The sequence below is a fragment of the Dactylosporangium sp. NPDC051541 genome (assembly GCF_044454505.1).
In the GTDB taxonomy this organism is placed as follows: Bacteria; Actinomycetota; Actinomycetes; order Mycobacteriales; family Micromonosporaceae; genus Dactylosporangium.
The window spans coordinates 271,664-353,436 of sequence record NZ_JBITDU010000009.1; the positions used below are offsets into that span (position 1 = coordinate 271,664).

The following is an 81,773-nucleotide window of genomic DNA, read 5'->3' on the forward strand; positions in this document are numbered from 1 at the left end:
CGTAGCCCGGCTGGGCCGAGACCGGCTGGGCGTAGGGGTCCTGGCCGTAGCCCGGCTGCTGACCGTATGAAGGCTGCTGCTGGCCGTACCCCTGGTCGTATGACGGCTGCTGCGGCTGGCCGTAGCCCTGGTCATAGGACGGCGGCGGCTGCTGTTGCTGGCCGTAACCCTGGTCGTACGAAGGCTGCTGGGGCTGGCCGTACGACGGTGGTTGCTGTCCGTAAGGAGGTTGCTGACCGTACTGCGGCTGCTGGCCATACGGGTCATAGTTCGGCTGGGGTGCATACGGGTCAGACATGAGAGCTCCTCGGCACGAGGGAAGACCCGGGGGAGCATAGCCGCTCTTCGCTACGCGTGGTGTCTGATACCGGGCGATCCGCATCACCCGTGAACGCTCAGTTTCGCTCCGTGACGGCCGATCGTCTTACCTGTGTGGCGCGCGGCGGTCCGGCCCCTGATCCACGCGCGGGACCGCGTGGCGGCTACTCGGGCGGTGGCGTACTTCCTGATGGCCGGCGGCTCGGTCGTCGGCGCGTGCGCGCTGCTGGTACCCGGCTTCGCCGGCGGCACCACCATCGGGATGCTGATCACGGAGGCGGTGGCCGGGGCCATGGTGGCGGCCGGGGCGCTGTGCCGGGTCGCACCCGAGCGGGTGCCGGAGCCGTTCTGGGTGATTGTGCCGTTTTTGGCGGTACTGCTCATCGGTGGCCTGAACCTCACGACGCGGGACGTGACCGTCAGCGCCCATCTGTACTTCCTGTGGCCACTGCTCTACGCCGCGACGTTCGTCCGCCGCGACTTCATGTACCTCCTGCTGGCCGCGGCGAGCGTGACCGACGCCGCGGTGACCTTCGCCATCGCGCCCGACGCCCGGTCCGCCACCGACATCGCCGCGCTGGTCAGCGCCTACACCGTGTCGACGGTCGTGGTGTCGAAGCTGCGGGGCCGGTCCGAGGCATTGGTGACCCGACTGGAGGAGCAGGCGCTCACCGACCCGCTCACCGGGGTGTCGAACCGCCGCGGCTTCGACCTCGAACTGACCCACGCCTTCCGCGGCGACGCGGCCGAGCGGTGCCTGCTCATCATCGACGTCGACCACTTCAAGACCATCAACGACACCTGGGGCCACGGTGTCGGCGACGCCGTCCTCGTCCGGGTGGCGGCGGCGCTGCGGGCCGCGGCCCGGCCCGGCGACAGCCCGGCCCGGCTCGGCGGGGACGAGTTCGCGATGCTGGTCGCCGGCGACGAGGAGCGCGCCCGCGCGGTGGCCGCGCAGGTGCGGGCGGCCGTCGCCGCGTCCTCGGATCTGCCGGACGGGCTGCCGACCCTGAGCATCGGGCTGGCCTCGACCGCGGACCTCGCCGAGCCCGACGCGGAGGCGCTGCTCGCGGCGGCCGACCGGGCGCTCTACGACGCCAAGACGCGCGGACGCGACCGGGTGTCCTCGGCGCGGGGTGAGCGGCGGCCGGCGGAGCCGCGGCCGGACAACGGCCGGCACCGAGCAGAAAGTCTGAGAAAAGGCTGAAATTTCTCGGTTTTTGATTACGCAAAGTAGCGCTGGGTAAACATAGGGTGACTGCTGTCGAGAGACCAACGGGGGTTTCACCCAATGCCTGCCAGCACAAGCAAACGGCGCCTGCCGATTGCGGTTGGGGCCGCTAGCTTCCTCGCCGTGCTCACCGCCGGTGTCATCAACGTCACCAGCGCCGACGCCCAGACCGTGAACGGCGGGGCGCGCGCGGCCGAGACGACGACACCAGACCCGGACCTGAGCGCCTGGACGACGAATTACCCGGGCGCGCCGACAACGCCGCCGTGCCCCACCGACACCTTCGGCAACCCGGGCCAGCCCGGCCAGCCGGGTCAGCCGGGTCAGCCGGGTCAGACGGGTCAGACGGGCCAGCCCGTCATCATCCCGCCGACCGGGGCCCAGCCGAGCGCCTCCGTGATCATCCCGCCGGACATGTTCGGCACGCCGACCGGTGCGGCCACCATCCCGCCGCCGATCCAGCCGACCATCGAGGCGCGGCGGGCGGACCCGACGCCGACCGACCAGTTCGGCAACCCGGTCCCGGCGCCGACCGACACCTTCGCGCCGCCGCTGCCCGCGGACACCATGAGCCCGACGCCGATGCCGACCGACACGTTCGGCAACCCGATGCCGCAGCCGACGGACACGTTCGCGCCGCCGCTGCCGACGGACACCGCCACCGCGACACCGCAGCCGACGGACACGTTCGGCAACCCGGTCCCGCAGCCGACCGACACCGCGGGCGCGACACCGACGCCGAGCTGCACGACCCCGGCGCCGCAGCCGACGGACACGTTCGGCAACCCGATCCCGCAGCCGACCGACACGACGGGTGCGACACCGACGCCGACCGGCACCACCGGCCCGACGCCGATGCCGACCGACACGTTCGGCAACCCGATGCCGCAGCCGACGGACACGCTCAACCCGGCGCCGATGCCGACCGACATCAACGGCAACCCGATCCCGGGGCCGACGGTGTCCGGCGACACGTTCGGCACCCAGCCGGCGCCGATGCCGTCGATCACCTACACCGAACGCGGCCGCTGATCACAGGCCGTGAGCAAGGGGCGGGTCCGGTGAGCGGGCCCGCCCTCCGCGTTCGCTGATATTGTCACGCGATGTTGACGGGTACGGCCGATCAGGACGACACGACCGCACCTGCCACCAAGGGCAGGATCGTGACGCAACGGCGGAGCGCGGAGACCAGCGAGGAATCGGACAGCATCGCCGAGACCACCGAGACCGGGGCCGACGGGCCCCGGAGCGCCGGCACCGGGCGCCGGGCGGATCTGCTTTCGCTCGGCAGCTACCTGCTGGGCGCGCTGTTCATCGTGTCGCCGCTGCTGGCGCACTACGGCAAGCGGATGCCGATCTCACCCGGTGACCGGGCCCAGGCCGAATACTTCCTCGCCTGGGCGGCCCGCGCGATCTCGCACGGTGAGAATCCGTTCCTCATCACGCAGTACAACGTCCCGTTCGGCGTCAACGGCATGGCCAACACGTCGGTGCTCGCCTTCGGGCTCCCGCTGTCGCCGATCACGCTGCTGTTCGGCCCGCAGGTCACCTTCGACCTGCTGATCGTCCTCGGCATCGCCGGCACCGCGGCCGCCTGGTACTGGCTGCTCTCCCGCCACCTGGTCACCAGCCGCACCGCCGCGTGGGTCGGCGGACTGGTCGGCGGGTTCGCGCCGACGGTCGCCTCGCACGCCAGCTACCACACGAATCTCGTCGCGCAATTTCTAGTACCACTGCTGGCTTGGCGCGTGTTCAAAATGCTCGAAGGGCGCCCCGTGCGCAACGGGCTCATCCTCGCCGCCCTGGTCGTCTATCAGGTCTTCATCAACGAGGAGACGCTGTTCCTGGCCGCGCTCGGGGTCGGTCTGGTGCTGGTGCTCTACGGGGTACAGCGCCGTGACCGGGTGCGGGCCGCGATCCGGCCGCTCGCCGCCGGCCTGGGGGTGACCGCGGGCACGTCGCTGGTGGCCCTCGCCTACCCGCTGTGGTTCCAGTTCTTCGGGCCGATGAGCTACAACGGCGGCGAGGAGTACATGACCACGTTCCGCATGGACGTGCTCGGCCTCACCTCCTACGGCAGCAACAGCGTGGCCGAGCGGCTGCGCCGGTTCGGGGAGCCACCGTCGCCGCTCGGTGCGGAGGAGCACGGCTTCCTCGGCTGGGGCCTGGTGCTGCTGCTGACCGCCCTGGTCATCTGGCAGTGGCGCAGCGTACTGATCCGCTGCCTGGCCATCACCGGCATCGTCTTCCAGGTGCTCGCCTGGGGCAACCCGCTGCAGTTCCAGGGCCGCGACACCGACGTCCCGGGCCCGTTCGCGCTGCTGGAGCACCTGCCGCTGTTCGACACGCTCCTACCGACCCGGCTCGGCGAGGTGACCAACTGGGCGGCCGTGCCCATCCTGGCTCTCGGCCTGCAGCGCCTGATCGACCTCAAGGTCGCCGACGTGCGCGCGAAGCGGCTGTTCCTGATCACCGCGCTCGCGGCCGCGCTGGTGCCGGCGGCGCCGATGCCGATCAAGGTCGTCAACCGCACGCCCATTCCGACATTCGTCTCATCCGGGGCATGGCAGCAGTACGTGGGCCCCGACCAGTCGGTCCTGATCGTCCCGTCGCCGGACTGGAGCTTCCCCACGGCGATCTTCTGGGCCAACGCGACAAATGCCGACATGCCGGTTTCGCATGGGTACTTCCTGGGGCCCGCCGACGGCGTCGACGGCCACCACGCTTTCGTCGGCCCGGTGCCGCGCCCGACGGACAAACTGTTCACCGCCGCCACCTACACCGGCACGGCGCCCGCCGTCACGGAGGCCGACCGGGTGCAGGCCCGGGCCGACCTCGAGTACTGGCACACGTCGCTGATCCTGGCCCCGGCCGAGCCGAAGTGGGCGGCCGTGCGCACGACCCTGACCGACCTTTTCGGACCCGGCGAGTTCACCGGCGGTCTCTGGCTGTGGGACACACGTAACATCGAGTGATGGCGATCGAGAACGCTCGCGTGTGAGACGTGTGCTGGCGGTGCCGGCCGCCCGGACCTACCTGTTCGGACAGGCCGTGTCGCTGCTCGGCGACTCGACCCTCTGGCTGGCCACCAGCGTGTGGGTCAAGACGCTCACCGGCAGCAACGCCGCGGCCGGGCTGGTGTTCTTCTGCTTCACGGCACCGGCCCTGCTCGGCCCGGTGGCCGGGGCGCTGGTCGACCGGTTCCCCCGCCGCCCCCTGCTGATCTGGGCCAACGCGGGCGCCGCGGCCGCCGTCCTGCCGCTGCTGGCGGTGGACGGCCCGGGCCGGGTGTGGCTGGTGTACCTCTCGATGGCGCTCTGCGGCACGGCGTACACCCTGCTCGCCCCGGCCCAGTCCGCCCTGCTGGTCTCGATCGTCCCCGGCGAGCTGCTCGCCGACGCCAACGGACTGCTGCGCACCGCCCAGGAGACCCTCCGCCTGGTCGGCCCGCTGCTCGGGGCCGGCCTGTTCGTGCTGGCCGGCCCGAAGGTGGCCGTCCTCATCGACGCCGCCAGTTACGCGGTGCCGATCGTCTGCCTGCTCAAGCTGAAGGTCACCGAGCGCCGGGCCCAGCCGATCGCCGGTGAGGGCGGCGGCCTGCGGTTCATCGCCCGCTCCCCCCGCCTGCGCCCGGTGGTGCTGGCGGCCGCGTGCGCGCTGTGCGTGTTCGGGTTCAGCGAGACGACCGTGTTCGCGGTGGCCGGGCAGGGCCTGCACCGCTCCCCCGCGTTCGTCGGCGTGCTCGCGGCCGTGCAGGGCGCGGGGGCGCTGTTCGGCGGCCCGAGCGCGGCCCCCCTCGCCCGAAGGCTCGGCGAGGCGCGGTTGATGGCGACGGGCATGCTGTTCGGCGCGGCCGGTGCGCTGTTACAGGCGGTGCCGGCCCATGCGGCGGTACTGCCCGGTGCCGCACTGTTCGGCATCAGCCTGCCGTGGCTGGCGGTCGGGTTCACCACCCGCCTGCAGCGCGCGACGCCGGACCGGCTGCAGGGCCGGGTCTTCGCGGCCGCCACCATGGCCGTGACCGTGCCGCAGACCGGGTCGATCGCGCTCGGGGCCGCGCTGATCGCGGGCGCCGGCTATCAGGTGCTGCTGGTGACGATCGCGCTGGTCCTCGTGCTGTGCGCGGTCTACCTCTTCGCTCAGCGGGCCGAGCGCTCCACGGCCGCCCGCACGCCGTCGAGCACCATCCGCAGCCCGCGCTCGAAGTTCTCGTCGCTGCCGGGGTTGCCGGTCACCCGGACGCTGGCGTTGATCAGGGGGTATGCCTCCAGGAAGCGGAGCACCTCGGCCACGTCCAAGTCGGCCTCGGGCTCGCCGGCCCGCAACCACTCGGCCTGCTCGTCGAGCGTGAAGCCCGACACGTAGTTGCCGATCGCGATCATCGCCACCATCGCGTCGGCTGGGCTGAGGCCCGCTCCGCAGAGCACCCGCAGCTGCCGCTCGACGTTGTTGAGCTGCACCACCTGGGGCCGGGTCACGGCGGCCAGCATGGCGCCGTCGCGGTAGCGGGTGAAGCCGGCGCGCATCTCCCGGGCCCGCTGCGCGATCCACTCGTCCCACGCCTCGCCGGGCGCGAGGGCATCGGTGACCAGGGTCTGCGCGGCGATCGTCTCGGCCAGCTGGTCGAGCAGCTCCTGCTTGTTCTTGAAGTGCCAGTAGAGCGCCGGGGCCTGCACGCCGAGCCGCCCGGCCAGCTTCCGCAGCGACAGCCCCTCCAGGCCGACCTCCTGCAGCAGCTCCATCGCGGCCTTGATCACCTGTTCCCGGTCCAGCGGCACCTTGACAGGGTACTCCTTAACGACGTTAAATCCTTAACGGTGTTAAGGGGGTTGTGATGATCGAAACCATTGGACTGATCAAGCGGTTCGGCGGCCGCCCTGCACTCGACGGCGTCGACCTGGACGTGCCGGCCGGCACGGTGTGCGGCCTGCTCGGCCCCAACGGGGCGGGCAAGACCACGGTGGTGCGCATCCTCGCGACGCTGCTGCGCCCGGACGGCGGCCAGGCCCGGGTGGCCGGCCACGACGTGGTGCGGGAGGCCGCCCAGGCCCGCCGCGAGCTCGGACTGGCCGGGCAATACGCGGCCGTCGACGAGGTGCTCACCGGGCGCACCAACCTGGTCCTCTTCGGCCGGCTCCACCGCCTCTCCGCGCGCCGGGCCCGGCGGCGGGCCGACGAGCTGCTGGAGCGTTTCCGGCTCACCGCGGCCGCCGACCGGCCGGTGCGGACCTACTCCGGTGGCATGCGCCGCCGGCTCGACCTGGCCGCCAGCCTGATCGTCGCCCCGGCCGTGCTGTTCCTCGACGAGCCGACGACCGGCATCGACCCCGGCACCCGCCTCGAGATCTGGGACATCATCGCCAAGCTCGCCCGCGCGGGGACCACCGTGCTGCTGACCACGCAATACCTCGACGAGGCCGACCGCCTGGCCGACCAGATCGTGGTCCTGGACCGGGGCCGGGTCGCGGCCGCCGGGCCACCCCTGGCGCTCAAACGCTCCATCGGCGGCGCCCGCGTCGACGTCGTCCTGCACGATCCGGCCTGGGCCGCCGAAGCCGCCGCCATCATGGGCGGCGACGTCACCGTCACCGGCGCCCGCCTCTCGGTCACCTCCGACGCCCTCGTCCGCATCGCCACCGAGCTGGCCGCGGCCTCCATCGAGTTCGACGACATCGCACTGCGCCGGCCCACCCTCGACGAGGTCTTCCTGCACCTGACCGGGAGCACGCCATGATCGCCGACACCTACGTGATCGCCGGCCGGAGCTTCTCCCGGCTGCGGCGGGAGCCGGGCGAGCTGCTCGGCTTCCTGGTCTTCCCGATCATCATGATCGTCCTGTTCGCCTATGTCTTCGGCAGCGCCATCACCCTGCCCGGCGGCGGCGACTACAGCTCCTTCCTGATGCCCGGCATCTTCATGCAGACCATGGCCCTGACCGCCGTCCAGGCCGCGATCCGCACCAGCAATGACATGACCCAGGGCATCATCGACCGCTTCCGCTCGATGCCGATCGCCCGCGCGGCCGTCCTCACCGGCACCAACCTGGCCGAGCTCCTGCTGCGCCTGCTGGGCCTGGCCGGCATGGCCGCCTGCGCCCTGCTCCTGACCGACTGGTCCCCGCACCGCGGCGCGGTGGCCACGGCCGCCGGCTTCGCCCTGCTGGGCCTGTTCGGCCTGGCGATGATCTGGGTCGGCACCTTCATCGGCCTGTCCGTGTCCAGCCCCACCATCGCCGACCAGGCCACCTTCTCCTGGCTGTTCCCGATGACGTTCCTGGCCAACACGTTCGTCCCCAGCCAGGGCCTCCCACCCTGGCTACGCCCCATCGCCGACTGGAACCCGATGAGCGCCACGGTGGCCGCCGCCCGCGCCCTGTTCGGCAACCCCTCCCCCACCGCCACCGACACCGCCTGGCCCCTGCGGCACGCCGAGCTGACCTCCCTCACCTGGTCGCTGGGGCTCCTGCTGCTCTTCGTCCCACTGGCCGTCCTGCGCTACCGGAAGGCCTCCCCGCGCTGACCCGAACCGACTCTCCACAACGCGTGGCGTCGGCGGGGACCGCAATGCGCCGGGGCGCCCGTCAAGAAGAGCCGTCGGCGTCGGCGATGATGTCGGCGTGGAGTATGTGTCCAGGGTGCCCGGTCCACCGCTGGACGGCCTGATCGATGACCTCTACTACCTGGACGGCACCCCGCCGTACTCCCGGTTGATGCTGCCGGCGGCGCCCGCGCCATTGCTCATCGTCAACCTCGGGGCGCCGTTCCTCATCCGCGCCGGCACCGACGCGGACGCCGTGGAATACGCCGACGGCTGCGCGGTCACCACACCCACCCGTGCGTGGGAGTTCAGCTACCCGACCCCGACCCGGTCCGTCGGCGTCCACTGCCGGCCGTGGGGCCTGGCACCGTTCCTGCCGATGCCCGCGGCCGAGTTGTGCGACCGACCGGCGACGGTCGAGCGGATCTGGGGCCGGCCCGCCGTCGCCGCGCTGCGACACCGGCTGACCGCGGCGGACGGACCGCACGACATGCTGACGCTGCTCGAGGAGGAGCTCGTGCGACGGCTGCGGGTGATCGACGGCCTCGACCTGGTCCGCCGGATGAGCAGCGCCGTCGCCGCGACCGGCGGGACGGTGCCGATCAGCGACATCGGCGTGGCGGCCCGCGCCAGCAGCACATACCTGGCGAAGCGGTTCAAGGCCGTCGTCGGTGTCACCCCGAAACGGCTGGCTCGCAGCTACCGCTTCACCGCCACCGTGCTGGCGCTCGACGTCGCCGCACCGATCGACTGGGGCGAGGTCGCCGCCGGCGCGGGCTACTTCGACCAGGCCCACTTCGTGCGCGAGTTCCGGGAGTTCACCGGCCTCACACCGACCCGCTACGCCGAAGTCCGGCGGCGATTCCGGCGCGAGAATCCCGGCCACGTCCTGGACGGCTGGCCGCTCCCGGCCGATTGATTTCGTACAAGAGCGACAGCTCACGCCGCACCAGACTTGGGACTCCAAACAGAGGAGGAGTCCATGGGCAACGTGGTCATGAACGCGTCGGTTTCGGTGGACGGCTTCATCGCGGCCGACAACGACGATCCCGGTCCGATCTTCGAGTGGCTGATCAGCGGTGACGTACCGCTGGACGACGGTGGCGTGCTGCGGGTGTCGCGGGCGTCGTTCGACTACGTCCGGCCGTACTGGGACGAGATCGGGGTGACCATCGCCGGCCGGCACGCCTTCGACATCACCGACGGCTGGGACGGCAAGCCCCCGAGCGGCATCGACCACGTGGTCGTGGTGAGTCACCGGCCGGCGCCCGAGGGCTGGGACCACCAGGCGCCGTTCCACTTCGTCGACGGCATCGAGACGGCCGTGGCCAAGGCGCGGGAGCTCGCGGGTGACCGCGTCGTCGAGGTCGCCGCGGGCGACGTCGGCGGGCAGATGCTGGCCGCGGGCCTGGTCGACGAGGTACGCATGGACGTCGCACCCGTGGTGCTCGGGTCCGGCAAGCGCTACTTCGGCTCCGTCGACGCCCAGCACCTGCTGGACGGCCCGGACGCGGTTGTCCAGGGCCGCCGGGTGCTGCACCTGCGCTATCGGGTGCGCCGTTGACCGTCCGGGCGGACACGCGAAAAGGGCCGACCATCTCTATCGCCGGCCCCCGAATCGTCACCACCGAAGTACCTGGAGAAGAGCGATTCTTCGTGGAGATCACGTCAAGAAAAATGGGTAGTGTGCTTGATCTTCGAGTTTGAGATAATTGATTCATGCGGGGGCAGATGAGCCTATTCGGCAAAAGCGAAACGGCGACGATGCGTGATCGGACCCGGTCGCGGAAATACAGCCCGATGGTGGAAGCGTTTCGCCGTGTGCATCGGGAACAACGCGACTGGGGACTTGAACAACGCCACGCCGCCAAGCTTCGCCGGATCTATGGCGACAACGTGCCGGTGACCAAGGAGGAATGGCTCCAGGCCCGGGCGGCCCGGCTTGCGCAGGCCGTCGAGGCGCAGGCCGTCGAGGCGCAGGCCGTTGAGGCGCAGGCCGTCAAGCCGTCGGAGCAGGCCGTCGAGGCGATGGTCGTCGAGGCGCAGGAGCAGGGCGAAGTGCTCATGCCGGCTCCGACGCTTGATGTCGATGTGGTTGCGGATGCCTGCGCCGCTGAGCCGGAATTTGTTGAGCGGACCGGCCCGGTGCGTCATGGGCCGCTGCGGTCGGCGCGTCCGGTTGTTCGCCGGGTGTCGCGCTCGTGGGCGGTCAGGTGCGGCAGGTGCCGGTTGGAGGGGCACCGCGTTGTGGGCTCGGCCGATGGTAACTACCGGATAGCGTGGTCCGGACCGTAGTTTGGGTGCGGTTTGTTGGTTGCGGTTCGTCTGTCGGTGCTCGGTCCGTCGTGGTCATTTTTCGGTGGGCGCTATTCGTGGCGCCTTCGGCGGGGGAATGATTTCGGTTGGTGGTTGTCATACGGTGGTCGTGAGCACCTCATTGCCCCGATGGGCAACCAAACCGCGGTCGCGCCCACACTTACCTCGGCTTTCCCCATCGGCCGAGAGCCAGATGCGGTGCCTCTCAAACCGGCCCGACTTTCGTGCATCAGCTGTGGATTGCCGCTTCATGCGCCGCGCCGCCGTGCACCGCGCCGCCGTGCACCGCGTCGGGCACGCGGGGTGGCGGGGTTGGGGCGGGGCGGGGCGGTCGTAGGGGCACCGCGATGTGGGCTCGGCCGATGGGTGCTACAGGTGTGGTGTGGTCCGGACCGTAGCTTGGTCGCCCGATCGGTGGTTGCGATCCGTCTGCGCTGGCGGGTCGTCGTGGTCGACATTCGGTGGTGACGGGTCGTGGGACTTCGGGGGCTCGCTAGCCCATGACCCTTGCGCCGTACGTCGTCGCCACCGACATCAGGGCGCGGGCGGTTCTGGCCCGGCGGAGGTCTGCGGCGGTCATCGCGCGCCAGTCCGGTGGGAGGGCGTGGAGCTGGGCCACGGTCATCGGGAGGGCGGCCAGGCTGAGGCGGGTCAGCTCGCCGGCGTGCGGGGTGGCGGCGCGGGCGGTGAGGCTGCGGACGAACCACATCCAGCGCCACACCCACTCCTCGCGGGGCCAGGCACCGGCGTCGCCGGCCCGGTCCAGCAGCCACAGTTCCAGGCCGGCCCAGTCGGCGGCGCGCTGGGGGTCGCCGAAGCGGAGGGTGGTGAGCGGGTGCACGAGCGAGGTCCACCAGTCGGCCGCCTCCGAGCTGTCGGGGACCCGGTCGGCCAGCCACTCGGCGCGTTCGCTCCGGGGCAGCGGGAGGAGGTAGTCGAGGCTCTCGCAGACCGCCCGCCAGCGGGACTCGGGCAGGGCCGGCAGCTCCGGGACGGGCCAGACCGGGGCGGCGATGGCGATCGCGGTGCCGTCGCCGTCGACGGTGATCGTCGAGCCGCTCAGCGGGGCCTTCAGCGTTATGTCAACGGCCCCGGCCCGGGCCGGGGGTAGCGGCGCCAGGTTCTGGCCGACGCGGCGCAGGTCCTCCTGCAGGTCGTCGAGGCGGATGCGGCCCGGAAGGCGGTCGACCCGGACCACCAGGAACCGGCCCTGCCACGGCTCGTCCGGGCCCAGGCGCTCGTAGTGGCACTCGACCCGGCCGAAGTCGCGGTACATCCCGTCGGGGCCGGCGTGCTCGGTGAACTCGGCGCCGAGGGTCGAGGCGAGCGCGTGGATCGGCGCGTCGGCGCTCAGGCCCTGCACGCGGGCGGTGGCGAGGGCCTCGGCGCACAGCTCGAACGGGCCCGGGACGGCGTTCATGGCGACACGCCCGCGACTGTCGGGATGTTGTCGAGATCGAAGATCGCCAGCGCCACGCCAGCGATCGTACGCACCCGTGCAAAGCCCCGCCCGAAGCTTGCTGAACACGCCTTATGCCCGCCAGATGGCGATTTGCCACCTGGCGGGCGGGAAGCGGCCGAACTCGCGGACACTCAGCCGATCCGGTACGTCTCCCCGTACACCTTCCACGTCAGCGGCGTGTGCAGGTCCAGGTTGCCCTGCTGCAGGAACTGCCGCTGCGCGGTGTCGACCCGGCTTGTGTCGCTGTGGGCGGCCTCGGTGCGCATGGCCGTCGCCCGGGCGTCGAGGAACGCGGTCAGATACGCGCTCTCGCTCCCACCCTGCGCCGGCGCCTTCGCCTTGGCCAGCGCGGCCTTGCGGATGCCGCCGAAGCTGTCCGCGTCCGGGCCGGGCCCGTGCATGACCATGGCGTCGTAGTACGCGAACTGGCCGAGCACGCCGACACCGTCCGCCTTGGCCTGGGCGACCGCCGGGTTGAAGTAGACGCGGTCGCGCTCGTCGTCCTGGGCCTTCGTGAACTGCGGGTCGGCCGCGGCCTTCGCCCAGGCGGCCGGGAACCCGTCGAGGCCGGCGTGGGAGGCACTGCCGTTGACCTTGCGCAGGGCCGGCAGGTACTGGGCGAGGGGGTTGGCGGGGACGCGCTGCGTGTACGCCTCGACGAGGTCCAGCATGTCGCCGGTACCGGAGCAGAAGCCGATGATCCCGCCGGTGAAGCCGCGGCCGTCGCCGATGTCCTCGATGTACTTGTACTGCGCCTTCCAGTCCAGCGACGAGTTCTCCGCCGACGACACGAGCTGCATCGCGATGTCCTTCTTGCCCGGGTCGGCCAGCCCGGTCCCGGAGCCGGCGCCGCCCGGCGCCGCCGTCCTGGTCGCGGCCGCGGACTTCGACGGGCGGGGCACGTCGGAGGCGATCACCGGAACTCCCTGGGATGCGCGGCCCGGGCGGCGGGCCGACGGAGCGTCGCCGGCGGTGTCCTGGCCGGTGCCATAAACCTCAAAAGCGAAGAGCGAATAGCCCCATTTGGTACCGCGTGCAGTCCCGTACATCCGCACGAACCGCCCCGCGCCGGAGAGCCCCGTCAACTCGTCGGTGCCGCCGTCCCCGGCCGTCGTGGCGCCGATCGTGGTCCAGCCCTGCCCGTCGGGCGACGTCTGGATCTCATACGCCTTGCCGTACGCGGTCTCCCAGCGAAGCCGCACCCGGCTGATGGCGTGCGACTCACCGAGGTCGACGGCGATCCACTGCGGGTCGACGCCCTCCTCACTGCCCCACCGGCTCGTGCCGTCACCGTCGACAGCGTTGCCCGCGCCGAGCTCCGCGGACTCCTCCGACGACGCCGTCGCCGGCCGCCCCTGCGACAGCAGCGTGTCGGTCGCCGCTTCCGCCCCGACGTTCGCCCAGACGACCAGCGGGACCGCGATGAGTGCTCCGGCGCCGGCGAGCGCCCCGATCAGCCTGCGAGATAAGTGCACCCCGGAATCGGACCATGCGTGAGGTCCCGCTGACAGCGCGCTAAAGCCGGATCTAAGAAAACCCTCACCCCACCGCATCCCGTTCGGGTGACGCCGCCTAAGAAAGGCGCGACCACCAACCGCCCGACCTCGCCGCCGGCCGCCCCAGCCACCGCACGTCGCGGCTCAGCGCGCGGACGCGGCCCAGCCACGCCGTCAAGCCCGCACGCGCCGCGGCCCGACGCGCGGACGCGGCCCAGCGGTGCCGCTCGGACGCGGCGTCAGTGCCGGGCGCCGCCGAGCAGGAGGTCGCGCAGGGCCGGCTCGAGGTCGGGGTGTTTGAAGTCGAAGCCCGCGTCCAGGAGGCGCCCGGGCACGCAGCGGCGGCCGGTGAGGGCGAGGGCCGGGTCGGTGCGCAGGACGAAGGCGCCGAGGCGGGCCAGGGTGGCCGGGGTCGGCGGGGCGGGCGGGCGGTGCAGGACGGTGCGCAAGGTCCGCATCAGTTCGGCGTTGGGGACCGGGTTGGGGCCCGTGACGTGGACGATGCCGCTCATCGCGGGATGCGCGAGCACATGCCGTACCACCGCCAAAAAATCGGTGATGTGGATCCAGCTGATCCACTGCCGGCCCGTGCCGACGCGGCCGCCGAGGCCCCACCGGACCAGGCCGGTCAGGCGGTTCAGGGCCGGGGTGCCGCGGTCCAGGACGATGCCGGTGCGCAGGATCGCCTGGCGGGTGCCGACGATCGCGCGGTGGAAGGTCGCGGCCTCGGTCAGGGACGCGGCCGCCTCCCAGGCCCGGGCCACGCCGGCCATCTGGGGCGGGCCGTCGGCCGGGGCGGCGGTCTCGGACAGTTCGGTGTCGCCGGCGTCGCCGTAGATCGCCAGGGTGCTCGCCTGCAGCCAGACCGCGGGTGGCTCGGCCAGCACGGCGGCCGCCTCGACCAGTGCGCAGGTGGGGCGGACCCGGGAGAGCCGCAGCAGCTCGACGTTGCGCGGGGTGGGGCGGCGGTCGACCAGTTCGCCGGCCAGGTTGATCACGGCCGCGCCGGAGAGCTCGGCGGCCCAGTCCTCGACCGTGGCGCCGTCCCACTCGACCTGGCGGTGCGGGACGTCGGCGCGTGCGCGGCGGGTCAGGATGACGATCTCGTCGCCGCGTTCGGCCAGATCGGCCGCGATCCGGCGCCCCAGCGCGCCCGTCCCCCCGGCCAGCACGATCTTCACGATCGCCTTTGTACCAGCCGATCCGCGCGGTTGCCACGGTGCCGTGCGCGGAGCGCGAGATCAGCCCGCCAGACCGCGCAGGAGCAGGTTGGTGAACGCATCGACGACCTGCTCGTCCGTGTACGGACCACCGGGCGGCAGGGCGTAGCTCACGAGGGCCAGCAGCGCGCCCATGCCGGCGGCGAGCAGCTCCGGCTCCCCCGGCAGCTCCCGGCCCTGCTCGCGGAGCCACTCCAGGTGTTCGCGCAGCATCCCGGTCTGCCCGCTCAGGTCCTGCCAGGCCCGCCCGGACGCGGGGTCGTCGGCGACCATCGACTGGAACATCGCCACCTGGATGGCGCGGTGCTGGCGCATCACGCCCCAGGCGATCTCCAGGTGCGCGTGCAGCTGGGCCCGGTCGGTCAGGTCGTGCTCGCGCGGATGCTCCTGGGCGGCCAGGCGCTCGTCGGCGGCGTCCTCGATGTCGCCGAGCAGCGCCCGCAGCAGCTCCTCCTTGTCCGCGAAGTGCTCGTAGAACGAGCCGGTCGAGCGGCCGGCGGCGGCGGTGATGTCGGTGATCTTCGTGTTGAGGTAGCCGCGCTCGCCGAACAGCGTGCGGGCCGCGTCCAGCAGCGCGGCCCGGGTCTGGGCGGCCTTGGCCTTGCGTACCCCCGGCGTCATGGCCAGTGATCCTCCCAGATTCCGCCGGTTGACATCCGCCACTCTACCGAACACACTTTCACCGAACATAGATTCAGCGAAATAAAATTCAGTGAAATGGGGAGGGCGAGATGCGAGCGATCGTGATCGGTGGCGGGGTCGGCGGGGCGACGGCGGCACTGGCGCTGCGGCGGATCGGTGTCGACGTGACCGTGTACGAGGCGTACGAGGACCCGGCCGGCGACGTCGGGGCGTGGATCAGCCTGGCCGCCAACGGGCTGCGGGCCGTCGACGCGCTCGGCGGCCTGGCCGCGGTGCGGGCGGCCGGGTTCGAGATCGAGCGGCAGCGGATGTGGTCGGCCGGCGGCATGCTCATCGGCGACGTCGCCCGCGGCCGCCGGGCGAGCGACACCCTGCACAGCGTGTCGATGCTGCGCGGGCGGCTGGTCGCCACCCTGCGGGCGGCCGCGACGGAGGCGGGCGCGACGATCGTCACCGGCGCGCGGCTCGGGCACGTCGAGGAGACCGGAACGGGCGTGCTGGCCACGTTCGAGGGCGGCCGCACCGACACCGCCGACGTGCTGGTCGCCGCGGACGGCCTCTGGTCGACGGTCCGCGCCCACCTCGACCCAGCCGCACCGCTGCCGCAGTACGCCGGCCTCTTCAGCGTGTCGGGCGTGTCGCAGCTCGACGGCGTCGACCCGGGCGTGTTCAACCTGACGTTCGCGCGCAACGGCGCGTTCCTGCACCTGCGCGCGGGGGCCGAGGTGTGGTGGTCGGCGCAGGTCAGCTCGCCGGTGACCCCCGCACGCCGAGGCATCGACGACGCCACTCGACTGCAGGAGCTTTCCCGGTTGTACTGCGATGAGGCCGTGCCGGCCGCAATCCTCGCCGCCACCACGTCGCTGCAGCCCACGACCATCATGCACGTGCTGGACCCGGTCACGACGTGGCACAGCGACCGGATCGTCATCATCGGCGACGCCGCGCACCCGGTCGGCGCCGGCCAGGGCGCGTCCATGGCGATCGAGGACGCGCTCGCGCTGGCGGCCGCGCTCCAGGCGGCGCCCTCGGTGGCGGAGGCGCTGCGACGCTACGACGCCGACCGCCGGCCCCGGATCACCAAGGTCCTCGGGACCGCCGAGGACAATCGCAACGCGAAGCGGTCCGGCCCGCTCAAGCGCCGGCTCCAGGCCGCGATGATGCGGATCTTCGTGCCGATGGTCTACGAGAAGGCGACCGCCTGGCTCTACGCGTACGAGCCCGCGAAACTCGCCGCGCCCGACCGCCGTTGAGGCGACCGGCAACACGCGGCTCCGGCCTGGGCCGGCACCGCTGGATCGCGACGGTGGTGGCGCCCTCGATGGCGGTCCAGGCTTCTCCCCGGTCGCTTCCGAGCCGGCGCTGCTGGGTCGCAGCGGTGGTGGCGCCCCGATGGCGGTCCAGGCTTCTCGCCGGTCGCTCCACGTGATCGGGGCAACGCTCGGGCGGTGCGCCGGACGGCCGCTACGCGCAGTAGCCTTGGCGCGGTGGACAGCGCCCGCCGGCAGATCGAGGACCTCGTGCGCGGGGCGGTTCCCTATGAGAGCGGGCTCGACCTGCTCGCCGTCGCCCCCGCGGCCGAGATCGACCCGGCCCTCTTCGCCGCCCTGATCGACGCCACCGCGCGGCTGTGGCGGGGTGGCTGGCAGCCGGCCGAGCTCCACCGGGCCGTCGTGCGCCGCGGCGGCACCGACCGGCCGGTGCTCGGTCTAGCGGTTGTCGACGCTATAGCAGTACAACTGCGGGGGTTGGATCGAAGAACAATCGACGACCGTTGGCTCGCGCAGGCCGACGAGCTCGAGGCCCGGGTGTGGTGGAGCGCCGACGAGCGGTATGTGTCCGAGCTCACCGCGAAGCGCCGCCGGGACCGGATCTCCGTCGTCGACGACCTGCTGGGTCTGCTGACGGAGCTGGCCGAGCTGCCGTCGATCGAGGTGCTGGTGCCGTTCCTGAAGACCGCCGCGGCGGCCCGTCCGGGGGCTTCGGCCGTCGACGATCGGCTGCTCGACCGGGTGCGGGCGCTGCTGGCCAAGGCCGAGTCGACGACCTACCCGGCCGAGGCCGAGACCTACACGGCCAAGGCGCAGGAGCTCATCGCCCGGCACGCGATCGACGAGGCCCTGCTGGCCGGCCGGGGCGAGCGCACCGACGTGGTGCCGTTCGCGCGCCGGATCGGGGTCGACCACCCGTACGAGGGCGAGAAGGCGTCGCTGCTCAGCGCCGTCGCCGACGCGAACCGCTGCCACACCGTGTGGTCGCCCGACCTCGGCTTCACCACGGTGTTCGGGTTCGACGCCGACATCGACGCCGTCGACCTGCTCTACACCTCGCTGCTCGTGCAGGCGGGCCGGGCCATGGCGAAGGCCGAGCCACCCGGGGGCAAGGCGGGCCGGGCCCGGCTCAAGGCGTTTCGCCAGTCGTTCCTCGTCGCTTACGCGGTCCGCATCGGGGAGCGGCTGGCCCGGGCCACGGAGCTGGCTTTGGAGCAGGCTACGGACAAGAGCTTTCTGCCGGTACTGCGCTCACGCGACGAACAGGTCCGCGAGACGATGACCCGCATCTTCCCCCGCACGGTTCGCGGCCGCGGGAGCCGGGTCGACAGCCGGGAGGGCTGGGAGTCGGGCCGGGAGGCCGCCGATCAGGCGGTGCTGAGCTGAGCTTTCGTTCGCACTGCAACCTGAACCTCGGCTTGGACTTCGGCTCGGACTTCGGCTTGGACCTCGGGTTGGACTTCGGCTTGGACTTCGGCTCTTGACAAGGACGGGCCGCGCACTCCGCCAACTGGTGTGCGCGGCCCGCCACTCCCCCGCCCTCAGGGGGTCCTTGATGCGCAGCTCCACCCGCTTGATCACTGACCCTCGATCATCGTGCCGATCGCGGTTGAGAGAGCGCTCTCTGAAGCGTTCCTCGTGTATGGCCTTGCTGTCAAGGGGGTGAATGCCTCTGGTTCGGTTTTTGCCCGGAGAGCGCTCTCCGGTTGTTACTGAGACGGTGCGGGCGGGTACGAGACCGACATGAGGCATCAGGGCGTTGGGCAGGTCGTCGTCATCACCGGGGCCAGCGGCGGCATCGGCCGGGCCACGGCCCGGGAGTTCGCGAAGCGCGGCGCCTCGGTCGCCCTGCTGGCCCGCGGCGAGGCCGGCCTGAAGGCCGCGGCCGAGGACGTGGAGAACCTGGGCGGCGAGGCGCTGCCGATCCAGGTCGACGCGGCCGACTTCGCCGCCCTCGACGCCGCCGCCACCCGCGTGGAGAACGAACTGGGCCCGATCGACGTCTGGGTCAACGACGCCTTCACGTCGGTCTTCGCACCGTTCATGCAGGTCCACCCGGACGAGTTCAAGCGCGTCACCGAGGTGTCATACCTGGGCTACGTCTACGGCACCCGCGTCGCCCTCGAGCGCATGCTCCCCCGCAACCGCGGTGCGATCGTCCAGGTCGGCTCGGCCCTCGCGTACCGCGGCATTCCGCTGCAGAGCGCGTACTGCGGGGCGAAGCACGCGATCCAGGGCTTCAACGAGTCCGTCCGCGTGGAGCTCCTGCACGACAAGCGCGACGTGCACGTGACGATGGTCCAGATGCCGGCGGTGAACACCCCACAGTTCGACTGGGTCCGCTCCCGCCTCGGCCGCCACGCCCAGCCCGTCCCCCCGATCTACCAGCCGGAGCTCGCCGCGAAGGCCGTGGTCTACGCGGCCGACAACCCCCGCCGCCGCGAATACTGGGTGGGCGCGTCAACGGTCGGCACCCTGATCGCCGACAAGTTCATCCCGGCGCTGCTGGAGCGCTACCTGGCCCGTACCGGCTACGACTCTCAGCAGACCGCGCAGCCCCGCGACCCGAACCAGCCCGAGAACCTGTGGGACCCGGCCGACGAGCACACCGACTTCGGCGCGCACGGCGACTTCGACGCCAAGGCCAAGCCCCGCTCGCCGCAGCTGTGGGCCTCCCACCACCACGGCCTGATCGCCGCCGCCGGCGCGGGCCTGCTGGGCTTGGCCGGCGTCGCCCTGGTCCGCCGCCGATGAGCCTTGCGCCGCCCGTCCACCTTGGCCGGCTTCGCTGTGGTCCGCCGCCGACGCCGGCCTGCCCACGTTGGCCGGCGTCGCTGTGGTCCGCCGCGCCGATGGGACCGGTCGTCGATGGGCTCGCGCCGCCCGAAAGCCGCCGCCGGCCGACTCGCCGCCACTTGAGCCGGTGTCGCTGACTGTTCTGGCCCGCCGCCGGTGACAGCTATCCGACAGCGTTGAACCACCCGGCCGCAGGGTCCGTGCGCTCGGTATGCGGATCCTGTTCAGCGCGTGCCCTTTGTCCGGACATGTCGCGACAATCCGGCCACTGGCGGTGGCTGCGCGGGCGGCGGGCCACCACGTGGTCATCGCCACCGGCGCCGGCCTGACCACCGGCCTGGGTCTGGAAACCTGGCCGATAGGCGCCGCCAACGCCCCCTTCAGCCGGGGTGGCACGGCCGCCGAACGAGCCGCGTTCTTCGCCAGCTCCGCCGCCCGCCGGACGGAAGACCTGCTGCCGAGAGCCGAGGCCTGGCGCCCCGACCTGATCGTCTCCGACACCGCCGAGGTGGCCGGCGCGGTAGCGGCGGCGGCGACCGGAGCCAGGCACGTGGTGCACGGCCTGGGCATCATGCCGCCGATGGTCCTGTGGAACGCCTACGCCCTGCACCTGGACGGCCTGCTGGCCCGCTGGGGCCTGCTGTCGACGTCGGTGGACGCGGCCCGGGACGTCACCTACTTGGACGTGTGCCCGCCGACGCTGCGCCGCCAGGGCGAACGGATCTGGACGAACACCCTGGACCTACGCCCGACGACGGTGAGCCGCGGCACCGCACCCCCGATGCGAGCCCTGCCACACCGCAACACAGTCCTGGCCCGCCCCCAATCCCCAGCCGACGCCGCCGCGATCCTGAGCGCGCTCCGCAACCAGCCGATCAACCTCCTCCTGGAAGCCGACCCGTCATCGTTCGGCCCCCAGCCCGCAAACGTCCTGATCGCCACCAACTTCCCCGACGCCGAGGTACTCCCCCACTGCGCGGCCCTGATCTCCTCCGGCGGCCCCGGCGTGCTCCTGCCGGCCCTGGGTCACGGCCTCCCCCAACTGATCCTCTCGACCGAGCCGACCGCACCCCCGGAAGGCGAAATCACTCACGCGGGCGCCGCGTTGACGGCGGCCACCCCGGTCCCGGCCGCAGCGGAGCAAGCGGTCCGTACCCACCTCCCACGCCTGGTGGAAGACCCGGACTTCGCCAGCGCAGCAGCCTGGATCCAGGTGGAGATCGCCGCTATGTCCTCCCCGGAGGCGATAGTCCGAGCCCTGACCACCGAGGGAGTCCCAGCCCTACGCTGACCCGTTACGCGTAGAGCCCTTCAGCCTCCGTCACCGGCGGCGGCGACCACGTAAAACCGGCGGCGGCGGCCATGTGGAACCGGCGGCGGCGATCACGTTGAATCTCCGACGGCGACCACGTGGAACCGACAGCGGCGACCACGTTGAACCGGCGGCGGTGACCACGTTGAATCTCCGCGATGTCCCCGCGAGGGCGGAAGACGTTTGCGAGCCCGGGAGGCCGGGTAGCGTCGCCGTCATGTGGCTGATCGCTCGCTCCGCTCTGCTAGGCGCCGCCGCCGGTGGCCGCAGCCTGGCCGCCCCCGCCGCCGTAGCCTTCGGCAGCGGCTCCCGAGCCTGGAAACTGGCCACGACCGCCGCCGCCGCGGGCGAGTTCGTGGTGGACAAACTCCCCAACGCCCCCAGCCGCCTGTCCGCCGCCCCACTGGCCGGCCGCCTCCTCTTCGCCGGCGCCGCCGCCACGTTCCTGGCCCGCCGCGAGGGCGCCAACCCGATAGTCCCCGCCTTGGCCGCCGCCGCCGGCGCGGTAGCCGGAAGCTACGCCGGAGCCCGCTGGCGCTCCTTCGCCGCCGACCGCCACTGGGCCGCCCTACCAGCCGCCCTGGCCGAAGACGCCGTGACCTGGACCTTGGCCACCACCGCCGCCCGACGCTGACCCCCGCCGACCGGACCACCCGCACCCGACCCGCGCCCACCAGCCACCAGCACGGCCACCAAATCAGTCCCGCCGAACAAACCGCGGCGGCCAGCGGAAGCGCACGGTAAACGAACGCCGTGCGGCCAACGGAACCAGCATGGCTCGCCAACGCAGCGGGGTTCACAGCGGCGAACACGCGGCACTGCATGCGGCGGACGCGCAGTGCTGCATGCGGCGGACGCGCGCCCGCCGAGCGGAAGCACACGGCAAACCGGCGCAGCGCGACCAACGGAACCAGCACGGCTCACCAACGCAGCGGAGTTCACAGCGGCGAACACGCGGCGCTGCATGCTGTGGACGCACACCTGCCGGCGGGGTAGCGGGTGCGGGTCAGAGGGAGTGGCGGGGGCGGTGTGGGGGTGGAGGCGTCGACGCTGGGTTGTCGGGGTCGGTTGACGGTAGGCGGGATGGCAGTGGGAGGGGGCGACGGCGCATTGGGAGGGCGGGTAGGGCGATCGGTTCGGTGGGCTCGGCGGGGCGGGGTGGTTCGTTGTCGTCGCGGTGGGGTGCGGACGGGCCGGCCGGGAGGGCGGGGCGGGGCGGGTTGAAGGCGTGTTTCGCTCTCCGGAAGGACAGCATGGCCGCGGCGGCCAGGAGGATCGCGCCCAGGGCGGTGGCCAGCTCCGGCAGGTACGTCGGGATGCCCAGATACACCGTGATGCCGAGGATCCGGGACAGGCCCCATGGCAGCAGGGCCATCTGGTCGTTCCAGATCGTGAGGGCCCGTTCCAGGCCCAGCGCCGCCACCAGGGCGCCGAGGAGCAGCAGGGGCGTGCCAGCGGCGGCCAGGAGCACGGCCAGGGTCCGGCGGCGCGGCATCGAGTAGCGGTCGCGCAGGACCAGCGCCACGGCCACGAACAGCCAGGCGAAGGCCGCGAACGCTACGCACACGTAGATCGAGCGGCGCACCGGGTCGGTCCAAAAGGCGAACCAGTAGCCGCCCGGGCCGCGCAGGATCATGGCGGCCAGCAGGATCGCGGTGCGGAGCATGGCGACGCCGCCGATGGCGGCCCACAGGTGGAACGGGTCGCGGCGGCCGGTCAGGATGCGGGCGGTCACGGCGAAGAGGAGCCAGCCGCCGAGCGAGATCACGAGGTGGGCGGGGGCGGCGAACCACGTGTAGACCAGGCGGGACAGGATGAGGGCGGCGGCCGGTATGGCGATCACCAGCACCCGGTCGAGCCGGTTGGGCAGCGGCGTCAGGTCGGCCAGGCGCCACGGGCGGGTCGCGCCGAGCCAGAGGGCGCGCAGGCCGGTCGAGCGGCCGACCAGGCCGACCAGCAGGAGCAGCACCACCAGGCCGAGCAGGACCCGGGCCAGGACGGACATCAGCGGGTCGCGGTCCGCGCGGGCGGCGCCGATGTCGGCGGCCGTGAAGTTGTACGCGGGGAGGTCCACGTCGCCGCCGTAGCGGGCCACGTGCGTGTCGCGGGCCTTGCGGTACTGCTGCTCCGCCGCCTGCCACGCCGTGCGGGCCGAGGCCGAGCCGGTGTCGAGCCACTGGGCGTGGCGCAGGAACATGGTGCGGTAGGCGCCGAGCGTCCGGAACAGGTCCGTCTCATACGCGAGGGCGTCGAGCAGCTTCGCGCGCAGCGTTGCGTCGCGCCACGTCGCCGGGTCGGTGGCGGCGATCGTCTCCTGCATCGACGCGGCCAGGGCCACGGCGCGGTCGCCCTCGGCGATGGTCTGCTCGATGTGGTCGCGGCTGACGGCGTAGATGCTGTCGAGGGCCGCGGAGTCGCCGGTGACGATGTCCCACTCGAAGATCCACATCATCGGGGGCGGCGCGAGGCCGAGGGCCTCGACCTTGTCGTCGGCGTAGGGGCCCAGGTAGAGGCCCTTGGTGATCGCCTCCCGGGACATGGCCATCATCCGGCACACGGCGGTGACGGTGGCCGGGTCGTCGGAGAACGTCTGGCGGGCCCAGTCGGCGGTGATCTGGGCCGCGGGGGTCGCCGGGTCCCAGGCGAGCCGGCCGAGCGCATAGGAGTTGAGGTCGTACAGCTGCCAGAACCCCGAGCGCAGCAGCAGCGTCATCGGGCCGGCCCGCAGCGGGCCTCCGTCCTGGGTCCACGTCCACACGCCCTCGATGTGCGGGTTGGCGGCCAGGAACCGTTGCAGCGCCTGCTGATGCAGGCCGGTGAGGTCGTTGGGCAGGGACCCGAACGCCTCGAACTCCCGCCGGCTCTGGAACTCCACGATCCGCCGCTGACCGCCCTTCTCCAGCGTGGAGTTGAAGGGCAGATGGCTATAGAAATCCCCCAGGGTGTACTTCGTCGACACGATCAGATGCGCGTTGTCCACGTCGCCGAGGACCTCGTCGTAGGCGCCCGGGTCGGTATGCAGATCCCCGACCGCGCCGACGCCGACCGTCCACGTGCGGAAGATGATGTCGCGGCCCGCATCACCGGCCGCCTGCAGCAGCGACGTGAGCATCGTGCGCACGGCCTGCGGCGTGGTCACAGCGATGCGCGACTCGTAGTCCCAGCCGGGCTGCTTGTAGACGTCGCCGCCCTCGCCGACGCGGATCATGAGGCCGCTGACGAACGGCATGCGCTCGAAGAGCTCGGCCAGGCCCAGGGCGTACACCCGCCAAAAATGCGGATCCTCGACCTTCAGGCCGCCGTAGGTCTTCTCGAGATACCGCTCCAACGGGGGCGACAGCGCGAGCATGTCGGTGAGGAAGTACACCTTCATGCCCATCTCCGCCGCATAGCGGAAGACCGGTGCGAACGCGGCGATCAGCGCCCGCGCGCGGGCTACGTGATCGTCGTTGCGGTCGTAGACCGTGAACCCGTCGCCGACCCGCGAGAACGTGATGTATTCCAGGAACCCCGGCAGGACGATCCCGTTGTACCCCTGCGCGAGCGCGTGCTCGACGAACTGGTGGAACTGCCGGGAGATCCGCTCGACGGCGATCTGGTCGACCCACGGCGCCCGGGGCAGCAGCGCGCCGCCGACGACGTCGGTGTTGAGCGAGTAGTCGGTGCCGGCGGCGAACGCGGCGACATCCGGCTCCCGGCCGACCGACCCGGCATCGGTCAGGCGCAGGCCGAGGCGGGGCGTGACGACGCTGCCCTTCTGCTCGACCGGCACCAGCGCCTGGCCCGAGCGGACGCGGTCGGCCAGCGCGTAGAGCCCGGCGGCCGCACCCGCCTCGTCGCCGCCGGTGAGGGCGAGCGGTTCGTCCAACCTATAAGAACCGGGAGAAAGTGCTGGATCCAGGTGTACTGCTACATCGCCCGACCCTTCCGAGCCGATCACGGGCCGGGGCGCGCCGCGGGCGACAACGGCATCGGCGAGTGCGGTGGCGGCCAGGCTCAGCCGCGGCGACGTCGGCACCGAGATCGATCCGATCGCGACGGGTGCGGAGGCACCGACGTCGGCCACCAAGGGCCGCTCGACCGGGATCGCGGCCCGGTCGAAGCGCAGACCGAGCGCGCCGCCGACGCCCCACGCCACGAGCGCACCCAGCACCAGCAGCGCCACCAGGATGGCGAGCGGGGTGCGAGCACGGCGTCGGGTCACGGGCGACATCGTAGGCCGGGGGTCCGACAATTCCGAGCTTGATCAACAAGCGATCACATTTCGTGATTCAAAGATGACCGCTCGGCTCAGCCCGCCCCGAAGCAGACGAAGCTGTCGGCGCTGGCGCGGTCGCGCTGGTCGGCCGCGGACTGGGCGGCGGCGAGCGCGGCGGCCGGGCCGAGGCCGGTGGCCAGGTGACCGTAGAACGCGCGCATGAGGTGGCGGGTCGCGCCGTCGTCGACGGGTCCCGTGCTCGCGATGACGGTTGCGGTACCCATATTGAGCAGGGCTGCGACCAGGCCCATGAGCTCATCACCGGGGTGCACGGCGGCCAGGCCGGTGTCACAGCCGGAAAGCACCAGCAGCGCGGGCGGGCGGCGCAGGGCGGTCAGGTCGTACACGGTGAGCGGGCCGTCGGCGAGCATGAGGAACGAGAAGAGCGGGTTGTCGACGCGGAACTCCCCGTGCGCGGCGATGTGCCCGACCGCGGCCCCGTCGAGCGCGGTCAGCGCCGACTGGACGCCCGCCCGGTCCCCGGCCAGCACCGTGGCGCCCGATCGGTCGGCCGCGATCTCCCGCACCTCATCCCCCGCCTGCTCCGCGGAGTGGGCCCCGACCAGCACCAACTTGCCGTCCACAGTGGACGACATCACGCACCGCAGCCAGATCGTCGCTGACGGTGCAACCGTAAGCGATCTTCCCCGCAGCTTGGGTAGCATCGACCACGGCAGCGCATGGAGGGCTCCGGTCGGCACCAGGACCAGCGGGCCGTCGCCGATGAGGTCGGCGATCGGACCGAGCAGGAGCCGGTCGAGGGCCTCCGCGCGCCGCTCGAGTCGCTCGCCGTCCGCGGCGTGGCCCAGCACCTGAGCGTGCAGGGCGAACCGTAGAGACTCCAGTTCGGCCCGCACCGCGTCGATCTCCCCGACGATGCGATGCGTGACCTTGCGCCCGCGCACCACGAGGGCATGCAGGTGCCCGTCGATGTCGAGGAGCTCGACGAGCACCCGCTCCCCCAGCGCTGTGGCCAGGTTCGGGATTGACAACTCCACAGCGTTGGGAGAAGAACCGGGAGCCCGCCAGGAGCGGCGGCGGATCTCGGCCTCCAGCACGCGCTGGCGTCGCAGCAGGCGGCTGGTGCGCTGCGGGCCGGTCGGCGCCGCGGTCAGCTCGCCGTTGATCCGCCGCAGCTCCACCAGGTGGCGGGCCACGACCGGGTCCGTGGACGGGTGCGTCGGCGGCAGCGACAGGGCGGCGGAGCGGCACCGCTGGGCCCAGGCCAGGGCCGAGGCGGGTCCGCCGTGCTGGAGGGCGAGCCGCAGCCGCAGGCCGGCCAGGGCCACGATCTCGGCGCTACCGCGCACGCGCAGCTCGGTGGCGCCGAGACTGGCCCGGTAGGAGTCGGCCTGGCGCAGGCCGGAGTTGGCCGCCCGCACCGACTCCGCGACGGCCCCGGAGGCCAGCTCGACCCGAGCGCGGATGTGCCACCAGCGCACCCGCAGTGGGGCCGGGCCGAGCTTGGCCGCGCCGCCCGCCTCGGTGAGCAACTCGCGGGCGGTGTAGAGCTCACCGAGGTCGACCGCGAGCTGAGCGGCGTCGAGCAGCGCGTCCCAGCCGGGCTGCAGCCAGCCGGCCTCGAGCAGGTGCGCCGCGACCGAGCGCAGTTCGCGTAGCGTGCCCCGGTTGGCCTTGCCGAGCGCGATGACGGAGGCGATCTCGGCGACCTTCGCCCGGGCGCTCCACACGGTGCGTCCCTGCCGGTGGAACACCCGGCGGGCAGTGGCGGCCGCCGTCTTGGACTCGTCCGGCGTGCCGGCGGCGAGACCGTGCCGGGCGAGCATGAAGTAGGCCTGGGCGAGCACCGAGTCGAGGTGGCCGTCGGTGCAGGCGTCGATGGCGGCCCGGATGGCGGACTCGGCCTCGGGCAGCAGCCGCACCGAGAGCAGCAGGTCGGCCCGGTCGAGCAGGCCGATCGCGGCGGCGCCGGTGCTCCACAGCCGGTCGTGGGCGCGGTCGTAGCGGGCCAGCGCGGTGGGGACGTCGCCGGCCTGGGCCGCGACGAAGCCGAGGTTGTGCTCGACCTGGGCCGCGGCGGTGGCCATGCCGAGCCGGTTGTAGAGCGTCTGCGCGGCCCGCAGATCGTTTTCGGCCTGTTTGAGATTTCCTCGGTACCCGTGCAGGACACCCCGGTTCGTCAGGGTTCGCGCCTCCCACACCTGGTCGCCGGATTCCCGGAAGGCACGGAGGGCCCAGCGGTACAGCTCCATCGCCTGCCGGTCGAACCCGAGCCGCCAGAGGATCAGCGCCCGCTGCATGATCGCCCGGGCCCGCCGGTGCCCGTGAAGCTCAGCTACGGCGCGGTCGATCTCCTTGAGTGCGGCGCTCGTCCGGCCGAGGTCGTCGAGGATCAGCGCGTGGCTCATCCGAGCCTCGGCCTCGTGCACGCGCAGGCCGTGCCGGCGGGCGACGGAGATCGACGCCTTGAGGTGGGTCGCGGCGGAGCCGGCGTCGTGCTGGGCCTGGGCGGCCAGGCCCAGCGCACGCAGGGCCACCGCCTGCCGCCCGGCGTCGCCGTCGCGGCGGGCATCGCGCAAAGCCGACTCAGCGAGGTGCTTGGCCTTGCCCGGGTCGGCCATGACAATCGGGAGCAGCCGCTGTGCCAAGTCTTCGTCGGCGGCGGGGAGCACGGGTGCAGCCGTCATGGATGCATCCTGTCAAAGGCTCGGATGTGTATCACGGAGTCCGGTACGCGACTCATGTCACCGGCCTCATAGTTGATCCTTCTTGGGGGGAGCTCGATGTCCGTACCGATTGATCGTTACCAGCGGTGGGAGCGGGTCCGCGACGCGCGCCTGTCCACATTGCCGTGGTTGCGCAGCGATGTACAGTCCGGTCGCCCGGTCCGCTACGTCGCCGACGAGATTCTCGTCTCCGACGCCGGCGCCGGGATCGCACACCGCACCCTCAACGGCCTGGGGCACCGGGCCAGTGACGTCACCGAGGACGAGCCGCACCGCGGGATGCGCCGGTTCAAGGCGCGCGGCCTCGACGTCGCCGCGGCCGTACGCCAGATGCGGGGGCAGCTCGCGGACGGTGCCGTGGTCGGGCCCAACCACGTGTTCCTGTCGACGCCGTACACGCACGGCGGACCGTACGGACCGCCGATGTCGGCGACCGCTCCGCCGTCCAAGCTCGCCCCTTCGGCGGACGGCCCATCGTCCGTCCGGGTCGTCGTTCTGGACACCGGTGTGTACCTCGACAGCCCGCTCCCGGCCGGCTGCTACTCGGCCACGGCCGAGAACGTCGAGACCGTCCTCGACGGTGACAACAATGGCGAGCTCGACTCGGACGTCGGCCACGCGAACTTCATCGCGGGTGTCGTGGTCCAGTCGACCGACGCCGCGCAGGTCCGGATCGTGAAGGTGCTCGACAGCTTCGGCGTGTGCACCGAGGCCGACCTGGCCGCCGCGATCACCGGCCTGGCCGACGTGGACGTGCTCAACCTGTCGCTGGGCGGGTTCTCGGTCGGCGACCAGCCGCCCGCGATCCTCAACGCGGCGCTGTCGACCTTCCTCGCCGGTGGCGACCGGGTCGTCGTCGCGGCGGCCGGCAACGACGGCATCCACGACCGCCCGTTCTGGCCGGCGGCGTTCGCGGCCGGCAGCACGCCGTGGGCCTCGAAGGTCATCGCGGTGGCCGCGCACGACGGCAGCGCCGTGTGCGACTGGAGCAACCGCGGCCCGTGGGTGACGCTCGTGGCGCCCGGCGCCGACGTCATCAGCACCTTCGTCCGCCACGCCCCGACGTTCGAGTCGGGCTGGGCGGCGTGGAGTGGCACCTCCTTCGCGGCGCCGAAGGTCGTGGCCGCGGTGGCCGAGCGCAAGGCGGCGGCCGGTTCCGTGGTGGCGGCCGCGGAGCAGGTCAAGTCCGAGGCTGCGCAACAGCAGCTGGGCGGCTTCCCCTCGCTGCGCTGACCGGCACACCAGGGAGGGCGCTGCGGGCGGCGAACCGCAGCGCCCAGTTTCCCGGGCCCGCGCGATCGATCCCGGGCCCAGGGTTTCGCCGCGCCTCTGAAGAGGCGTAGACGCCGGGCGCGTTGAAGAATGGCCGCCTGGGTGCGCTGGAAGTTGTCGTGGCACTGGGTGCGGCCCTGGTGGTGGCGGGTATCGTCGCGCAGCGGGTGCGAGTGGCCCCGCCGGTGTTGCTGCTGATCATCGGGACGCTGCTGGGGCTGGTGCCGGCGCTCTCCATGGTTCGGCTGCCGCCTGAAGCGGTGCTGCTGCTGTTCCTGCCGGCGCTGCTGTACTGGGAGAGTCTCACCACCTCGCTGCGGGAGATCCGGACCAACATCCGCGTGATCGGGCTGCTGGCGACGGTGCTGGTGATCGCGACCGCGGGCGGGGTCGCGTACGTCGCGCACCTGCTCGGCGTGGCCTGGGGGCCGGCCTGGGTGCTCGGGGCGGCCGTCGCGCCGACGGATGCCACCGCCGTCAGCGTGCTGGCCCGGGGGTTGCCGCGGCGCACGACCACGGTGCTGCGGGCGGAGAGCCTCGTCAACGACGGGACGGCCCTGGTGATCTTCGGGCTGGCCCTGGCCGTGACGATCGACGGGGACGAGCTCACGACCGGCCGGATCGGGTGGCTGTTCGCGCTCGCCTACGGCGGAGGGCTGCTGGCCGGGTTCGGCGCCGCCTGGCTCGCGCTCGCGGCGCGCCGGCTCATCGGCGACGAGCCGCTGCTGGCCAACACCGTGAGTCTGCTGACCCCGTTCCTGGCGTTCCTGCTGGCCGAGGTCATCGACGCCTCGGGCGTGCTGGCCGTGGTCGCCTGCGGGCTCGTGATCAGCCAGTACGGGCCGAGCACCATCAGCGCCCGGACCCGCACGCAGGCATTCGCGTTCTGGCCGCTGACGACGTTCGTGCTCAACGGCGCGCTCTTCGTCCTGATCGGGATGCAGCTGCCCGACTCGGTGCACGGGCTCCACGACGGCACCCTTCCCCACAGCGCGATCGTGCTCGCGGCCGTGGCCGGCACCGTGGTCGGGGTGCGGTTCCTCTGGAGTTTCACCACGCCGTACCTGATCCGGGCGCTGGATCGGCGGCCACGGCAGCGGCTGCTCCGGGTCGGGGCGCGGGGCCGGACGATCAGCGCGTTCGCCGGGTTCCGGGGCGCGGTGTCACTCGCCGCGGCGCTCGCCGTACCGTCCGCGGTCGCCGAGCGGGACCTGATCGTCTTCGTGACCTCCGGCGTCATCGTGCTCACGCTCGGGCTCGGACTTTTCATGCCCGCCGTCGTACGGTGGGCCCGGCTGCCCGAGGACGACGGGCCGCGGCAGGAGCTGCTGCTGGCCCAGACGACCGCGGCGCAGGAGGCGATGGACGCACTGCCCCGCGTCGCCGCTCAGGTCGGCGCCGACGACCTGGTGGTGACCCGGCTGCGGAAGGAGTACGAGCGGCACCTGTCGGACCTGCACGCCGGCGAGGACGAAGGTGACCGGGTGGAGCAGACCGAGCACGAACAGTACACAATGCTGAAGCTGGAACTGCTGGCTCACAAGCGGGCGACGATCGTGCGGCTCCGGGATGAACGCCGGATCGACGATGTTGTGCTGCGGCAGCTGCAAGGGAAACTTGACATCGAGGAAGTTCGACTCACGGGGTCCTATACGACAGAGTGAACCGACCGATTGCCCGACCTCCAATGCGGGCGCAAACATGCTGAGATGTCCTTGAAGTCGAGCTTGGGCGGGATCTGATCTTGAAGACGCTGGCGGACCGGTACCGCTTGGACTACGCGATCGGCGCAGGCGGCATGGGCATCGTGTGGCGGGCCCGTGACCTGCGGCAACAGCAGATGGTCGCGGTCAAGGAGGTACGCCTCCCGGAGCTGATGACGACCGTGGAGCGCGAGCGGGTCAACCGTGAGGCCCGCGCCGCCGGACGCGTGGAGCACCCGGCGATCGTCAAGGTTCACGAGGTCATCACCACCGACGACGGGCCGTGGATCGTCATGGATCTCGTCGACGGCCGCTCGCTCGGCGAGCGGGTCGCGGTCGAGGGTCCACTGGCCCCGGCCGAAGGCGCCCGGCTCGGTCTGGTCCTGCTCGATGCGCTCCAGGCCGCCCACGCGGCCGGGATCACGCACGGTGACGTCAAGCCGGCCAACGTCCTGCTGCTGCCCGACGGCTCGGCCCAGCTCACCGACTTCGCCGTGGCCGCCATGCTCGACAGCAAGCTGCCGCTGAGTGACCCCACGTTCGTCGCGCCGGAGCGGCGCAGCAGCGGCGAGGGCGGGCCGGAGGGCGATCTGTACTCCCTCGGCGCCACCCTGGCCTTCGCCTCCCCCGAGGCCGCCCCCGAGCTCGTGGCCGCGCTGACGGCCGAGAACCCCGCCGAGCGGCCGTCCGCCCACGCCGCCCGCACCGCCCTCTCGGTCGCCGCGGGCGTGGAGCCGCCGCCCGCCGAAGAGGCGTGGTGGGAGGAGCCGGCCGGAGCGACAACAGCGCCAGGCGAAGGGAATGCGGAGCCGGCCGGAGCAACGACCGAGCCGGCCGGAGCGCACCTGGCGGCCGGGGCGGTGCACGCGGCGGCCGGGGCAGCAAGCACAGAGGCTGGAACAGAGCACGCGGCGGCCGGAGCGGGACGAGCGGTCGGAGCGGGAGAAGCGGCCGGGGCGGGGCCGACGGCGGCCGGAGCGGCGGCACAGCCGGGCGAGGCCGCGGGAGCAGTGGGACCAGCCGGCGTGGCCGGGCCGGACGAGGAGGTCACCAAGGAGCACCCGCTGGTGCCCGCCGGGGCCGCGGCGGCGGGTGCGGTGGCCGCGGCGAGCGCTTCCAAGGCGCCGGCCGGGCCGCAGCGGATGCAGATGAAGTCCGAGATCAAGGTGGCCGCGCTCATCGGCGCCGGGGTGCTCGCGTTCCTCATCGTGATCGGGTTCCTCGGGCACGGCGGCGGGAGCACCGACGAGCCCGATCAGGCGGCGCAAGGCGCGGCCGCCTCCCCCAGCGACGACGCCGTGCTGACCGGGACCGACCCCAGTCCGTCGCCCAGTGACACCTCGCCGTCACCGAGCGCTACACCCTCGGTCCGGGGCATGACCAAGGCTCCGAAGACCACCAAGCCGGCCAGCCCGACGCCGCCGAAGTCGCCCACCGTCAATTCCGCCAAGATCGGGCTGAACCCGGCGACCTACAACGGGCCGTGCACCGGCAACGGGATCGACGTCGAGGTCACGGTGACCATCACCACGAACGGGCCGGGGACGGCGGTGACCTACGCGACCACCGGGAAGGCCGCCAAGACGGTCACCGCGGGGCCGAACGGGAACTACACCGACACCTACCGGATGCGCGTGGACAGCGGCCGCCGCTACTCGTTCCCGATGACGTTGAGCGTGACCAGCCCGGGCACCACGACCGACTCGCTGACCTTCACCAACGCCTGCACGAAGGCGTAGGTCACAGTCCCGGGACCGAGCCAAGCCTTAGAAAAGCTCTCGCGTTCGCTAGGATGCCCGAGTGCCGAGGGAGCGACGGAGGGCGGACGGCAACGCGACGCCGGGTGCACCACGTCTTAGGTGCGTGACCGTAAGCTGCTGGAAGGTGGTCGAATGACCGACGACGATGCCACGCGCGACGGCCTGCCCCGGTTCATTTACGGTGAGTACACGGGCGAGATCAAACTGCCACCGCGGCCCGAGGACGAGGAACCGGTCGGCGGCCCGATGGACCGCAACACCAAGATCCTGGTGGCCGGTGGAGGCGTCGCGCTGCTGCTGATCATCGGCATCGTCGTGGCCGCGCTGAGCATGACCGGCGGGGCGCCCGAGACCACGCCGGCCGCGGCCAACCCGGAGTCGTCCGCGGTGAGCTCGGCGCCCGGGTCGGCGCCCGCACCGACCGGCGAACCGCAGGCGAGCCAGTCGTGGCCGCAGCTCACGAACACCGAGATCCCCGGCGGCGGCGCGACGACGACCAAGCCGGGCACCACCACCAAGCCCGGGACGACCACGACCAAGCCGGGGACGCAGACCACGAAGCCGGACCCGCGGCCGACCACCAAGCGGCCCAAGCCCTCATTCCCAGGAAATCCATGACCGGACCCGGCTCAGAGGAGGACGGGTTACCGGGGGAACCTGACGGCTTTCCGGCACCACCGCCGGAGGGCCTTTCGCGGCGCACGGCCTGGCTGCTCGCCGGCGGCGCGCTGGTGATCGTGCTGTCGGTCGGGACCGCGCTGGCCGCGCTGACCACCGGCGACGATCCGCGGCCGCGGCCACCGGCGGCCCGCAACACGCCGCAGCCGGTGGTCCCCGAGGACCCGGACACCACCATCGCCCCGCCCGCGACCGTCCTGCGGACCTCGGCGTCGGCCCGCCCCTCGGCCAGCAGGAGTTCGGCCCGGCCGAGCTCGGCCCCCCCGACGACACCGGGGCCGCCGCGGGTCGTCTCGGTGACGGTGAGCGCCGACCCGGACGAGTTCCCCAGCTGCCGGGGCTCGATGAACACCCGCATCACGGTGAAGCTGACGCTGAGCGAGCCGGGGCTCGCGGTCCGGTACACGATCAATGAGGCGACGACCGTCCGCGACACCGCGTCGGGCACGACGTTCACGAAGACGACCCAGGCCAACGTGAGCCCGGTCCGGGGCCAGCACCAGGTGCGCATCGCCGTGACGCAGCCGAGCGCCGCCTCCGCCGCGACCACGATCCTGGTCGACTGCGGCCGCTGACCGCCCCCGAGGGAGACCGCGAACCGGGCCGAGCGCAAAGCCAGGCCGAGCGCAAAACCAGGCCGAGCGCAAAACCAGGCCGAGCGCAAAGGCCAGGCCGAGCGCGTCAGCTAGGCCTCCGTCGACGACGGACCTCAGCGATGCCACATCCCGCGACACGCCCGCGCCCGAGCAGCCGGGCCGCGGGCGTCAGCCCGGCAAAACATGAACGTTCGTGAATTCCACACGATCGGTTACGCTCGATGTACCGACTGTGATGGGACCGGCGAACCATGCTCAGCGCGCGCAGCCTCTTCGTGTACTGCACCGCGAACCAGGCCTTGCGCTGTGCCCCGATCGCCGAGCGGCCGCACGCGGGGCTGGTGATCGCCCCGTACCGCCACGACGAGCAGGGGCTGCTCGCGACCGCCGCCCACCTGCGGCGCCAGCAGCACCTCGAGACGCCGCTGCTGCTCGACGCGGCCCGCTACGCGGGGCAGAACCGGCTGCCGGCCAGCGCCCCGTTCAACCCGCGGTGGCTGCGCCGGCAGCGAGAGCTGGGGCTGCCGGTGCTCACCGACTCCGGCTACGTCGACAGCGGCGACGAGCCGGGCCTGGTCAGCATCCTGCACCGGACGATGGCGATCCCCGACGGCATCGCGGTCCTGCCGCTGCACCCGGACTGGCTCCGCGACCGCCTGCACCGCACCGCCCTCACGAACCACGTCCGCGACGCCGGGGTCCCGATCGCACTCGTCCTGGAGGCCCGCGGCGACCCGTTCGCACTGCCCGGATGCGTGGCCGGGCTGTTGGAGGTGCTCGGCTGCGCAGTACCCACGCTGCTGTTGCGCTCTGATCTGTCATCCCTCGGAGCGCTGTGTCACGGTGCGGTCGCGGCGGCTGTCGGGACCACCGGCGCTCTGCGGCACCTGGCCCCGCGCGATGCCGTACCGATGCGGAGACCGGCCGGGCCGCGACCGCCGGCGACGATCTTCAAACCGACGATGTCGTACCGCCGCATCAGCGCGATCCAGCGCGCCAAACGGTCCCGCCCCGACCCGCTGCTCTGGTCCTGCGACTGCACCGTGTGCGCGGGCCGCGACCTGGACTGGATGGCCGGGCTGGACGAGCGGACGCGGGAGGTGCCGGCGTTCGAGCACGCCGCCGCCGTCCTCTTCGAACTCCGCGACGAGCTGCTGGGCGACGGCGACGGCGAGGACGAGCGCGGCCGGAACATCCGCCGGAGCCGGGCCAGCTGGGCCGCCCGCTGCGCCGACGCCGCCTACCGGGAGCGCGAGCTCGGCTGGCCGGTGACCCCGATGCTGCGCCACTGGCGGGAGGCCGGCCCAAATCCGGTCGAGATGCCGCTCGCGAGCTGACAGAATCCCACCGGTGTACGCGACCCTCTTCGTGCTCGGCTTCCGCCGCTGGTCCGCGTATCGCACCGCCGCGCTCGGCGCCGCGTTCACCAACTGCGTCTTCGGCCTGATCCGCTCGGCCGTCATGATCGCCGTCGTCGGCACCGCGGGCGGCGCGCTGGCCGGCTACGACATCGCCACGACCGCCACCTACGTGTGGCTCGGCCAGGCCCTCATCGGCCCGGTCCAGCTGTTCACCTGGACCGAGCTGGCCCAGCGGATCCGCTCCGGCGACATCGCGGTGGACCTGGCCCGCCCGGTCGATCCGATGCTGGCCTACCTCGCCGCCGACCTGGGCCGCGCCGTCTACTCCCTGCTCCCCCGGTGCGTGCCGCCGCTGCTGATGGGCGCCCTGATCACCGGGCTGACGCTGCCGCACACGCCGGGACCGTACCTGCTCGGCGCGGTCAGCGTCGCGATCGCCAGCGCGCTGTCGTTCGCGTGCCGGTGGCTGGTCAACCTGACCGCGTTCTGGCTGCTGGACCTGCGCGGGCCGATGACCCTGTACCTGGTGCTCTCCGGTGTCCTCTGTGGACTGGTGGTGCCGGTGCGCTGGTTCCCGCACTGGCTGGCCGTGGTCGCCGACTGCACCCCGTTCCCCTCGCTGCTGCAGGCGCCGATCGACGTCATCACCGGGAAGGGCGGCTTTTCGACGGTACTGACACAGGCCCTTTGGCTTGGAGCCCTGCTCGGCCTCGGCTGGGGGATCTTCGCGCTCGGGGCGCGGAAGCTGGTGATCCAGGGTGGTTAGCGGCCCCTATCTGACATTGGCGCGCCTGCATGTCCGGGCGCAGACCGTCTATCGCGGGTCGTTCGGGATCGAACTGTTCGCGAGCGTCGGGGCGACCGTCAGCGGGCTCTGCGAGATGTACGTCGTGTTCGCGAATGTGCCCGCCCTCGGCGGCCTGACCTTCCGCGCCGCGATCCTCGTCTTCGCGCTCGGGCACATCTCGATGAGCCTGGCCGATCTGGTCTTCGGGCACCTCGACGCGCTGCCGGGATATCTGCGCACCGGGACCCTGGACGCTTTCCTGCTGCGGCCGCTACCGGTGTTGCCGCAGCTCATCAGCGCCGAGTTGTCGCTGCGCCGGCTCGGGCGGACCGCGGCCGGCATCGTCATCGCGGTGGTCGTCATGGCGCATCTCGGCATCCGCTGGACCGCCGCCGACATGGTCCTGGTCGTGCTCACGGTGCTGTGCGGGGCGGCCATCTTCTCGGCCTTGTTCACGGCCGCGGCGGCGGTGCAGTTCTGGCTCATCGACGGGGCCGACATCACGTCGTCGTTCGTCTACGGTGGACAGTACGCGTCGCAGTTCCCGGCCACGATCTACCCGGACCCGGTGCGGGTGCTGTTCACGTTCATCGTGCCGACGGCGTTCGTGGCGTATCTGCCGGCGCTGACGCTGCTGCGGCTGCCGCCACCGGCCGGGTTCCCGACCTGGATCGGCTGGTGCGCGCCGCTGGCCGCGGCCGCGATCTGGGCCGTGGCGCTGCTGGGCTGGCGGTCCGGGCTGCGGCACTACACGGGGGCGGGTTCATGATCATCGAGGTTTCCGGGCTGCGCCGGCACTTCGGCTCGGTGGTGGCCGTCGACGGGCTCACGTTCGGCATCGAGCGCGGCGACGCCGTCGGCTACATCGGGGCCAACGGCGCCGGGAAGTCCACCACCATCAAGATGCTGACCGGCATCCTGCGGCCGACCGCGGGCGCGGTGCGCACGTGCGGGCTGGAGCCGATGCGGCAGCGGCGGCGGCTGGCCCGGCGGATCGGGGTGGTGTTCGGGCAGCGCAGCCAGCTGTGGTGGGACCTGCCGCTGCGGGACTCCTTCCGCGCGCTCGGCGCCATCCACCGCCTCGACTTCCGGCCCCGGCTGACCGAGCTGGCCGAGCGGCTCGATCTGCACGACTTCCTGGACACGCCGGTGCGGCAGCTCTCGCTCGGGCAGCGCATCCGCGGCGAGGTCGCGGCGGCCCTGCTGCACGCCCCCGAGCTGCTGATCCTCGACGAGCCGACGATCGGGCTGGACGTGCTGAGCAAGGAGCGGCTGCGCGCGTTCCTCGTCGAGCAGCGGGCCGCCGGCACCAGCCTGCTGCTCGCCACCCACGACATGGGCGACGTGCGGCGGCTGACCGATCGGCTCCTGGTCGTCGACCACGGGCGGCTGGCCTTCGACGGCACCCTCGACGGCCTCGCCCGGCAGGTCGGGGCCGAGCGGATCCTGGTGCTCGACCTGGCCGAGCCGGCGCCCCCGCTCGACTTCGTCCCCGGCACCCGGCTCGTCGGCGTCGAGGCCGGCGGGCTGCGGCAGCGGCTGTCGTTCGCCCCCGGGACGACCACCGTGGCCGCGATCCTGGCCGCCGTCGCGGGCGCGGCGCAGCTGCACGACCTGACGATCGAAGAGCCGGACATCGAGGCCGTCGTCCGCCGGCTCTATAGTCTGTCCACGTGACGATGCACGGGGCCGACGTCCTGCGAGCCGTGTCCCTGGTCCGGGCCGCGTTCGCCGACGTGCCCGACGACGGCTGGGACCGGCCGGCCGGGACGCTGTCCTGGACGTGCTGGGAGACGATGGAGCACACGGCGGACGACCTGTTCGCCTACGCCGGGCAGATCGCGGCCGCGGACAGCCCGCAGGAGGCCTACCTGCCGTTCACCTGGCGGTCCGAGCGCGAGGGCGGCCCGAGCAACACCGTGTTCGTCGTACCGTCCGGCGGCACCCTCGGCCTGCTGCGCTCCCTCGAGGCGTGCGGGGCCATGCTCGCCGCCGTCGTCGACGCCGCCCCGCCGAGCCGCCGCGGCTGGCACCCCTACGGCCTGAGCGACCCCGAGGGCTTCGCGGCCATGGGCGTCGTCGAGGTCCTGGTCCACGCCTGGGACGTGGCCGACACCGTCGAGCGGCCGTGGAACCCGCCGGCCGACCTGGTGCAGGCGGTCCTCGACCGGCTCTTCGTCGACCTGCCCGCGCACGACGACCCGTGGCGGCTCCTGCTGTGGGCGACCGGCCGCGCGGAGCTGCCCGGGCACGAGTCCCGCTCCGACTGGCGCTGGGACGGAAGGCCGCTCGCCGAGCGCCAAAACCGCTAAAGCTTCAAACGGAAGGCTTGGCGGTACTGCGACGGCGACGTTCGCATCGCGTTGACGAAATGGTGGCGGAAGGTCACCGCCGCGTCGAACCCGACCGCGGCCGCGACCTGCTCGATCGGCGTGTCCGTCGTCTCCAGCAGCGCGAGGCTCGCCTGGATGCGCTGGCGCAGCAGCCAGCGGATCGGGCTCGTCCCGGTCGCCCGGGTGAAGTGGCGCAGGTAGGTCCGCGGCGCCATGTGGGCCTGCCGGGCCAGGCCGGCCACGCTCAGCGGCTCCCGCAGGTGGGCCAGGGCCCAGGCCAGGCTGGCCGCGATCCGGTCGTCACCGGCGTCGGCGGGCATCGGGGCCTCGATGAACTGGGCCTGCCCGCCGTCGCGGTGCGGCTGGACGACGAGCCGGCGGGCCACCGCGTTGGCGATCGCGGCGCCGTGGTCGGTCCGGACCACGTGCAGGCACAGGTCGAGCCCGGCCGCGCTGCCGGCGCTGGTCCAGACGTCGTCCTCGGCGATGTAGAGGACGTCGGGGTCCAGGTCGAGGTGGGGGTAGCGGGCCCGGAACACCTCGGCGTATCGCCAGTGCGTCGTGGCCCGGCGCCCGTCGAGCAGCCCGGCGGCGGCCAGGGCGAACGCGCCGGAGCAGATCGACAGGATGCGGGCGCCCCGGGTGTGGGCCGCACGCAGCGCTCCGAGGACGGCCGCGGGCGGGTCGGCATGGACGTCGGCCACGCCCGGCACGATCACCGTGTGCGCCCGGACGAGGTCGGCGAGGCCGCCGACGGGCTGCAGGACCGCACCGCCGACGACCTGGACCGGGCGGTCGCTCGGCGCGCAGATCGTGAGTTCGTACCAGGGCCTGTCGAACTCCGGACGCGGAAGCCCGAAGACCTCGGTCACGATCCCCGTCTCGAACAGGGACATCCCGGGGTAAGCCAGGACGGCGACCGTACCCATGGCGCGATCTTAGCGGACAGCGGCGTTCACGCCACTCCCCCGGCCGCCGGTCCTGCCGCACGCTCTTGTGCATGACCACTGCGATCGAGCACTTCACCACCCGCCTGACCTTCGAGACCGACGTCAGTGACGTGCACGCGGCGCTCCCGGATCTCGTCGTCGTCGACTCGCGCGGGGCGCAGGCGTGGGCCCAGGGCCACCTCCCCGCCGCCGTACATCTGCCGACCGCCGACATCGCGGCCCGGGCCAAGGGCCTCATCCCGCTGGACGCCGACGTGGTGACCTACTGCTGGGGCCCGGGCTGCAACGGAGCGACCCGGGCCGCGCTGGAGTTCGTGAAACTCGGCTACAAGGTCCGGGAGATGCTGGGTGGTTTCGAGTACTGGGTGCGCGAGGGGTTCGAGTTCGAGACCTCCACCGGCCGGCAGCGGCGGCCGGCCGACGAGCTGACCGCGCCGCGCTGGGCCGTGAACTGCGACTGTTAGGGGACGAGCAGCGTCTTGCCGATGGCGGTGCGCTCCTCCAGGCCGCGGTGGGCGGCGGCCGCCTCCTCCAGGGGGTACACCTGGCCGATCAGTGGCGAAAGGGAGAGCGCGCGGGACAGATAGGCGCGATGCTGCTCCGGGCGCAACCGCACCGCCTGGATGCCGGTCACGGTCACGTCGGTGCGGGTGGCGGCGGTGAAGCCCCCCGCGGGCATGCCGTGGCCGGAGAAGCGGCCGCCCGGCTTGACCAGGCCGAGCGCGGCGCGGCCGTAGTCGCCGCCGGCCCCGTCCAGGACGGTGTCGACCGGGTCGAGCGCGGCCGTCCAGTCCGGCTGCGAATAGTCGACGACCGTGGTCGCGCCCAGGTCCCGCAGCCGCGCCAGCTTCGCCTCGCCGCGGGCCGCCGCGACCACCGTCGCACCCGCGGCCAGGGCCAGCTGGACCAGGATGGCGCCCATGCCGCCCGCGGCCGCGGTGATCAGGACGCGGTCACCGGCCGCGACCGGCGCGATGTCGAGCAGGGCGAGCGCGGTGACGCCGTCATGGATGACGGCGGCCGCGGTCCGGTCCGCGACCTCGTCGGGCACGGGGACCAGGGCGTCCTCGGCGGCCAGGGCGGCCGTGGCGTAGCCGCCGCCCGCGTGGCCGGTGCGGGCCACGACCCGGCGGCCGATCCACTGTGGAGCGACGCCGGTGCCGACCGTCGTCACCGTGCCGGCCACGCCGACACCGGGGCGATACGGGAGGGTGACCGGGAAGTACGGGCCGCCGTGCCCGGCCCGGACCATGGTCTCCAGCCACAGGGTGTCGGCCGCCGCCACCGCGATCCGGACCTGGCCCGGAGCCGGTGCGGGGTCGGGCGCCGTGACAGGGACAAGGACGGAAGGGTCGCCGAACTGGGCCACCTCGATCACACGCATGAAACCACCCTCGGACCTCAAGCATGGTTCATGTCAAGGCGGGTAGCTGCGGCGGCGTGGCGAGGAGACGAACCGAGACCGACGTGACCCTTGACGTCAACGGGCACGAGCACGAGCTGCGGCTGGACAACCGCACCACGCTGCTGGACGCGCTGCGGGAGCACCTGGACCTGACGGGTGCGAAGAAGGGCTGCGACCACGGGCAGTGCGGGGCCTGCACGGTCCTGCTCGACGGGCAGCGGGTGGTCAGCTGCCTCGTGCTCGCCTGTTCGGCCAGCGGCGCCGCGGTGACGACCGTGGAGGGCCTCAGCGCGGGGCACGGCCTGCACCCGATCCAGGAGGCGTTCATCGAGCACGACGCCCTGCAGTGCGGGTTCTGCACGCCCGGGCAGATCTGCTCGGCGGTCGGACTCACCCCGGAGGAGACCATCTCGCCGGCGGCGGTCCGGGAGGCGATGAGCGGCAACATCTGCCGGTGCGGGGCCTACCCGCACATCGCCACGGCCGTCTACGAAGTGGCGGCCCGCGCATGAGGCCGTTCGAGTACGAGCGGGCCGAGGACCCGGCGGGCGCGCTCGCCACGATCGCCCGGCCCGGCACCGCGTTCCTGGCCGGCGGGACCAACCTGGTCGACCTGATGAAGCTCGGCGTGGCCACCCCGGACCGGCTCGTCGACCTCGGCGACCTGCCGTACGACGAGATCGAGGTGCCGGCCGAGGGCGGGCTGCGGATCGGGGCCCTGGTGTCCAACAGCGACCTGGCGACCCACGACGAGGTCCGGTCCCGGTATCCGGCCGTGGCCCAGGCCGTGCTCGCCGGCGCCTCCGGCCAGCTGCGCAACCGGGCCACCGTCGGGGGCAACCTGCTGCAACGGACCCGCTGCCGGTACTTCCAGGACGTCACGAAGGCGTGCAACAAGCGGGCCCCGGGCACCGGCTGCGACGCCCGCGACGGCGAACATCACGACCTCGCGATCCTCGGCGCCTCGCCACAGTGCATCGCCACCAACCCGTCCGACCTGGCGGTGGCGCTGTCGGTCATGGACGCGTCGGTGCACTACCTGGGGCCGCACGGGCCGGCCGCGGTGAGCGTCCACGACCTGTTCCGGCGGCCCGGCGACCGGCCGGACCGCGACACGAACCTGCCGCCGGGGTCGCTGATCACCGGGGTGGTGCTGCCCGAGTGCCCGCTCGCGGCCGGCTCCCGCTACCGGAAGGTCCGCGACCGCGCGTCGTTCGCGTTCGCGGCCGGGTCGATCGCGGCCGCCCTCGACGTGCGCGACGGGCTGGTCCACGACGTGCGGATCGCCTGGGGCGCGGTCGCCCATCTGCCGTGGCGGACGTGGGCACTGGAGCGGGCCCTGCGCGGGGCACCGGCGCGGGCCGAGAGCTACGCCCGGGCCGCCGAGGCCGAACTGGCGGCGGCGAAACCGTTGCGCGACAACGGGTACAAAATCCCGCTCCTGAGGAATTTGACCGTGGAACTGCTGGAGGCGATGACCCCGTGACCCAGGCCTGGACGCAGACGCAGCGGGAGCAGGCCGTCGGCCGGGCCGGGCCGCGGCTGGAGGCGCGGGCGAAGGTGACCGGGCACGCGCGGTACGCCGTCGACCACCCGATGCCCGGGACCGCCTACGCCTGGCCGGTCCTGGCCACGTTCGCCCGCGGCCGGGTGTCCACGGTGGACATCGACGACGCGCTCGCGCTCGACGGGGTGATCTGCGTCGTCTGGCACGGCAACGCGCCGCGGCTGGAGCCCGGCGACGACCCCAACCTGCTGATGCTGCAGTCGCCCGAGGTGTCGTACTACGGCCAGGTCGTCGCGCTCGTCGTGGCCACGACGCTGGAGCGGGCCCGCGAGGGCGCGGAGACGGTGATCGTGCGCGCGGAGCCGACGGCCGCCGACACGGTCCTGCGGGCCGACCATCCGGGCCTGTACGAGCCGGAGATCGTCAACCCGGGCCTGCCGGGGCGGGTCGACAACGGCGACTTCGACGCCGGGTTCGCGGCCGCCGACGTGCGCGTCGACGCCACCTACCGCACGCCGGCCGAGCACCACAACCCGATGGAGCCGCACGCGACCACGGCGTTCTGGGAGCGCGGGCAGCTCAACGTGTTCGACGCGACCCAGGCGTCCTCGGCCGTGCGCGACACCCTGGCCGCGCTGTTCGAGCTGCCGCCACAACTGGTGCGGGTGCACAACGAGCACGTCGGGGGCGGGTTCGGGTCGAAGGGGTCGCCGCGGCCCAACGTGGTGCTGGCCGCCATGGCCGCGCGGTGCTCGGGGCGACCGGTGAAGCTCGCCCTGGACCGCTCGATGCTGTTCGCGCTGGCCGGCTACCGGACACCGACCATCCAGCGGGTCCGGCTCGGCGCGGACGCGGACGGGCGCCTGGTGGCCCTGGGGCACGAGTCCATCACGCAGACGTCGCGGCTGACGGAGTACACCGAGCAGTGCGCCGCCGTCAGCCGCGTCCACTACGGCCCGCCGAACCTGACGACCAGCCACCGCGTGGTCGCGCTGGACGTGCCCCCGCCGACCTGGATGCGGGCCCCCGGCGAGTGCCCGGGCGCGTTCGCGCTGGAGTCGGCGATCGACGAGCTCGCGGTGGCGGGCAGCTGGGACCCGGTACAGCTGCGCATCGACAACGACACCGATTGCGACGCCGAGGGGCTCCCGTTCAGCAGCCGGCATCTGGTGGAGTGCCTGCGCGCGGGCGCGGACCGGTTCGGCTGGGCCGGCCGCGACCCTCACCCGGCCGCCCGCCGCGACGGCCGCTGGCTGCTCGGGACCGGGGTGGCGGCGTCGTCGTTCCCGGCGATCACGTGGCCGTCGACCGCGACCGCGCGGGCCACCGCCGACGACCACTACGAGGTCGCGGTCAACGCGGCCGACATCGGCACCGGCGCCCGCACGGTGATGCGCCAGATCGCCGCCGACGCGCTCGGCGTCGACGAGTCGTGCGTGGAGATCCGGGTCGGCGACAGCGACATCGGGTTCGCCACCGTCGCCGGCGGCTCCATGGGCACGTCCTCGTGGGGCTGGGCGGTCACGAAGGCGTGCCGGCGGCTGCGGCGGGAGCTCGACGGGCGGTACGACGGGCACTGCCCGCCCGAGGGGGTCGCGGTGTCCGCCGACACCACGGCCGACCTGGCCGCCCGCGGGGAGTACGCGCGGCACGCGTTCGGGGCCCAGTTCTGCGCGGTCCGGGTCGACGCGGGCACCGGCGAGGTGCGGCTGGACCGGATGCTCGGCGTGTTCGCGGCCGGCCGGATCATCAACCCGACGACGGCCGAGTCGCAGCTGGTGGGGGCGATGACGATGGGCGTGTCGATGGCGCTGCTGGAGCAGTCGGTGCTCGACGCGCGGACGGGCGACTTCGTGACGAACGACCTGGCCTCCTATCACGTGGCCGTCAACGCCGACATTCCGCGCATCGACGTGGCCTTCCTGCCGGAGCAGGACCCGCACCTCAACCCGATGGGCTCGAAGGGCATCGGCGAGCTCGGGATCGTGGGCGCGGCCGCGGCGGTGGCCAACGCGGTGTATCACGCGACGGGGGTGCGGATGCGCTCGCTGCCGATCACGCCCGCCAGTCTGCTCCCGGCCATGCCAGGATGAGCGCATGGCCTCTCCGGACTACCGCGAGGCGGACGCGATCGCCGTCCGCGCCACTGTCAAGCTGCTCGATGGCCCGCTCGACCTGACCCGGCCGACCCCGTGTGCCGGCTGGGACCTCGGCGACCTGCTGGCCCACATGACGATCCAGCACCTCGGCTTCGCCGCGGCCGCGCGCGGTGAGTCGTGGTCGCTGGCGCAGTGGGCGCCCCGGCCCCTCGGCGCCGACCCGGCCGCCACGTATGCGGCGGCCGCTTCCGAAGTGCTGGATGCGTTCGGCTCCGTCGATGATCTCGATGGGAAGATCACGCTGGCGGAGATCGCGCCGGTGCCCATCGCCGCCTGGCGGGGCATCAGCGCGCACACCATCGACTATGTCGTGCACGGCTGGGACGTCGCGCAGGCGCTCGGCAAAGACTGGACACTGCCGGAGGAGGTACTGGTCGAGACCCGGCCGATCGCCGAGGGCGTCCCCGAGACCTCCAAGGCCTTCGCCGCGCCGATCGCGGCGCCGCCCGACGCGTCCACAATGGACATGATCCTGCTACGCCTCGGGCGCGTACCCCGCTAGCGCCTCCACCGGTGAGCATCTCGTGCAAGGGGCGCCACCGCCGGGCGCGCAGGCCGGCGGAGCGCCTGTTGCCGGTCGCGCCGGCAGTACATTTGTCACTGCCGAGGGCGGATTGACGGCTCTGCTGCTCATGCTCCGGCTTCCTTAGCGTTAGCGGCATGAACGCCGTCGAGCTTCAAGAAGTGTCGTACCTGTATGGCAGTGTCCGGGCCGTGGAGGACGTCTCGCTCACGGTCGCGGCCGGCGAGGTCGTGGCCATGCTCGGCCCCAACGGGGCCGGCAAGTCGACGACCCTGCTGATGCTGCTCGGCCTGCTGCCGCCCGCCACCGGCACCGTGCGGCTGTTCGGCGGCGCGCCCACCGCGGCCTGCGCGGCCGGCCGGGTCGGCGCGATGCCCCAGGCCGGTGGGCTGCTCCCCCGGTGCACCGTCAGCGACCTGCTGCGGTTCCTCCACGACGTCTACCCGGACCCGATGCCCATCGCCGAGGCGCTCGCCACCGCCGACCTGACCGACCTGGCCGGGCGGACCGTCGAGAAGCTCTCCGGCGGCCAGGCCCAGCGGCTGCGCTTCGCGATGGCCCTCGTCGGCCGGCCCGACCTGCTCGTGCTCGACGAGCCGACGGCGGCGCTCGACGTCGAGGCCCGCCACGAGTTCTGGGCCGCGATCCGCCGCTATGCCGGGCAGGGCCGCACGGTGCTGTTCTCGACGCACTATCTGGAGGAGGCCGACGCCAACGCCGACCGGATCGTGGTCCTCGACCGCGGCCGGGTCATCGCCGACGGCACGGCCGCCTCCGTCAAGCGGCGCGTCTCCGTGCGCACGGTGAGCGTCGTTTCGCAGAGCTTCGATTATTCGGTACTGCCCGGAGTCGTCACGGTCGCCGAGCAGTCCGGCCGGGCCGTGCTGACCAGCACCGACTCCGACGCCACCGTCCTCGCCCTGGCCGAGGCCGGCCTGCTGCGCGACCTCGAGGTCGCCGGGGCCGGACTGGAAGAGGCATACCTCGCCCTGACCCGAGTGGAGGCCTGACGTGCTGCCCTACATCCGTCTCGAACTGCGCCGGCTCGCCCGCACGCCCGGTCTGCTCATCTTCACCGTCCTCATGCCCCTGGTCAGCTACCTCGTCTTCACGAACATCAACACGATCACCGGGCAGGACAAGGCCACCGCGGCCACCTACACGATGGTCTCCATGGCCGGCTACGGCGCGATCGGCGCGCTGCTCAACTACGCCGCCGGCCTGGTCATCGACCGCTCGATCGGCTGGCTGCGGCAGCTGCGGCTCACCCCGGTGCCGCCGCTCGCGGTGGTGCTCGGCAAGGGGCTGGCGGCGATGGCGGCCGCGCTGCTGCCGGTCGCGCTGCTGTGCCTGGCGGCGGCGGTCATCAACGGGGTGCGGCTGAGCACCGGGCAGTGGCTGTCGGTCGTGTCGCTGCTGTGGCTCGGGGCGCTGCCGTTCGCGCTGCTCGGGCTGGCGCTGGGCTACCTGGCCACCAGTCAGACCGCGCAGCCGCTCAACATGCTGGTGTACCTCGGGATGTCGATCGTCGGCGGGCTCTGGCTGCCGCTGGACATCATGCCGGGCTGGCTCGCGGCGATCGGCCGGGTCCTGCCCACCCACGCCTACGCGGACATGTCGTGGCGGGTCGCGTTCGGGGGCGCGCCGAGCGTCAGCGACGTGCTCACCCTGGTCGCGTGGCTGGTCGCCTTCACCGCCCTGGCCGTGTTCGGCTTCCGTCGCTCCGTCCGCCGCATCGCGGTGCTGTGAAAGGGTGAGCCGCATGAAGTACGCGCCGCGATCGATGATCGGCGGGATGGTCTGGGTCGCGGTGTGGCTGTTCCCGCTCGTCGATCCGCTGGGCAACGCGCCGTCGACCCTGGCCGTCGTCCTGCTCGTGGCCTTCTCGCTGCTCTACACCTACACGGCCGCCCTGGGTTTCGAGTCGCCGGTCCTCACGCGCTTCCACCACGTGCTCTACGGCGTGGTGGCGGCGCTCGGGATCGGCCAGGTCCTCGCATACGGCGACCACTGGCTGATCCTGATGCTCTACGTCACCGTCGCGGGCATGGCCCTCTACGCCGGGGCCGAGCGCCCGGTCGTCGCCGTCTACGTGTTCTTCGCCGGGCTGCTGACCGAGGTCGGCCTCGCGTTCGCGGTGGACGCCAACTGGTGGCGGGCCGGCAGCGTGCTGCTCGGGACGGCCCTGTCGTCGCTGCTGTGCGGCGCGGTCCGGCAGATGAACCGGATGGTCCGCGAGCTGCGCAGCACACGCCAGGCCCTGGCCGACACCGCCGTCGCCGAGGAGCGCCTCCGCTTCTCCCGCGACCTGCACGACCTGCTGGGCCACACCCTGTCCGTGATCGTCGTCAAGGCCGAGGTGGTGCGCCGCATCGCCGAACACGACCCGGCCGCGGCCGCCGCCCAGGCCGCCGACATCGAGCAGGTGGGCCGGCACGCGCTCGTCGAGATCCGGGAGGCCGTCACCGGCTACCGCGAGACGGGCCTGACCGCCGAGCTGGCCCGGGCCAAGGGCGCCCTGACCGCCGCCGGCATCACGGCCGACGTCCTGCGCACCGCCGACCCGCTGCCCGACACCGCCGACCGACTCCTGGCCTGGGTCGTCCGCGAGGCCACGACCAACGTGATCCGGCACAGCGGGGCCGCCCGCTGCGAGATCTCCCTCGCGATGACCGGCGGCGCCGCGATCCTCACGGTCCGGGACGACGGCGACTTCGCCGCGGACGCCCCGCCCCCGCCGCCCGGCAACGGCCTGCGCGGCCTCACCGAACGCCTCGCCGGCGCCGGCGGCACGCTCGAAACCGCCCCCCGCCCCGAGGGCGGCCTCTCCGTGACGGCAAGGTTGCCACTATGACGATCAGGGTGCTGCTGGCCGAGGACCAGGGCATGATGCGCGGCGCGCTGGCGCTGCTGCTGGACCTCGAGCCGGACCTGGAGGTGGTGGCCCAGGTCTCGAGCGGCGACGAGATCGTCCCGGCCGCGCTGACCGCCCGCCCCGACGTGGCCCTGCTCGACATCGAGATGCCCGGCGGCGACGGCATCACCGCCACCGCCGAGCTGCGCCGCCGCCTGCCCGCCTGCCGGGTGCTGATCCTGACCACGTTCGGCCGCCCCGGCTACCTGCGCCGGGCGATGGAGGCCGGGGCCAGCGGCTTCCTGGTGAAGGACGGCCCGGTGGAGTCCCTGGCCGCCGCGGTCCGCCGGGTCCTGGCCGGCGAACGCGTGGTCGACCCCGACCTGGCCGCCGCCGCCCTGGCCGCGGGCCCCGACCCGCTCACCGACCGCGAGCGCGACGTGCTCCGCGAGGCCGGCGACGGCTCGACGGTCGCCGACATCGCCAAGCGCCTCCACCTCTCGGAGAGCACGGTCCGCAACTACCTGTCGGCCGCGATCACGAAGACCGGCACCCGCAACCGGATCGAGGCGGTCGGCGTGGCCCAGTCCCGCGGCTGGCTCTGACCACCCGCCACCTCCGCTCCCCGCTCACGGCACGCTTCGACACTTCGGCTCACGGCATGCTTGGGCGCTCCGGCTCACGGCACGCTTCGACACTTCGGCTCACGGCATGCTTGGGCACTTCGGCTCACGGCATGCCTGGGCGCTCCGGCTCACGGCATGCCTGGGCGCTCCGGCTCACGGCATGCTTGGGCGCTCCGGCTCAGGGCGGGCTGCTCCTCACGGCCGCTTCGGCTTTGGGGCCGCACTCGGCGGCGCTTCCCCGGGAGCTGCGGGTGGGCGGATGCACGGTCGCGGGCACTCGAGCGGGTGATGCGCTGCGGTCGGCTGCGCAGGCGTCGGCGTAGGCAGCGGTTGTCTGGGCGGGTCGCTGATCGTGGCGATGCTTGGCAAAGTTGAGTCTTGGTGACTCAGGTCACGTTCGGGCGCGGAAGAGGGTGGGCATGTCCGAGGTTGTAAGACTTGAGCGACACGCGCTCAACCTTGGAGGGACTCACCATCATGTTGCTGCGCACCGTTCCGTTCCGGTCCTCGGCCGCGTTCGACCAGTTCTTCGGCTCCGCCACCGGCAGCCGCGGGGTCAGCGCTCCGCTTGACGCCTACCGTGACGGAGACACCTTCTTTGTCGAGATCGACCTGCCCGGTGTCGACCCGGCCTCCATCGACGCCACCGTCGACCGCAACGTGCTGACCGTGCGGGCCGAGCGGTTCCGGGTCGAGCGCGAGGGCGTCCGGCGGGTCATCTCCGAGCGCCCGGCCGGCACCGTGACGCGGCGGCTGGTCCTCGGCGACAGCCTCGACACCGACCGGCTCGAGGCCAGCTACGACGCCGGCGTGCTCACGCTGAGCATCCCGGTCACCGAGCAGGCCAAGCCCCGCAAGATCGAGATCGGCGTGGCCCAGCGCGAGCTGGCGACCGCCCAGTAACACCCAGCCGGCGACCGCCCGGTAACACCCAGCCGGTGACGATCCAGTAACACGCCAGCCGGCGACCGGCCAGCCAGCGCGGGCCGGCGACGATCAGTAACGCGCCAGCCGGCGACCGTTCAGCCAGCGCGAGCCGGCGACCGGCCAGCAATGCCGAGCCGGCCAACGCCTGGTCACCGCGAGCCGGCGAACGCCCAGTCACGCACCGCACAACCGGTAAGACCCCGCGCCGCCGAGGAGCACATCCCGTCGGCCCGGTGAGCCGGCAGCGGACAGCCGCGATCCGCCGGGAGGCCCGCGCCTCCCGATGGGGTCGCGGCTGTCGCGTTTCCTGAGACATTCCACATCGATCAGTGTCGCCACGCGGCGTTATTTCCGATGCGCCGGCGGTGATCATCGGACGCATTTGGGCGATGGGAAATGGGTGGGTGTGCGGTGGCGGGCAGGGGCGGTGTGTAGGTGCGAAACGACTCGAACCGGTGGCACTGCGCAGTGGGTGCGAATGGCGGAGGCGGCAAGGTGGAGTCCGGACAGTGGGACGGACGGGCGGAGGCAAAGGGTCAGAGAGAGGGCGGCCGCTATCCACGACGCCGCGGCCATAGGCCACCGGGTCGGTGGGCAATGTGCGGTTCTGGTCCGGCGCGGCCGGCACCGCATTGCCGGTCCGGCATTCGGCGCCCGGGCGGCTGCCACTGTTGCATTCCACCCGGCGCGCCCGGGTTCGGCGGCCGCTAATGCAAAGCGAGCCGGATGCAAAGCGGGCCTACATGCAAAGCGGGCCGAACGCGAAGCCGGCCCGCATCCAAGGCGGCCCGGACGGGAAGCCGGCCCACATCCAAAGCGGGCCGGGTGCGAAGCGAGCCCGCATGCAAAGCGAACCCGCGTGCAGAGCGGGCCGGGTGCAAAGCGAGCCCGCATGCAAAGCGAACCCGCGTGCAGAGCGGGCCGAGTGCGAAGCGAACCCGCATGCAAAGCGAACCCGCGTGCGGAGCGGGCCCAGTGCGAAGCGAACCCGCGTGCGGAGCGGGCCCACATGCAAAGCGAGCCGTACGCAAAGCGGGCCGGGTGCAGTGAATGCACCCGGCCCGCAGTGACCGTTCGAACTCCGGCGGCGACTCCGGCCTCGTCGTTGAGACACGGTCGGCCGGCGGCGGTCAGGCGACACAGGCCGCGTCGAGAACGACGTCGCCGGCCCGCGGCGGCTCGCCATTGTGGGCGTGTGGTCAGCGGCCCGCTTCGGCGTGGTAGCGGTCGACGATCTCCTGCTTGATGCGGCCCCGGTCGGACACGTCGATGCCCTTTCCCTGCGCCCATTCGCGAATCGCGCGGTTCTGGTCGCGATCCCCGCGGGTCACACTGCGGCCCCGGGCCTCGCGGCCGCGGGACGTGGCGACCACACCGCCGCGGCCGATCTTCGTCGCGGCGGCGACGAAGGGGGCCACCGCGTCGCGCAGCTTCGTCGCGTTGCTTGCGGACAGGTCGATCTCGTACTGCACGCCGTCGAGCGCGAACACGATACTCTCGGCGGCGGGCTTGCCGTCGATGTCATCGATCAGCTCGTGGATGACGCGTTTTGCCATGAGTGGCCTTTCCTCGGTGGTGCCCAGGTGTACTAGAACCGTTGTGTGCTGAACCGATCCGGACCTCGGTGTGAGCACACCGGCCGTATCATTCGGACACAAACAAGATACAAGCGACATGCTACGCCCGTGACTGGGGCGAGATTACTCCCACTTTAGCGCTTTCGCTCGCCCGGCCCAGAAATCGGCATGTCACGAAACGCATACAACACGAAACGCACACGATCGGTAAAGATGACCGGCCGAATTGGGCGTGATCGCAAGCGTCGGGAAGCCACCCCGGGCGGATGGCGAGAACTCACCCGCACGATCCAGAAGATCGCAGATGTGGAGTCAGGCGAGGATCCGCAGCGACAGCAGCAACGCGCCACCGACCACCAGGAGCAGGCCGCCGACGGAGACGATCCGCACCAGCCACGAACCGTCGCGAACCAGCCGGGTCCAGCGCACCAGCTGGGCGCGCGTGAATTGCAGCAGCCGGCGGGCCCAGGCGAACTCCATGGCCAGCAATGCGAGGCCGCCCAGGATGATGAGCCAGCCGGGGCCGGGCAGCGGCAGCAGAATCACGCCGACCGCGATGACGAGCGTGCCGAGGACGGCCACGACGATCTTCACGCCGATCCGGCCGAGCGGGGTGCCGTAGGCCTGCGCCCGCAGCCGCATCGCGCGGTCCTGGAGCCGGGCAAACGCGGCCCGCCATCGCGGCGCCGCCGGGCCGTCGGTCACCTTCTCGGAGTCGCTCTGCAGGTCGGACACCGTTCCATGGTCCACGAAGCACCGACCCGCCGGCGAATGCGCCACCGAATCGGACTAATCGCTCAAAGGCGTTACATCGGGGTTGACATCGGGCGAAGCTCGCACCAGTACGGCGGCCACATCTCCGGCAGCGACACGCCGGAAGTCACCCGCGCGGGCGGGGAAGCGTCCGGAATCAGCCGTAACGCCCGCCCCGTCCACCTCACTGCCGCGCAATTCTCGTTCGCATCACGCAAACACCCGTCACTCCCGTGGACCACAGGACGTTACCGGAATGAATTGACGTACGGCCCACCCGTCACGTCAAGGACCCCGACCTCGCCTTAAAAACCAGACATCGCACGCAGGATGTTCGGTTGACGGCAAATCGGGCCCAGAAACACTACAGAGTGAGATCGTAGAATCACTACGCGTAACACTGGGAATCGCCTCAACATAGAGAGGCGGGGCACGGCATGCTCCGCAAGCGGTGCCGGGGGGAGTACGACATGAGCGCTATCCGACCATCGACCGTCGAGGTCGAGACATCCCTACGACTCGTCGCGCCCGACGCGACGGCGCTGCCGGTGCGAGCCAGCCTGCGCTACGACCCGAATGACCCGTACGCGGTCCACGTCCTCTTCCACGCCGAATCGGCCGGGGGCGAGCCCGTGAGCTGGTCGTTCGCCCGCGAGTTGCTGTTCACGGGGCTCGACGAGCCGGCCGGGATCGGCGACGTGCGGGTCTGGCCGTGGAACGGGCCGCGCGGCGACTTCGTCGCGCTGGCGCTGAGCTCGCCCGACGGCAACGCATTGTTCGAGGTTCCCCGCAGCGTGCTGGTGCGATTCCTGCGCCGCACCTACAGTGTCGTCCCACGCGGCCACGAGACGGACCACCTCGACGTCGACAACGCCGTCAACCGGCTGCTCGCCGGGCGCTGAACCACCCCGGTCCGGCTCGCCGCGCGACCATCGCGGCACCACCCGCCCGCCGACGGGCCGGCCTCCGTACCCACCGGTACGACAAAAACCAGCATTCCGGGCGCCACGCCCATCCCGCCACCTCCAGCACGCCGCCAGACGCTGGGACCGGGGATCGCGTGGCGCCCGATGCCGTTGCCAGTCCGGTATCGCAGCGCATTGAGTGGATCGCACGGCCCGCGATAACCTGCCCCCGTGACGGGGGGCGTTGACGCGGTTCCGGCTGCCCGCAAACGGGCGCCGGGACACGGACCGGCAGATGCGAGTGCCTTCATCGGTACCGCACTCAACCTGCTCGGCCGCCACTTCCCCACGCTCCTGGCCGTCTCGGCCGGCGGCGTGGCCGCACAGTGGGGCGCGACCCGCCTGGCCGTCGTCGCCAGCAACTGGCATCCGCTCGCGGGCGCGCTGACGCTGATGGTCGTGCCGCTGCTGGTGCTCATGACGTACGTGCTCATGATGCGCGTCGTGCGCGGCTCCCTGCCCTTCGCCCGCACCGTCCACGACGGGTCCGGCACCTACCAGCGGGGCCTGCTCGACCACCTCGGCAGCGTCCTGCTCCCGTTCCTGGCCGTCTGGTCGGCGCAGGGGTACCTCGACGACACGATCGAGCAATACCGGTTCGACGTGTGGCAGGACTATCGCAAGGCCCGCTTTGCCGCCGTCCTCGAGGACCGCCCGCTCCCCCTCACCGACACCGAACGCCTCGACCTCGGCCTCTCCACCGCCGTCGTCGCCGTGATCGTCCTCGCGTTCGCCGCCCGCTGGGCCCTCGGCCGGCTGCGCAGACCCCGCACCGAGGGCGGCCCGCCCCGGGGCCCGCGCTGGCTCGGCGTCGTGGCCGCATACCTCGAGTCGGTGTGGCTGATGCTCGTGTTCATCCCGCTCGCCGCGCTCCCGGAGCTGCTCAACGGCCGGCTCGGCGACCTGCGGATCGTCTCCTGGTATTCGGACCTCCAGATCGGCGTCACCGACCGCATCGGCGAGGTCAGCAACCCCCTCGCCCTGGCCGCGGGCGCCGTCCTGGCCGTCCCGGTCCTCCTGCTCGCCAACGCCCAGACGGTCATCCTCGCCCCGGTCGCCTGGCTCACCGTCGGCGCCGTCGTCTACGGCCACCGCCTCGCCGACCTGGCCCGCGACCACGAGGAACGCCACACCGGCCGGGGCGGTTTCCTGCGCCGCTGGGCCCGCGGCCAGTACCGCGGCCAGTTCAACGACCGCTTCGGCCCCCTCCTGGCCGGCCTACGCCTCCTGGCCCGCGGCAGCACCCGCCCCCTGCTCCTGTTCTGCCTGCTCTTCCTGGTCATCTCCCCGCTCGTCGCGGACGGCCGCCGCCTCGGCGGCCTCGAGGGCTGGCTGTGGGACGCCGAACGCTGGCTGATCGGCCCGCAGCCGGACCAGCGCTGGCTCTTCTGGGACCAGATGCTGACCCCGCTCAACACGATCGTCACCAACGTCGCCCTCGTCTGCCTCCTGAGCGCCGCCATCGACCGCCTCGTCCTGGCCCAGCACCTCGACCCCGAACTCCGCGCGACCCCCCAACCCCAGGCCCCACTGCCGATGCCCCACCCACCCTTCGCACCACCGCCCGCCTTCGCGCAACCCGCTCCCACCGCACCGCCCGCCTTCGCACCGCCGCCCGCCTTCGCACAGCCCGCTCCCACCGCACCGCCCGCCTTCGCACCACCGCCGTGGTCCCCGCCGCCGCCGTTCGCACCGCCGCCACCGCCGCCGTTCGCACCGCCGCCACCGCCGCCGTTCGCACCGCCGCCACCACCGCCACAGTCCGCACCGCCAACGTGGCCTCCGCCCAGCCCGCCAAGTGCGATGCATCCGAATATTCCCATGCAACGTCAGCCCGAGCCGGCCGTCGCCATCGCGCAGATCGAGGACGCCACGCAGGAGACCGCGGCGCCGGCGGTGCGGATCGAGGACGAGGCGACGCGGGAGACGGGGAAGCTGGGTTAGGGGCGGGGAAGGTGGGCGTATGCCGGGTAGGAGGTCGGGACGCCCACGAACACCGCGGCCGGCGTGGCACCGCGCGGGAGCAGGAAGAAGAAGCTGAGTTGGTACTGCCCGGCGGGCGGAGCGGACGCGCCGGGTTTGACGGGCCGGGTGCAGCCGGCGCTGCCCGTCGGGAGGTTCACGGCGGTGAGTTCGGCCGGGCGGTCGCTGTAGCGGCGCGCGGACGCGTCCTCGAGGTAGACGGTGCAGCCGCCGAGGCCGTCCTCCTCCTTGGTGTCGAAGGTGACCTTCGCCTGCCAGACCTTGCCGCCGGCCAGGTCGACCGGTTTGCCGGAGCGGTCGGCCGGGGACGTGAGCTCGGTGAGCTCGTCGAAGCGGATGCGGGCGGCGGCGTAGGTGACCCAGCCGCCCCGCGCCGCGGTGACGGGCACGTGGGGACTGGTCGGGTCTTCGAGGTAGACCTTCGCCTCCTGGAAGAACGGGCCCGCCAGAGCCGCCCCCAGTAAGGGAAAGACCAGTATCAGGCCCCACGCGTTGCGCCGCCACCAGCCCGCCGGGTGCCGGTTCACGCGACGATCCTCGCCTTCGGGACGTCCAGCGGGGTTGTCTGGGTGAGCCATTGCGGTACCGGCGAAGGAATCGGCACTGCCGCCAAGGCCAGAAGACCGGGGCCGAAGCCCGAATGCTCGCCCAGGAGCAGCACGAGCCCGGTCGCGTCCTTGGCGATCTCGAACACGATGTGGCCCTCGACCCAGATGCCCGGCTGGAAGGAGCGGCCGCCGGTCAGGGGCTGGGTGATGCGTTCCGTGGCGGTGAAGGTGCGGGACTGCTCGTCGCGGAGCCGCGCGTACTGCAGGATGAGCGGCTCGCGGGTGGCCGTGACCCGGACCCGGACGAGGACCCAGACGCCGGTCGTTTCGAGGGCCGGGCCGTTGCGCGGGTTCTTCAGCTTCATGCCGCCCGCCGCGGCCTGCACCACGACCTGGAACGTATCGACGTCGACCAGGCTCCCGACCGTACCCCCGAAAATAAAGGGTCTTCCGGCATGTTCCTGATCGGGCTTGTTGCGCACCACGTCCGCGCCGGCGGCGATCGTGGCCAGCACCAGGAGCGCGGTCACGATCCGGGTGCGCAGCGGCGGGCCGGCCCGGCGGTGGCGCGGGGCGGCGGTCCCGGGTGCGACGGCGACCGTCACGACGCCGGCTTCGTGTCGACGGGGACCATCGCGACCGCGGCCGGCCGCTCCTTGTCGGGCCGCCAGCCGCCGCTGTTGCTGCCGTTGTCGAACCGGTAGGTGAGCGGGAAGATGCCGACCTGCACCTGGGCCGGGACGGGCGCGGCCGCCCGCTGCTCCCAAAAGTAGCCGAAGCGGGCCGGGACGTTGGGGTGGACGGCGGCGTTCTCGGCGGCGTCGGTGGCGCCGGCGACGTGGTCGGCGTGCTGCGCGGGGACGCCCTCGACGCCGTGGATCTGCAGCGCCTGGGTGTGGAAGAGCGTGCTTTCCTTGGCGTCGGTAACCTCGACGGTGGCCACGACGATGATCCAGCGCCAGCCCTTGTCTTCCTTGTGGGTCAGGGGCGGCAGCTCGTCGAGCACCCGGACGGTGTGGACGGTGACGGTCCAGCCGCCGGCCGCGAACGGCTGCCCGGGGGTGAACGCCGGGATGGCCTCCTTGGCCGGGGTGACGTCGTCGAAGCCCCCGAACGCGCCCGAGACCAGCACGACAGCGGCCGCGATCGCGGCCGCCAGCCAGCGGATCGGCGCGTTGAGCAGCGCCAGCCGCACCGGCCCCAGCCGCGGCTCGGCCGTCCCTCCCCCAGGGCTCGCCACGGCCGTGAGCCTACGGCACGCCGGCGCCCGGGGGTGGCCCGTGACCGGTCACCCGGATGTCGCCCCAGGGGTTGATCTCGGCCAGCCGCGCGGGCGCGCCGCCGATCGTGACGTCCCGCTGCCCGGCCCGCAGCAGCGCCGCCACCTCCGGCCCCGCCGACATTCGCGCGCTCCAGTGGAAGCGGCCGTCGATGGGTTCGAACCGGCCGGAGACGTGCAGCTCAACCGGGTACGAGCGGCCGCCGGCGACGAGGGTGGCCTTGACGGGCGACGATTCCCCAGGCATGGTACCGACTAGTACCAACTACCGGCCGGTAACGTCAAGGAGGCCGCCGTGCAGGACACCGCGACCGCGCGCGAGGCCACCGCCGCGCGCCTGCTCAAGATCTCGGCCGGCAGCTCCTACGACCCCGAGATCGACATCGACTGGCAGGCCCCGCAGCCCGAAGGCGTCTACTACGCGCCCGCGCCGCGGCTCTCCCTCTACGGCACCCCGGCGTGGGACGCGCTCACCCCCGCGCAGCGCATCGAACTGTCCAAGCACGAGGTGGCCAGCATCGCCTCCATCGGCATCTGGTTCGAGGTGCTGCTCATGCGGATGCTGCTGCGCCACATCACCGGCAAGGACCCGCGCAGCGGCCACGTCCAGTACGCGCTCACCGAGATCGGCGACGAATGCCGGCACAGCATCATGTTCGCCCGGATGATCGACGCGTTCGGCGCGCCCGCCTACCAGCCCGCCGCCGTCCACCGGGCCCTCGGCCGCTACCTCGGTGCGACCGCCGGGGGCATCCAGACGTTCGCGGCCGCGCTGGTCGCCGAGGAGATCCTCGACGCCCTCCAGCGCGAGGCGATGGCCGACGAGAGCCTGCAGCCGCTGGTGCGGATGGTGTCCCGGATTCACGTGGTGGAAGAGGCGCGGCACATCAAGTTCGCGCGCGACGAGCTCGCCCGGCAGGTGGCGGGCAGTTACAGACTGCGGCGGGGGTACTGCCGGATCGTCGTCGCCCGCGCGGCGTACACGGTCACCCACGCCCTCATCAACCCTCAGGCGTATGCGGCGGTGGGCCTGGACCCGGCCCGGGCGAGCAAGGTCGCGTGGGCCAATCCGCGCTTCCGGGCCACCCTGCAGTGGGCCGGCAGCCGCGTCACCGGCTACTTCCAGGAGCTCGGCCTCATCGAAGGCCCCGCCAAGCCCGTCTGGCGGGCGGCCGCGCTCATCTGAACGCGTGTCGCCTGTGATGTTGAGCATTCCGGGAACACGGGACGATCCGTGATGGGCGCGCTACTGTTCATGGAGTCGGTGTGCTGTGTGTCCCCGGGCCTCACCACACTGCCTTCACGGAATACCGTTCGGCTGGAGCCGTGTCGCGCCTATCGCCGCGAGGCGACCTGGCACACCGACCTTAGCTTTTGCCGTTGCTGTGGGGTTACACCAGCACGGCGTAGACGACCAGGTTGTCGCGGTAGGAGTGCCGCGACTGGTCGAACTCCCCGCCGCACGTGATCAGCCGCAGCTCCGGCACCGGCGTCGGACCATACACCCTCGTGCTCGGGAACTGCGCCTTCGCGTAATGCTCGCTCGCCGTCACCCGGAACGTGAGCCAGCCGTCGCCGCGCTGCACGTCGACGGTGTCCCCGGGCTTCAGCTCGTGCAGGCGGTAGAACACGGCCGGGCCCGTCTTCGAGTCCACATGCCCGGCCAGCACCGCGGGGCCCGCGTCACCCGGGAGCGTCCCGCCATCGAACCAGCCCGCCTCGCCGTACACCCGCGGGCTTTCGAGGACCCCGGCCCCGTCCATCCGCAACGTCTCGAGCGGGGTGTCGACGCCGAGCGCCGCGATCTTCAGCCGCGACGGCGGCGTGTCCGGTGCGGCGTCCACCGACGACAGGTCAATGCTGTGCGGCTGAATCCACGTCGTGTCACCGGCGTCGATGTCGACCCGCCGGCCGACGAGGGTGGCGGCGCCGACGATCACGGGTGCGGCCAGCGCCAGCACGCACCCGATGAGCATCAGCGTCCGCCGCCGGGTGGCGGTCAGGTCCAGGCGCGGCCGCAGCGCCCGATGCCTGACCACCCGCCCCGTCTTGCCCATGGTCGCCAGGCTTCGGCGGTCAGGCCGCCGTCGCGCGGGCCCGGCTGCGCCGCCAGAACAGTCCACCGGCCACCGCGAGCAGCAGCACGGCCGCCCCGCCACCGATCGGGATCAGCGGGTTGAGACCGCCCTCGCCGGCGGTACCGCCGCCGCCCGTATCGACGCCACCGGTCGGCACCTCGCCGGCCGCCGCGTCGGTGCGCAGCTCCGCGGTGAGCCCGCCCTTGCCGTCGAGAATGATCAGCGAGTAGACCGCGCCGGCCTTCAGCGGGGCCGACACCGTGGTCACGGCGGCGGAGCCACTCGGCGGTGTCAGCCGCAGCGTCCACTTGCCGGGGTCGCACGGCAGATAGTCGGTGGTCGTCGCGAACTTCACGTCGTCGGCGATCTTCGTCCCGCTGGCCATCGCCACGTTCAGGACCGGCTGCTTCACCGACGCCTGGATGACCCGGACCTTCGCCTTGCCGCCCTCGGGCCGCCCGAGATCGTCGTTGATCACACGCAGGCCCAGGTCGGCGAACTTGCCGGTGCCGGCGACCGTGTAGGCCTTGCCCTCCTCGACCGTCGCCTGGGTGCTCAGCACCGGCGCGGCGGAGGCGGGGTCACCCTGCTTGCGCATCGCCACCGCGTAGGTGCCGGGTGGCAGCGGCAGGTACTTCGAGACGGTGCCATAGCCGACCGCGTCGAACTTCTGCTGCGCGATGGCGCCGGAGACCGAGCTCAGATAGACGTCGACCGGTGGCGTGTCCGGCGACAGGTGGGCGAGGCGGACATAGCCGACGCCGGCCGCCGCGGCCGCCGGCCCCGGGGCCGCCACCGCCGTCACACTCAGGCCGAGAAGGGCCGCGGCCGCTAATGCCGCGAGCCGCCGCCGCTGGGGAGCAGCGAACACGATGAAACCCCCTGCTGTTGGACACAGCGCACTGAATTGCCGTCAGGAACGGGTGGTGCGCACCCGCGGGGGTCGTCGCATGAGTAATCCGCGCGGGCACCGTAAGCACTGATCGCGGTGAGTCTGGCACGTCAGTGAGCAACGCGCCACCCGTGCTGGGCAGGGATCATCGCTTTCGGTGTACGGCACCCGACGCTACGCGGCGCCTTTCCGGACTACATCGGCATTTCGGTCGGTGCCGATGGGTCCCTACATCTGGGTCCCGAAGTCCTGGGTCCAGATCGGGGTCTTGCCCTGGTAGGCCAGGCCCACCCCGAGGTCCTTGAGCTTGCAGTTGAGGATGTTCGCGCGGTGCCCGGAGCTGTTCATCCAGGCGTTCATGACGTCCTCGGGCGTCTTCTGCCCCTTGGCGATGTTCTCGGCCGCGTTCGACCAGCGGTATCCCTCGTTCGAGATCCGGGCCGCGAACGAGGTGCCGTCCTGCGAGTCGTGCGAGAAGTAGTCCTTGGCCGCCATGTCGGCCGAGTGCTTGAAAGCGGCCGTGCGCAGCTTCGCGTTGTAGGTGAGGGGCTGGCAGCCGGCCTTCGCCCGCTCCGTGTTCACGATCGCCAGGACCTGGTTCTCATACGCGACGTTGCTGCCGCCACCGGCCGGCGCACCGGTCGTCTTCTTCGTCGTCGGCTTCGTCGTCTTGGGGGCCGCGGCGGTCGTCGGCGGCGCGGCGGTCGTCGGCGCGGCCGAGGCGGTGGCGTTCTCCGTCGGGTCGGGCGAGGCGGCCGGGTCACTGGCGGCCCCGCCCAGCAGGTCGTTCGGCGCGGCGCTGGTCGTGGCCCCGGCGGCGACGTCCTTGGCGTCCGGCGACGAGTTGGACGACTTCGAGAACAGGATCGAGCCGCCGAACGCGACCGCGCCCACGACGATCAGGGCGATCATGCCGATGCCGGCGGCCAGCAGCATCTTGTTGTTGCCGCGCCGGGCCGGCGGCTCCTCGCCGTCGGGCACACCGTCGTAGGCGCCGTACTTCGAGAAGTCACTGGCGTCGGGCCGGCGGTCGGGCTCGGGGCCCCAGTCGGCGCCGCCCTGGCCGCCGTATCCGCCGCCCTGACGGCCGTATGGGTCACCGCCACCCTGGTTGCCGTACGGGTTGTATCGATCCCCGTAAGCATCGCCGTAGCTTGACACCTGGGCCTCCATGATTGCGTCGGATCGCAGCCGGAGTCGACACTAGAAGCCCGGGAGCGCCTGATTCGCCCGTGGAAGCCGATTTAACGACGGTCTAAGCCAAACTTATGCCGGTCCTGCGCCCGGTAGCAGACTCCCTACCACGCGGCGCAACACGGCAGTGGCGCCCGCCACATCCAGGTGCAGCTCGTCCCGCCACATCGACCAGCCCGCGAACGTGGTCGCCACCGTGAGCGCGTCCAGCAGCTCGGCCCGCGCCGGGCCGGCCGCGGTCAACTCCTCGGCGAAGAGCGTCTGCAGCTCCTCGCGGGCGAAGTCGAGGTACCACATCCGGTTCTTGCGCAGTTGCTCCGAGAACGGCTCCCGGATCCGGGCCGCCCGCGCCGCCGGGGCGATGAGCTCCAGCAGCCGGGCCCGCTGCGCGCAGTAACGCTCGATGCGCTCCTCCCGCGGCAGCTCCGGCGGCACCGGCACGAAATCGGCCCGCATCCGCTCCATGAGCCGCTCACCGGCCGCCGCGAACAGGCCCTCCATGTCCTTGAAGTTGGTCCACAGGGCGCGCAGCGACACCCCCGCCCGCTCCGCGATCCGCTCCGCCGTCGGGCGCAGCTCGCCCTCCTCCAGGAGCGCGAAGTGCGCATCGGTGATCGCCCGGCGGGTCCGCTCGGCCCGCAAGGTGCGCCCGTCCACCCGTGCCCGAACTCCCGCATCGTTCATGACCTGACAGCCTACGTGCCACACGCTCGCGTCACCCTTTACGGTGAGGGACGTGGCCGGACGCAACGTGCACGACATCGAGATCGAGCTACCCGCCTTCGACCCCGGCGAGCTCGAGCCGGTCAGCGCGCCCTGGGGCGGCAACCTCAACGAAGCCCACGTGCAGACCGGCCGGGCCATCCGCAGCAGCCTCATCGACGCCCGGCTGCGCCGCTCCCACCTGGAGAACCTCGACCTCAACGGCGCCGTCTGGGAAGACGTGACGATCACCGGCTGCCGGTTCGAGAAGGTCGACTTCACCGCCGCCCGGCTCACCGGCCTCACCCTCGAACGGGTGCATTTCGTCAACTGCAAGCTGACGTGGGCCAATCTCGCCGAGTCCCGCCTGTCGAACGTGCTGTTCGAAGGCTGCCGGCTCGACGGGGCCTCCCTCGACGAGGTCAACACCACCGGCCCGACCGGGTTCGTCGGCTGCGTCCTGGTCAACACCAACCTGCGCGACTGCGTGCTCACCCACGCCGCGATGCAGGGCTGCCGGCTGCGCCAGATGTCCTTCGAAAGCTGCGACCTGCGCGGCGCCGACCTGCGCGGCAACCAGCTGTCCGAGGTCAGCGGCATGAACAGCCTGCGCGGGGTGACGATCGAACCGGCGCAGCTGCCCGGGCTCACCGACGCGGTGATGCGGGACCTCGGCGTGATCGTGCGCGGCCCGAAGGGTTGACCCGCCATCGGGGCCGTTTCTGCGCCGACGTCCGGTGGGGCCCGGCCGTCAGCGGCGGCGGCTCCTCCACGCAGACCGCCGGCTGCACCGGCCCCTGACCGACCAGATCCCGCGGGTCCGCGTCCAGCGCCCCCTCGACCGTGGCGAACGCGGCGATGTCACTCATCCCCGCCGCGACACTGAGCCACGACCGGATCGCCGGCGACGGCGCCGCCAGCCGCAGCTCCCCACCCCGCGACCGGGCCAGGTCAGCCACGTCCACCAGCAGCTGCGCCCCGGTCGTGTCGCACACCGTCACCTGCGACACGTCCAGCACCAGCCGGGGCTCGTCGGCGACCAGCAGCCCGGCGAGCACCGGCTCGATGGTCGCCACGGTCCCTTCCACCAGCAGCCCGTGCAGGGCCAGCACGACCGCACTCATCGCAGTGACGGTACCGACCCCGCTCCCCCGGTGTCAGGGGCCGGGCGGCCGACCCCTCGTGGGGCCGTTCAGCCCGCCGGGTGTCGACGGACGCCGATGATCACGCCCGTGCCGTGGGCCAGTTCCACCGCCACCAGGCCCGCATCGGCGAGCAGCGCCTGGCGCACGCCCTCCTGCTTCGCCCGGAAGTCCGCCGGCCATCCCTCGACCGGGGCCATGTCGTCCACGACGAGCGTCCCCCTCGGGTTGAGATTCGCGAGGGTACGGTCAAGGCCCTCGATCTTCCCCCCGAAGGCATCGGCGAAAATGAGATCGAACCCCTCCCCCGGCGTCTCCAGGTAATCCAGCGCATCATTGACCTTGAACTCGACGAACGCCGGCCAGTCCGCACCCTTCGCGATCGCCGCCGTCGCCTCGTCCGACTCCAACGACGTGACACTGACATCGGTGCGCGGCAGCAGCCCGCTGACGATCCAGGCCGTCCCGACCCCCACCCCGGTGCCGATCTCGAGGACGCGCGCGTTGTGCGGCAGCCCGGCGGCGAGGGTGGCCAGCAACTGCCCGACGGCCGGCTCGCAGGACTGCCCGAAATTGTGGCTGGATGCCCGGGCATAAGCGGAATCGACGATGTTCACGGCGGCACCCTACCTTCCCCGACTTCGCCCGGCCTCGGGTTGGCTTTTCGGTGGCCTTTGGGATCTTTGGGTTGGCCTTTGGGATGCCGCCCCTGCCGATGGTCGTCGCGCTTCGCGTGCAAAGCTGTGCTCCGTGAAGTCACTGCCCCTGCGGGTCCTCACACCCGCCGCCGCCGTCCTGTTGGCCCTAGGCGCCTGCGGCTCACCGTCCGCCGCCCCCGACCAGCCCGCCAAGGACGGCGCGGAGCAGCACGCCACGAACGCGTTCGAGGTGAAGGACGACGTGAGCGTCGTCGAGGTGGACAGCGACGGCGGCACGATCACCATCAAGGCCGGCAGCGGCGACACCATCAAGGTGACCGAAACCTCCACGTTCAAAGCCGACAAGCCCACCCGCAAACAGAAGGTCGAAGGCGGCGAGCTCATCCTGGGCTCCGACAGCTGCCCGAAGCACGACTGCTCGATCTCGTACGTGCTGGAGATGCCCTCGACCTTGACCGCCCGCCTGGACAGCTCCGGCGGCCGCATCGAACTGACGGGCCTGACCGGCTTGATCGACGTCCAGACCGACGGCGGCGCCATGACGGGCGACGCTCTGGCCCCACCGGAGTTCCAGGCCAGAACCGGCGGCGGCCCCGTAGACGTGAAACTGACCCAGGCCCCCGACCGAATCGACATCGACAGCGGCGGCGGCAACGTCAACCTGCGCCTGACCTCCGACGGCTACGCCCTGACCGCGGAGCTGGACGGCGGCAGCCAGTCCGGCACGATCAAGCAGGACGCCAACTCCGCCCACAAGGTCAAAATCGCCACCGGCGGCGGCAGCCTCGCGTTTGTTTGATTTCGAGGGGGAGGCGTGCCTCCACCCACACCCCTCACGCGGCGGCTCTAGTCGGTCAAGGCGCTGTAGACAAGCTGGCGGAGTTGGGGGCGGATGGGGTAGGTGCTCGAGGGGATCAGTTGGGTGTAGAAGGCGACCGTCAAGCGTTCCGCCGGGTCGATCCAGAAGGCTGTGCTCGCGGCGCCGCCCCAGTAGTACGTGCCGGGGGTGCTGTAGACGCGGGCCGGGGTTGGGTCTCGGACTACCGCGAAGCCCAGGCCGAAGCCTATGCCCTCGAATGTCGTCTCCGCGAAGCCGCCCGTCTGCAGCCGGTCCAGATCTACGCCGCCCGGTAGGTGGTTGCGGGTCATGAACGCCACCGTCCGCGGGGCCAGCAGGCCGTCGCCGCGGCGTAGGAGCATCGTCATGAACTTCTGGTAGTCGGCGGCGGTCGAGATCAGGCCGCCGCCGCCCGCTGGGGCTTTCGGCTCCTCGTACGCCTGGTTGGCCAGAGCGTCGAAGCGGACCCGGCGGCCGTCCGGGGTCGGGGCGTACAGGGCGGCCAGGCGCGGCTCGCCCGGGGCTACGGACCAGGTCGTGTCGGTCATGCCCAGCGGGTCGAGGATGCGGGTGCGGACGAACTCCGGGAACGCGACGCCGGCCACGACCTCGACCAGGCGGCCCAGGACGTCGGTGCTGACGCCGTAGCCCCAGCCCTGGCCCGGCTGGAACAGCAGCGGCAGGGCGGCGAAGTCGCGGCACACCTCGGCCAGGTCGGCGCCCGGTTTCACGCTCAGGTCGTAGCCGGCCTTGCGGTAGAGGGCGTCGACGACGGAGGTGTTCAGGAAGCCGTACGTGAGGCCCGACGTGTGGGTGAGCAGGTGCCAGACGCGGATCGGTTCGATCGCCGGGACGGTGAACGGGGCGCCGGCCGAGCCTTTCTCATACACGCGCATGTCGCGGAACTCGGGCAGCCAGTCGCTGATCGGGTCGGTGAGCTCGAAGCGGCCCTCCTCCCACAGGAGCATCGCGGCGACGGAGGTGATCGGTTTGGTCATCGAGTAGAGGCGCCACAGGGTGTCGGGCTCGGCCGGCCGGCCGGCCTCGGCGTCGCGGTGGCCGTAGACGCTGTGGTGGACCACCCGCCCGTCGCGGGCGATCGCCAGCTGCCACCCGGCGAGGCGGCCGTCGTCGACGTATCGCGCGAAGTGGGCGTCCAGGCGGGCCAGCCGCCCGGCGTCGAAACCGGCCTGCTCGGGCGCCACTTCGCGATCAATGCTCACAGCCGGACTGTAGATCTTCCGTAAACCGGCCGACAATAGGCGCCGCCGCCATGAAACCGCCGGTCGGGCTCAGGAAAGGGCCAGCTGCTCGGCGCCCTCCACGACCCGGTCGACGAAGCCGTATTCGAGGGCCTCGGGTGCGGTGAACCAGCGGTCGCGGTCGGAGTCGAGCTCGATCTGCTCGTTGGTCTGGCCGGTGTGCTCGGCGATCAGGCGCTGGATGGTCTTCTTGGTGAAGAGCATCTGCTCGGCCTGGATGGCGATGTCGGCCGCGGTGCCGCCGATGCCGCCGGACGGCTGGTGCATCATCACGCGGGAGTGTGGCAGGGCGTAGCGCTTGCCCGGGGTGCCGGCGCTGAGCAGGAACTGGCCCATCGACGCGGCCATGCCCATGACCACGGTGGAGACGTCGTTCTTGATGAACTTCATGGTGTCGTAGATCGCCAGGCCGGCGTGCACGGCGCCGCCCGGCGAGTTGATCCAGAAGCTGATGTCCTTTTCGGAGTCCTCGGCGGCGAGCAGGATCAGCTGCCCGCAGATGCGGTTGGCGCTCTCGTCGTTGACCTCGGTGCCGAGCACGATGATGCGCTTGCCGAGCAGCCGGTCGAACACGGCACTGTCGAAGGGGATCGGGTTGTCAGCCATGCCTCTGACGGTATGGCCCCGGCGGCCGGGAGAAACCCCCTGTTCGCCGTGAGCGTGTTCGCTTAGAGCGTTCTCAACACGGGTCGGAGGGCGTCCAGTACCGAAGCATCCTCAATCGTCGAAGGGACCGGCTCCTCCCGGCCGTCGGCGATCCCCCGCATGGTCCGCCGCAGGATCTTCCCCGAGCGTGTCTTCGGCAATGCGGCCACCACCTGCACGCTCCGCAGCGACGCCACCGCCCCGATCCGGTCCCGCACCAGCTGGACGAGCTCGGCGGAGACGGTCGCAGCCGCGGTCGAGACCCCCGCCTTCAACACCACGAACCCGCGCGGCACCTGCCCCTTGATCTCGTCGTCGACCCCGATCACGGCGCACTCGGCGACCGCCGGGTGCGAGGCGAGGACCTCCTCCATGGCCCCGGTCGACAGGCGGTGGCCGGCGACGTTGATGACGTCGTCGGTGCGGCCCATCACGTAGAGGTACCCGTCGTCGTCGAACCGGCCGCCGTCGCCGCTGAGGTAGTAGCCGGGGAACGCGGCCAGGTAGGACTGGATGAACCGCTCGTCGTCGCCCCACAGGGTGGGCAGGCATCCGGGCGGCATCGGCAGTTTGATGACGATCGCGCCGTCCGTCCCGGCCGCGGCGGGGCTTCCGTCGCCGGCGAGCACCTGGACGTCGTAGCCGGGTACGGGTACCGACGGGGAACCGGGCTTGGTCGGCAACTCCTCGAGGCCGCGCGGGCTCGCGGCGATCGGCCAGCCGGTCTCGGTCTGCCACCAGTTGTCGACGACGGGCACGCCGAGCCGCTCGCCCGCCCACTCGTAGGTCTGCGGGTCGAGCCGCTCCCCGGCCAGGAACAGCGTGCGCAGCGAGCGCAACCGGGCACGGTCGATCCGGGCCCCGTCCGGGTCCTCCTTGCGGATCGCCCGGATCGCCGTCGGCGCCGCGAACATGACGTTGACGCCGTGATCGGCGACGACCCGCCAGAACGCGCCGGCGTCGGGGGTGCCGACGGGCTTGCCCTCGTACAACACCGTCGTCGCCCCGGCGAGCAGCGGCGCGTAGACGATGTAGGAGTGCCCGACGACCCAGCCGACGTCGGAGGCGGCCCAGAAGACGTCGCCGGGCCCGCAGTCGAAGATGTTGGCCATCGACCAGGTCAGCGCGACGGCGTGGCCGCCGTTGTCACGGACGATCCCCTTCGGCCGGCCGGTGGTGCCGGAGGTGTACAGGATGTACAGCGGATCGGTCGCCGCCACCGGGACGGCTTCGACGGCGGTGGCCTCCGCGACGGCATCGGCCCAGCTGATGTCGCCGTCGCGCAGCTCACCGGGCGCCTGCGGGCGTTGCAGGATCACGCACCGGGCGGGCTTGTGCGAGGCCTCGTCGATGGCGGCGTCCAGCAGTGGCTTGTAGGGCACGACCCGCGTCGGCTCGATCCCGCACGACGTCGCCACGACGACCTTGGGTTTGGCGTCGTCGATGCGGGCCGCGAGCTCCTTGGGCCCGAACCCGCCGAACACCACCGAGTGGACCGCCCCGAGCCGCGCGCACGCCAGCATCGCGATGACCGCCTCGGGCACCATCGCCATGTAGACGACGACCCGGTCCCCTCGCTCCACACCGAGCGCACGCAACGCGCCGGCGAAGCGTGCGACCTCATCGAGCATCTGCCGGAAGGTGTACTTGTTGAGGCTGTTCGTCACCGGCGAGTCGTAGATGAGCGCGACGTCGTCGCCGCGGCCCTGCCGGACGTGCCGGTCGAGCGCGTTGTGGCAGGTGTTGAGCTCGGCGTCGGGAAACCACCGGTAGAACGGCGGATTGTCCCGGTCCAGCACCCGGATGGGCATGCGCTCCCACTCGACACCACCGGCCGCGTCCCGCCAGAACCATTCGGGGTCGGCGAGGCTCTGCTGATACGTGTCGAGGTAGGCGCCCATGCCCCGATCCTGCTCCGCGATCGTGAGATCCGCTACATGCGCCCGCGGCGGCCGGCAACCGGCGCGCCGCCCGGGCTGGCCCGGTTGGAGCCGCCGGCCCCGGCGACGGTGATCCGAGCCTGGTGCCGTCCGCCGCTACACCGGGGCGTTCGCGCTGGCCAGCCCGGCCGGAGCGGACGCGATGGCCCGCTGGATGGCGGCCACCAGGGCGAGGGCGGCCTCCTCGGTGAGCTCGACCGCGACCCGCGCCGACGGCCCCTGCCCCGGGTTGGCGAAGTCGATGTTCACCGTGTGCCCGAACGGGGCCCGCTGCGGGTGGTCGACGTACACGGAGGCCTGGGTGAGGTCGAACCACCCGGTCGCGCCCTTCCCGGCGCCCTCGACGTCGACGGTCTGCGTCTCGTAGGTGCACATGCCGGTCAGCTCCCCAGGTGCTCGGCGTAGAAGGCGAAGATCCGCTGCCAGCCGTCGACGGCGGCCAGGGGCCGGTAGGAGGGCCGGTCGACGGCGAAGAAGCCGTGCCCGGCCCCTTCGTAGCTGTGGTGCTCGAAGGGCTTCCCGTGCTCGGCCATGAGCTCGGCCAGCCGCGCCACCTCGGCCGGCGCCGGGTACTTGTCGTCGTCGCCGAACAGGCCCAGCACCGGGCAGCGCACGTCGGCCAGCCGGTCCTGGATCGAGGTGACCCGCAGTGGGAACCCGGTCGGCGGCGGCTCCAGGGCGAACGCCCCGTAGCAGTCGACGGCCGCGTCGAGGTCGACGGCGGTGGTGACGAGCAGCGCCTGCCGCCCGCCGGAGCAGTGCCCGATCACGCCGACCTTGCCGCTGGCGTTGTCGAGGCCGCGCAGGGCCGCGGCCGCGGTGGCGACGTCGGTGATGATCTGCTCGTCGGCGATGCCGCCCTGCCCGCGCACGAAGGCGGACGCGTCGTCGGGTGAGGCGCCGGGCGCCTCCCGCCAGAACAGGTTGGGGCAGATCGCGGCGTAGCCGTTGGCGGCGAACTTGCGCACCATCTCCTTGGTGGCGTCGTCGTAGCCGGGCAGGTGGTGGATGACCACCACCCCGGGCACCGGGCCGGCGGTGTCGACCGGCCACGCCTGGTAGGCCTGGATCTTCTCTTCACCGATGAACACCGTCTCGGCCCGCATCGCGTCTGCCATGCTGCAACTCCGTCGCTCGCTGGTTCCTTAGCCGAGCGAACAATATCCCCGTGGGCGGCGGGCCGGACGACCGGCCGCGCCGCCGGGGGCTACTGGCGGCCGGGTTCGGAGCGGCGCAGGGCGAGGCGGGCCAGGCCGACCAGGACGACGATCTGCAGGAGCAGGATCAGCACCGAGCGCCACCAGGCCCCGGCGGTGTGCTCCCACAGCGCGTCCTTGAACGGGATCATCGACTGCAGGTCGACCGTCGATCCGCCCGCGGCCATGCCCCAGCGGGTCGGGAACAGCCAGGAGATCTGCTCCAGGACCTTCTGCCCGCCCAGCTCGAACAGGCCGCCGGAGAGCACGAGCTGGGCCATCACGGCGACGACCAGGACCGGTGTCGTCTGCTCGGTGGTCTTGACCAGGGCGCTGACCAGCAGGCCGAACGCCATCGAGGCGAGTGCGACCATGGCCACCGGGATCGTGATCTCCACGAGCCAGTGCTCCTTGAAGATCAGCGGGTCCTTCGGCGGGTTCTTGCCCAGCAGCGCCAGCCAGGAGAACAGCGCCGTCTGCACGATGATGATCACGGAGAAGACGAAGACCTTCGACGCCAGGTAGGCCCCCGCCGACAGCCCGACCGCCCGCTCCCGCTTGTAGATGGTCGACTCGTTGACCAGCTCGCGGATGGCGGCGGCGGTGCCCAGGAACGCGGCCCCGACGGCCAGCACCACCAGGAGCCGCTGCGCTTCGAGGCTGAACCGGGTCAGGCCCGGGGCGAGGCCGTTCTCCCCCGGGACGGTCCTGGTCAGCAGGGCCAGGGCGAGGGGCAGCCCGACCATGAAGACGCTCAGGCCGCGGTCGGCGCCGATCACCCACACCATGCGGAAGCACAGCGTGAGGAACTGCCGGATCGGGGCCGCGGGGTGCACGACCCGGCTGCGCAGCGACGGCCCGCCCAGCTTGACCCGGGCCCGGCCGATGACCTTCGCCAGCTGCGGCGCCGGCGTCGCCGAGCCCGCCGGGACCGCCGGAGCGGCTGGAGCGGATCGCGCGGGCATCGGCTGCTCGGCGGTGGCCTCGCCGATGACCGCGGTGGCCGCGGCGGCCGGGACGCGCTGGGCCGGGACCGTGACGCTCTCCACGGCTTCGGGCTTCGGCGGTGGGGCCTCGGCGATCTGGTCGGTGACGTAGCGCGTGTACTCCGGTGAGGAGCGGTATTTGCGGACCCAGTGCTCGGCGTTGCTGGTGACCTCGCGGAACACCTCCGCGTAGTCCTCGGCGCCGAAGAAGCTCAGCACCTCGCCGGGCGGCCCGAAGAAGCCCATCCGCCCACCGACGGTGAGCACGAGGACCCGGTCGGCCAGGTCCAGGTGCATCACGTTGTGGGTGACGACGGCGACCGTGCGGCCCTTGTCGGCCAGCTCCCGCAGCTCCTCCATGACCTCCTTGTCGAGGGCCGGGTCGAGGCCGGACGTCGGCTCGTCGAGGAACAGCAGGCTGGGCTCGGTGAGCAGCTCCAAGGCGACCGAGACCCGCTTGCGCTGGCCGCCGGAGAGGCTGTCGATGCGCTGCTTCGCCCGCTCGGTGAGGTTGAGGGTCTTGAGGACCTCGGCGACGCGGGCGCTGCGCTCCTTGCGCGGGACGTCGTCGGCGAAGCGCAGGGCGGCGGCGAAGCGCAGGGCCCGGCGGACGGTGAGCTGGCGGTGCAGCACGTCGTCCTGCGGGACCATGCCGATGCGGTAGCGCAGCTCGGCGTAGTCGGCGTAGAGGTCGCGGCCGTCGTAGCGGACCTGGCCCTGGGTCGCCGGCCGCAGCCCGGCGACGGCTTTGACCAGGGTCGACTTGCCGCAGCCGGAGGGCCCGATGATGGCCAGCACGCTGCCCTCGGCCAGGGCGAAGCTCACGTCGTCGAGGATGATCGCGTCCTTGATGCGGACCGTGAGGTCGTCGGCGATCAGCGAGGACGGGCCGGCGTCCTCGAACTCGTGCAGCCTGGCGCCGTCGAAGATGAACTCGTGGCGGCCGATGGAGATCATGTCGCCGGGGGCGATGTCGTGGCGGTTGGCGACCTGGTTGCCGTTGTGGAACGTGCCGTTGCGGCTGCCCAGGTCGACGACCTCGAACCCGCCGGTCTGGGTGCGGCGCAGCTCCGCGTGGTTGCGGGAGGCGCGCAGGTCGGTCAGGACGATGTCGTTGTCGGCGCCGCGGCCGAGCCGGATGCGCCCGGCCCCGAACTCGTGCTGGGTCGTCTCCCGCGGCTGCGGCGGGGCGGCCTCGACGGGCAGCCGCTCGGTGATCGTCACCACCTTGAACGTGACCGCCGGGCCGTCGGCGGCGCCGAGGCGGACCTCGCCGCCGTCGGTCGCGGCGACGAAGGCGGCCTTCTCGCCCTTGACGTAGACGCCGTTGCGGCTGTCGAGGTCGCGCAGGAACCAGCCGTCGTCGTTCCAGATGACCTCGGCGTGCCGCCGGGAGATCAGGGTGCCCTCGACGACCAGGTCGTTGGCGGCGTCACGGCCGATGGTCACGGTGTCGTCGGGACGGACCGTCGCCTGCTTGTCGCCGCTGGTGACCTCCAGGACCCGCAGGTCCCGGGTCACCGTCTGCTGATCGATGCTCGCCACGGGCCTCATCATGCCGTGGGGGTGCGACAGAAAACACCCGGGGCCATGTATCAGGAGGCCGCCGGGCGCCCTCATGTGTGACGAGACCGGAGCGAGACCTGTGCAGGAGGATCGATGGCCCCCGACGAGTGGCGCGCCCAGCGCGCCCGGCGACTCGCCGGCCTGCCGTGGGTCCGCCGCGAGGACCGGGCCGACGGCACGCCCGTGCGGTTCGTCGCCGACGAGCTGGTGGTGCTCGACGAGCACTTCGCCACCGCCCGTCAGGCCTTCGTGGAGCAGGGTCTCGCCGTCCGGGACATCGTCGAGGAGGGGGATGTCCCGGCCGGCTTCCGGCGGGTCCGGCTGGCCGGGCTCGATGTCGCGCGGGCCGCGCGGCGGGTGCGGGTGCAGGCGGAGGCGGCCGGGGACACCCGGGTCGCGGCGGCGCCGAACCACGTGTTCGTCTCGACGCCGCTCGCCCACGCCGGGGCCTACGGACGGCCCCGGCCGGCGGCACCGGGGCGACTGCCCGCGCCGGACGGTGACGGCGGGGTGGCGGTGCTGGTCCTGGACACCGGGGTGTGGCGCAACAGCCCGCTGCCGCAGGAAAGGTACATCACCGCGGACTACGAGCCCGGTGACGGCGGGGACAGCGACGCCGGGCACGCCAACTTCATCGCGGGGGTGATGCTGGGCCGGTCCCGGCGGGTGCAGCCGAGAGTGGTCAGGATCGTCGACACGTTCGGGGTGTGCCGGGAGAGCGACCTGGTCGCGGCCCTCCGGCAGGCGGGCGACGACCCGATCATCAACCTCTCGCTGGGGGGATACTCGCTGGACGACCGGCCTCCGGTCCTGCTCACGGCGGCGCTGGGGGGCCTGCTGACGAGTGGTGACCGGGTAGTCGTGGCGGCGGCCGGGAACGACGGCCAGCACGACCGGCCCTTCTGGCCGGCCGCGTATGCCGGGACGAGCGCGCCGTGGCGGCGGCGCGTGGTCGCGGTCGCCGCCCACGACGGACGACGGATCTGCAACTGGAGCAACACCGGGCCGTGGATCACCCTGGCCGCCCCGGGTGCGGACGTGCTGAGCACGTATGTGCACCACGAGGGCTTCCCGGACGGCTGGGCCCGTTGGAGCGGCACCTCGTTCGCCGCGCCGTACGTCGCCGCGGCGATCGCCGACGCGCTGCCCGCGGCGGGCTCCGCCGTGAAGGCGGCGCAGACGGTGGTGGCCGGGGCGGCGCACCGCTACGGCCGCTACGCCGGGGTGGCGTGACGTCATGCATCACACCAGGGGGAGGGGGGTGACGGGGTGCGGCACGCTGGTCGCCGCACCCCGTCGTCCGGTGGCCGCGATGCTACCCTTCGGAGCCATGGCCGACCCCGAAAGCCCCGGTGAGCACGAGAATGCCGCACTGCTGCGGGCGGCCGCGGCCGGGGACCAGCAGGCGTGGGAGTCCATTGTGGACCGCTACGCCAACCTCGTGTGGTCGGTGGCCCGCAGCTTCCAGCTCGGCCAGTCCGACGCCGCCGATGTGAGCCAGGCCACGTGGCTGCGGCTGGTGGAGCACGTCGATGCGGTGCGCGACGCCGACAAGCTCGGCTCCTGGCTGGCCACGACGGCCCGCCGGGAGGCGATCGCGCTGCTGCGCAAGAGCGGCCGGGACGTGCCGGCGGGCTCGGCCGGCGACTTCGTGGAGACCCTCGGCGGCGCACCGGCCGGCGTCGAGCCCACCACCGACGAGCTGGACGCCGGTGTCCTGCGCGACGAGCGCGACGCACTGCTGTGGCACGAGTTCCGCACCCTGTCGAGCCAGTGCCAGCAGCTGCTGCGGGTGCTCATCGCCGATCCCCCGCCGAGCTACGCCGAGGTCTCGGCCGCGCTCGACGTGCCGATCGGCAGTATCGGACCGACCCGCAAGCGCTGCCTGGGCACGCTGCGCCGACGATTGGCGACTTCGATATGACCCACCGCGGCTGGGCAGGGCCGACCCGATGATCGGGGAGGAAGAGGTGCTGAGCTCTTTGCGTGACATCGCCGGCCGGCGCGACCCGGTGCCGCCCAACGTTCTGGCGGCCGCGCGCGCGAGCCTCGCGTGGCGCGATCCGGACGCGGCGCTGGCCGAGCTGACCCGCGACTCGCTCGACCGGCTCATCGCCGTCCGCGGCGGGATCCGCGGCGGCACTCCCCGAGTGCTGACGTTCTTCAGCGGTGCGCTGACGATCGACGTCCAGGTCACCGCGCGCTCCGGCGCCGTCGACGTGGTCGGCGAGCTGGCCCCGGTGATCCCGGCCAAGGTCGTCGTCGAGTCGCCGGCCGGCTCGCACGAGACGACCGCCGACGAGGAGGGCCGGTTCCGCTTCGACGGCGTCGCGGCCGGGCCCGTGCGGCTGCGCTGCGAGCCCGCGGTCGAAGGGGCATTCGTGCCGGTCCGCACAGAATGGGTGCAATTGTAGAAATCCTCGCAAAAGCCCAGCATTTCGGGGGTACCGTCGCAAAAAAGGCGACGTTGCGAGGAGCCCGCGATGCCCATCGACCACGTGCAGATCGTTTCCATTCCCGTGACCGACCAGGACCGGGCCCGCGACTTCTACATCAACGCCCTCGGCTGGGAGCTCATCAGCGACAACGACGAGGGCGAACGCCGCTGGGTCGAGGTCGCCCCCAAGCACGGCCAGACGTCGTTCACGCTCGTCACCTGGTTCGACTCGATGCCCGCCGGCTCGCTCGAGGGCATCGTCATGGACACCGACGACATCGAGAAGACCTACGAGGAGCTCTCCGAACGCGGGATCGTCTTCGAGACCCCGATCGAGGAGGGCCCGTTCTCCCGGGTCACCAGCTTCCGCGACCCCGACGGCAACTGCTTCGTCCTGCACCAGCTCTACCAGCCGCGGACCCGGCCGGTAAACTTCGCGCCGGCGAGGTCGTAGCGCAGAGGTCGTCGCGCCGGCGCATCGAGCAGGAGGACGCCGGTTCGATTCCGGCCGGCCTTGCCGTCTGGGTGCCGAACCCACGCGGACCGTAGCGCAGAGGTCGTCGCGCGCCGACTCATAATCGGTGAGGACGCCGGTTCGATTCCGGCCGGTCCGCGCGCCCTCAGGCTCACCCTGTCCGCGGAGAGCGCGGACCTGGTCGGGCGCCATGTCTGCTCCGGGGGCCGAGCCCCCGGACACCCCACGGTGCGGTGGTCACTCCCGGGCTCACCCTGTCCGCGGAGAGCGCGGACCTGGTCGGGCGCCATGTCTGCTCCGGGGGCCGAGCCCCCGGACACCCCACGGTGCGGTGGTCACTCCCGGGCTCACCCTGTCCGCGGAGAGCGCGGACCTGGTCGGGCGCCATGTCTGCTCCGGGGGCCGAGCCCCCGGACACCCCACGGTGCGGTGGTTGCCGTCCGCGGCACAGCTGGACGCGCTGCCTCGACGCCGTGGTTACCATACTGCCGTGCCGCTCGACCCGGACGACGTCGAGGCCTGCCTGCGGGTGCTGGCCTCGATGGACGACGCCGACGAACGGGTCGTCGCGGCCGTCGACCGGGCCTACAAGTCGCGCAAGAAGGTGCGGAAGGCCGAACGGCGTACGGCCGCGAGCGCGCATGACCGGCGGATTCTCAACGGCCCCGATGACGGGCCGCTCATCCGGGCCCGGCGCTGCTACGTGTGCAAGTCGCCCTATCGCGACGTTCCGGCCGACTATCCCCGCATGTGCGCCGGGTGCGCCGATGGCAACGCCGCGCGCCGCCACGCCCGCTGTGACCTGACCGGGCGGCGGGCGCTGGTCACCGGCGGGCGGATCAAGATCGGGTTCGAGACGGCGCTGAAGCTGCTGCGCGACGGGGCCGACGTCGTCGTCACCACGCGGTTCCCGGTGGACGCGGCCCGCCGCTACGACGCGGTGCCGGACGTCCGCGACTGGCGGCACCGCCTGCGCATCCACGGCGTCGACTTCCTCGACCTGCCCGGCGTCGTCGCCCTCGCCGACGCCGTCGCCGCCGCGGGGCCGCTCGACATCCTGGTCAACAACGCGGCCCAGACCATCCAGCGGCCCGCCGAGTACTACCGCGAGCTCGCCGCCGCCGAAGGCCGCCCCGCGCTGCCGGCCGCGAGCCTGTTCTTCCCGGCCGGCGCGCTCGACGAGACCGGCGAGCCCCTCGACCTGCGCCCCGTCAACAGCTGGACGCTGAAGGCGCACCAGGTCACGCCCCGGGAGTGGATGGAGGTGCAGGTCATCAACGCGTTCGTGCCGTTCCTGCTGACCGCCCGGCTGCGGCCGAGCCTGCGCGCGTCGCCGTTCCCGGACCGGTACGTCGTCAACGTCTCGGCCATGGAAGGCAGCTTCAGCCGGGCGAACAAGACCGCCGACCACCCGCACACCAACATGGCCAAGGCCGGCCTGAACATGCTCACCCGGACGGTCGCCGGCGAGTACGCCGCCGACGGCATCCACGTCACCAGCGTCGACACCGGCTGGGTCACCGACGAGCGGCCGCACCCGACCCGGGAAGCGCTGCACGCCAAGGGCTTCCGGGTGCCGCTGGACGTCGTCGACGGGGCCGCGCGCGTCTACGACCCGATCGTGCGGGGCGTGCACGGCGACCCGGTGCACGGGGTCTTCCTCAAGGACTATCGGGTGGTGCGGTGGTAGCGGCCGAGATCTCGTGCCCGGTGTTGCGGGCACCGGCAGTACCCCCGGCTGATCTTGCGCTTCTGGAGCCGCTCCTGGACCGGCTGACCGATCCCGCCGGAGTCGCCGCGACTGAGCGTTTCCCGCTCGGCACGCTGCAGCCCGACGGACGCCTCGACCTGTGCAAACAGGGGCTCGGTGCGGACGGGGTGGCGCGGGTGCTGGACCGGGTCGTCGGGTCCGGGCACGGGACGCATCTGCTGTTGGGCACGAACGGTCTCGGCGCGCCCGGAGCCGCCGCCCTGGCCGCGTCGCTCGCGCCCGGGCACGGGGTGGAGACGCTGTACCTGGGCTGCAACGCCATCGACGCCGACGGTGCGGCGCCCCTGTTCGAGCGGCTCGCGGCCGACGACACCGTGACCGCGCTGTGGCTCAAACGCAACCCGCTCGGCGACGCCGGGGCCCGCCACCTGGCCGCGATGCTGCGCACCAACACCGCCATCACCACGCTCGACCTGGTCAACACCGGCATCTCCGAGGCCGGCCTGGCCCTGCTGGTCGACGCCCTGGCCGCGCGGGAGCGGCCCGTCACCCGGGTCTTCCTCGGCGGCAACGGCCTCGGCCCGCCGGCGGCGCCGCTGCTCGGCCGGCTCCTCGCCGGGTGCGGCGTGACCGGCCTGTTCCTGTCGGCCAACCGCCTCGGCGACGACGGTGTGCGGGAGGTCTGCACAAGCATTGTTCGCGGGGGTACTGTCCTGGGCCTCGGCGGCAACGGCCTGACCGACGTCGAGCCGGTCGCCGCGCGCCTGTCCGACCTGGACAGTCTGGACCTGAGCCGGCCGCAGTCGCTGCGGGTCCTCGGCGCCGTCGACAACACGGTCGGCGACGCCGGCGCCGGGCTGCTCGCGGACGCGCTGCCGGACAGCCCGCTGCGCCGCCTCGACCTGCGCCACACCGGCATCCGCGGCCGCGGGGCCAAGCGCCTGCTCGCGGCGGTCGAGACGGGCCGCACGGCCCTGCGCCGGCTCACGCTCGGTCCGGACGTGCCGCGGCGGGTCAAGCGGCGGCTGACCGAGCTGCTGCCCGGTGGCGAACCGCCCCTGGCCAGTGAGATCGTGAGCGTGTACCGGTGACGTTCCCGCTGTCCCGGGACGAGCTCGCGGTGTGGCGGCGCATTCGCCGATACGCCGTGCCCCGCGCCATGATCGAGGCGGCCACCGCCGCCCGACTCGCCGGCGACTGGCGGGCCGCGTGCGCCGCCGCCGGGATGAGCGTCGCCGCCGACGCCGACTTCGGCCCGTTCGCCGACGACCTGCGCCACCTCGTGCCCGACCTGGTCCGCTGGCACCTGCCCCGCAGCCCCGGCCGCGGCGAGACGACCATCGACCCGCGCCTGCTCATCGTCCTGGCCCGGCGCGGCGACCGGGTGCTCGGCGTCGCCACACCCCGGGTCGCGTTCTCCACGCAGCGCCTGCGGCTCGTCGTCACGTACCCCGGCGACACCCACTACCACGGCGAACGCGACTGGAGCGCGGCCCGGCACCTGTGGGACGACCGCGAGACCGGCGAGCTCGTCGCCCGCACCTGCGGCCCCGACACCCTCGCCCGGCTGGACCTGCAGGCGGCCGGCCGGACCCGTGAGGCCTGGGCGGCGGCCGGCGTCGAGGTGCCGGAGCCACGGATCGAGCGGCCGTACGACTTCCAGGAACGCTATGTCCGGCGGGCGTTCGACACCCTCGACGTCGACCCGGCGGCGGTCGTCGCGGCGGCCTGGGCCAGTGGCCGGCCGGCGTCGTCGATCGCGCTGACGTTCCTGGACCTGCGGCTGCACACCGTCAACGGCGGCCCGGCGCGAGCCGAATGGGTCGACGGCGTCACCGCGGACGACACCGCCCGGATGCCGGTCGCGCCGTTCCTGCGCCCCGTCGACCTGCACCTCGTCCGCCACGGCCGGATCTACCCGGCCGACCTGCACCCGTTGATCGGTCCGCTGCTCGAGCCGTTTTTTCAAGCGGCGGGGGTACCGGCCGCAGGCGACCCGACCGTGCGTGTGCGCTGCGGCGGGGACTGGCACGTGCTCGGGTGGGACGGCGGCCGGATGCGGATGCCGCACAGCGACGGCGAGCGGCAGCGGGAGGATGTGCTGCGGGCCCTCGGCGGCGAGGTCCACGGCTGCTTCGCGGCCGAGGTCGCCTGGGCCGACCGGAGCTTCCGGCTACCCCGGCGGCTGGAGGAGCAGCGGCGGGACCTGCTGCTGCGCATGCTGCACGGCGACCTGGCCGCGGTCGTCGCCCGGCTCGACGCCGGGGTCGACCCGCGGGCCCGCGACGCTCACGGCCGCACCCTGGCGCACCTGCTCCCCTGCGTCGACTGGCGGCCCGGCTGGCCGGCGCTGCTGTCCCGGCTCCTGGCCGCCGGCCTCGACCTGGAGGCCCGGGACGCCACCGGCCGGACGCCGCTGCACTCGGCGGTCCACGACGACGGGTCCGAGGAGCTGATCCAGGCGCTGCTCGCCGCGGGCGCCGATCCCCGCTCGTCCGACGACCACGGCCAATCCATCCGCGAGGACTTCGAGCAGCTGCGCGGCGAGCCGTTCCCGGCCTAGTTTTTCGCGCGGAATTCTGTCGTACCTCCCGGCTAGTCTCGCGGGCATGACGGAGGCTCTCAACCTGCTCGCCGCGGCCGACGAACTGCTCGCCGCGACCCGCGCCACCCGCGTCGAGCGGCGCGACAACGTCCAGCTCGAGGCGCTCGCGCTGGCCGTGTCGGCCAACCTGCCGGTGCTGCTGTGGGGCGAGCCGGGCATCGGGAAGTCCTCCGCGCTGCAGCAGCTCGCCGACCGGCTCGCGGTGCCGATGGAGACCGTCATCGCGAGCATCCACGAGCCGTCCGACTTCGCCGGCCTGCCCGTCGTCGGCAACGACCCGGCCACCCAGGGTGTCCCCATGGCCCCGCCGGACTGGGCCGTCCGCCTCACCCGCGGCGGCGTCGGCCTGGTCTTCTTCGACGAGCTCTCCTCCGCCCCGCCCGCCGTGCAGGCCGCCCTGCTCCGCGTCGTCCTGGAGCGGCGGGTCGGCAGCCTCGAACTGCCCCCGGGTGTCCGGGTCGTCGCCGCCGCCAACCCGCCGGCCAGCGCCGCCGACGGCTGGCACCTCAGCCCGCCCCTCGCCAACCGCTTCGTCCACCTGCACTGGACCCACGACCCGGAGGTCGTCGCCCGCGGCCTCGCCGGCACCTGGCCCACCGCCGACATCCCCCGCATCGACCCCCGCCGGGCCGCGTCGGCCCTGGCCCGCGCCCGCGGCTCGCTGTCCGGTTTCCTGACCGCCCGCCCCGGCCTCACCCACCACCTGCCGTCGGACGCCGAGGCCCGCGGCGGCGCGTGGCCGTCCCCGCGCACGTGGGAGATGGCGCTGCGGCTGCTGACGTTCGCGATGGCCAGCGACGCCTCCCAAGAAGCCCTCGCCACCGCATTGGTCGGCGCGATCGGCGACGGCGCCGGCCTGGAGCTCATCACCTACATGGAGGAGCTCGACCTGCCCGACCCCAACCGCGTCCTGGCCAACCCGGACGCGTTCACCCTGCCGGAGCGCGGCGACCGCCAGCTGGCGTTCCTGACCGCGGTCGTCTCCGCCGTCCAGTCGAACACGACCCGCCCCCGCTGGGAGGCGGCCTGGACGGTCCTGGCGAAGGCCGTCGACGCGGGCGTCCCGGACGTGGCCGCCCGCGCCGCGAACGACCTCGCCGTGATGCGCGACAAGTCGTGGCCGGTGCCGGAGACGATCCTGGCGTTCGCGGACATCCTCCGCCTGGCCGGGATCAGGGCATGACCACTCCCCCACCCGCCCCGACCGGCGACCACGCGGACGCTGGGCACGGGGACCACGCGGACGCGGGACACGGGCAGCTGCGGGCGGAGGAGCGGGAGCCGGCGGGGAAGGCGCTTGACCGGACACGGCTGCTGGCGGCGCGGTATCGGGCGGCGAAGCTGCGGCCGTATCTCGCCTCGGCCATGTACGCGCTCTCCGTCGTGCCGTCCTGGCACCTGTCGACGATGGGAGTCGACCGCTACTGGCGGCTGTACGTCAACCCGGACTTCGTCGGCTCGCACCCCGTCGAGGAGCTGGCCGGGGTGTGGGTGCACGAGGTGGCGCACCTGCTGCGGGACCATCACGGGCGGGCGGCGCGGCTGCGGGACGCCGACCGGGACGACCGGCTGCGGCTCAACCTCGCGCAGGACTGTGAGATCAACGACGACCTGCTCGAGGACGGGCTGCCGCTGCCGGCCGGCCGGGTCGAGCCCAGCATGTTCGGGTTGCCGGCGGGGCGGGTGTTCGAGGAGTACCTGGCCGGCATACCGCACTCGCGCACCATCCACGTCCAGTGCGGGTCGGGGGCGCACGGGATGCCGGTCGCCGGTGAGCTCGGGGCCGACGGCGCGCCCGGGGTGCGTGACGTCGAGGCGGGGGCCATCCGCCGGCAGACGGCCGACGCGATCCGGGGCCACGCGCGGGGCCGCGGTTCGGTGCCGGGTGGGTGGCTGCGCTGGGCCGACTCGGTCGCCGAGCCGGTGATCGACTGGCGGCGGCGACTGACCGGGGCGCTGCGGCAGGCGGTGGTGTGGGCCAGCGGGGCGGTCGACTACACCTACGCGCGGCCGGGGCGGCGCAGCGGGGCCCTGCGCGGCGTCGTCCTGCCGAGCCTGCGCCAGCCCCTGCCGCGGGTGGCGATCGTCGTGGACACGTCGGGTTCGATGGGCGACGACGAGCTCTCGGCCTGCCTGGCCGAGGTGACGGGGGTCCTGCGCGCCGTCGGCATCCGCGGCAACCGGGTCACGGTCCTGGCCTGCGACGCCGACGTGCAGGCCGTGACCCGGGTGAGCAGGGCCGACCAGGTCCAGCTCAGCGGCGGCGGCGGGACCGACATGCGGGTCGGCATCGAACGGGCCCGCCGCGGACCGGAGCCGCCGAACATCATCGTCGTCCTGACCGACGGCCTGACCCCCTGGCCGGACGAGCCCACGAACTGCCGCGTGATCGCCGGCCTCATCGGCTCCGACCCGCCCGACACCCCACCCTGGATCGAGGCGGTGCACATCACGGACACCTGACAACCTTCGGCGACTGTCCAGGGTGTGGCAGTGGTGCCTAGCGTGGGTGTCATGGGTGAGCGTGAGCTGGGGTTGTCGCTCGGGGATCGGGTGCTCGTGCTGGTCGGGTTCCCGGTGGGCGGGGGGCTGGCCGGGTGGGTACTGCCCGTCGTGGCCCGGTGGCTGCTCACGCTGCCGTGGGTGCCGTTCGGGGGGCCGCTGCGGCTGGTTCGGGAGCTCGACTCCGGGTGGGGGCTGGCCTGGATCGTCGGGGCGGGTGTGCTGCTCGGGGCGGCGGCCGGGGTGGTCGCGGTGCAGGAGGCGCTCCGGGTCACCGTCGGGGCCGACTCGCTCACCGTGGTGCGGGGGGACAAGCGGGTCAGCATCGCGCGGCGGGATGTCGAGGCCGTCTTCGTCGACGGGAAGTTGCTCGTGGTACTGGATCGGCAGTCGCGGCAGCTGGTGCGGGATCGGCTCGACAACGCCGGGAGTGCCCGCGTGTCGCGGACCTTCCTGGAGCTGGGGTATCCGTGGGTGGCCGCGGACCCCTACGCGGAGCTGTTCCGGCGCTGGGTGCCGGACCTGCCCGACCTTCCGGCGGCCGTCAACGCCCTCCTCACGGCCCGGGCCAAAGCCCTCGAAGCCAAGAGCGGCGGCGATGCCGAGGAGCTGCGCGATGAGGTGCAGAAGCTCGGGTACACCGTGCGGGACGCGGGCTCTGTGCAGCACTGGCGGCCGCTGGTGAAGTCGTGAGCGGTTCGCAGCGGAGCGGAGAGGCCGCTCACCGGAGGCACAGTTCGGCGACGCCGGCACCGGAGCCTGCGGAGGTGGCGGTGTGAGCGGTTCGCAGCGGAGCGGAGAGGCCGCTCACCGGAGGCACAGTTCGGCGACGCCGGCACCGGAGCCTGCGG

The 81,773-nt window shown here is 72.4% G+C and carries 76 protein-coding genes, 2 tRNA genes and 1 pseudogene (1 of these 79 cut by a window edge); 51 read left to right on the forward strand and 28 right to left on the reverse strand.

Going from position 1 to position 81,773, the window contains the following annotated elements:
* Nucleotides 1–298, reverse strand: the beginning of a protein-coding gene (locus tag ACIA8L_RS35485; protein ID WP_395911404.1) for a hypothetical protein. It extends 752 nt beyond the left edge of the window; the window shows 298 of its 1,050 coding nt (coding positions 1–298); its start codon is at nt 296–298; the stop codon falls past the left edge of the window.
* A gap of 195 nt (nt 299–493) precedes the next feature.
* Between ACIA8L_RS35485 and ACIA8L_RS35490 the strand changes: the two genes are divergently transcribed.
* From ACIA8L_RS35490 to ACIA8L_RS35505, 4 genes and pseudogenes are all read left to right on the forward strand, one after another.
* Nucleotides 494–1,525 (forward strand): GGDEF domain-containing protein, encoded by a 1,032-nt coding sequence (locus ACIA8L_RS35490; protein WP_395911407.1) that lies wholly within the window; start codon nt 494–496, stop codon nt 1,523–1,525.
* A 147-nt stretch (nt 1,526–1,672) separates the two neighbouring features.
* Complete coding sequence (locus ACIA8L_RS35495; RefSeq protein ID WP_395911409.1) at nt 1,673–2,581, forward strand: hypothetical protein; 909 nt, start codon at nt 1,673–1,675, stop codon at nt 2,579–2,581.
* A 71-nt stretch (nt 2,582–2,652) separates the two neighbouring features.
* Nucleotides 2,653–4,524, forward strand: a complete 1,872-nt coding sequence (locus tag ACIA8L_RS35500; RefSeq protein WP_395911410.1) for a hypothetical protein — start codon at nt 2,653–2,655, stop codon at nt 4,522–4,524.
* A gap of 40 nt (nt 4,525–4,564) precedes the next feature.
* A pseudogene (locus tag ACIA8L_RS35505) lies at nt 4,565–5,707 on the forward strand (MFS transporter); the annotation flags it as partial.
* On the opposite strand, the gene ACIA8L_RS35510 reads toward ACIA8L_RS35505, so the two are convergent.
* Nucleotides 5,689–6,291, reverse strand: a complete 603-nt coding sequence (locus ACIA8L_RS35510) for a TetR/AcrR family transcriptional regulator C-terminal domain-containing protein (protein WP_395911751.1) — start codon at nt 6,289–6,291, stop codon at nt 5,689–5,691. The pseudogene ACIA8L_RS35505 and the gene ACIA8L_RS35510 sit on opposite strands and share 19 nt — an antisense overlap.
* Nucleotides 6,292–6,383: 92 nt before the next feature.
* Here ACIA8L_RS35510 and ACIA8L_RS35515 point away from each other — a divergent pair, with 92 nt between their 5' ends.
* The 5 genes from ACIA8L_RS35515 to ACIA8L_RS35535 all read left to right on the forward strand — a co-directional run bounded on the left by ACIA8L_RS35515 (nt 6,384) and on the right by ACIA8L_RS35535 (nt 10,381).
* Complete coding sequence (locus tag ACIA8L_RS35515; RefSeq protein WP_395911412.1) at nt 6,384–7,283, forward strand: ATP-binding cassette domain-containing protein; 900 nt, start codon at nt 6,384–6,386, stop codon at nt 7,281–7,283.
* Nucleotides 7,280–8,068 carry an ABC transporter permease gene (locus ACIA8L_RS35520; protein ID WP_395911414.1) on the forward strand — a complete coding sequence of 263 codons (789 nt, stop codon included), beginning with the start codon at nt 7,280–7,282 and terminating at the stop codon, nt 8,066–8,068. Before ACIA8L_RS35515 ends, ACIA8L_RS35520 begins: the two co-directional genes overlap by 4 nt.
* Before the next feature lie 97 nt (nt 8,069–8,165).
* Nucleotides 8,166–9,005 carry a helix-turn-helix domain-containing protein gene (locus tag ACIA8L_RS35525; protein WP_395911416.1) on the forward strand — a complete coding sequence of 280 codons (840 nt, stop codon included), beginning with the start codon at nt 8,166–8,168 and terminating at the stop codon, nt 9,003–9,005.
* Nucleotides 9,006–9,068: 63 nt separating this feature from the next.
* Nucleotides 9,069–9,650, forward strand: coding sequence for a dihydrofolate reductase family protein (locus tag ACIA8L_RS35530; protein WP_395911417.1), 582 nt, complete (start codon nt 9,069–9,071; stop codon nt 9,648–9,650).
* Nucleotides 9,651–9,805: 155 nt separating this feature from the next.
* Nucleotides 9,806–10,381, forward strand: a complete 576-nt coding sequence (locus tag ACIA8L_RS35535; protein ID WP_395911419.1) for a hypothetical protein — start codon at nt 9,806–9,808, stop codon at nt 10,379–10,381.
* 514 nt (nt 10,382–10,895) lie between these two features.
* Here ACIA8L_RS35535 and ACIA8L_RS35540 read toward each other — a convergent pair.
* The 4 genes from ACIA8L_RS35540 to ACIA8L_RS35555 form a co-directional block, all read right to left on the reverse strand.
* A complete protein-coding gene (locus ACIA8L_RS35540; RefSeq protein ID WP_395911421.1) occupies nt 10,896–11,822 on the reverse strand; it encodes a hypothetical protein in 927 nt (308 codons plus the stop codon).
* Nucleotides 11,823–11,995: 173 nt separating this feature from the next.
* Entirely contained in the window at nt 11,996–13,339 is a 1,344-nt protein-coding gene (locus tag ACIA8L_RS35545) for a chitosanase (protein WP_395911422.1), read from the reverse strand.
* A 260-nt stretch (nt 13,340–13,599) separates the two neighbouring features.
* The gene (locus tag ACIA8L_RS35550) at nt 13,600–14,541 is read right to left on the reverse strand and encodes a TIGR01777 family oxidoreductase (protein ID WP_395911424.1); all 942 of its coding nucleotides are present in this window, start codon (nt 14,539–14,541) and stop codon (nt 13,600–13,602) included.
* Between the two features lie 60 nt (nt 14,542–14,601).
* Nucleotides 14,602–15,201, reverse strand: coding sequence for a TetR/AcrR family transcriptional regulator (locus ACIA8L_RS35555; protein WP_395911426.1), 600 nt, complete (start codon nt 15,199–15,201; stop codon nt 14,602–14,604).
* A 110-nt stretch (nt 15,202–15,311) separates the two neighbouring features.
* Here ACIA8L_RS35555 and ACIA8L_RS35560 point away from each other — a divergent pair, with 110 nt between their 5' ends.
* From ACIA8L_RS35560 to ACIA8L_RS35580, 5 genes are all read left to right on the forward strand, one after another.
* Nucleotides 15,312–16,475, forward strand: a complete 1,164-nt coding sequence (locus ACIA8L_RS35560; RefSeq protein WP_395911428.1) for an FAD-dependent oxidoreductase — start codon at nt 15,312–15,314, stop codon at nt 16,473–16,475.
* A gap of 234 nt (nt 16,476–16,709) precedes the next feature.
* Nucleotides 16,710–17,879 (forward strand): DUF2786 domain-containing protein, encoded by a 1,170-nt coding sequence (locus ACIA8L_RS35565; RefSeq protein ID WP_395911430.1) that lies wholly within the window; start codon nt 16,710–16,712, stop codon nt 17,877–17,879.
* Between the two features lie 357 nt (nt 17,880–18,236).
* Complete coding sequence (locus tag ACIA8L_RS35570) at nt 18,237–19,247, forward strand: SDR family oxidoreductase (protein ID WP_395911432.1); 1,011 nt, start codon at nt 18,237–18,239, stop codon at nt 19,245–19,247.
* Between the two features lie 316 nt (nt 19,248–19,563).
* A complete protein-coding gene (locus tag ACIA8L_RS35575) occupies nt 19,564–20,580 on the forward strand; it encodes a glycosyltransferase (RefSeq protein WP_395911433.1) in 1,017 nt (338 codons plus the stop codon).
* Between the two features lie 238 nt (nt 20,581–20,818).
* Nucleotides 20,819–21,235, forward strand: a complete 417-nt coding sequence (locus tag ACIA8L_RS35580) for a hypothetical protein (protein WP_395911435.1) — start codon at nt 20,819–20,821, stop codon at nt 21,233–21,235.
* Between the two features lie 372 nt (nt 21,236–21,607).
* Here the strand turns inward: ACIA8L_RS35580 and ACIA8L_RS35585 are convergent, their stop codons facing one another.
* Both ACIA8L_RS35585 and ACIA8L_RS35590 read right to left on the reverse strand, forming a co-directional pair.
* Complete coding sequence (locus tag ACIA8L_RS35585; RefSeq protein ID WP_395911437.1) at nt 21,608–24,805, reverse strand: hypothetical protein; 3,198 nt, start codon at nt 24,803–24,805, stop codon at nt 21,608–21,610.
* Nucleotides 24,806–24,891: 86 nt separating this feature from the next.
* Nucleotides 24,892–27,507: a CHAT domain-containing protein gene (locus tag ACIA8L_RS35590; RefSeq protein ID WP_395911438.1), complete on the reverse strand. Its 2,616-nt coding sequence runs from the start codon at nt 27,505–27,507 to the stop codon at nt 24,892–24,894.
* A gap of 96 nt (nt 27,508–27,603) precedes the next feature.
* On the opposite strand from ACIA8L_RS35590, the gene ACIA8L_RS35595 reads away from it, so the two are divergent.
* The 10 genes from ACIA8L_RS35595 (at nt 27,604) to ACIA8L_RS35640 (ending at nt 38,015) form a co-directional block, all read left to right on the forward strand.
* Nucleotides 27,604–28,779, forward strand: coding sequence for a S8 family peptidase (locus ACIA8L_RS35595; protein WP_395911440.1), 1,176 nt, complete (start codon nt 27,604–27,606; stop codon nt 28,777–28,779).
* Between the two features lie 158 nt (nt 28,780–28,937).
* Nucleotides 28,938–30,482 (forward strand): Na+/H+ antiporter, encoded by a 1,545-nt coding sequence (locus ACIA8L_RS35600; RefSeq protein WP_395911442.1) that lies wholly within the window; start codon nt 28,938–28,940, stop codon nt 30,480–30,482.
* Nucleotides 30,483–30,562: 80 nt separating this feature from the next.
* Nucleotides 30,563–32,260: a protein kinase gene (locus ACIA8L_RS35605; protein WP_395911444.1), complete on the forward strand. Its 1,698-nt coding sequence runs from the start codon at nt 30,563–30,565 to the stop codon at nt 32,258–32,260.
* Between the two features lie 153 nt (nt 32,261–32,413).
* Nucleotides 32,414–32,899 carry a hypothetical protein gene (locus ACIA8L_RS35610; protein ID WP_395911446.1) on the forward strand — a complete coding sequence of 162 codons (486 nt, stop codon included), beginning with the start codon at nt 32,414–32,416 and terminating at the stop codon, nt 32,897–32,899.
* Nucleotides 32,896–33,534: a hypothetical protein gene (locus ACIA8L_RS35615; protein ID WP_395911448.1), complete on the forward strand. Its 639-nt coding sequence runs from the start codon at nt 32,896–32,898 to the stop codon at nt 33,532–33,534. Before ACIA8L_RS35610 ends, ACIA8L_RS35615 begins: the two co-directional genes overlap by 4 nt.
* A gap of 272 nt (nt 33,535–33,806) precedes the next feature.
* On the forward strand, nt 33,807–34,892 hold the full coding sequence (locus tag ACIA8L_RS35620) for a hypothetical protein (protein WP_395911450.1): 1,086 nt from the start codon (nt 33,807–33,809) through the stop codon (nt 34,890–34,892).
* A 13-nt stretch (nt 34,893–34,905) separates the two neighbouring features.
* The gene (locus tag ACIA8L_RS35625) at nt 34,906–35,682 is read left to right on the forward strand and encodes an ABC transporter permease (RefSeq protein WP_395911452.1); all 777 of its coding nucleotides are present in this window, start codon (nt 34,906–34,908) and stop codon (nt 35,680–35,682) included.
* Nucleotides 35,683–35,698: 16 nt separating this feature from the next.
* Nucleotides 35,699–36,472 carry an ABC transporter permease gene (locus ACIA8L_RS35630; protein ID WP_395911454.1) on the forward strand — a complete coding sequence of 258 codons (774 nt, stop codon included), beginning with the start codon at nt 35,699–35,701 and terminating at the stop codon, nt 36,470–36,472.
* A complete protein-coding gene (locus tag ACIA8L_RS35635) occupies nt 36,469–37,380 on the forward strand; it encodes an ATP-binding cassette domain-containing protein (protein ID WP_395911456.1) in 912 nt (303 codons plus the stop codon). Before ACIA8L_RS35630 ends, ACIA8L_RS35635 begins: the two co-directional genes overlap by 4 nt.
* A 2-nt stretch (nt 37,381–37,382) precedes the next feature.
* On the forward strand, nt 37,383–38,015 hold the full coding sequence (locus ACIA8L_RS35640; protein WP_395911753.1) for a maleylpyruvate isomerase N-terminal domain-containing protein: 633 nt from the start codon (nt 37,383–37,385) through the stop codon (nt 38,013–38,015).
* On the opposite strand, the gene ACIA8L_RS35645 is transcribed toward ACIA8L_RS35640, so the two are convergent.
* The gene (locus tag ACIA8L_RS35645; RefSeq protein WP_395911458.1) at nt 38,012–38,965 is read right to left on the reverse strand and encodes a helix-turn-helix domain-containing protein; all 954 of its coding nucleotides are present in this window, start codon (nt 38,963–38,965) and stop codon (nt 38,012–38,014) included. The genes ACIA8L_RS35640 and ACIA8L_RS35645 overlap by 4 nt on opposite strands.
* Nucleotides 38,966–39,036: 71 nt before the next feature.
* On the opposite strand from ACIA8L_RS35645, the gene ACIA8L_RS35650 reads away from it, so the two are divergent.
* Nucleotides 39,037–39,450: a rhodanese-like domain-containing protein gene (locus ACIA8L_RS35650; RefSeq protein WP_395911459.1), complete on the forward strand. Its 414-nt coding sequence runs from the start codon at nt 39,037–39,039 to the stop codon at nt 39,448–39,450.
* On the opposite strand, the gene ACIA8L_RS35655 is transcribed toward ACIA8L_RS35650, so the two are convergent.
* Nucleotides 39,447–40,370: a zinc-binding dehydrogenase gene (locus tag ACIA8L_RS35655; protein WP_395911461.1), complete on the reverse strand. Its 924-nt coding sequence runs from the start codon at nt 40,368–40,370 to the stop codon at nt 39,447–39,449. The two genes, ACIA8L_RS35650 and ACIA8L_RS35655, sit on opposite strands and share 4 nt — an antisense overlap.
* 83 nt (nt 40,371–40,453) lie before the next feature.
* On the opposite strand from ACIA8L_RS35655, the gene ACIA8L_RS35660 reads away from it, so the two are divergent.
* The 9 genes from ACIA8L_RS35660 to ACIA8L_RS35700 all read left to right on the forward strand — a co-directional run bounded on the left by ACIA8L_RS35660 (nt 40,454) and on the right by ACIA8L_RS35700 (nt 48,963).
* A complete protein-coding gene (locus ACIA8L_RS35660) occupies nt 40,454–40,903 on the forward strand; it encodes a (2Fe-2S)-binding protein (RefSeq protein WP_395911463.1) in 450 nt (149 codons plus the stop codon).
* Nucleotides 40,900–41,877 carry an FAD binding domain-containing protein gene (locus tag ACIA8L_RS35665; RefSeq protein WP_395911465.1) on the forward strand — a complete coding sequence of 326 codons (978 nt, stop codon included), beginning with the start codon at nt 40,900–40,902 and terminating at the stop codon, nt 41,875–41,877. The genes ACIA8L_RS35660 and ACIA8L_RS35665 overlap by 4 nt, the downstream gene beginning before the upstream one ends.
* Nucleotides 41,874–43,991: a xanthine dehydrogenase family protein molybdopterin-binding subunit gene (locus ACIA8L_RS35670; RefSeq protein ID WP_395911466.1), complete on the forward strand. Its 2,118-nt coding sequence runs from the start codon at nt 41,874–41,876 to the stop codon at nt 43,989–43,991. Before ACIA8L_RS35665 ends, ACIA8L_RS35670 begins: the two co-directional genes overlap by 4 nt.
* A gap of 4 nt (nt 43,992–43,995) precedes the next feature.
* Nucleotides 43,996–44,559 (forward strand): TIGR03086 family metal-binding protein, encoded by a 564-nt coding sequence (locus ACIA8L_RS35675; protein ID WP_395911468.1) that lies wholly within the window; start codon nt 43,996–43,998, stop codon nt 44,557–44,559.
* Between the two features lie 158 nt (nt 44,560–44,717).
* On the forward strand, nt 44,718–45,590 hold the full coding sequence (locus ACIA8L_RS35680) for an ABC transporter ATP-binding protein (RefSeq protein ID WP_395911469.1): 873 nt from the start codon (nt 44,718–44,720) through the stop codon (nt 45,588–45,590).
* Between the two features lies 1 nt (nt 45,591).
* On the forward strand, nt 45,592–46,329 hold the full coding sequence (locus ACIA8L_RS35685) for an ABC transporter permease (protein WP_395911471.1): 738 nt from the start codon (nt 45,592–45,594) through the stop codon (nt 46,327–46,329).
* A gap of 13 nt (nt 46,330–46,342) precedes the next feature.
* Nucleotides 46,343–47,434: a sensor histidine kinase gene (locus ACIA8L_RS35690; protein WP_395911473.1), complete on the forward strand. Its 1,092-nt coding sequence runs from the start codon at nt 46,343–46,345 to the stop codon at nt 47,432–47,434.
* Nucleotides 47,431–48,039: a DNA-binding response regulator gene (locus ACIA8L_RS35695; protein WP_395911474.1), complete on the forward strand. Its 609-nt coding sequence runs from the start codon at nt 47,431–47,433 to the stop codon at nt 48,037–48,039. Before ACIA8L_RS35690 ends, ACIA8L_RS35695 begins: the two co-directional genes overlap by 4 nt.
* Before the next feature lie 498 nt (nt 48,040–48,537).
* On the forward strand, nt 48,538–48,963 hold the full coding sequence (locus tag ACIA8L_RS35700; RefSeq protein WP_395911476.1) for an Hsp20/alpha crystallin family protein: 426 nt from the start codon (nt 48,538–48,540) through the stop codon (nt 48,961–48,963).
* Nucleotides 48,964–50,186: 1,223 nt separating this feature from the next.
* Here ACIA8L_RS35700 and ACIA8L_RS35705 read toward each other — a convergent pair.
* On the reverse strand, nt 50,187–50,543 hold the full coding sequence (locus ACIA8L_RS35705; protein ID WP_223096470.1) for an Lsr2 family protein: 357 nt from the start codon (nt 50,541–50,543) through the stop codon (nt 50,187–50,189).
* Between the two features lie 333 nt (nt 50,544–50,876).
* Nucleotides 50,877–51,299, reverse strand: a complete 423-nt coding sequence (locus ACIA8L_RS35710) for a TIGR02611 family protein (protein ID WP_395911478.1) — start codon at nt 51,297–51,299, stop codon at nt 50,877–50,879.
* A 488-nt stretch (nt 51,300–51,787) separates the two neighbouring features.
* On the opposite strand from ACIA8L_RS35710, the gene ACIA8L_RS35715 reads away from it, so the two are divergent.
* Both ACIA8L_RS35715 and ACIA8L_RS35720 read left to right on the forward strand, forming a co-directional pair.
* Complete coding sequence (locus tag ACIA8L_RS35715; protein ID WP_033356715.1) at nt 51,788–52,219, forward strand: SsgA family sporulation/cell division regulator; 432 nt, start codon at nt 51,788–51,790, stop codon at nt 52,217–52,219.
* A 234-nt stretch (nt 52,220–52,453) separates the two neighbouring features.
* On the forward strand, nt 52,454–54,226 hold the full coding sequence (locus ACIA8L_RS35720; protein WP_395911481.1) for a hypothetical protein: 1,773 nt from the start codon (nt 52,454–52,456) through the stop codon (nt 54,224–54,226).
* Here ACIA8L_RS35720 and ACIA8L_RS35725 read toward each other — a convergent pair.
* The 4 genes from ACIA8L_RS35725 to ACIA8L_RS35740 are packed head-to-tail and all read right to left on the reverse strand — an operon-like array spanning nt 54,223 to nt 56,339.
* Nucleotides 54,223–54,792, reverse strand: a complete 570-nt coding sequence (locus ACIA8L_RS35725) for a hypothetical protein (protein ID WP_395911483.1) — start codon at nt 54,790–54,792, stop codon at nt 54,223–54,225. The two genes, ACIA8L_RS35720 and ACIA8L_RS35725, sit on opposite strands and share 4 nt — an antisense overlap.
* A complete protein-coding gene (locus tag ACIA8L_RS35730; RefSeq protein ID WP_395911484.1) occupies nt 54,789–55,418 on the reverse strand; it encodes a hypothetical protein in 630 nt (209 codons plus the stop codon). Before ACIA8L_RS35730 ends, ACIA8L_RS35725 begins: the two co-directional genes overlap by 4 nt.
* Nucleotides 55,415–56,053: a hypothetical protein gene (locus ACIA8L_RS35735; protein WP_395911486.1), complete on the reverse strand. Its 639-nt coding sequence runs from the start codon at nt 56,051–56,053 to the stop codon at nt 55,415–55,417. The genes ACIA8L_RS35730 and ACIA8L_RS35735 overlap by 4 nt, the downstream gene beginning before the upstream one ends.
* A 10-nt stretch (nt 56,054–56,063) precedes the next feature.
* The gene (locus ACIA8L_RS35740; protein ID WP_395911487.1) at nt 56,064–56,339 is read right to left on the reverse strand and encodes a DUF4873 domain-containing protein; all 276 of its coding nucleotides are present in this window, start codon (nt 56,337–56,339) and stop codon (nt 56,064–56,066) included.
* A 48-nt stretch (nt 56,340–56,387) separates the two neighbouring features.
* Between ACIA8L_RS35740 and ACIA8L_RS35745 the strand changes: the two genes are divergently transcribed.
* Nucleotides 56,388–57,278, forward strand: a complete 891-nt coding sequence (locus tag ACIA8L_RS35745) for a diiron oxygenase (protein ID WP_395911489.1) — start codon at nt 56,388–56,390, stop codon at nt 57,276–57,278.
* A 205-nt stretch (nt 57,279–57,483) separates the two neighbouring features.
* Here the strand turns inward: ACIA8L_RS35745 and ACIA8L_RS35750 are convergent, their stop codons facing one another.
* From ACIA8L_RS35750 to ACIA8L_RS35765, 4 genes are all read right to left on the reverse strand, one after another.
* Complete coding sequence (locus ACIA8L_RS35750) at nt 57,484–58,149, reverse strand: class F sortase (RefSeq protein WP_395911491.1); 666 nt, start codon at nt 58,147–58,149, stop codon at nt 57,484–57,486.
* 19 nt (nt 58,150–58,168) lie between these two features.
* A complete protein-coding gene (locus ACIA8L_RS35755) occupies nt 58,169–59,041 on the reverse strand; it encodes a DUF4397 domain-containing protein (protein ID WP_395911492.1) in 873 nt (290 codons plus the stop codon).
* A 249-nt stretch (nt 59,042–59,290) separates the two neighbouring features.
* The gene (locus tag ACIA8L_RS35760; protein WP_395911494.1) at nt 59,291–60,223 is read right to left on the reverse strand and encodes a CAP domain-containing protein; all 933 of its coding nucleotides are present in this window, start codon (nt 60,221–60,223) and stop codon (nt 59,291–59,293) included.
* Nucleotides 60,224–60,328: 105 nt separating this feature from the next.
* Nucleotides 60,329–60,940 carry a TetR/AcrR family transcriptional regulator gene (locus tag ACIA8L_RS35765; protein WP_395911495.1) on the reverse strand — a complete coding sequence of 204 codons (612 nt, stop codon included), beginning with the start codon at nt 60,938–60,940 and terminating at the stop codon, nt 60,329–60,331.
* A 52-nt stretch (nt 60,941–60,992) separates the two neighbouring features.
* Here ACIA8L_RS35765 and ACIA8L_RS35770 point away from each other — a divergent pair, with 52 nt between their 5' ends.
* Complete coding sequence (locus tag ACIA8L_RS35770; protein ID WP_395911497.1) at nt 60,993–61,661, forward strand: pentapeptide repeat-containing protein; 669 nt, start codon at nt 60,993–60,995, stop codon at nt 61,659–61,661.
* Here ACIA8L_RS35770 and ACIA8L_RS35775 read toward each other — a convergent pair.
* Both ACIA8L_RS35775 and ACIA8L_RS35780 read right to left on the reverse strand, forming a co-directional pair.
* Nucleotides 61,606–62,082 (reverse strand): STAS domain-containing protein, encoded by a 477-nt coding sequence (locus ACIA8L_RS35775; protein WP_395911499.1) that lies wholly within the window; start codon nt 62,080–62,082, stop codon nt 61,606–61,608. The two genes, ACIA8L_RS35770 and ACIA8L_RS35775, sit on opposite strands and share 56 nt — an antisense overlap.
* Before the next feature lie 68 nt (nt 62,083–62,150).
* On the reverse strand, nt 62,151–62,717 hold the full coding sequence (locus tag ACIA8L_RS35780; RefSeq protein ID WP_395911501.1) for an O-methyltransferase: 567 nt from the start codon (nt 62,715–62,717) through the stop codon (nt 62,151–62,153).
* A 133-nt stretch (nt 62,718–62,850) separates the two neighbouring features.
* On the opposite strand from ACIA8L_RS35780, the gene ACIA8L_RS35785 reads away from it, so the two are divergent.
* Entirely contained in the window at nt 62,851–63,558 is a 708-nt protein-coding gene (locus ACIA8L_RS35785; RefSeq protein ID WP_395911503.1) for a hypothetical protein, read from the forward strand.
* A gap of 47 nt (nt 63,559–63,605) precedes the next feature.
* On the opposite strand, the gene ACIA8L_RS35790 is transcribed toward ACIA8L_RS35785, so the two are convergent.
* From ACIA8L_RS35790 to ACIA8L_RS35815, 6 genes are all read right to left on the reverse strand, one after another.
* Nucleotides 63,606–64,820 carry a serine hydrolase domain-containing protein gene (locus tag ACIA8L_RS35790; RefSeq protein WP_395911506.1) on the reverse strand — a complete coding sequence of 405 codons (1,215 nt, stop codon included), beginning with the start codon at nt 64,818–64,820 and terminating at the stop codon, nt 63,606–63,608.
* Nucleotides 64,821–64,889: 69 nt separating this feature from the next.
* Nucleotides 64,890–65,465, reverse strand: a complete 576-nt coding sequence (locus ACIA8L_RS35795; protein ID WP_395911507.1) for an ATP-dependent Clp protease proteolytic subunit — start codon at nt 65,463–65,465, stop codon at nt 64,890–64,892.
* A gap of 62 nt (nt 65,466–65,527) precedes the next feature.
* The gene (locus tag ACIA8L_RS35800) at nt 65,528–67,405 is read right to left on the reverse strand and encodes a propionyl-CoA synthetase (protein ID WP_395911509.1); all 1,878 of its coding nucleotides are present in this window, start codon (nt 67,403–67,405) and stop codon (nt 65,528–65,530) included.
* Nucleotides 67,406–67,540: 135 nt separating this feature from the next.
* Nucleotides 67,541–67,819 carry a DUF6295 family protein gene (locus ACIA8L_RS35805; RefSeq protein WP_395911511.1) on the reverse strand — a complete coding sequence of 93 codons (279 nt, stop codon included), beginning with the start codon at nt 67,817–67,819 and terminating at the stop codon, nt 67,541–67,543.
* 5 nt (nt 67,820–67,824) lie between these two features.
* A complete protein-coding gene (locus ACIA8L_RS35810) occupies nt 67,825–68,562 on the reverse strand; it encodes a dienelactone hydrolase family protein (protein WP_395911513.1) in 738 nt (245 codons plus the stop codon).
* Between the two features lie 89 nt (nt 68,563–68,651).
* Nucleotides 68,652–71,171 (reverse strand): ATP-binding cassette domain-containing protein, encoded by a 2,520-nt coding sequence (locus tag ACIA8L_RS35815; RefSeq protein ID WP_395911515.1) that lies wholly within the window; start codon nt 71,169–71,171, stop codon nt 68,652–68,654.
* Nucleotides 71,172–71,285: 114 nt separating this feature from the next.
* On the opposite strand from ACIA8L_RS35815, the gene ACIA8L_RS35820 reads away from it, so the two are divergent.
* The 12 genes from ACIA8L_RS35820 (at nt 71,286) to ACIA8L_RS35875 (ending at nt 81,615) form a co-directional block, all read left to right on the forward strand.
* Nucleotides 71,286–72,425, forward strand: a complete 1,140-nt coding sequence (locus ACIA8L_RS35820; RefSeq protein ID WP_395911517.1) for a S8 family peptidase — start codon at nt 71,286–71,288, stop codon at nt 72,423–72,425.
* Between the two features lie 97 nt (nt 72,426–72,522).
* Nucleotides 72,523–73,116, forward strand: a complete 594-nt coding sequence (locus ACIA8L_RS35825; RefSeq protein ID WP_223096506.1) for an RNA polymerase sigma factor — start codon at nt 72,523–72,525, stop codon at nt 73,114–73,116.
* A 28-nt stretch (nt 73,117–73,144) separates the two neighbouring features.
* Nucleotides 73,145–73,606: a hypothetical protein gene (locus ACIA8L_RS35830; RefSeq protein WP_395911520.1), complete on the forward strand. Its 462-nt coding sequence runs from the start codon at nt 73,145–73,147 to the stop codon at nt 73,604–73,606.
* A 69-nt stretch (nt 73,607–73,675) separates the two neighbouring features.
* Complete coding sequence (locus ACIA8L_RS35835; RefSeq protein ID WP_395911521.1) at nt 73,676–74,083, forward strand: VOC family protein; 408 nt, start codon at nt 73,676–73,678, stop codon at nt 74,081–74,083.
* A tRNA-Asp gene (locus ACIA8L_RS35840) sits at nt 74,074–74,146 on the forward strand. Before ACIA8L_RS35835 ends, ACIA8L_RS35840 begins: the two co-directional genes overlap by 10 nt.
* 21 nt (nt 74,147–74,167) lie before the next feature.
* Nucleotides 74,168–74,244, forward strand: a tRNA-Met gene (locus ACIA8L_RS35845).
* 350 nt (nt 74,245–74,594) lie between these two features.
* Entirely contained in the window at nt 74,595–75,794 is a 1,200-nt protein-coding gene (locus ACIA8L_RS35850; RefSeq protein ID WP_395911523.1) for an SDR family NAD(P)-dependent oxidoreductase, read from the forward strand.
* Nucleotides 75,788–76,906, forward strand: coding sequence for a gala protein (locus tag ACIA8L_RS35855; RefSeq protein ID WP_395911525.1), 1,119 nt, complete (start codon nt 75,788–75,790; stop codon nt 76,904–76,906). The genes ACIA8L_RS35850 and ACIA8L_RS35855 overlap by 7 nt, the downstream gene beginning before the upstream one ends.
* Nucleotides 76,903–78,378 carry an ankyrin repeat domain-containing protein gene (locus ACIA8L_RS35860; RefSeq protein WP_395911527.1) on the forward strand — a complete coding sequence of 492 codons (1,476 nt, stop codon included), beginning with the start codon at nt 76,903–76,905 and terminating at the stop codon, nt 78,376–78,378. The genes ACIA8L_RS35855 and ACIA8L_RS35860 overlap by 4 nt, the downstream gene beginning before the upstream one ends.
* Nucleotides 78,379–78,424: 46 nt before the next feature.
* The gene (locus tag ACIA8L_RS35865; RefSeq protein ID WP_395911529.1) at nt 78,425–79,603 is read left to right on the forward strand and encodes an AAA family ATPase; all 1,179 of its coding nucleotides are present in this window, start codon (nt 78,425–78,427) and stop codon (nt 79,601–79,603) included.
* The gene (locus tag ACIA8L_RS35870) at nt 79,600–80,883 is read left to right on the forward strand and encodes a VWA-like domain-containing protein (RefSeq protein ID WP_395911531.1); all 1,284 of its coding nucleotides are present in this window, start codon (nt 79,600–79,602) and stop codon (nt 80,881–80,883) included. Before ACIA8L_RS35865 ends, ACIA8L_RS35870 begins: the two co-directional genes overlap by 4 nt.
* A 51-nt stretch (nt 80,884–80,934) precedes the next feature.
* On the forward strand, nt 80,935–81,615 hold the full coding sequence (locus ACIA8L_RS35875) for a hypothetical protein (RefSeq protein ID WP_395911533.1): 681 nt from the start codon (nt 80,935–80,937) through the stop codon (nt 81,613–81,615).
* Nucleotides 81,616–81,773: the final 158 nt, after the last annotated feature.

What these genes read in the sequence shown, in the direction of transcription:
- ACIA8L_RS35765 (WP_395911495.1), bottom strand. Translation starts at nt 60,940, where the DNA reads ATGAACGATGCGGGAGTTCGGGCACGGGTGGACGGGCGCACCTTGCGG.
- ACIA8L_RS35805 (WP_395911511.1), bottom strand. Translation starts at nt 67,819, where the DNA reads ATGTGCACCTACGAGACGCAGACCGTCGACGTCGAGGGCGCCGGGAAG.
- ACIA8L_RS35700 (WP_395911476.1), top strand. Translation starts at nt 48,538, where the DNA reads ATGTTGCTGCGCACCGTTCCGTTCCGGTCCTCGGCCGCGTTCGACCAG.
- ACIA8L_RS35705 (WP_223096470.1), bottom strand. Translation starts at nt 50,543, where the DNA reads ATGGCAAAACGCGTCATCCACGAGCTGATCGATGACATCGACGGCAAG.
- ACIA8L_RS35595 (WP_395911440.1), top strand. Translation starts at nt 27,604, where the DNA reads ATGTCCGTACCGATTGATCGTTACCAGCGGTGGGAGCGGGTCCGCGAC.
- ACIA8L_RS35870 (WP_395911531.1), top strand. Translation starts at nt 79,600, where the DNA reads ATGACCACTCCCCCACCCGCCCCGACCGGCGACCACGCGGACGCTGGG.
- ACIA8L_RS35635 (WP_395911456.1), top strand. Translation starts at nt 36,469, where the DNA reads ATGATCATCGAGGTTTCCGGGCTGCGCCGGCACTTCGGCTCGGTGGTG.
- ACIA8L_RS35835 (WP_395911521.1), top strand. Translation starts at nt 73,676, where the DNA reads ATGCCCATCGACCACGTGCAGATCGTTTCCATTCCCGTGACCGACCAG.
- ACIA8L_RS35865 (WP_395911529.1), top strand. Translation starts at nt 78,425, where the DNA reads ATGACGGAGGCTCTCAACCTGCTCGCCGCGGCCGACGAACTGCTCGCC.
- ACIA8L_RS35800 (WP_395911509.1), bottom strand. Translation starts at nt 67,405, where the DNA reads ATGGGCGCCTACCTCGACACGTATCAGCAGAGCCTCGCCGACCCCGAA.
- ACIA8L_RS35875 (WP_395911533.1), top strand. Translation starts at nt 80,935, where the DNA reads ATGGGTGAGCGTGAGCTGGGGTTGTCGCTCGGGGATCGGGTGCTCGTG.
- ACIA8L_RS35665 (WP_395911465.1), top strand. Translation starts at nt 40,900, where the DNA reads ATGAGGCCGTTCGAGTACGAGCGGGCCGAGGACCCGGCGGGCGCGCTC.
- ACIA8L_RS35675 (WP_395911468.1), top strand. Translation starts at nt 43,996, where the DNA reads ATGGCCTCTCCGGACTACCGCGAGGCGGACGCGATCGCCGTCCGCGCC.
- ACIA8L_RS35520 (WP_395911414.1), top strand. Translation starts at nt 7,280, where the DNA reads ATGATCGCCGACACCTACGTGATCGCCGGCCGGAGCTTCTCCCGGCTG.
- ACIA8L_RS35645 (WP_395911458.1), bottom strand. Translation starts at nt 38,965, where the DNA reads ATGGGTACGGTCGCCGTCCTGGCTTACCCCGGGATGTCCCTGTTCGAG.
- ACIA8L_RS35740 (WP_395911487.1), bottom strand. Translation starts at nt 56,339, where the DNA reads ATGCCTGGGGAATCGTCGCCCGTCAAGGCCACCCTCGTCGCCGGCGGC.
- ACIA8L_RS35620 (WP_395911450.1), top strand. Translation starts at nt 33,807, where the DNA reads ATGCTCAGCGCGCGCAGCCTCTTCGTGTACTGCACCGCGAACCAGGCC.
- ACIA8L_RS35825 (WP_223096506.1), top strand. Translation starts at nt 72,523, where the DNA reads ATGGCCGACCCCGAAAGCCCCGGTGAGCACGAGAATGCCGCACTGCTG.
- ACIA8L_RS35555 (WP_395911426.1), bottom strand. Translation starts at nt 15,201, where the DNA reads ATGACGCCGGGGGTACGCAAGGCCAAGGCCGCCCAGACCCGGGCCGCG.
- ACIA8L_RS35690 (WP_395911473.1), top strand. Translation starts at nt 46,343, where the DNA reads ATGAAGTACGCGCCGCGATCGATGATCGGCGGGATGGTCTGGGTCGCG.
- ACIA8L_RS35795 (WP_395911507.1), bottom strand. Translation starts at nt 65,465, where the DNA reads ATGGCTGACAACCCGATCCCCTTCGACAGTGCCGTGTTCGACCGGCTG.
- ACIA8L_RS35830 (WP_395911520.1), top strand. Translation starts at nt 73,145, where the DNA reads ATGATCGGGGAGGAAGAGGTGCTGAGCTCTTTGCGTGACATCGCCGGC.
- ACIA8L_RS35655 (WP_395911461.1), bottom strand. Translation starts at nt 40,370, where the DNA reads ATGCGTGTGATCGAGGTGGCCCAGTTCGGCGACCCTTCCGTCCTTGTC.
- ACIA8L_RS35650 (WP_395911459.1), top strand. Translation starts at nt 39,037, where the DNA reads ATGACCACTGCGATCGAGCACTTCACCACCCGCCTGACCTTCGAGACC.
- ACIA8L_RS35580 (WP_395911435.1), top strand. Translation starts at nt 20,819, where the DNA reads ATGTGGCTGATCGCTCGCTCCGCTCTGCTAGGCGCCGCCGCCGGTGGC.
- ACIA8L_RS35615 (WP_395911448.1), top strand. Translation starts at nt 32,896, where the DNA reads ATGACCGGACCCGGCTCAGAGGAGGACGGGTTACCGGGGGAACCTGAC.
- ACIA8L_RS35535 (WP_395911419.1), top strand. Translation starts at nt 9,806, where the DNA reads ATGCGGGGGCAGATGAGCCTATTCGGCAAAAGCGAAACGGCGACGATG.
- ACIA8L_RS35640 (WP_395911753.1), top strand. Translation starts at nt 37,383, where the DNA reads ATGCACGGGGCCGACGTCCTGCGAGCCGTGTCCCTGGTCCGGGCCGCG.
- ACIA8L_RS35680 (WP_395911469.1), top strand. Translation starts at nt 44,718, where the DNA reads ATGAACGCCGTCGAGCTTCAAGAAGTGTCGTACCTGTATGGCAGTGTC.
- ACIA8L_RS35560 (WP_395911428.1), top strand. Translation starts at nt 15,312, where the DNA reads ATGCGAGCGATCGTGATCGGTGGCGGGGTCGGCGGGGCGACGGCGGCA.
- ACIA8L_RS35820 (WP_395911517.1), top strand. Translation starts at nt 71,286, where the DNA reads ATGGCCCCCGACGAGTGGCGCGCCCAGCGCGCCCGGCGACTCGCCGGC.
- ACIA8L_RS35750 (WP_395911491.1), bottom strand. Translation starts at nt 58,149, where the DNA reads ATGGGCAAGACGGGGCGGGTGGTCAGGCATCGGGCGCTGCGGCCGCGC.
- ACIA8L_RS35530 (WP_395911417.1), top strand. Translation starts at nt 9,069, where the DNA reads ATGGGCAACGTGGTCATGAACGCGTCGGTTTCGGTGGACGGCTTCATC.
- ACIA8L_RS35515 (WP_395911412.1), top strand. Translation starts at nt 6,384, where the DNA reads ATGATCGAAACCATTGGACTGATCAAGCGGTTCGGCGGCCGCCCTGCA.
- ACIA8L_RS35590 (WP_395911438.1), bottom strand. Translation starts at nt 27,507, where the DNA reads ATGACGGCTGCACCCGTGCTCCCCGCCGCCGACGAAGACTTGGCACAG.
- ACIA8L_RS35715 (WP_033356715.1), top strand. Translation starts at nt 51,788, where the DNA reads ATGAGCGCTATCCGACCATCGACCGTCGAGGTCGAGACATCCCTACGA.
- ACIA8L_RS35540 (WP_395911421.1), bottom strand. Translation starts at nt 11,822, where the DNA reads ATGAACGCCGTCCCGGGCCCGTTCGAGCTGTGCGCCGAGGCCCTCGCC.
- ACIA8L_RS35570 (WP_395911432.1), top strand. Translation starts at nt 18,237, where the DNA reads ATGAGGCATCAGGGCGTTGGGCAGGTCGTCGTCATCACCGGGGCCAGC.
- ACIA8L_RS35810 (WP_395911513.1), bottom strand. Translation starts at nt 68,562, where the DNA reads ATGGCAGACGCGATGCGGGCCGAGACGGTGTTCATCGGTGAAGAGAAG.
- ACIA8L_RS35775 (WP_395911499.1), bottom strand. Translation starts at nt 62,082, where the DNA reads ATGAGTGCGGTCGTGCTGGCCCTGCACGGGCTGCTGGTGGAAGGGACC.
- ACIA8L_RS35500 (WP_395911410.1), top strand. Translation starts at nt 2,653, where the DNA reads ATGTTGACGGGTACGGCCGATCAGGACGACACGACCGCACCTGCCACC.
- ACIA8L_RS35510 (WP_395911751.1), bottom strand. Translation starts at nt 6,291, where the DNA reads ATGGAGCTGCTGCAGGAGGTCGGCCTGGAGGGGCTGTCGCTGCGGAAG.
- ACIA8L_RS35695 (WP_395911474.1), top strand. Translation starts at nt 47,431, where the DNA reads ATGACGATCAGGGTGCTGCTGGCCGAGGACCAGGGCATGATGCGCGGC.
- ACIA8L_RS35610 (WP_395911446.1), top strand. Translation starts at nt 32,414, where the DNA reads ATGACCGACGACGATGCCACGCGCGACGGCCTGCCCCGGTTCATTTAC.